Raw genomic sequence first — 113,779 nt, 5'->3', positions numbered from 1 at the left:
TCGGCGGCAACAACGCCATCACAGTGTTCGGGGCGGTGGAGTGAAGATCACAGGATACGGGCTGCTGACGGCCGCCGGTTCGACGGCGGCGGCGCTGGCCGGGGCGGGCGCCGCGCGGGCCGACATGTCGGCGCTGCACGACGACCTCCCACGACCGGACGCCTGCGCGATCCCCGGCTTCGACATCAGGGCCGAGCTGGGCAGGAAGGGCACCAGCGCGTTCGACAGGGCCACGGGGCTGGCCATCGTGGCCTGCGGAAGGGCGCTGGCGGACGCGGGTGTGGAGGTGGAGGCGCCCGAACGCGTCGGCCTGGTGCTCGGCACCACCGAGGGCAGCCTCCGCTCCACCATGGAGTACTCCAGGGAGACCCTCGTCCAGGACCGGCCCTACCTGGTCAACCCGGTTCTGTTTCCCAACACGGTGATGAACTGCGCCGCCGGGCAGGCCGCCATCTGGTTCGGGCTCAAGGGCGTCAACGCCACCATCGCCGGCGGCTCGCTGGCCTTCCTGCAGTCGCTGCGCTACGCGAGCAACGCGCTCGACCGTGGCTACGCCGACACGATCCTGGTAGGCGCCGTGGAGGAGTTCACCGCGCACCGGGCCTGGACCGCCGAGCTCGCCCACGGCAGGCCGGCGGGAGAGGCGGCGGCCGTATTCGTCGTGGAGAAGGACCCGCAGGAGCGGACCCCGGTCGCCGAGGTGCTGGCCGTCGCGGCCGGTTTCGGGCAGGACCGGGGCGCGCTGGTGAGCTGCCTGCGCCGCGCGCTGGCCAGGGCGGGAGCGCGGCCGGAGGAGATCGACCTGATGGCCACCGGTGACCTGCCGGGCGAGCGGGCGGAGTCCGACGCGGTCACCGCCGTGGCCGGGCGCGATCTCCCGCAGGCGGGCCCCGGCGACAGGTTCGGCCACTGCGGGGCGGCGGCCGGCGCGCTCGCCCTGGCCGGCGTGCTGGGCAGGCTCGGCGACGGCGAACTCGCCGTGATCACCGGCCGCGCGGCCGACGGCGCCGTCGCGGCCGCGGTCGTGAAGGGACGGGGCGATGCCCGCGCGGATCGCCGGTAGCGCCGTACGGACCTGCCTCGGCGACGGTCCGGCCACCTTCGCCGCGTTACTGCGCGGCGAGGACGGCGTGGCCCCGCTGCGCCACCAGGACCATGCCGCGGTCGGCGTCACGCATGGCTACGAGATCAACGACGATCGGCCCGAGGCGTTCCACGGGAGCCACTGGCTCACCGCGTGCCTGCGCGACGCCCTCGCCCGGTCCGGCGTCGATCCGGCCAGGCAGCGCACCGTCGCGCTGATCGGGACCGGCCTGCGCGAGCTGTCCGCCGTCGAGGACGGCTCCGCTTTCGCGACCGAGCGGCTGCACTTCGCCCACGCCGTACGGCAGGCGGCTCCCCAGACCGAAGCCGTGCACACGCTCGCGGGCGCGTGCAGCGCGGGCGGCCACGCTCTCGCGCTCGCCCAGGACCTGATCGAGCTGGCCGAGGCCGAGGCGGTGCTCGTCGGCGGCGCGGACGCGATGACGGTCTCGATGCTCGCGATGATCGGCAGGGTCGCCGACCGGCCCGCCGACCGGGTACGCCCGTTCGACGCGGAACGGCGCGGCGTGCTGCTCGGCGACGGCGCCGCCGCCCTGGTCCTGGTGCCGGACCGCGGTGAGGGGCCCGGCACGGCGCGGGTGCTGGCCACGGGCCTGTCCTGCGATGCCGCGCACCCGACCGCACCCGACCGCGAGGGCATCCTGCGCGCCATGCGGCAGGCCTTCGAACGGGCCGGCCGCGCCCCCGGCGAGGTGGACGTCGTCTACGCCCACGGCACGGGAACCGCGCTGAACGACCCGGTCGAGGCGGCCGCGCTGCGCGAACTGCACGGCAGCCCGGGGCCGCTGGTGACCGCGGTCAAGGGCGCGGTCGGCCACACCTCGGGCGGATCGGCGCTGCTGAGCGTCGCGATGGCGGTGCACAGCATGGAGATGGGCCTGGTGCCGCCGGTGACCGGCCTGCGCGACCCGCTGCCGGAGGCGGACGGGCTGCGGCTGGTCCATGGCGCGCCGCACGCGGCCGACGTCGTCACCGCCCAGGTCGACGCGTTCGGCTTCGGCGGCGTCAACGCCGTCTCACTGCTGGAGCGCCTCGCATGAAGCCGACCCCGACCATGAGCGGCACGATCGCCAGGGCCGCCACGGCGGCGGTCACCGCCTATGCCGTGCACGTGCCCGGCGCGGACGGCGAGCGTGCGCTGCCCGGCGCCCTGCGCGTGCCCGCCTGCTCAGCCGAGCAGGCCCACGAGCTGCTCGGCAGGAAGGGCCTGCTGGCCAAGGACGAGGCCACCAGGCTCGCGCTCTGCGCCGTGCACCGGGCGCTCGGCCGCCCACCCCGCGCGCCGCGCCCCGACCACCCCGCCGACCCGGCCACCGCCGTCGTGGTCGCCTCCAACCTCGGCAACACCGCCACCGTGGCCAGGATCGCCGCGGAGGCGCGCGAGCGCGGCGCCAGGTCGGTCAGCCCGCTGGACGCCCCCACCGCGTCGAGCAACGTGATCGCCGGCGCCGTCGCGATCTGGTTCAGATACGGCGGGCCCAACCTGACCGTCTGCTCGGGCGCGACCGCGGGCATGGACGCGATCTGGCTCGGCTGCCTGCTGCTGCGATCCGGCAGGGCGGAGCAGGTTGTGGTGGTCGGCGTGGAACCCGGCGACCCCGTGGCCGCCGCGCTGCACGCGAGCCGCGCGGGCGCGGTCCCCGGCATCTCACTCAGAGCCGCCGCCGCCTGCCTCGTGCTGCGATCGGCGCCGGCCGCGCCCGGCGCGCAGGCCGTGCTCGAGCTGTCCGCGGATCCCGTCGACGTCGGGGACGGCGCGCCGGTCAAGGAGCTGGGCGACACCTACGGGGCGGCCGGCGTGCTGCGCACCGCGCTGGCGGTCGCCGAGCTGGAGCCCGGCGGGCGTACGCGGGTGATCTGCGGCGATCGGGTGGACGGCGGGCGAGAGCTGTGGGTGGGACGGGCATGAGGCCGCCGCTGCACTCGATGACCTCCGACGCCGCCGACGGGCGGCTCGTCGTGCTGGTCCACGGCATGGAGGACGAGTGGCGCAGCTGGCGCTCGCTGGTCCGGCTGCTCGACCCCTCCTGGCGGGTGTACGCGGCGGAGATGCCGTGGAAGGCGGGCTCCGACCACGGCTGGCGCAGGCGGGCCCGCGCGGGCGAGTGGCTGCGGGCCGCGCTCGCCGGCCTCGACGACGAGCCCGACCTGCTGATCGGGCACTCGCTCGGGGCCAACGCCGTGCTGGAGGCGCTGGCCGCCGAACCACGGCCTGAGCGAGCCACCGCGGTGCTCGTCACGCCGTTCTACTGCCCGCCGGGGCAGCCCATCACGTGGCCGGTGTTCGAACGGGCCAGGCGCGACTTCGAGCAGATCATCAAGGACGGGCTGGAGCTGCGGCTCGGGCCGAGGCTCGAACGGCTGGAGCCGGACATCGCGCGGAGCATGCTCGCCAAAATGATGGACAAGATCGGGCCTGTCGGGTTCACCACCCTGTTCGAGCAGTTCCTCGCCACCGCCGAACTGGACCTGGCCGCCGTGACCGCCCCCACGCTCATCATCGCGGGCGGGCGGGATCCCGCGCTCAGCGGCACTCGCGCCGCCTCGCTGGGCTGCCGGCTGCCTCGCGGGCGGGTGGTGGTCGAGCCCGCCTTCGGCCATTTCTGCCATGTGAACCAGGTCGAGTCGGTGGCCGAGCGGGTCAGGTCGTTCGTCCCGCCGCTGACGATAGAGGAGATCCAGTGACATTGACCGTTGGGGCCGAACAGACGAGCACGCTGCGCGCGCGGCCCGGATACGAGGGCGCGAACATCCGCACGTGGGTGGGGTTCAAGCACTTCGGCTACCTGGTGGAGGCCGCGGTCCTGCAGTGGTTCCGCGACCGGGGCCTGGGCCCCGGGCGGCTTTACCACGAGTTCGGGCTGGGGCTGGAGCTGACGGACTGCTCGATGATGCTGCCGGCGGTGCTCGACGTGGACGACGAGGTGAGCGCCCAGGTACGCCAGGTCGCTCCCGGCCGCTTCTCCGTGCGGCTGACCACGACCGGCACCGTGTGCCGGGCCAAGGCCACGGTGGCGCTGGTACGACAGGCGCCAGGCGGCGCGCCGGACGAGGTGGCCGCGCTGGTCGTGGACGAGGTGGCGGGGGAGGGCCGGCGGGACCTGCCGCTGCCGCCGGACGGCGATCCACTGAAGCAGGTGCTGGACGGCGAGCCGGGCGCGTTCGGCTGGGCGTGGCGCGCCCCGTACTTCTACTGCCACTTCTCCGACCGGGTCGCGCACTCCGGCTATCTGCGCACGCTCGAGGAGACCGTCGACAGGTTCCTCGCCGACCGCGGCATCTCCGTGGGCGCCATGCTCGATCAGCGCGGCTGGATCCCGGTCGTCTCCAGGTCCCGGATCAGGATGCTGGCCGACGCGCACATGGAGGAGACCGTGCTGACCACCTTCAGGGTGAAGGAGGTGCTCGGCGGCGTCAGCTACGACGCGCGCATGGACTGCCACGTGGCCCGCGGAGACCGGCTCGTGCACGTGGCGACGGCCGACATCCTGCACGGCTACGCGGTCAGCCGAGGCCCGCAGGCAGGCAGGCTGGCCGAGCTCGACGCCGGCGTGCTCGCGGCGCTGACCGGCAGGAGCGCGGGATGAGACGCGGACCGAGGGTGCACTTCTGCTTCCAGAGCCCCTACAGCTGGCTGGCGCTTCAGCGGCTCGGCGCACGGGCGCGGGAGCTGGAGTTCGTCCCGTTCTGGAGCCCGGACCCCGAGACCGACAAGGCGCTGACCGCGCGCGGCGCCACCTTCCACTACGCCCAGATGAGCAAGGCCAAGCACCTCTACCTGCTCTACGACACCAAACGCGAGGCGGCCAAGCTCGGCGTGTCCATGCGCTGGCCGGTCGACGTCGAGCCTTGGTGGGAGCTGCCGCACCTGGCGTTCCTGCGGGCCCGCGAGCTCGGTGCGGCGCAGGAGTTCTACGCCGAGGTGTGCGCGGCACGGTGGGGACGGGGCGAGGACATCTGCACGCAGGACGTGATCGCCGGCGTCGCGCGCCGCTGCGGGCTTCCCGTCGACCCGGTGGTCCAGGCCGCGGCCGACCCGGAGATCAGGGCGGCGGGGGTCGAGTGCCTGTACCGGGCCTACGAGGACGACATTTTCGGCATCCCGTATTTCCGCATGGGCCGCCACCGCTTCTGGGGACTCGACCGAGTCGACGGCTTCCTGGCCGAGATGGACGCGCGAGAGCCCGCTGCGCCGGTCGAGCCGCCCGTCCTGGCCGGCTCGCCGTACGACACCGACACCTCCGGAGGGTGCGGATGACCTCCGCCCGCAGAACACCGCAGCAGGAACGCGACCACCGGCGGCTGCAACTCCTCATCGCGCTGCGCGCCTTCGCCCAGGCGGGCTTCGACGAGGGCGCGGGCGGCCACATCACGGCCAGGGACCCGCTGCGGCCCGACCACTTCTGGATCAACCCGTTCGGCCGCCACTTCGGCCACGTCCGCGTCGAGGACCTGCTGCTCGTCGACCGCGAGGGCGCGGTCGTGGAGGGGTCGGGCAAGGTCAACCCGGCCGGATACGCCATCCACTCCCGCATCCACCGGGCCAGGCCCGAGGTGGTCGCCGCCGCCCACACCCACTCGGTGTACGGCAGGGCGTTCTCCTCGCTGGGCCGCCCGCTCGATCCGCTGACCCAGGACGCCTGCGCCTTCTTCGAGGACCACGTCGTGCACCACGAGTACGGCGGGGTCGTCCTCGACGGCGATGAGGGCACGAGGATCGCTCGCACGCTCGGCGGCAACAAAGCGGTCATCCTCGCCAACCACGGCCTGCTCACGGTCGGCGGGTCGGTGGAGGAGGCCGCCTGGTGGTTCCTGGCCATGGACCGCTGCTGCCAGGCCCAGCTCCTGGCGGAGGCGGCAGGCAAGCCCCAGCTCATCGAGGCCGACGCGGCCAGGGCGGCGCGTGAGCTGATCGGCTCTCCCGCGATCGCGCGGCTCAACTTCCGGCCCGTACGCGAACACGTGCTGAACACCGCAGCAGATCTCTAGGAGCAGTCATGGCCGAACTTCTGTACCCGCAGGTGATGGAGCGCGGCGAGGAGAGCGCGGTGGCCGACGAGAGCGCCGCGCTGACCTGGCGCGAGCTCGACGGCCGGGTGGACCGCTGGATCGCCGCCTTCGCCGGGGCCGGCCTCGGCGTCGGCGACCGCGTGGCCCTGGTCATGGGCAACCGGATCGAGACCTACGAGGCGCTGCTGGCCTGCATGCACACGGGCCTGGTCGCGGTGCCGGTGAACTGGCGGCTGACGCCCGGAGAGATCGCCTACATCCTCGACGACGCGGGGGCCGAATGCGTGATCACCGAAGGGTTGTACGCGGACGCGGTCCGCGAGGCGGTGGCGCTGGCCGACCGGCTCGTCCGGGTGCGCATCGACGTGGACGGCACCTGCTTCCAGCCGCTCGACTCGCTCGTCACCGCCGAGCCCGCCCCGGCGAGCTCCGGCGCCGTGCTGCTCTACACCTCCGGCACCAGCTCCAGGCCGAAGGGCGTGGTCAACTCCCGCTTCACCGTCGGCGCCCCGATCGAGCAGGTGGCCAAGGCCACCGCCAAGCTCTGCCAGGGGCTCGGCATCCCCGGCCGAGGCCGGGCACTGCTGGCCGGGCCCTGGTACCACTCGGCGCAGACGTTCTTCTCGCTCTACCCCCTGCTGAACGGGTGCTCGCTGATCATGCGCCGCCGGTTCGAGGCGAGCGAGGTGCTCGAGCTCATCGACCGCGAACAGGTCACGATCTCGCACCTGGTGCCGATCCAGTTCATCCGGATGCTGCGCGCTCCCGCGCACGTCCGCGAGGCGTTCAGCGGCGAGAGCCTGCTGCGGATCTGGCACGGAGGCAGCCCCTGCCCGCTCGACGTCAAGCAGGCGATGATCGACTGGTGGGGGCCGGTGTTCACCGAGTACTACGCGGCCACCGAGTCCGGCATCGTCACGCTGATCGACTCCGAGTCGTGGCTGAAGAAGCCGGGTAGCGTGGGCCGGTCCGTCCCGTCCAGCGAGATCGTCATCGTCGGACCCGATGGCGACGAGCTGCCCGCCGGCCAGGAGGGCAGGGTCGGCATCCGTAAGCGGGGCGGCGCCGGGTTCCACTACCACCAGGCGCCCGGCAAGACCGCCTCCGCGTTCATCACGCCCGAGACCTTCACCGTCGGCGACGTCGGCCACCTCGACGCGGACGGCTTCCTCTTCCTCACCGCCAGGTCCGTGGAGATCATCGTGTCCGGGGCGGTCAACATCTACCCCGCCGAGGTGGAGGCCGTGCTGCTGGCCCACCCCGCGATCGCCGACGCGGCCGTGCTCGGCGTGCCGGACGCGGAGTTCGGCGAGCAGGTCAAGGCCGTGATCCGCTTCGAACCCGGCGCGGGGGCGTCGCCGCAGGAGCTGGAGCGGCACTGCCGCGCCTCGCTCGCCGGGTACAAGGTGCCGCGCTCCTACGACGTGGTCGACGAGCTGCCCAGGGAGCCGACCGGCAAGATCGCCCGTGCCGCGTTGCGCGAGCCGTACTGGAGCGGGGAGGCGCGCCGCATATGACCCTGCTGGCGGACCCGGCCACCTACGCCCGCGGCGTCCCGCACGCCGAATTCACCAGACGCCGCGTCGCGGACCCGGTCTCCTGGGTCGAGGAGCCGGAGCTGATACGGCACGGCGACACGGGAGTCCGCCGCCACCGCGGCACCGGCTACTGGGCGGTCACCACCCACGCGGGCGTCGTGGAGGCATCCCGCGACCCCGGCACGTTCTCCTCCGCCGAGAAAGGCGCGTTCCTCGCCGACCCGCGCACCCAGGCGGACCTCGAACGCAACCGCCGGCTCCTGGTCAACATGGACGACCCGGCGCACGCCAGGCTGCGGCGCACGGTGAGCGCCGCCTTCACCCCGCGCGCCGTCGAGCCGCTGCGCGCGTCCGTGCGCGCCCACGCCGACGCCCTGGTGGCCAGGGTCGTGAGGGCCGGCGAGGTGGACGCGGTGGCCGAGCTGGCCGCCGAGCTGCCGCTGCTGGTGCTGGCCGACCTGCTCGGCATGCCGTACGCCGACAGGGGGCTGCTGTTCGGCTGGAGCAACAACCTCGTCGGGTTCGACGACCCCCGCTACGGCGGCGGCCAGGTCGAGGTCTACCGGCGCACGTTCGCCGAGGCCTTCGCCTACGCGCGCGAGCTGTTCGCCGGCAGGCGTCGTGACCCGGGCGACGACCTGATCAGCCGGCTGGTGCTGGCGGAGACCGACGGGCGGCGGCTGAGCGACGCCGAGCTGTGCCAGCTGTGGCTGCTGCTGGTCATCGCCGGGAACGAGACCACCCGCCACCTGGTGTCGGGCTCGCTGGAGGCCCTGATCGACCACCCCGGCGAGCGGGACAGGCTGGTCGCCGACCCGAGCCTGGTGCCCTCGGCCGTGGAGGAGCTGCTGCGGTGGGTCACCCCGATCATGCAGTTTCGCAGGACCGCGCGGCGTGACACCGTCCTGTGCGGCAGGCGGATAGCCGCCGGCGACAAGGTCATCCTCTACTACATCTCGGCCAACAGGGACGCCGCCGTGTTCCCCGACCCCGACCGCCTCGACCTCGGCCGCGCCCCCAACCCGCACCTGGCCTTCGGCACAGGGCCGCACTTCTGCCTCGGCGCGCACCTGGCCAGGCTGGAGGCGGGCGAGCTGCTGAGCGCCCTGCTGCCGCACCTGCCCGCTCTGCGCAGGGCGGGGCCGGCGGAGCGGATGCGGTCCACCTTCATGAACGCCATCGTCCGCCTGCCCGTCCGTTTCGACACGGCGGCTCACTGAGGGGTATCCGTCTTGGCTCTGCAACTGCACTGGTTCCTCCCCTCCCACGGGGACGGCTGGGACCTCGCCGAGCGAGGTGACCACAAGCCCGGCGCCAAGGTGACCAGGCGCAGACCCGACCTGGGTTATCTCGCCCAGGTCGCGCGCGCCGCCGACCAACTCGGCTTCGCCGGCATGCTCACTCCCACCGGGCTGTTCTGCGAGGACGCCTGGGTGGTGGCCGCGGCGCTGGCCGCCCAGACCGAGCGGGTCAAATTCATGATCGCGTTGCGTCCCGGGCTGATGTCGCCGCTGGTGGCCGGGCAGATGGCGGCCACGTTCCAGCGGATCTCCGGTGACCGGCTGCTGCTCAACGTGGTGACCGGGGGCGAGGCCGACGAGCAGCGCCGCTACGGCGACTGGCTCGACCACGACAGCAGGTACGACCGGACCGAGGAGTTCCTCGACCTGCTGGACAGGCTCTGGCCGGGCGATCCCGTCGATTTCGACGGCACCCACTTCAGGCACAAGGCGGCGCTGCTGGCCAGGCCGCCCGCCGTACCGCCGCCGATCTTCCTGGGCGGGTCGTCGCCTGCGGCGCGCCGGGTCGCGGGCCGTCTGGCCGAGGTCTACCTGGCCTGGGGCGAGACGCCCGGCGAGCTCGGCGTCATGTTCGACGAGGTACGCAAGCGCGCCGCCGAGCACGGCAGGACGCTTCAGCTCGGCACCCGTTTCAACGTCATCAGCCGCGACAGCGCCGACGAGGCGTGGGCGGCGGCCGACCGCCTGCTGAGCGGCCTCGAACCACGGACGATCGAGGCCGCCCAACGCCGGTTCGCGCGCACCGAGTCCGAGGGGCAGCGCCGCATGGCCGCCCTGCACGGCGGCGACGCGGGCAAGCTGGTCGTCCACCCCAATGTTTGGATGGGTTTCGGCCTGGTACGGCCGGGCGCGGGCGCGGCACTCGTGGGCAGCCACGAGGAGGTGGCCGAGCGGATCGCCGAATACCACGCGGCGGGCGCCGACCACCTGATCCTTTCCGGCCAGCCGCACCTGGAGGAGGCGTACTCCTTCGCCGAAGGCGTCATGCCGCTGCTGCGCCGCCGGGGCATCCTGGAGCGTCCATGACTGCGATGATCACTGTGGTGGGCAACCCGAAGCCCCATTCCCGCACGCTCGAGGTGGCGCGGAGGTTCTCGCTCGGCCTGCGCGAAGCGCTGGTCGAGGCCGGTCGGCCGATGGACGAGCCGCGCGTCATCGACCTCGTCGACTACACCGCCGACCTGCTCGGCCAGGGCGGCCGGCCCGGCGCGCTGGACGACGCGCTCACCGGCGTGCGTCAGCCGGGCGGGCTGGTGGTCGTGGCCAGCCCCACGTTCAAGGGCGCCTACTCGGGCCTGCTGAAGATGTTCATGGACCTGCTGCCGCAGCGCGGCCTGCGCGGCACCGTGGCCGTGCCGCTGATGACGGCTGCCAGCACCAGGCACCGCGCGGTGGTCGGCCACTACCTGGGGCCGCTGCTCCTCGAACTCGGCGCGCGCGTGCCCGGGTCCGGGCTGTGCGTGCTCGAGGCCGAGTTCGACGACCTGGACCGGCACATCGACGGCTGGCTGCGCCACGGGCTGCCCGCCGTCATCGAAGCCCTGCGTATCCCACACGAAACCGCCGGGCCTGGCTAGCCCGGCGGTTCCGGCCATCTGCTCTAGGCGGTTCGCCTGCGATAGGCCCGCACGGCCAGCAGCCCGCACAGGCCGCCGAGCCCCACCGCCCAGGCCAGCGTCTGCAGCACGGGCACCAGCACGGGACCGCCGGAGGCCAGCCCGATGAGCGCGTTGCCCGCGGTGGACAGCGGGTTCGCCTGCACGACCGGCTGGATCCAGCCCGGATAGGCCTCGACGGGGATGAACCCCGAGGACAGGAAGAACGCCAGCGTGGTCGGCGCGCCCAGCGAGCCCTGGACCGTGTCCGCGTCGGGCGCGGTCAGCGCGATCAGCAACGACACCGCGGTGCACATGGCGCCGAACACGGCGACCACCGCGAAGAACCCCAGAACAGGCAGCACGCCGTTGGAGAAGCGGAATCCGGGAATGTGCGCGACGAGGATCGTGACCGCCGCGACCGCGACGATGCGCAGCACGTCGCCGGCGAGCCTGCCGGTGATGGTGGAACCCGCGCTCAGCGGCATGGTGCGCAGCCGGGTGAAGATCCCTGACCGGAAGTCGGTGAACAGGCCGAGCGCGCTCGGCGACATGCCGAACGTGGCCGTGGACAGGGCGATCAGCGGGGCGAAGCGCTGGATGTAGTCGTCGCCGATCAGCCCCCCGTACACGGGCAGGATCGTGAACATCAGCACCACCGGGAAGGCGAAGCTGATGATGATCAGCGGCGGGGTGCGCGAGAAGCGCTTGATGCTACGCCCGGTCAGCAGGGCCATCTCGGTCATCATGCTCTCCTGAAGGCTCGGCTGACCGCCAGGCCGAACACCAGCCACAAGGCGGCGATCCAGATGAGCGGCGGTGCGAGCGACACCGGCTGCCCGTCCGCCAGTGCGCGCAGGGCGTCGACGGTCGCGCTGTACGGGTTGATCCTGATCACTGGCTCGAGCCAGTCGGGGAAGACGCTGAGCGGTGCGAACACGGTCGACAGGTTCAGCAGCGGCAGCATCGGCAGGAACAACGCCGAGGCGATCGACTCGGGATCGTCGGACCGCAACGCCAGCGCGGCGGCGCCGAGACAGAAGCTGAGGGCGAAGGCGACGGCCAGCGCCACGAAGCCGACAGCGGCCGGTAGCCCTGAGAACCTGAAGCCGATCGCGTATCCGACCGCGACGATCGCCGCGATCGGGACGAGGCAGCGCAGGGCGTCGGTGGCGATCCTGGCCAGCAGGATGGACAGTCCGTTGATCGGGAGCGTGCGGCACCGGTTGAGCATGCCCTCGCTCCTGTCCCTGGCGATGAAGAAGCCCGTCGAGACCGCGGCGAGCCCCATCGCCATCATGACGATCGCGGGCGTCAGGAACTGGGCGAAGTCCACGCCACGCGAGCTCAGCAGGTGGTTGAGCACGAGGTGGAAGCCGCCGAAGAAGACCAGCGGGCTGACGATGAGCTGGAAGAACGATCGCCGGCTGAGGGAGATGCGCACATTCCTGCCCACGAGCACGCCGGTCTCACGGATCACCGCGACCCCCCGGTGAGGGAGCGGAAGACGTCGTCCAGGGTTGGTTTGCGCAAGGTGAGGTCGTCGGGCTCGATGTGCGCGGATTCGAGCGCCTTGATGACCGTGGACAGCGTGCCGATTCCCGGCGCCGGTACGACGACCGCCTCGTCCCGCTCGACGGCCTGGTCGAGCACGGTCAGCGCCCTGGCCCTGGTGGCGGCGTCGGCGATGCGCACCTCGCAGACCGCGCCGCCGCCCGTCTGCTCTTTCAGCTCCTGAGGCGTGCCCTCGGCGATCAGCCGGCCGTGGTCGACGACCGCGATCCTGTCGGCCAGCTGATCGGCCTCCTCCAGGTACTGCGTGGTCAGCAGCACGGTCACGCCGGTGGCGCGCAACTCGTGCACCGAGGCCCAGAGAGCGTCGCGGCTGGTGGGGTCGAGCCCTGTGGTGGGCTCGTCGAGGAAGAGCACGGGACGCTCGACGACCAGGCTCACCGCCAGGTCGAGTTTCCTGCGCATGCCGCCCGAGTAGCCCTTGGTGGGCTTGTCGGCGTCGTCGATCAGGTCGAAGCGCTCGAGAAGCTTCTGCGACCTGTCTCTTGCTTCTTGTTTTGACAGCTTTAACAGGCGACCGAAGAAGACGAGGTTCTCCCGGCCCGTGAGTGTCTCGTCCACGGCGGCGAACTGGCCGGTGACCGCGATGCTCGCGCGAACCTTCTCGGGCTGCCCGACCAGGTCGAACCCGGCGACGCGTGCCGTGCCGCCGTCGGGTTTGAGCAGTGTGGTGAGGCAGTTGATCAGGGTGGTCTTGCCCGCGCCGTTGGGCCCGAGCAGGCCGACCACGCTGCCCTCGGCGACCTCCAGGGACAGCTTGTCCAGAGCGAGGGTTTCGCCGAACGACTTGCTGAGGTCTCTCAGCTCAACACTGGCTGTCATGGTGGATGACAATCCTGTCTTGGTAACGGTTTGTCAATAACAGAACCACAAACATGGTATCTACTATCTACGCTTATGCCTAGAGTGAGGATATGTTGCACTAGGTGATCGATTGATCGCATAAAGTGAGATTTCACGATGATTTTTGAAATAACGTAGATCCCCAGAAGGCACAACCTATCGTGGGGTTCTTCGGGGATTGACGTGAGTTCGAGGCGTTTGAGAACCTGCTATCGGTGGGTCAAGAACGGGGGATCTCTGTGACTTCCAGCCATGCTTCATGTCTGGATGGCAACAGACGCGGACGTGTGACATCACGGGCTGATGAACCGCACCAATGCCAAGGGTGTTGACCAGTGGCCGTACGACTGCTGCTGGACAGCCGACATGAAATGACGTTTCGGATGGGGCTGTCTCCACGGGCGGCGGCCCTGGCAAGCCTGCGCTTCCTCGACGATCGCTGGAGAGCCGGCCGCGGTGAGGTGGCATCGAGCCCTGAAGCCCAGGTGCACGTCACACCCGTCCACCCTTTCGGGCTCGCCGACATCAGCTGCCCGGGCAAGGTCAGGCGGGCGATGGGCCGCACGCCGCGGCCACCCGGCAGACAACCGTGCAGGCTGCTCCTGTCCGGCATGGCCCATCCGAGAACACGGCCGTTCCAGGAGATGCCGCTGGCCCAGGCGGATGCGTGGACGGACTTACGCCACATCCTGGAAGCGGATCTGCGGTATCGGATGCGCAAGCTCGCGACGGGAGGGCTTCAGGCGCTCTTCGCCGACCTCAACGTCTCTGTCCATTTCGACGGCGAGATCCTCGAGGTGGACACCCGATGCCAGACCGAGCTCGGCAGTTTTGACAGTCTCGTGCTCATGCCGACCCTGCTGTGCAATCGGATCGTGCTGCTCGTATCCGACCCGGTGGTGCTGCTCTATCCGGCATTCAGCGCGAAGAGCTGGGACAGATGCCGCTCGTGCACGGCCCGCGACCTCCGCTCCGTCGTCGGCGGGAATTCCCTCGGGCTGCTGGAAGATCTCCGGGAGCCGCGGACGCTGGAGGAGCTGGCCTGCCGGTACAACCAGGACCTGCTCGTCGTACGGCGTGACCTGGCCGTCCTTGAGGCGGATGGCCTGCTCAGCGTCTGCCCGGGGGCGGCGGAAAGCTATGAGCTGTCCAGGCTCGCCGTGCTGCTCATGGGGTCCAGCTGCTCGAGCTGCACGTAACAGCTGTGGTTGGCGCCTTCCCATGGCCATGGACATGGGCTCTGCTATTATGCATGCAGGTTCGAGTATGCGATGCCTGGAGTCCAGACTTCTGTACCGGCGTAGGCTCGTCCGAGGCTTGAGTTCAGAGTCAGCTGGCAAGATAGTGGAAGATGCCATGACAAAGCAATACGCGATAACCATCGCCCCCGTAGTGGACGGCCAAGAGGCAAAACCTGACATGGTTGTCCGCGTCGAGATCATCGACGGTCAGCCGCACGTGGTGGAGTTCACCATGCGTGCCCAGGTGGGTGCCGACCTGGCGAGCGGCCCGCTGCCCTTCGTCGATCTGGAATACCTTGCCAGGGCATTCGCCCCCACGGAGAGTGCGCACGCGGTCACGCCGCCCCCGCCGCCGGCGGCGGCGCCGAGCGCACCCGAGCCGCCTGAGGCCGAGCCTGCCCGCCGCCCGGTTGCCCGCAAGCGTGCCGCTCCCCAGGCGCCGGCCGCGGGCGGTGGCCTGACCACGGCCAGGGCCTATCGCAAGATGCCCGATCCCGCGGAGTTGCAGCGCGTTTACAGCGAGGCCAGCAGCATCGCCGGCGTCGCCAAGCACTACGACGTCCCCACGCACACAGCTCAGGGGTGGATCAGCCGGCTGCGCCGCCGAGGGCTCGCGGAAAAGACCTAAGCCGCTGAAGAGGGATGTATCCGTGCATGGCACGGCCCTCCTCGGGAGCAGCGGCCAGTTGGCGCCGCTTGAGTACGCGCACCGCCTCGGTGGTGGGCCAGGCGAAGACCTTGGTGACGCTCAGCGCGCCCGAGTTCATCGCGATGTACGCCCCCCGCACGTCTTTCGCGTCACCGGCATGATCCATTCTCGCCGCTTACTCGGCAAGGCAGCCCCCAGCCGCATCGGGCTGGGGCCGTGCACCGCCGGCTCCGCGAACCCCGCCCACGTCGCTCTCCCCGCGCCCAATGAGGAAGGCCACCACGGACGCGTCTCCGACTTGACCGCTTACGACCACGGACGCGTGTCCTCGTCGAGCAGAGCGCCGAGATCGGGGACATTCAGCGGCATCGCATCCTCAAAGCCATAGATGGCAGATGCGCAATAGATGATACGAGTATCACCCGGCAAGGGTGGCCGCTCCCGATCCGCCGATCTTCATCACCCTGCCTGACAGGGCTCCTGGCATCCGCCCAGGTCATGACCTCGCCCAGGGGCGGGGGAAGGCGTTGCCGTCCAGCCGGTCGCCCGCGGCGAGTTTGAGCGGATCGGTCACGACGTGCCCGGTCCCGCTGTAGCGGGTCGCCTCGTCCATGTAGATGGTGACGTGCGCGAACCGGGCCTGGTCGGTGCGGTTGGGGAGTGCCATGTGGCCGGTGTAGCCGCTGTGGAAGGTGCAGTCGCCGGCACGGAGCGGCACGGTGACGCGGGGGATCCAGCGCAGCGACGGTTCCATCTCGAACAGGTCCTCCTCGTGGTGGAGGTCCTGTGGGCGCAGGCCGGTGCGATCCTGGGTGCCGGGCAGGAAGGTCATGCAGCCCCGCTCCGGCGGGACGTCGACCAGTGCGATCCACGCCGACAGCGGGAGCCGGTCACCCGCGTGCGGCCAGTAAGGACGGTCCTGGTGAAACTCCGTGGCGGCGTTGTTGTGCGGCTTCTTGACCAGCATCTGGTCGTGCCAGAGCCGCAACGGGAACCCGGCGAGCTGTTCGGCGATCCGGCCGAGCCGCCGGTCGAACGTGAGCTCCCGCAGCGTCGGATCGCGTTGCCAGACGTTGACGAGCTGGCTGAAGACGCCCTGCTTCTCCAGGCTCTCCGCGCGATGCGCCGCCAGGAACGCGGCCGCGCCGGCCCGGAAGCGCTCGATCCGGTCGGGTTCGAGGACGCCGCGCACTCGGACGAAACCGTGCTCACGGTAGGCCGCCACCAGTTCCTCCGACACCCGGCCGTCTGCGCCGACGTCGCTGGCGGACTGCTCGTTCGTGGCCGTCATCACCACTGACCTCCAAGGTTCTCGCCGTTGGGATACTGCAAGCGTCGTCGTGGTGGGCTGTTCAGGGCTAGGCCGATCCCGGCATGTAGCCGTACGATCCCGACATGCCTGCCACCCTGCACGAGCACGCGCTGTTCGCCGGGAGCCCGGTCCTGGCAGGTGTCCACCATCTGAACCGCGACATCGAGCCGCACGCGCACGACTTCCTCGAGATCGCCGTGATCGGAACCGGTGACGGCCGGCACGTGACCAGCCAGGGCGAGCGCCCGCTGCGGCGCGGGCAGGTCATCGTGCTGCGCCCCGGCGCCTGGCACGGGTTCCGGGACTGCGCCGGCCTGACCGTCGCCAACTGCTGCCTGTCCGCCCAGACGCTGCGGGCCGAGTTGGCGCTGCTGTACGACATCCCGATGTTGCGCCGGATGTTGTGGACCGATCCGGTGGCGTCCGGCACGCACGGCGTGGCGGTCACGACCGTCGACCCGGCCGCCGCCGAGGAGGCCATCGCGGAGATCGGCCTGCTCGAACGGGACCTCGGGGCCGACCCGAGCCGGCCGGGCCGGGTGCTGGGCCGGCTGGTCACCGTGCTCGGCGTCCTGGCCGACGGCCGTGGCCCTGCACAGGAGACGCTCGAGCCCGCCGTCCATTACGCGGTCGCCGCCACCATCGCCCGGTTCGAGGCGGAGCCCGCCCATCCGTGGCGGCTGAATGATCTCGCCAGGGCGGTCAACCTGGATCCCGCCTATCTCGGCCGGCTGTTCGTACGGTACGTCGGGCTGACGCCGCTCGGCTTCCTGGCCCGGCTGCGGGCCGAGCGCGCCGCCACGCTGCTGGCGCACTCGTCCCTGCCGGCCGCCCGGGTCGGCGCCGCCGTCGGCTGGGACGATCCGACGTACTTCGCCCGCCGCTTCCGGACACTGGTCGGGCTGACACCCACCGAGTACCGGCGATCAGCCGCCCACCGGAGCGGACCCGATCGGCCAGGAACGCAGTGATCGCCCAGGCCGAGGCCACGTCCCACGACCAGACCAGCACGTATACGCACGCCCCTGCGGTGGCTGCGCACGATCTAGGACGGGAGAAAGACTATGAGGATGCAATTCGTGTACACGAAGTGCTTGGGCGATGTCCGGTCGTGGCGCGTCGGGGAGTGCGGCCGCAGGTCTCGTGAGGATATCGATTCCTAGCTTTAGCAAGCTGTAACAGGGAGTTCTTGACGGTGGGCACCCTGGCTCCTAGATTTCTGAGAAATCGATTGCTCGCCCCCAAGAGCTTTCGAACGATCAGGAGGATGGATATGTCAGCCTTCGAGAGGGTGACCCGCAGATCGCTGCTGCGTGGCGGCGCCGTGATGTTAGGTTCGGCCATGGCGACGCCGCTGCTGTCGGCGTGCGGGGGCGGGGGCACGGGCGGCAACGCCAAGGAGCTGACGTTCTGGAACTTCTACGGTCCCAACCCGCAGGCTGACGCGCAGAGCAAGTGGTTCACCGACCTGGTGGCGGCCTGGAACGCGGGCAATGAGGTCAAGGTCAAGCTCCACTACCTGCCCGTGTCGGAGTACCTCGCGGGTACGGCCCTGCAGACCGCGTTCTCCGCCGGTGAGGGGCCGGACATCTTCCTGCTCAGCCCCGGCGACTTCCTCCGGTACTACAACGGCGGCGTGCTGACCGATCTGACGCCGCACCTCAAGCCCGACCAGATGGCCGACTTCGCCGACGGCGTGCTCGACACCCGCAAGGTCGGCGACAAGGTCTACGGCCTGCCCATGGAACGCGAGCCGCTGGCCGTCTACTACAGCCTCGACGCGTTCGAGCAGGCGAAACTCTCCGAAGGCGACATCCCCAAGACCTGGGACCAGCTCCTCGACGTGGCCGCCAAGCTGACCACCAAGGACCGGTTCGGGATGTTGTTCGAGACCATCCCCGGCTACTACCAGAACTTCACGTGGTACCCGTTCATGTGGATGGCGGGCGGCTCGGCCGTCCCGGACAACGGGGGGCCCGGCTTCAACGCGCCCGGCGTGCACAGCGCGCTCAAGCTGTGGCAGGACGCGATCACCAGCAAGGTCGCGCCGCGCAAGCCGCAGGGCGACGGCGCCGGCAACGCGCCGGCGAACCTCGGCTCCGGCTACGTCGCCATGCAGCAGAGCGGCATCTGGTCGGTGTCGGAGCTCGAGCAGCAGCAGAAGGACTTCAAGTACGGGGTGTTCCCGCTGCCCGTCCCCGACGGCGGCACGTACACGACCGACATCGGCGGATGGGCGTTCGTGGCCAACGCCAAGGGCGCCAACCCGGAGGCGGCGGCCACGTTCATTGCCTGGGCGCTGGGCGCGACCGACGCCGAGGGCGTCGAGCGCGGACGGCAGTGGAACACCGTCGTCAAGACGAACCTGCCCGCCCGCAAGTCGGTCGAGGCGGCGGCCAAGTCGGCGGGGGCGTTCGACACGCCCGCGCTCAAGGTCTTCCTGGAGCGGGTCGTCCCCGGCGGGCGGACCGAGCCGCGCTACACGCCCGAGGTGTACAAGGCCGTGTCGGACGCCATCCAGGCCGCCCAGCTCGGCGGGGTGGACCCGGCGCAGGCGGCGGCCGAGGCCGCATCGAAGATCGACACGTTCCTGAAGGGCTACAAGGGTGCGGCGATGTTGTGAACCGGCCCGAGTGGAGAGAGGCGGTAGGTGATGGCCACAATGGTCGATTCGAGCGCGCCCGTCACGACGCCCGCCGGCACGGCGCCCCCGAGGTGGACGCGCCGCAGGAGGGAGGCCCTGGCCGGGTACGCGTTCGTCCTGCCTGACCTGCTCGGCCTGCTCGTCTTCGTCGGCCTGCCGATGGTGCTGGCCGTCGGCGTGTCCCTGTTCAGCGTGGACGGCTTCGGCGGTTACACCTTCGTCGGCCTGGACAACTTCGCGCAGATGGCGGGCGACGCGCAGCTCTGGCAGAGCGTCCAGGTCACGCTGAGGTACATGGTGACGTTCGTCCCCATCGGCTTCGTGGTCAGCCTCGGGCTCGCGATGCTGGTGCGCGACCACTTCCCCGGGGTCGGCCTGGTGCGCACGATGTTCTTCCTGCCGCACGTCATCAGCCTCGTCGTGGTCGGCGTGGTGTGGCAGTTCCTGCTGACCGACAAGCAGGGCGCGGTGCCCGCGCTGCTGCGGCCCTTCGGGCTGGGCGATGTGTCGTTCCTGGGCAACCCCGCCCTCGCGCTCGGGTCGCTCGTGGTGATCAGCATCTGGTTCCTCATGGGCTACCAGATGCTGATCCTGCTCGGCGGGCTGAAGGACATCCCCAAGGAGTACGAGGAGGCGGCGCGGGTCGACGGCGCCAGCGCGTGGCAGCGTTTCAGGTATGTCATCTGGCCGCTGCTCCGGCCGACCAGCTTCTTCGTGCTGGTCAACTCGACCGTCGGCGCCGTCACCGGGCTGCAGGCGTTCGACCTGGTGTACGTCCTGACCAAGGGCGGCCCCGCGGGCAGCACCTCCAGCGTCGTCTTCTACATCTACCAGCAGGCTTTCACCTTCAACAACTACGGCTACGCGGCGGCGCTGACCACGGCGGTCGTCGCCTTCCTGGTCGTGGCCACGGGGGTCATGTTCGGGGCCACGAAGGGAGGCCGGTTCGATGTCGGTTAGGCTGCGCGCGCTCGTCGGGTACGTGCTGGCGGCCGTGACGGTCGCGCCGCTGGTGTGGCTGCTGGTGGTGGTGCTCAAGCCCGCGGACGAGCTGTTCGACGTGGCGTTGCCGAGCAGGCTCACCCTGGACAACGTCCTGTACGTGCTGACCGAGGTGCCCATCGGCCGCTACATGCTCAACAGCGCGATCGTCTCCGTGGCGGTCACGGTGATCGCGCTCGTGCTGCACTCGATGGCCGCCTACGCGCTGGCCCGGCTGCGCTTCCCCGGCCGGCAGGTGATCTTCTCGATGATCGTCTCCACGCTGCTGGTGTCGCTGCCGGTGATCCTCGTGCCGCTGTTCCTGGTGGCCAGGCAGCTCGGGCTGCTGGACACGTACGCGGGGCTGATCCTGCCGGCGATCTTCCACGCCTTCGGGATCTTCCTGCTGCGTCAGTACTACCTGACGATCCCGCGTGAGCTGGAGGAGGCCGCCGACCTCGACGGATGCGGATATTTCCGGCGCTGGTGGCAGGTCGTCGTGCCCCTCAGCCGGCCCGTGCTCGCCTCGCTGTCCGTGCTCTTCTTCCTGGCCAACTGGAATGCGTTCCTGTGGCCGCTGACCGCCACCCGAGACCCTGGGCTGCGCATGGTGCAGGTCGGGATCGCCACCCTCCAAGGCCAGTACGGCTCGGCCTGGAACTACGTCCTGGCCGCGACGTTGATCGCGGCCGTGCCCACCCTGATCGCGTTCGTGCTCGGCCAGCGCCGGCTCGTCGAGGCGATCAAGACCTCCGGACTGAAGTAAGGATCACATCGCATGACCTATGGCAACTACGGCAGCAGCCTGCGCGACCTGCCCCGCCTTCGGGCCTCCAAGCGCAAGCGGGTCTCCAGCTACGACCGTACGGGCGGCAACGAGGACCGCCTGACCGTCCAGGCCGGCACCACCGTGACGCTGGCCGACATCGAGGGGCCCGGCTCCATCAACCACATCTGGTGCACGGTGGCGCTGCCGCTGAAGGACGTGCCGGACGCGGTGGACGTCGACTACCTGCGCCGGCTCGTTCTGAAGATCACCTGGGACGACCAGGAGCACCCGAGCGTGCTGGTGCCGCTCGGCGACTTCTTCGGCATGGGCCACGCCAAGACGGCGAACTTCGTCTCCGCGCCGCTGCAGATGAGCCCGCAGGACGGCAAGTCCTTCAACTCGTGGTTCCACATGCCCTTCGCCGGGCGGGCGCGGGTGGAGCTGATCAGCGAACTGTCGGCCGAGCCGGTGTTCTTCTACTACTACATCGACTACGAGCTGTTCGACTCCGCCGCCGACGACCTCGGCTACTTCCACGCGCAGTGGCGTAGCGAGCGGCCGACGGACGGGGTGCCGCAGGGCACGCAGAGCAACCGCGAGTACCAGGTCGAGGGCATCAACGACACCGGCGACGGCAACTACGTCATCCTCGACGCGCAGGGGCGCGGCCACTACGTCGGCTGCGTGCTCAACATCCGCAACCTGCGCGAGACCAGCGACTGGAACTGGTACGGCGAGGGCGATGACATGATCTTCATCGACGGAGAGCCGTTTCCGCCCTCCCTGCACGGCACCGGCACCGAGGACTACTTCAACACCGCGTGGTGCCCGACGCAGACGTATCACGCCCCCTACCACGGCATCACCATGCCCGGCGGGGACAACTGGAGCGGCGAGATCTCCCTCTACCGCTTCCACGTCGAGGACCCGATCACCTTCACCGAGTCCATCAGGGTGACGATCGAGCACGGCCACGCCAACAAGCGCTCGGACGACTTCTCCTCGGTCGCCTACTGGTACCAGACGCTGCCGCATCGCCCGTTCGGGATCGCGCCCGTCGAGGAGCGGTTGCCGTTCCCGCGCTCTCGGTAATCGATTTCCTTTGCCTGCGATGAGAATGGGACGAGGTTGCTCAAGATCCAAGATGTCGCCCGGCACGCCGGGGTCTCCGCCGCTACGGTCTCCCGCGTGCTCAACGGCCGCTCCACGGTCAACCCGGAGCTGGCGGCACGCGTGCACGCGGCGGTGCGGGAGCTCGGCTACCGGCCCAACGGCGTCGCGCGCAACCTCAGGCGCAGGCAGACCACACTGTGGGCGGTGCTCGTCTCCGACGTCGGCAACCCGTTCTTCACCTCGCTCGTACGCGGGGTGGAGGACGGGGGCCGGCAGTTCGGCTACTCCGTCGTCCTGTGCAACACCGACGAGAACCGGGCCAGAGAGGCCGAGTACATCGCGGTGGCGCTGGCCGACAACGTGGCCGGGGTGATCATCTCGCCGGCGGACGACTCGTCGGACATCAGCGCCCTCGTCGCCGCGGGGACCGCCGTGGTCACCATCGACAGGGAACTGGCCCAGACCGAGGTGGACGCCGTACTCGTCGACAACGAGAAAGGCGCCGAGATGGCCACCACCCATTTGCTGGAGTCCGGCTACCGGCGGATCGCCTGCATCACCGGGCCGCGCCGCATGTCGACGGCCATGCAGCGGTTGCGCGGCTACCAGCGGGCGCTGCGCGCCTTCGGACTGTCGTCCGACCGCACGCTCATCCGGCACGCCGACTTCCGGGAGGAGGGCGGGTACTCGGCCCTGGCCGGGCTGCTGGACGACGGGGTGGAGATGGACGCCGTCTTCGCGGCCAACAACCTGATGACGGTGGGGGCCGTGGAGTGCCTGTCCGAACGCGGGGTTTCGATCCCCGGGCGGGTGGGGGTGATCGGGTTCGACGACATTCCGTGGGCGCGGCTGTTCCGTCCCGGGCTGAGCACGGTTCGGCAGCCCACGTACGAGCTCGGGCGGGCGGCGGCGCAACTGTTGATGGACCGGATCGACAACCCGGCCCGTCCCGCTGTCCGAATGGTGCTGCAGACGGAACTCCACCCACGCGAAAGCTCGTCGCCCCGTAACCCCTGAGCTCCGAAGTCGACACGGTGTCGCCGAAGAGTGCGCCGCTCACACTGCGGCCTGACGCGCTGGGCCACGTTGGCAGCGGCGATCAGGCCACGACGTCGTGATGCGGTTCTGGCTGTCTCGGCGGCGGCGTGGTGGTGGTGCGGGTCCTCTCAAACGCCCTCGTGCGGCGGGTTCTGAACCATGTCCCTGTGCGGTGCGGACGTGTCCAGGGGGCCGTGGATGCGGTTCCTGGGGCGGTAAGGCCGTTGTGGGAAATCGGTTCACCGTTGCGATTCTGTGATGTGACGCGGCATTGACGGTCTTCAAGGGGAGATCTAGCTTGAGGGGAAATCGATTTCTGGGCAATCGATTTCCCAGAAACATCACCCCCCTGGAGGTCAACAGCCGTGGCACGTATCGGAGTGCTGAGCATCTCGGACGGACGGGACTTCGTCGCCCGCGATCTCGTCGACCACATCACCACCGCCACCACCGCCCTGGCGGAGGCCCTGCGGAAGGACGGGCACGAGGTGATCGTGGCGCCGGAGATCGTGTGGACGAACGAGCTGGCCACCTCCCAGGCGCGCTGGCTGGCCGACCAGCGGCCCGACTTGACGATCTTCAACTACGCGGTCTGGGCCTTCCCGCACTTCACGATGCTGGCCGCCGAGGCGACCCCCGGGCCGCTGCTGCTGATGGCCAACATCGACCCGGCCCAGCCGGGCATGGTCGGCATGCTCGCCGGCGGCGGAGGGCTGGACCAGATCGGGCGGGTGCACGCCCGCGCCTGGGGTGACATCGAGGATCCCGCCGTCAGGGAGCGGGTGCTCGTCGAGGTACGGGCCGCGCAGGCCGTGCGCGGGCTGCGCGGTTCCACGTTCGGGCGGATCGGCGGCCGGCCCATGGGCATGTACACCGCCGTCGCCAACACCGACCAGTGGATGCGCACGTTCGGCGTGGACGTCGAGGAGATCGACCAGTGGGAGATCGTGCGCCGCAGCGAGAACGCGTCCCAGACCAGGGTGAAGGAGGCTCGCGAATGGCTCGAGACCAAGGGCAACGTCCACTACGACGGCAAGCAGCTCACGCCTGAGCTGCTGGAACGGCAGATCCGCACGTACTACGCGATGCGCGAGCTCATCGACGAGTGGAACCTGGACTTCTCGGGCATCAAGGGCCAGCCCGAGCTGACCACCCACTTCTGCACGATGGACATCGCCGAGGCATTCCTCAACGACCCCTACGACTGGGAGGGCCCCAAGGAGACGCACGTCTGCGCCACCGAGGCCGACATGGACGGCGCGCTGACCATGCAGATCCTCAAACTGCTGAGCGGCGACCCGGTGCTGTTCGCCGACGTGCGGCACTACCACGCCGACAAGGACGTGTGGGACCTGTGCAACTCGGGCCAGCACGCCACCTGGTACGCCGCCCGCTCCGACGACCCCGCGGAGAACCTGGCGAAGACCCACTTCCACCCCGAGGTGTTCTTCTTCCCGGCGGGCGGCGCCAGCGTGCACCACCTGGCGGCGCCGGGCGCCGCCACGTTCGCGCGGCTCACCCGCAGGGACGGCGCGTACCGGATGCACGTGATGCGCGGCGACTTCGAGCTGTACGACGACGCCACCAACGAGGCGATGGCCCGCCAGTCGACGTTCGAGTGGCCGCACGCCTTCACCAGGCTGCACGTGCCGGCCACCGAGTTCCTCGGCCGGTTCGGCTCCAACCACATCCACGCGGTGCCCGGCGACTACGTCGCGGAGCTGCGGGCGGTGTGTGACCAGCTCGGCGTCGAGTTCGAGGGGTTCGGCGATGCGGCGTAGGCTTCAGCGGTTTTCCATTCTCGCGCTCACCGCCGCTCTCGCGGCCGGGACGACGGCGGTCCCCGCCCACGCGCAGCAGACCGGGACGACGGCGGTTCCCGCCCACGCGCAGCAGACCGGGACGACGGCGGTTCCCGCCTTCGCGCGGCAGGCCGTGACGGACAAGGGCCCGGTCGGGTGGGACGTCTACCGGCGGCTCGACCGGCTGCCTGAGCTGACCACCGGCGTCCAGACCAAGCAGTTCTCCAGCTTCGACCGCACCGCCGACAACAACGACGGCTTCGAGGGCACCTACTCCTGCCTGCGCACCCTCGGCACCTCGTGCGTGATCGCCGAGCACACCGGGGCGGGCGAGGTGCAGTCCATCTGGTTCACCAGGGACGGCGGCGACGTCACCCGCACCGGCAAGATCACGATCGAGCTCGACGGCCGCAAGGTCGTGGAGAGGAGCCTGCAGGACCTGGTGAACGGCAAGCTCGGCGCCCCCTTCGCCTACCCGCTCGTGGGCAACGCCGACCAGAGCTCCGGCGGCGTGTACGTCGCGGTGCCGATGCCGTACCGCCAGTCGATGCGCATCACCACCGAGCACAACCCGCTCTTCCACCACGTCACCTACCGCACGTTCGCCGACGCCGAGGGCGTGCGCACGTTCGACCCCGCCGACAAGGCGCAGGACGTGATCGACCGGTTCAAGGCGGGCGGCGACCCCAAGCCGGCGCTCCCGGGCGCGCGCACGCAGGACGCCGCGGTCAGGCTCGCCCCCGGCCAGTCCGTACGGCTGGCGCGCACGAACGGCTCCGGTCTGCTGTCCGCGATCCGCCTGCGGCTGCCCCAGGCCGAGCAGGTGCTGCCGGACACCGAGGCCGACGAGGGCCGGGCGTTCGGCAGGGGCGGCTCCAGCGAGTTCACCGTGAAGATCGACCCCGCCAACGACGGCGTGCGGCTGACCAGGCGCATCGACCCGGCCCTCGGCAGGCAGGTCGCCAAGGTGCTGGTGGACGGCCAGGAGGCCGCCCAGTGGGCGCCGAGCAAGCTGGGCGCCTCCGGGATGTGGGCCGAGGAGGTGGTCGACCTGCCGGCCGCCGCGACCAAGGGCAAGTCGCAGATCACGGTCAAGAACGTGTTCGTCTCCTCCGACCTCGACTACAACGAGTTCACCTACTGGGTGGACAGCGCGGGCCGGCGTACCGACACCGTGGACGTGGGCGACGCCGCGAACGAGGCCGCGCACCAGTACAAGATCGTCGCCCAGACCTGGCAGGGGGAGCGGACCTTCGCCTTCCCGATGGACGAGGCCCGGCTGGCCAAGGTGCGGCAGGCGCAGGAGGTCCTGCAGGGGCTGCGGCTGAGGATCGTGTTCGACGGGACGCGGACCGTGGACTCGCCGGTCGGGGAGTTCTTCGGCACCGGCCACGCGATGATGCCGGTCAAGTCGATGATGTACGAGGTCGACGCGGCGACGAGCGCGATGGCGGCGTGGTGGCCGATGCCGTACCGGACGGGCGCCACGGTCGAGCTGTTCAACGACTCTGACAGGACCGTCGAGGGGCAGGCGTCCGTCACGTCGACCAACCGCCCGATGGCAGGAAATATCGGTTATTTCAGGACGCAATCCCGCGCCGGCGCCACCACCCCCGGCAAGAGCTGGCCCTTCCTGCGGGCCACCGGCCAGGGCAAGTTCGTCGGCGTCACCCACACCATGCGCGGCCCCACGAACCGCAACTACCTGGAGGGCGACGAGCGCGTCTACGTGGACGGCTCGCGCACCCCGCAGATCCACGGCACCGGCACCGAGGACTTCTACCAGGCCGGCTGGTACTTCAACCGCGAGACCTTCAACACCCCCTTCCACGGCAACCCCGCCCACCTGGCCCCGGCGACCGGCTGCCCGGCGGACAATGACTGCACCGGCGCCTACCGGCTGATGATCGGCGACGCCGTCCCGTTCGGCAGCGCGATCACCTTCGACATCGAGCACGGCTGGACCAACGACGTCGAGGGCGTCTACTCCTCCACCGCCTACTGGTACGGCTCGGGGAAGAACGCCACGACCCGCACCGACTCGCTCACCGTCGGCGACCCGGCCAGCGAGCGCGCGCACGGCTACACCGGCCAGGGCGAGCCGGTCACGCTGGAGTCCGCGTTCGAGGGCGACTTCAGGAACACCGACAAGCTCAAGGCCGCCCACCGAGTCACCGAGGCCCCGATCGGCTTCACGCTGAAGATCGACAAGAACAACCGGGGCGTGGAGCTGCGCCGCACGGGCGACCAGAGCACCGCGGGGCAGCACGCCGAGGTCACCGTGAACGGGCGGCGGCTGCCCGACTGGGTGCAGCCGCTCGGCAACCAGAGCCGCAAGTGGCTGGAGGACGTCTACCAGATCCCGGCGGCGGCCACCCGCGGCGCAGGCGAGATCACCGTCCGGCTCACCCCGAAGACTCCCTGGTCGGCGGCCTCCTACACGGCATGGAGCCTGCGGTGACCATCCTGGCGATGCGGGCCATCGGCAAGTCCTTCCCCGGTGTGCGGGCGCTCGACGGCGTCTCGCTCACCGTCGGGGAGGGCGAGGTGGTGGCCCTGCTCGGGGAGAACGGCGCCGGCAAGTCCACGCTCATGAACATCCTGGCCGGGGTGTTCAAGGACTACGAGGGCGAGATCGAGATCGGCGGCCAGGTCGCCCACATCCACTCGCCCAAGGACGCCCGGCGGCACGGGATCGCGATGATCCACCAGGAGCTCAATCTGGTGCCCGAGCTGTCCATCGCCGACAACATCTTCCTCGGCAGGGAGCGCGCGATCCTCGACCGCAAGGGCATGGAGGCGCGCACCGCGGAGCTGCTGCGCGGCCTCGGGCTCGACCTGTCGCCGCGCCGGCTCGTCAAACAGTGCAAGATCGCCGAACGCCAGCTCATCGAGGTGGCCAAGGCCCTGTCGCAGAACGTCCGCGTCCTGGTCATGGACGAGCCCACCTCGGCGCTGGCCGACGCCGAGGTGCGCCGCCTGTACACGGTCATCCGCGACCTGACCGGGCGCGGCGTGGCCGTCATCTACATCTCCCACCGGCTGGAGGAGCTGGAGGAGATCGCCGACCGGGTGGTCGTGCTGCGCGACGGCCGTTACATCGGCGAGCGCGACGGCGTCGACCGGGACGAGCTGATCCAGATGATGGTCGGCCGGCCGCTGGGCGAGCTGTTCCCGAGGGCCGAGGGCGGCTCCAGGGGCGGGGAGCTGCTGAAGGTCGAAGGGCTGTCGGTGCCGGGCGAGCAGGGCTCGGGGCGCACCGCGCTGCGCGAGGTCTCCCTGTCCGTACGGGCCGGCGAGATCGTCGGCGTCGCCGGGCTGATGGGCGCGGGCCGCAGCGAGCTGCTTGAGTCGATCTTCGGCGTGCACAGGGCGGCCGCGGGCAAGATGAGCCTGGGCGGCAGGCTGTACCGGCCGAAAAGTCCGAAAAGCGCGATCAGGCGCGGTGTCGCGCTGGTCGCCGAGGACCGCAAGGCACAGAGCCTCGTGCTCGGCAACACCATCGCCTTCAACGCCAGCCTGCCCTCGCTCGGGCGGTTCCTGCGGTTCGGGATGGTGGACGCCCGGCGCGAGCACGCCGCCGTCGATGAGCGGGTACGCGAACTGCGCGTCAAGGCCCCCGGCATCCGCTTCACGGTCGGCAACCTGTCCGGCGGCAACCAGCAGAAGGTCGTGCTGGCCAAATGGCTGCTGACCACACCCTCGCTGATCCTCATGGACGAGCCCACCCGCGGCATCGACGTCGGCGCCAAGGCCGAGATCCACGCGCTGATGTCCGAGCTGGCCACCTCGGGCAAGGGCGTGCTCGTGGCCTCCTCCGAGCTGCCCGAGCTGCTGGCCATGTGCGACCGGATCCTCGTGCTCTGCGAGGGCCGGATCACCGGCGAGTTCGGCAGGGGTCAGGCAAGCCAGGAGGCGATCCTCGAAGCCGCCATGGCACGACAGCAGGTGACCACATGATGACATCCGGGGAGAGCCGGACGCGGCGCACGCTCTCCGCCCTCGGAGCCGCCCAGGCCTACATCGGCCTGGTGCTGGTCCTCGCCGTGGGGATCGCCACCAAGGGCGAGATGTTCCTCAACGAGACGAACCTCACCAACGCCATCGGCGCCTTCGCCTCGCGCGGCATCCTGGCCGTCGGCGTCACGCTGGTGATCCTGACCGGCGGCATCGACCTGTCCGTCGGCTCGCTGCTGGGCATCGCCTCGATGACGGCGGCGATGATGCTCTCGAAGTACTCGCTGGAACCGTGGCAGATCGTGCCGGTCTGCATGCTGGTGGGGGCCTTGTTTGGTTTCCTGAACGGCGCCGGTACGGCCTGGCTGCGCATCCAGTCGTTCGTCATGACGCTGGCCATGCTGTCGGTCGTGCGCGGCCTGGACCGGCAGATGAGCGACAACGTCAGCGTCGGCACCCAGATCGCCGGCCCCGACGGGAAGCTGACGCCGCAGGCGGAGGCCTTCCAGCTCTTCGGCACCCCCGGGCACAACCTGTTCGACCGCGTCTACTACCCGGTGCTGGCCTTCATCGTGGTCTGCATCGTCTTCCACCTCATCCTCACCAAGACCCGGTTCGGCCGGCACGTGTACGCCGTCGGTGGCAACCCCACGGCGGCCAGACTGTCCGGCGTCAACGTCACGGCGGTCACGATCGCGGTGTTCACGCTGTCCGGCATGCTCGCCGGGTTCGCCGGGCCGATCGACGCCGCCTACAGCGCCTCGGCCGATCCGCAGGCCGGGCAGTCGTTCGAACTGGACGCCATCGCCGCGGCCGTCATCGGCGGCGCGTCGCTGGCGGGCGGCAAGGGCACGATCGCGGGCACGTTCGTCGGCGCCCTCATCCTGACGCTGCTCGACAACGTGCTCGGGCTGAACGCGGTCAGCGACAACTGGCAGCTCGTGATCAAGGGACTGATCGTCGTCGTGGCGGTCGTCCTGCAGCGTCCCGATCTCTTCACGTTCTTCCGAGGAGGGTCTCGATCATGAAGAAGACCGTCACCATCGTGCTCTGCGCGCTGCTGACCGCCGCGTGCGCGTCCAAGGCGCCGGCCCCGTCGGCTTCCTCGGGCGGCGAGGGCGGCAAGAAGTTCGTCGTGGGGTACTCACAGTCGAACAACGCCGAGCCGTACCGGGCGCAGCTCAACCTGCAGTTGCAGCACTTTATGAAGAAATATCAGGACATTGAGTTGCTGCCGATCGCCGACGCCAAGCAGTCCAGCGCCACGCAGGTCTCCCAGGTCCAGAACTTCATCACCCAGAAGGTCGACGCGCTCATCGTCTCGCCCACCGAGCCCGCCCCGCTGACGGCGGCCGTCCAGCAGGCGTGCGAGGCCAAGATCCCGGTCATCGTGCTCGACCGCACCGTGAACACCGACTGCTTCAGCGCCTTCATCGGCGGCGACAACGTCCTCATCGGCAAGAAGGCCGGGGAGGAGGCCGTCAAGCTGCTGCCGAACGGCGGCAACATCGTGGAGCTGCGCGGCATCATGTCCAACCAGCCGCAGATCGACCGCGACAAGGGCTTCCGCGAGGCCATCGCCGCCAACCCCAAGATCAAGATCATCGCCGACCGCGAGGGCAAGTGGCTGAAGGAGCAGGCCACCCCGATCATGCAGCAGTGGCTGGCCCAGCACCCCCAGATCGACCTCGTGTACGGGCACAACGACCCGATGGCCCTGGGCGCCTACCTGGCGGCGCAGGCGGCCGGCAAGGCCGACAAGATCAAGTTCATCGGCATCGACGGACTGGCCATCCCCGACGGCGGCATCCGCGCGGTCCAGCTCGGCCAGCTCTCGGCCACCTTCATCTACCCGACGGGGGCGGAGGAGGCCGCCGACACCGTCAACAAGATCCTGCACGGCCAGCCGGTCGAGAAGCAGCAGGTGCTCGGCACCACGCAGGTCTCCAAGGACAACGCCGCCGACCTGTACAAACAGTACGACCTTTCAGGACAGAACTGATGTTCCTCGGTATCGACATCGGGACGTCGAGCTCCAAGGGGGTGCTCGTCGCCCCCGATGGGACCGTCGTGGTCACGGCGGTACGCGAACACCCGACGGCCACGCCGCGCCCCGGCTGGTTCGAGCACGACGCGCTCGAGGTGTGGTGGGCCGACTTCGTCTCGATCGTCACGGAGCTGGCCAGGCCGGACGTGGCCGCCGTCGGGGTGAGCGGGATCGGGCCGTGCGTGCTGCCCTGCGCCGAGGACGGCACGCCGCTGCGCCCCGCGATCCTGTACGGCGTCGACACGCGCGCCACCGCCGAGATCGCGGCGCAGAACGCCCGTTACGGCACCGACGCGATCATGGAACGCTGCGGGTCGCCGCTCACCTCGCAGGCCGTCGGGCCGAAGCTGGAATGGCTGCGCGGGCACGAGCCGGAGGTGTGGGCCGGAACCAGGCGGCTGTTCATGGCGCACTCGTGGCTGGTGCACCGGCTCACCGGCGCGTACGTGCTCGATCACCACTCCGCCAGCCAGTGCACGCCCCTGTACGACACGCGCACCCACGAATGGATCACCGACTGGGACGTCGCCCCCGGGTTGGAGCTGCCCGAGCTGGCGTGGAGCGGCGACGTGGTCGGGACCGTCACCCGCGCCGCCTCCGAGCTGACCGGGCTGCCCGCCGGGATCCCGGTGGTCGCCGGGACCATCGACGCCTGGGCGGAGGCCCTGAGCGTCGGGGTCGGCTCGCCCGGCGACGTGATGCTCATGTACGGGACGACCATGTTCATCGTCGAGGTCCTCGCGGAACGGGCCACGTCCCCCAAGCTGTGGGGCACGGCCGGGGTGGCGCCGGGGACCTACAACCTGGCGGCGGGCATGGCCACCTCGGGAGCGATCACCGCGTGGCTGCGCGACCTGACCGGCGCCTCCTTCGGCGACCTCACGACGGAGGCCGCCGCGGCCGGGGCCGGGGCCGAGGGGCTGCTGATGCTGCCGTACTTCGCGGGGGAGCGGACGCCCCTCTTCGACCCGGACGCGCGCGGGACGGTGATCGGGCTGACGCTGCGGCACGGGCGCGGTCACCTGTACCGGGCCGCCCTGGAGGCGACGGCGTTCGGCGTCCGGCACAACCTGGAGGCCATGCGCGAGGCCGGCGGGAAGGGCGAACGGCTGGTGGCGGTCGGCGGCGGCACCCGTGGCGGGCTGTGGACGCGGATCGTCTCCGACGTGCTGCGGCAGGAGCAGGAACTGCCCGCCCAGACGGTCGGCGCCGCCTTCGGCGACGCGATGCTGGCGGCCGGGGCCGTCGGCGTGTCGTGCGCGGGCTGGAACCCGGTGACGAGCGTGGTACGGCCCGACCCCGAGGCGGCCGAGGAGTACGAGCGGCTCTATCGACTGTACCGGGAGCTGTACCAGGCCACATCACACATCGCCCACGCCCTCGCCTGACGCAAGCGCCCGCCGACAGGGGCGCCGCCGGGGATGAGGCCCCGGGTGGCGTATCGTCCGGGGCGAGGTCAGCGGGCGCTGCTCTGGCGGGCGCGGAGTTCGGCGGGGAGTACGACCGTGGCGGGGTCGGCGGACGGGGTGGCGATGCGGTCGACGAGCAGCCGGGCGGCCATGCGTCCCAGCTCGTACGTCGGCTGCGCCACCGTCGTCAGGGAAGGCCGCACGAGGTCGGCCCAGGGGATCTCGTCGAAGCCCACCAGCCCCATCTCCCCGGGCACGTCCACCCCGTGTTCGGCCAGGCAGCGCAGCGCCCCCACGGTCATGAGGTTGTTGGCCACGAACACCGCGTCGGGCCGCTCGGGAGAGGACAGCAGCGATGACATGGCATCGAAGCCGCCCTGCTCGCGAAAGTCCGTGCGCACGACGATCGGCGGGCCTGACAGGGCCTCGGTGTAGCCGCGCAGGCGCAGGTCGGCGGTGCTCACGCCCTCGGGCCCCGTGATGCAGGCGATGCGCCGGTAACCGGCCGTCCGCAGGTGCTCGGTGGCCGCCCGCGCGCCCGCCTCGTTGTCGACCACGACGGTGTCGACGGCGCCGCGCGGCAGTTCGCGGTCGATGGCGACGACCGGGATGGGCGAGTCGAGCAGGTTCTTGGCCGCCTTGACGCTCCCCGACGAGGAGATGATCACGCCGGCCATCTGCTCGCTCAGCGCCGCCGCGACGTACGTCTCCTCCTTGTCCGGGTCCTCGTCGCTGTTGCACAGCACCACCGAGTAGCCGGCCTGCTGGGCGACGTCCTCGATGCCGCGCACCGTGGCGGTGAAGAACGGGTTGCCGATGTCGGAGATGATCACGGCCCAGAGTGTCGTGCGGCTGCGCCGCAGGTTGCGCGCCACCGCGTTGGGGCGGTAGCCGAGCTCTCTGACGGCGGCGAGCACCCGCGCGACCATGTCGGGGTCGACGGTCTGGGCGCCGTTGAGCACGCGGGAGACGGTGGCCGCGGAGACTCCGGCCTCACGGGCGACATCGTAGATAGTGGGCATCGCACCAAGTTTCTACCATCGCGGCGGCCTACACTGTGGCGCCGCAGTTGATCTCATCCTGAGCAATCGCTTTCCCATCAAGATCATACTCCCACATTTCCGAATTTCTTGAAATATCCCGTTTTAGCTGGGTCAATAATCAACATTAATCCTGACAATTCGGGGCTTGACGCGTGTCATGTCGCGATTGTACGTTCATCGAGAAATCGATTGCTCACAGCTCTTCTCCCACAACCCCCCACCCTCGTGGCCCCCGAGCAGCGTCCCGCGCTCAGGGGTCACCGCACTGCCAGGAGAAGTCATGTACCGGTTCGTCCGACGATGCCTGGGCACTGGGTTGGCCACCCTGCTCATCGCGTCCATGGCGGCGTTCCCGACCACCACCACCGCGCAGGCGGCCGCCGCGCCGCCCCCCAGCCCGTTCTTCTCGACGGTGCAGATCGACTCGGGCGCCACCGTCGGCGCGCCCGCCATAGGAGACAACCGCAACCACGGCGACCTGTGGCCGAACTGCTGGTCCGACGACGACAACGTCTACACCGCCTACGGCGACGGCATCGGGTTCGGCGGCGCCTACAGCGACATCGGCGTGGCCAAGATCTCCGGCATGCCCGGCAACCTCACCGGCGCCCAGCTCCCGATCGGCGACAAGGTCGGCCAGGTGTGGACGGCGAACCACACGCGCAAGCCCACGGGCATGGCCTGCGTCGGCGGCACGCTCTACCTCGCCGTGCAGGACCTCGCCTTCGACTTCGACGACGCCCCCGCGGCCACGATCGCCAAGTCCACCGACCGGGGCCAGACGTGGACGTGGGACAGATCGGCGCCCATGTTCGGCAACGGCGTGTTCAGCACGATCATGTTCCTGGACTACGGCAAGGGCTACGCCAACGCCCCCGACGGCTACCTGTACGCCTACGGCCTCGACCACAACTGGCGCGACTCCTTCGCCAACCGGGTGCCCGACCCCGTGGACGTCTGGCTGGCCCGCGTGCCCCGCGACGCGGTGCAGAACCGGTCGGCGTGGCAGTTCGTCAGCGGCTTCACCGAATCGGGCACGCCCACCTGGTCGTCGGACATCGGCCGCCGCGTCGCCGTACTCCACGACGACCGCCGCATCTACCCCGACGTCTACACCGCCGGCCGGGTCAGGAACCTCAGCGTGATCAGCCAGGGCGGCGTCGTCTACAACAAGCCGCTCAACCGCTACATCTACACCTCCTGGACGGAGTACACCTTCGAGTTCTACGAGGCGCCCACGCCGTGGGGCCCGTGGAAACACTTCGCGAGCAAGGACTTCGGCGGCTACCCGTGGACGCGGACCAAGCACGGCGGTTACGCGACCACGATCCCGTCCAAGTACATCAGCGCGGACGGCAAGTCGATGTGGCTGCAGTCGAACGTCTGCCCGTGCGGCGGCGGCTACCCGCAGGGCGAGCACTGGGCGTACACGTTCTCGCTGCGCAAGATGCGCCTGGAACCGCACGTGGACACCACCGCGACCAACGGGCCCGACGGCGGCAGGAACCTGGCCAGGGAGCCGGGCGCCACCGGCGTCGAACGGGCCACGCACTTCGGCAACACCGCCTTCTACAACGACGGCAACCGGGCCCAGAGCGAGGACGACTGGAACGACGAGCGCAAGGGCGCGAGCTGGTGGGGATACACCTGGCCGCGCGAATACCTGATGAACAAGGTCGTCTTCACCAGCGGGCAGATGTTCGGCGACGGCGGCTGGTTCGGCGCGAACCTGCGGGTCCAGGTGCGCCGTGACCACCGGTGGGAGGACGTCAGCGGGCTGCGCGTCACGCCGGACTACCCCTACGACAACACGGCGGGGCCGAACCGCACGTACGAGCTGGGCTTCGACCCGATGGACGGCGACGGCGTGCGGATCATCGGGGCCCCCGGCGGCACCCGCACGTTCACCTCGATCGCCGAGCTGGAGGTGTACTACACGCCGAGCACACCGGGCCGCGCGCTCGGCGGGTCACCGGCCGACTTCGACGCCGACGGCAAGGACGACATCGTCACCTTCACCCACGGCGCCAACGCCGACGTCTACGCCGCCAAGTCCACCGGCACCGGCTTCGGCGGCGGGGAGAAATGGCATGACTTCTTCGGCCTGAACGGCGAGACCACCCTGTGAAAGAGAAACACGTGAGAAAGCTCATCGCCGCGTTTTCGGCGATCCTGGTCGTCGTCGCGGGCGCGGTCGCCATGACCACGCCCGCGGCGGCGGCCGCCGCCGACAAGGGGCCGATCGGCTGGGACGTCTTCCGGCGGCTCGACCGGCTCCCCTACCTGAGCCCCGGCACCCAGACCAGGCAGTTCTCCAGCTTCGACCGCGCCGGCGGCAACGTGCAGGACGGCTTCGACGGCCGCTACTCCTGCCTGAGCAAGACCTCCAACGGCCAGTGCGTGATCGCCGAGGACACCGGCCCCGGCGAGATCTCCTCCATCTGGTTCACCAGGGACGAGGGCAACGTGTCGGCCACCGGCACCATCACCATCGAGCTCGACGGCGCCGTCGTCGTCAGCGCGCCGCTGCAGGCGCTGGTCAACGGGCAGACGGGCGGGCCGTTCGTGTACCCGCTCGTGGCCAACGCCGACCAGAGCTCCGGCGGCGTCTACATCAAGGTGCCGATGCCGTACCGGCAGTCGATGCGCGTGCACGTCCAGAACAACCCGCTCTTCTACCACGTCACCTACCGGCACTTCCCGGACGCGGAAGGCGTCAAGCGGTTCGACGCCACCGAGAACGTCTCCGACGTCGTCAACCTGCTGAAGGCCTCCGGCACCCGCGACCCGAAGCCCGCGCTGCCCGGCGCCGAGACCGTCACCCAGAAGGCCACGCTGACGGCAGGCCAGGCGCGGGAGCTGGCCAGGCTCACCGGGTCCGGCGCGATCTCGGCGCTGCGGGTCCGCGTGCCGGACGCGCAGGCCGGCGACGACACCCTCGCCGGGCTGCGGCTGCGGCTGGACTTCGACGGCCGCAGCACCGTCGACTCGCCCGTCGGCGAGTTCTTCGGGTCGGGGCTCGGCGAGCACCCCGTCCGGTCGCTGCTGTTCGCCATGGACACCGCGCCGGGCGGCTGGTACACCACCTGGTGGCCGATGCCGTACCGGACCGAGGCCAAGGTCAGCCTGGTCAACACCACAGGCCGCACGCTGAGCGACCTCGAGGTCCAGGTGACCTCCGCGGCCGACCCGGCCTGGGCCGACGCGCTCGTGCCCGGCGGCGAGGCCGGCTACTTCACGACCGAGTCACGCCGCGGCGCGGTCGTACGGGACGATGACTGGCTGTTCGCCGACCGCACGGGCAGAGGCAAGTTCGTCGGCGTCAACCACACCATGCAGGGGCAGATCGCGGCCGGGAACACGCGGCAGTACCTCGAAGGCGACGAACGCGTCCACGTGGACGGCGCCCTCACCCCGCAGATCCACGGCACCGGCGCCGAGGACTTCTACGAGTCCGGCTGGTACTTCAACCGCGGCACCTTCTCCAACCCGATGAACGGCAATCCCGCCCACGAGAAGAACGGCGGCGGCTGCCAGTACGAGTGCGACGCCACGTACCGGCTGATGGTGTCGGACGCGGTGGAGTACTCGACCGCGCTGCGGTTCGGGATCGAGCACGGGTTCCAGAACGACGCGCCCGCCACCTACGGCTCGACCGCCTTCCTCTACACCCAGCCGTACTTCGGCGCCCACCGCACCAGCGTCATCGACGTCGGCGACGCCACCAGCAGGGCCAACAGCGACTACAAGGAGAGCGGCGCGGCCACGCAGGCGACGCTGACCTCCGTGTACGAAGGCGACGAGGACCACCGGTCCGTACGCGGCGTCACCCGCACCACCTCCAGCCCCGTCTCGTTCCTGCTCGGCGTGGACGGCGACAACGCCGGGGTGCTGCTGCGGCGCACGTCCGACCAGGCCGAGGCCCACCAGGCGGCCCGCGTCCTGGTGGACGGCGTGGACGTGGGGGAATGGCGGCAGCCGCTCGGCAACGCCGTCCAGCGCTGGCTGACGGACACGTTCTCGTTGCCGGCGAGCGTGACCAAGGGCAAGCGCCTGGTCCGGGTGGAGCTGCGGCCCGTCGCCGGCGCGCGGCCGTGGAGCGCCGCCCGCTACACCGCCGACAACCTCATCCCCGCCCAGCACATCGACGACCGGGCCCCGCGGCCCGCCGAAGGCCCGGCGCTGATCGGCGGCGCCGACCACGCGCTGCACCTCACCTGGCGCGAGCCGGGCGACGACCTCGGCATCCGCGAGTACCGCGTGTACGGCTCCACCACCCCGGGCACCCAGAACACGCTGCTCGGCACCACCCGCGTCCCCGGATTCACCCACGGCCCGCTCAAGGCCGGCACGACCTGGTACTTCCGCGTGGTCGCGGTGGACCTGTCGGGCCGGACCTCCGACGTGGGCGCGGTGTCCGGCCGCGCCGGCACGCCCACCCGTACCGACCTGAACAAGGACGGAAGGGACGACGTGCTGACGTTCACCCGAGGGGCCGCCGCCGACGTGTACGCCTCCCTCTCCGACGGCGCCACATTCATCCAGGACGGCTGGAAGTGGCACGACCTGTTCGCCACCGGCCAGGAGATCGCCCTGACGGGCGACTTCGACGGCGACGGACGCGACGACGCGGTCACCTTCACCCGGGGCACCGCCGCCGACGTGTACGTGTCGCTGTCCGACGGCGGAAAGCTCGTGCAGCAGTCGTGGAAGTGGCACGACAACTTCGCGGTCGGCGACGAGATCCCCGCGGTCGGCGACTTCGACGGCGACGGCAAGGACGACATCGCCACGTTCACCAGGGGCGACTCCGGTGACGTCTGGGTGGCGCTGTCCACCGGCTCCGGCTTCGCCGGGGCGCGCAAGTGGCACGACCGGTTCGCGATCGGCCAGGAGATCCCGGCGGTCGGCGACTTCGACGGCGACGGCAAGGACGACATCGCCACGTTCACGCGGGGCGAGGCGGGCGACGTGTTCGTGGCGCTGTCCAGCGGCAGCGTCTTCCGCCAGGACGGCTGGCGCTGGCACGACCACTTCGCCATCGGCTCCGAGACGCCCGCCGTGGGCGACTTCGACGGCGACGGACGCGACGACATCGCGGCCTTCACCGGAGGCGCCGCCGCCGACGTGTACGTGTCGCTGTCCGACGGCGGAAAGTTCGTGCAGCGGTCGTGGAAGCGGCACGACGACTTCGCCCCGGGCGACCAGGTGCCCGGCGTCGGCGACTTCAACGCCGATGGCAAGGCCGACGTGATCGCCTTCACCCGGGGTGAGGCCGCGGACGTGTTCGTGGCCACCTCCGACGGCGGCCGGTTCGGACCGAACGCGACCAAGTGGCACGACCGCTTCGCCGTCGGCGCGGAATGGCCACAACCCAGCCAGATCCGCTGACCCACTGCCGAGCCGACTGGGTTCCGTATCCCCCGCGTCAGGGGAACACGGAACCCAGCCGGAGGCAGAGGAACCGCAGACCGCCCCGAGGTCGGTCAGGGAGTGCCGGTTCGTGGCTGGCCAGGGTGAGTTCATTCCTGGCCGGTCAGGAGGGAACCGATCCGTGGCCGGTCAGGGAGAGTCGGTTCCTTGCCGATCAGGGGGTGTCGGTCAGGAGGGCGTCGATGGTCGCGTCCCCTGTCGGCGGGGCCAGGCGGGTCGGTGCGCCCGCTTCCACCAGCGCTCGGACCGTGCCCCGGTAGTCGCCGTCATCGGCCCGGTTGTTCCGCAGCCCCCACAGCGCGCAGTCCAGCGGTGTGGGCCCTTCCTCGTCGAAGGCCCGGTCGTCGAGATCCGCGCCGCGCTCGATCAGCAGTCGCACCGTCGCCGTACGGCCGTGCATGGCGGCCTGGTCCAGTGGGGTGAAGTTGCTCCAGCCCCGGGTGCCGACCGCCAGCCCGCCGTCCAGCAGCGCCCGCACTACGTCGGTACGGCCCAGCCCCGCGAACTGCCCCAGCACCCAGCCGAAATCCCCCGAATCGGGGATGCCGAGCGCGGGCGGCGGCGCCGAGGGCAGCCGGGCCGACTCGCCGCGGGCGACCGCCAGCACCGCTTCGTCCACCTCGTCCAGCTCCGCGCTCGCGCCCCGCGCGGCCAGCAGCTCGTAGGCCGCCAGGTGCCCGCTGCGGGCGGCCAGCGCCAGCGGCCTGCGGCCGACGTCCCAGCGGTCCCACGGCAGGTTCACCTCGGCCCCGGCGTCGAGCAGCATCGTCAGGATCGCCGTGCCGCGACCGCGGACGATCGCGTGGTGCAGGGCGCGGCAGGCGTTCACGTCGACCCTGCGATCGAGGAACCAGCGCAGCCCGGCGGCGTCCTCGAAGTCCAGCTTGTGCGCCACCATGCGTTCGAACCCCGGCCGGTGGAGCAGGTCGAGCAGCGCGGTGCCGGACTGCTCGCAGGCGTGGTAGAAGGCGTCCTCGTCCGGGGTCGCGCCGCGCTCGACCAGCACCTCGGCCAGCGCCGCGTCGCCCCGCCCGACGGCGTCGAACAGTGCCGTCCGCCTGCCCTGGCCGTCCCATTCGACGGTGTGGCTTTCCGGGTCGGCGCCGGCGTCCAGCAGCAGTCGCGCGCACTCCCGTACGTCGGCGGGGGATCCGATGGAGCGGCGCAACAGGACCAGCAACGGCACCAACCCACCGGCCGGCGTCGGGTCGCCGATAGGTCGGGTCGCCGCCCCAGGGTCGGATGCGAGCAGGGAGGCCAAGGCCGGCGCGTCGGCCGGCACCAGCGCCCGTTCCAGGCCCTCCAGGCCGGAGGCGCGCACGTACGCCGCCAACCGGGGCCAGCTCGCGAACCCGTAGGATCGGGCGAGCTCGAACTGTGCCCGGCTCAGCGGCACGCCCTGCGCGCGGCTGCGGGCTTTGGCCTGCTTGCGCAGATGCTCCAGCGAGGGACGCTGGGGAAGATCGGACACGGCGAACCTCCGTCTGCCCGATTCCGCGCGCGGGCCGAGGTCCGTCGACCACATGAAGACTGTGCTGCCGGTGGGATGATCCCTGCCCCGCGGACCGGACGCGCCCGGCAGGCGCATCCAGAGTCTACATGGGCAGGGACCAACCGAACCGCAGGACTAGCCGGAACCCCAGGCCGCCAGCGCTCTTGACGAACGCCGTCAAGGCCCGGCGGGCGTCGGCCCCAGGCCGCGAAGGGTGCCGGTCTCGGGCCGTGGCGGGCGCTGGTTTTGGGCCGCGGCGGGTGCTCGCCTCAGGTCACGATCGGCACCCGTGTCCCCGTGCGCGCCGACTCCAGCGCCGCCGTCACCATGGCCAGGCTCCAGATGTTGTCATGGCAGTCACCCTGCGGCGCCCGCCCGGTACGCAGGCCCGTCACGAACTCCTCCAGCCCCTCGGCCAGCCCGGTGAAGCGCCCGCGCCGGCCGGTGTACGGATCGGCCTCGCGCGCGTACTGTTTCAGCACCCGCCCCTCGGCCGCCTCCGTCGTGGGGTCGTTGTCGCCGTCCCATCGCACGGTGCCGTGCGCGCCGGAGGCCCGCCAGCTTCCCGTCCAGGACGTCGCCTGTCCCGGCGCGGACCAGCTCCCGGAGAAGGTGTAGCGCAGCCCGCCGGTCATCTCGAAGATCGCGGTGGCCGAGCAGGCGCCCGGGTACCACGTCCACTCAGGACGGAACGACTCGCAGTACACCGACACCGGGTCGGCCCCGGAGACGGCCCTGGCCGCGTCGAACAGGTGGATCGCCATGTCCTGCAGCAGCGGGTGCTCCAGCGTCCCCAGGAACGCGGGCCCCCGGTACGGCATGAAGAACTCCGACGTCATCAGCCCGAGCGCCCCCAGTTCCGCGACGGTCCTGCGGAAGGCCACCAGGGAGGCCATGAACCGGCGGTTCTGGTTGACCGCGAACAGCCGCCGCGCTTTGTCGGCCGCGGCCACCATCGACCGCGCCTCTTCCAGCGTGACCGCCATCGGCTTCTCGCTCAGCACGGACACGCCCCGCCGCAGCGCGGTGACGGTCACGTCGTGGTGCGCCTGCGGGACCGTGCAGTTGACGATGAAGTCGGGCTCCTGGCCGTCCAGCAGGGAGGTCAGTGAGGTGCTGACCGGCAGGTCGTCGAGCCCCAGCTTTCCCGCGGCGGCGCGGGCCCGCTCTTCGACCACGTCCACCCAGCCCACCAGCTCGGTGCCGGGGTGGGCGAGCAGTTCGGGCGCCCACTCGCCACCGATGTAGCCGGCGCCGACCACCACCGCGCGCAGCGGCCTGTCCTTTTCGACGATGTCGAACGTCAATGCGGCTCCTACCACTGGATGGGGGTGTGGGCGTTCTGCAGGGGCTCCCCGACGCCGTGGGACGGGGCGGCCCACAGGGCGGCGTTGGCCAGCACGCGCCGCACGCCGGGGTGGTAGTAGACGGGATACTGCTGGTCGCCCGGGCTGAAGTAGAAGATCTTGCCCAGGCCCCTGCGGTAGCAGCAGCCGCTGCGGAACACCTCTCCGCCGCTGAAGTTGCTGATGAAGACGAGTTCGTCGGGTTCGGGGATGCCGAACGGCTCGCCGTAGGTCTCCTGGCGGTCGATGACCAGCGGACGCGGCACGTCCGCGGCGATGGGGTGGCCGGGGGCGACCGTCCAGACCAGCTCGCGTTCGCCCGCGTCGCGCCAGTTCACGGTGCAGGTGGTGCCCATCAGCGCACGGAAGATCTTCGAGTAGTGGCCCGAGTGCAGCACCACCAGGCCCATCCCGGCCAGTACGCGCCGCCGCACCCGTTCCACGATCTTGTCGTCCACCTCCTCGTGCGCCATGTGCCCCCACCACATCAGCACGTCGGTCTCGGCCAGCACGGCGTCCGGCAGGCCGTGCTCGGGCTCGTCCAGCACGGCGGTGCGCACCCGTACGCGCTCGCCGAGCAGCTCCGTCAGGCCCGCCGCGATGGCGCCGTGGATGCCGTCGGGGTAGCGGCGGCGTACGTCCTCCTCTCGCTGCTCGTGGTAGTTCTCACTCCAGACAGTGACGTTGACCGCCATCCGGGTCCTTTCGATATGCAGATCTCAGACCGATTTGTGCCCCTTTAGTCGGACATAGATGCGCAGAATCCCCGGTGTTCAGACCGCGACGCACTCGTCCCAGTCGATGTGATGCTCGTAGATCCAGCGGCTCGGGTCCTGGCCGGCCCTGGACGCGTGCCTCAGGGCGATGCTCATGATCACGTCGCGGGGCACCCTGGCCAGCACGGGCAGGGCCTTCCACCCGCCCGTACGGTTGCCCTGCTCGACCACCCGCTCGACCCGCGCGCGCCGCAGCCGCTCGTAGCCGACGACTTCTTTGGTTGACGTAGGTTCGGCCGTGGTCAGGTTCGGCGCGAGTTCAGCGTTGCGCACAGCGTGTCGATCTCCTCGTCGGTGTTGTAGTAGTGCACCGATGCCCGCAGCACCGCAGGGAGGTTGCGTGCGCCCAGGTCGTAGCGGGCAGAGGTGATCGCTGAGACGCTGGTGTTGATGCCGGCCGCGGTGAGACGGCGGTGGACGTCGGCGGCGGGCACGCCGTCGACGGTGAAGGTGACGATTCCGCACAGGCGCCGGCCTCGATCCTGGACGGTCACTCCGGGCAGCTGGGCGAGCTGGTGCCGGAGCCGTGTGGCCAGAGCGGTGACCCGTTCCTCGATCGCTTCGATACCCCAGTCCAGGGCGTAGCCCACCGCGACGCCGAGGCCGATCTTGGCCGCGTAGTTGGTCTCCCAGTTTTCGAACCGGCGCGCATCGGGACGGATGTCGTAGGTCTGTGCGTCGGTCCAGGTGGCGGCGTGCAGGTCGAGGAAGGGCGGCTCCATCGTTTCGACGAGCCGGTCGGAGACGTAGAGGAAGCCGGTGCCGCGCGGCCCGCGCAGGAACTTGCGGCCGGTGGCTGACAACATGTCGCAGCCGATGTCCCGCACGTTGACGGGCAGTTGCCCGACGGACTGGCAGGCGTCGAGCAGGAAAGGGACGCCGGCGGCGCGGGTCAGCCGGCCGATCTCGATCGCGGGATTGACCAGGCCGCTCTGGGTGGGGACGTGGGTGACGGCGACGAGCTTGACGTCGTCGTCCAGGCGCCGCTGCAGGTCTTCGACCGACAGTTGGCCGTGCTCGTCGTCGTCGACCACCTCGATGTGGGCGCCGGTGCGGCGGGCGACCTGAAGGAAGGCGATGACGTTGCTGGCGTACTCGGCGCGGGAGGTCAGGATACGGTCGCCGGGCCCGAAGCGCATCGCGTAGAAGGCCATGTCCCAGGCGCGGGTGGCGTTTTCGACCACGGCAACCTCGTGCGGCCGGCAACCGATCAAGCGGGCGATCGACTCATAGACGGCGTTCACCTTCGGGGCCGCGGCCGCGGCGGCCTCGTAGCCGCCAAGCCGCGCCTCCAGTCGCAGGTGATCGATGACGGCGTCGAGCACCGGAGCCGGAGTAAGTGCCGCGCCGGCGTTGTTGAGATGCACGACTTCGGCGCACCCGGGGGTCTCGCTGCGGGCGCGGGCCACATCCACCGGCGTCGGCATGGCACTGTTGTTCGCGTTTGTCATGGTGAGGTCACTCAGGGCAGGCGCGGGCCGGCGTCTCGCTGGGCGGCGAGCCAGGACTCCACCTCGTCGGCCCGCCGTGGCAGGCCGGCAGAGAGGTTGACCGCGCCCTCGGCGGTGACCAGGACGTCGTCCTCCAGCCGGATGCCGACCCCGCGGAGCTCGGCCGGCACCAGGTCGTCCTCGGGCTGGAAGTACAACCCCGGTTCGACGGTCAGCACGTTGCCCTCCATGAGTTCGCCCTCGCGGTAGCGGTCTGGGCGGGCTGCGGCGCAGTCGTGCACGTCGATGCCGAGCATGTGGCCGAAGCTGTGCAGCGTCCAGCGCCGGTAGAGCATGGAGGCGGGATCCATCGCCTCGTCCGCGCTCACCCGCAGCACGCCCAGCTCCACCAGGCCCTCAGCGAGCACACGCATGCAGGTGAGGTGGACGTCGGCGAACGTCACGCCTGGTTTGACGGCCTCCATACCGGCCTGCTGGGAGGCGTGAACGATGTCGTAGACCTCGCGCTGGAGCGGGGAGAAGGTTCCCGAGACGGGCAGGGTGCGGGTCACGTCGGCGGTGTAGAGGTGGTTGCTCTCCACGCCCATGTCCATCAGCAGCAACTGGCCGGGCGCGGTGAGGCCGTCGTTGCGCTTCCAGCACAAGATCGTGGCGTGCGGGCCGGCGCAGACGATCGAGCCGTATCCGACGTCGTTGCCGTCGTGGCGGGCGCGCAGGCCGAAGACGCCTTCGATGAGGCGCTCGGACACGCCGTGGTCGGCCGGCAGCACGCGGGCGACATCTTCGAAGCCGCGGACGGTGGCGTCGATCGCGTCCTGCAACTGGGCGATCTCCCACTCGTCTTTGACGAGCTTCAGTTCGGAAATCGCCGCTGCGAGCTCACGGTCGCGGGTGCCTTTGGTGGGCACGGCCGCGTCGACCCGGGGGTCCAGGCCGCGCAGCACACGGGTGCGTCCGGGCGCGCAGCGGGACAGGACGGTGTCGAGGCCGGCGAGCGGGGCCGTGTCGAGGCCCAGTTCGGCCGTTTTCTCCGCCAGAGTACGACGGCGTCCGGCCCACAGTTCGCCGTCCCTGTCGCGGAAGAACTCATCAGTCTCCCGCGAGGAGCGCTGCCTGCTGTACAGAAGGGCGTCGTGGCCGTCGCCGCTCGGCCGCAGGATCAATACGCCGTCCGGATCATGATCGCCGGTGAGATAGGCGAAGTCGCTTCCCGGGCGAAAGGGGTAGAGCGTGTCGTTGGCGCGCACCTTGGTCGGCCCGGTGGGGATGATGAGCGTTTGTCCGGGGAAGGCGCCAGACAGCGTCGCGCGGCGTCGCGCGTAATGGGTCACTGCCGGCTGGGGCCGTACCTCGATCGGATGGTCCAGCCACCCGGCCCGCATGAACTCCAGCAGCTTCTGCGGGAAGTCCGGGTCGTGCGAGGCCGTACGCGCGGTCGCGAACCGGCTCACTCCTTGGTCCGACATCAATACCTCCGATCCTGCGTGCCCACCTCCGTGAGCCGTGATCAGCAGTATGTACTATTGCACCTAATTCGCAATAGCAAAAGACAGGCACCAAATGGATTTCCGAGAAGGATCGGACCCGGCGCTCGCGGCGGGATCATGGGGAACCGCAGGTGCCCGGACGGCGTGGAGGTGTCGGTGCCCTGCGTGAGCACCAGGAGGTCGACCGGCCCGACGCCGCGCCGGCCCCGGACCGCTGCGGCGCGGGGCGGGCGCGGCCCTGGGGTCAGCGGCGGATGGGGGACGGTTCGGGGGTGGCGCCGAGTTCGGCCGTCGGCACCCGGAAGGTCTCCCTGGCCGTGGCCACGGCGATCGCGCTGATCGCGCAGAGGATCGCGGTGAAGACGCCGACCCCCGTCCAGCCCCGCAGGCCCAGCCAGCCCTCGGGGGAGACGATCCCGGCGGCCGAGGCCACGGCGAAACCGGCGACCGCGAAGCCGATCTGGGTGCCGATCGCCATCCCCGACAGCCGCACCCGGGTGGTGAACATCTCCCCGTACAGCGCGGGCCAGATGCCGTTGGAGGCGCTGTAGACGACGCCGAGCGTGAGCACGCCGACCGCGAACACCAGCGGATAAGCACCCGAGTTGATCGCGGCCAGATAGGCGAAGATCATGATCGGGCTGCCGATCGCGCCGATGAGGAAGACGGGCTTGCGTCCGACGCGGTCCGACAGCCTGGCCCACAGGGGGATCGCGATCAGGGCGACGGCGTTGGCGGCGACGCCGACCCACAACATCGTGGCCCGGTCGAGGCCGATGTCGTCGCTGGTGGCGTAGTTGAGCGCCCACACCGTGAAGATCGTGCTGACGGTGGCGATGAGCGCCGCGCACACCACGCGCAGCACGCTGCCCCAGTGGTCGCGGAAGAGCACGGCCAGCGGCATCCGCTCCACCGTGCCGCGCGCGACCTCCTCCTCGAAGGCCGGGGTCTCCTCCAGCCTCCTGCGGATGACCCACCCGGCCACCGCGACGGCCACGCTCAGCAAGAACGGCACCCGCCAGCCCCAGCTCAGCAACTGCTCCTCCGGCAGAGCCGCCACCGGGATGAACACGAGCGTGGCCAGGATCTGCCCGAACTGGGTGCCGTTCAGGGTGAAGCTGGTGAAGTAGCCCCGGCGGTTCTCGGGGGAGTGTTCCAGGGTCATGGAGTTCGCGCTGGCCTGCTCGCCCGCGGCCGACAGGCCCTGCAGGATGCGCATGAGCACCAGCAGCGCGGGAGCCGCGCCGCCGATCTGCTCGCGGGTGGGCAGGCAGCCGATGAGGAACGTCGATACGCCCATGAGCACGAGCGTGAAGACCATGATCTTCTTACGGCCGAACCTGTCGCCCACGTGGCCCAGGAAGAACGCGCCCACCGGGCGGGCCGCGTAGGCCACGCCGAAGCTGGCCAGGGACTGCAGGGTGGCGGTGGCGGGGTCGCCGTCGTCGAAGAAGACCTTGTCGAAGATGAGGGCGGCGGCGCTGCCGTAGATGAAGAAGTCGTAGTACTCGAGCGCGCTGCCGATCCAGGCGGCCACGGCCGCCTTGCGGGGTGTGCCCCGGCCGGGTGAGCTGTCGGTCACGCGATGGCTCCCTCTGTGTGGTGGTGCGGCGGGCCCCCGGCGCCGTGGTTACGAACTAGATAGTTAATTAACGTAGCGGTAATGCTGCAGGTGGCCTGCGTCACATGTCAAGGACGTCTTCCGGTTCGGCTGGTCGTCGGTTATAACTAACTCACTAGTTCGTACATATGGAGACCTGATGGCGTCGTACCTGACCGGGTTGATCGGCTCCGGCATCGGCCCCTCGCTCAGCCCGCCGCTGCACGAGCGAGAGGCCGCCCACCACGGGCTGCGCTACGTCTACCGGCTGCTCGACACCGACGTGCTCGGCGACGACGTGGGAGAGCTGCTGCGCACCGCCCGCCGCTTCGGCTACGACGGGCTCAACATCACCCACCCCTGCAAGCAGAGTGTCATCCCGCACCTGGACGAGCTCTCCCCGGACGCGCGCATGCTGGGGGCGGTCAACACGGTCGTCTTCGACGGCGGGCGGGCCGTCGGCCACAACACCGACTGGACGGGGTTCGCGCAGTCGTTCGCCCGCGGCCTGCCCGACGCGCCCACCCGCAGGATCGTGCAGCTCGGGGCAGGAGGCGCGGGGGCGGCGGTCGGGCACGCGCTGCTCACCCTCGGCGCCGACCGGATCACGGTCGTGGACGCCGACCCGGCCCGCGCGACCACCCTGGCCGCCGAACTGTCGCAACGTTTCGGCGCCGGACGCGCGGCCGCCGGGACCGGCGACGACCTGCCCGCCCTGCTCGCCGACGCCGACGGCCTGGCCCACGCCACGCCTACCGGCATGGCCCACCACCCCGGCCTCCCGCTGCCGGCCTCCCTGCTGCACCCCGGCCTGTGGGTGGCCGACATCGTCTACCGGCCCCTGGAGACCGAGCTGCTGCGGCGGGCGCGGGCGCTCGGCTGCCGGACGCTGGACGGCGGCGGCATGGTCGTCTTCCAGGCGGCCCACGCCCTGCGGCTGTTCACCGGCCGCGAACCCGACGCCGAACGGATGCTCACCCACCTGACCGACCTGGTCACCGCCTGAACCGGGTCGCCGTAGGAGGAGAAACCCATGCGCAAGTCCATCGCCACCGTCTCGGTGAGCGGCACGCTGACGGACAAGCTCGCCGCCGTGGCCGCCGCCGGGTTCGACGGGGTGGAGATCTTCGAGAACGACCTGCTCACCTGCCCGCTCCCGCCCGAGGAGATACGCCTGCGCGCGGCCGACCTCGGCCTGACGATCGACATGTACCAGCCGCTGCGCGACGTCGAGGCCATGCCGGTGCTGGACGTCCGGCGGGTGGAGCGCAAGTTCGACCTGATGCGGCGGCTCGGCGCGGACCTGCTGCTGGTGTGCTCCAACGTCTCCCCGCTCGCCGTCGACTCCGACGAACTGGCCGCCGAGCACCTGCGGCTGCTGGCCTCGCGGGCCGCCGAGCACGGCATCCGCATCGCGTACGAGGCCCTGGCCTGGGGACGGCACGTCAACGAGTACCTGCGCGCCTGGCGGATCGTCCACCTGGCCGACCACCCGAACCTGGGCACCTGCCTGGACAGCTTCCACATCCTCTCGCGCGGTTCCGACCCGATCGGCATCGAGGCCATCCCCGGCGAGAAGATCTTCTTCCTGCAGCTCTCGGACGCGCCGCTGCTGGCCATGGACGTGCTCCAGTGGAGCCGCCACCATCGGTGCTTCCCCGGGCAGGGGAACTTCGACGTCGCCGGGCTCGTCCGGCACGCCCTGACGGCCGGGTACTCGGGGCCGTTGTCGCTGGAGGTGTTCAACGACCACTTCCGCCAGGCGGACGCCGGGCGGATCGCACGGGACGGGATGCGCTCGCTGATCGCGCTCGAACAGGGGCTCCAGGGCCTGGCGCATCCGGCTGTACCGATGGGCTTCGCCTTCGCCGAACTCGGCGGCACGGGCTCGTCCCAAGGGGGCGGCTCGTTGGTCGCGGCGCTGTCCGCGCTCGGTTTCGAACGGGCCGGAGCGCATCCCACCAAACCGGTCGAGCTGTGGGCGCAGGGCGGAGCCAGGCTGCTGCTCCACGACACCGCCGCCGACCGGCCGGAGCAGGCCGACGGCCCCGCGCTGATCGCCATCGGACTCGACAGTCCGGACCCCGCCGGGGCCGTCAAGCACGCGGAATCGCTGCTCTCACCCGTCCTGCCGCGTGAGCGTACGCCGCAGGAGGCGCCCCTGGACGCGGTCGCCGCGCCGGACGGCACCGAGATCTTCTTCTGCGACACCGCCTGGCTCGGCGACTTCGCCCCGGCCACGACCGCCCCCCACGAGCGCGCCGACCTCACCCACATCGACCACGTGGCCCTCACCCAGCCGCCGCACTACTTCGACGAGGCCGCGCTCTTCTACCGCACCGTCCTCGGCCTGCGCCCCCAGGAGAGCCTGGAGCTGCCCGACCCATACGGCCTGCTGCGCAGCAGGGCGATGTCCAGCGGCGGGGACGTCCGCATGGTCCTCAACCTCGCCCAGGTCGGTGCGGGGGACACCCCGTGGCAGCACATCGCCCTGGCCGCCCGCGACCTGACGGCCACCGCCCGCAGGCTGCACGCCGAGCACCCCGGCCTGCTGCTGCCCATCCCCGCCAACTACTACGACGACCTCGAGGCCCGCCACGACGTCGATCCCGCGCTGCGCGAGCTCGGCATCCTGTACGACCGCGACGAGGACGGCGAGTTCCTGCACCTCTACACCGTCACCATCGGCCGCGTCTTCTTCGAGATCGTCCAGCGCGTCGGCGGTTACCAGGGGTACGGGGCGGTCAACGCCCCCATCCGGCTGGCGGTGCAGCACGCGGGCAGTCACTAATATGGTCCGATGACCTCGCAGCCCACCACCGGGGCACGCCGGCGTGACGCCGACCGCACCAAGGCGGAGATCCTCGCGGTCGCGCAGCGCGAGTTCGCCAGGAACGGCTACGCCGGGGCGCGGGTCGACGAGATCGCCGAGCTCATGCGCACCACCAAGCGCATGATCTACTACTACTTCGGCAGCAAGGAACACCTCTACATCGCCGTCCTGGAGAAGGCGTACACCGAGGTGAGGCAGGTCGAGCGCACGCTCGACGTGGAGCACCTGGCGCCGGTCGAGGCCATCCGCACGCTGGCCGAGCTGACCTTCGACCACCACGACGCGCACCGCGAGTTCATCAAGCTCGTCGCCATCGAGAACATCCACCAGGCCGAGCACATCCGCAAGTCCGAGGTCCTGGCCAACCTCGGCACCCCGGTGCTCGACCTGATCTCCCGGATCCTCGACGCGGGCCGGGCCCGCGGCGACTTCGTCACCGAGGCCGACGCCATCGACGTGCACATGATGATCAGCGCGTTCTGTGTCTTCCGGGTGGCCAACCAGCACACGTTCGGGGCGCTGTTCGGGCGCGACATGACCGCGCCGGAACACCGGGCGCGGCTGCGGCGGATGGTGGGGGAGATGGTGGTCGGCTACCTGCGCGGCGACCCCTGAGTGAGCGCTTCGACGGCGCGGTCGACGTCGTCGGTGGTCGTGTACACGTGGAAGCTCGCGCGTACCCTGCCCGCCCGTACGGCCGCCCGGATCCCGGCCGCCTCCAGGCGCTCGCCGGGCGCGTCCACGGAGACGATCGCGCTGCCGGACGGCTCCAGGCCGAGCCCGGCCCTGAACCGGTTGGCCAGGCCCACGTTGTGCTCGCGGATCCGCTCGACGCCGAGCTCGTTGAGCAGCTCGATGGCGGGGGCGGCGCCGACGAAGGAGAACCAGGCCGGCGACAGGTCGAACGCCCTGGCGTCCTCCGCCAGGCGCAGCGGCGGGCCGTAGTAGGAGCCGCCCTCGTCGGCGCCGGCGTACCAGTTGGCGGCCAGCGGGCGCATGCGCTCGCGCAGGCGCGGCGACAGGTAGCCGAACGCGGCGCCTCTGGGCGCCATCAGCCACTTGTACGCGGCGCAGGCCAGCGCGTCGAGGCCCTCGACGTCCACCGGCAGCCAGCCGCACGCCTGTGAGGCGTCGGCGATCACGAGCGCGTCGTGCGCCCTGGCGGCCTCGACGACCTCCTTCAGCGGGGTGAGGGAGCCGGTGGCCGACTGGACGAGGCTGAACGCCACCGCGTCCGTGCCCGGCCTGATCGCCTCGGCCAGCCGCTCGGCGGGAACGGTCACCACCTCGGCCGCCACCGCCCAGGGGAACAGATTGCTGGTGAACTCGATCTCGGGCACCACCACGCGGGCCCCGGGCCGGAGCGCGGTGGCCACGACGGACATGATCTGGGAGACGGTGGAGCTCACGCTCACGTCGGCGGGGCGGGCGCCGACCATGCGGGCGAAGGCGGCGCGCGAACGGGCCACCGAGGCGTCCCACGGCTTCCAGTCGCTGCTGCCGTGCCGCCACTGGTCGAGCACGGTCTGGAGTTCCTCGTAGGCGTGGCGCGGGGGGAGGCCGTAGGAGGCGGTGTTGAGCCAGCCGGGGGTGGCGTCCCAAAGCTCGCCCGCCGTGGAAATATCCATGATTCCCACCTTAGGCCGCCCTGGTGGGTCAGGGTTTCGGACCGGCGACAGGGGTCCACTGATGGCAGGCGGTGCCCGTGCAGGTGCGCAGGTTCGCCAGGCGGTCGGCGAGGGCCTGGCGGGTGCCGGCGTAGCGCGGGTCGGCGTGCACGCTGGTCAGCTCGTACGGGTCCTGTTGCAGGTCGTACAGCTCCTGCTCGCCCGTCGAGTGCTCGATGTACTTCCAGCGCGGGGCCCGCAGGCCGACGTACCAGTCGGTTCCGTCCGTCTTGGGGCCGTTCTCGATGACGACGGCGCGAGGGGTCGTCGCGGTGTCGGCGGCGATCGGGAGCAGGGAGCGGCCGTCCTGGGTGATGGCGGGGGTCGCGCCGGCGGCGTCGAGGATCGTGGGCGCGAGGTCGACGTTGGCGGCGATCGTCTTGACGTGCCGTCCGGCGGGAAGCCCCGGACCTCTCATGATCAACGGGACCCGGATCGACTCCTCGTACGGCACGATCTTGCCGTTCCTGATCCGGTGCTCGCCCTGCATCCAGCCGTTGTCCGAAGTGAACACGATGAGGGTGTTGTCAAGCTCGCCCGACTCGCGCAAGGCGGCCACGATGTCGGCCACGGCCTCGTCCACCGACAGCAGCGACTCCAGGCGGCCCTTGAGCGTGACGTTCTGCATGCGCTGCTGCGCCTCGGCGGGGATCCTGGCCCGGTTGCGGACGGCCGCCGGCTTGTCCGAGACGTCGGCCTCGTTGAAGCTCGGGGGTTTGGGCAGCGTCACCTCGTCCAGGGCACCGAGATGCCTGGGGGCGGGCCTGGGGTTGCGCTTGGACAGGTCCTGCCCGGCGGCGATCTCGCCGTGCGGCGCCAGCGGCGCGAACGACAGGAAGAACGGCTTGTCGGCCGGCGCCTTGCGCTGGATGTAGTCGACGGCTTTGGCCGCGTACACGTCGGTCTGGTAGAGGGCGGGGTCCTCGACCTCGGGGCTGCCGTAGGTGCGCAGCACGCCGTTCTCGTTCAGCGTGTACCCCCACATGCGGTACGTGCTCGGGTCCACCGAGCCGTACCATTCGGCCCAGCCGGGCGGGATCTCCGTGGGGTTCTGCCTGCCGTAGCCGTTGAGGAACTTGCCGATGTGGCCCGTGTCGTACCCGGCCCTGCCCAGCCACACCGGCAGCGTCTCGGCGGCGGGCAGCTTCTGGTAGCCGCCGTCGGGCAGGCCGTTGCTGAGGACTCCGTGGTTGTGCGCGTACTGGCCGGTCATGAAGGTCGCGCGGGACGGGCAGCACAGCGAGTACGACACGAGGCTGTTGTCGAACGTCGTGCCGGGCTCGGCGATGAGCGTGCGCACGTTGGACAGGTACTGCAGGGCGTACATGTTCATGTCGTCGACCATGATGACGACGACGTTGGGCTGCGCGGCGCGCGCGGCGCCCGCGGTGCTCGTCGAGCCGACGGTCAGCGCGGCCACGGTGGTCAGGGCGAGCAGGATCGAGACGAACCGGGGTAAGCGCAGACGCGCGAGCATGCGACTCCTTCTGGCGTCGGACAGCGGGTGCAGGACTCAAAGATAAACATTGTTTGCAAATAACCACAACAGTCACGAGTCAGACCAGCAGCCCCGCCCGCCCCTTGAGTAGAGCGGGCCCGCGCCGGCCCCAGGGGCGTCCTCGCCCAACCAGAAGTCAACAAAAACATTCCCCAGCGGAAATGAGCATTGGCTCGGCCTATTGTGCGTTTGGTATTTTCCCCAGGCCGCGGTCCGTCGGCTTACCGGCCGAGCCCTTTGGGCGGCACAGCGGCGCTCACCGTGGTGCCCTCTCCCGGCACGCCGTTGACGGTGAGGCTGCCGCCCAGCGCGGCCAGTTCGGCCCGTCGGCCGCGCAGGCGGGTTTCGAGGGCCTCCGCCCCGGTTCCGCTGCCGTCCTCGCTGACCGTCAGGCGCAGCCCGCCCGGGGCGACGGTCAGGGCGACGGCCACGGTACGAGCCCGCGCCTGCCGCTCCACCTCGTGGAGGATGTCGCGGATCGTCCCGTGCACGATCTCGCCGACGTGGGCGGGAAGCTGATCCTCCGGCAGGGCCCACACCTCCACGGCGATCTCGGTACGCGCCGACCAGTCCGTCATGTGGTCATCGAGCGTCCGGGCCAGAGCGGACCAGTTTTCCGAACGAAGGTCCTCACGCGACATGTGTCCCCCTGATTCATGGCCGCCTGGAGGAGCCATGACCGGCCCCCTTTACTTTGCGCAACGGCTCGGTGGCCGTGGGGGTTCCTGCCGGTTACGACCGGTTTCTGAACCCAATGAACTTATGGGCGGCTTACCCTCCTTTGGAGGCCACTCGTCCGGATGGGAAGCAGTCGAACACGGACTCCAGTGACAACATTCTCCAGTCACGCACAGCGCACGCTCGGTTGCTTTATGCTGTTGCCGTGCGGTGTGTGAAGTGGGGGCGTGAATCTCTGTGACTGCCGTTACTGCCGGGGGCGCGGATCGCCCGCCAGGATGAGCGGGCAGCGCATACCTTTCCCCTTCGGCCCGCACATGCCCTTTCCCCCAACCCTCGAAAACCGGGGCGGCAACGTCGTGAACGACACCCCCAGCGCCACCGCGCAGCTCCTCTACGTCGATCACCAGCTCCGCATCGTGTGCCATCCGATGCCGGGGCCGTCGATCCTGCGGCTGGTGGGCGAGATCGACGCGACCAACAGCCAGGCGCTCGCCGACACCCTGGCCCAGGCGCGGCGGATCGACGAGGCGTTCATCCTGGACACCGGCGAGCTGACCTTCATCGGCATCTCCGGGGCTCGGGAGCTGATCGCGTTCTGCGAGGGCGGGCCGACGCGACTGGAGAGCGTCCCGCCGCTGTTGCTCCGCCTGCTGCTCATGCTCGGGCCGCCGGCGGCGGGCCGGCCCCAGCGGGCCGGATAACCAAGGCGATTCTGTGAAGTGTTTATGTATTCGTGAAATAGTTTTCGGTAATGTGTCTTCTGGGCCTAGAGCCCTCATACAGGGCGAAGGAGACACGCTGTGGAGCCGATGGGGCCCTCCCGGACGGGCAAATCCTGGACGTTTCTGACCAACCACGCGCGGGTCCTGGTCGAGATCACCCGTGACCCCAACACCCGGGTGCGCGACATCGCCGGGGCGATCGGCATCACCGAGCGCGCGGCCCAGGCCATCGTCACCGACCTGGAAGCAGCCGGCTACATCACCCGCACCCGCGTCGGCCGGCGCACGCGCTACGGCATCGACGCCAGCCTCCCCTTTCGCCACCCCAACGACGCCGACCAGCGCGTCGAAGGGCTTCTGCACCTGTTCACCGAGCACGACGCACCCTCGGAGGGAGAGCTCACCAGATGAGTGCCGCCTGCCCTCGCCCGTTCTCGCCCGCCGGGCGATGCCGCCCGGCGCGGACCGCCTCGCTGTGACAGGAGCCAGGTGATGAGCGGCCGAACCCTGAACAACAGTTCCGTGTACTCGCCGTCGCGGGCGGTCCGGCACACGCGGGCCGGGCTGACCGTGCGGGTCGACGACCGCGCCGGTTACAGCGTCGTACGGCTCAGCGGCGAACTCGACCTGCTGACCCGCCCGCTGCTGGGCGAGGCGTGCGCCCCGTTGCTGGCCCGCGGCATCGCGCGGATCGTCATCGACGTCGCCGAACTCGCCTTCTGCGACTGCTCAGGCCTCAACGCGCTGATCGACCAGCAACGCGCGGTACGACGGCACGGCGGCGCCCTGCTCCTGACCGGCGTGCACGGGACCCTGGCCCGCCTGCTGTCCATCACGGGCACCGCCGACACCTTCCCCGAGGGTCCCTGACCTCACCCCGGCCCGCCCGCGTACAGATCTCATCAAGAATCAGGTCGCGGGCGTATAGAAGCCGTCAAGAACCGCAAAACCGCCTGATTTCGACGATTTCCTTGATCTGAAGCCGCTCATTCCGAGCGGTTGTTCCGGATGCAAGGAGTGGGGATGGCCGACGTCATCTTCGTCGCCCTGACGATCGCGATCTTCGTGGTCCTCGGGCTCGTGGTGAAGGCGGTTGAGCGCCTGTGAACGTGGTGAACGCCGCCGGTTTGGTGGTCGTCGTGGCATTGGTGATCTTCATGGTCGCGGCCCTGCTGTTCCCGGAGCGTTTCTGATGAGCACGACCGCAGCCGGCCTGCTCTTCATCGCCTCGCTGATCATCGTGCTGGCCCTGGCGCACAGGCCCCTCGGCGACCACATGTACCGCGTCTACACCTCCGCCGGGCACAACGCCGTCGAACGCGTCCTGTACCGGCTGCTCGGCGTCCGCGCCGACGCCGAGCAGAGCTGGGGCCTCTACGCGCGCAGCCTCCTGGCGTTCTCGGTGGTCTCGATCCTGGTCGTGTACGGCATCCAGCGCCTGCAGGACAAGCTCCCGTGGAGCGTCGGCATGGCCCCGGTCACCGACCACATCGCCTGGAACACCGCGGTCAGCTTCGTCACCAACACCAACTGGCAGGCCTACTCGGGCGAGTCCACGATGGGCTACCTGACCCAGATGGCCGCCCTGGCGGTGCAGAACTTCGTCTCGGCCGCGACCGGCATGGCGGTGGCCGTCGCGCTGGTGCGCGGGCTCGCCCGCCGCCAGGCCGCCACGATCGGCAACTTCTGGGTGGACCTGGTCCGCGGCACGCTGCGCATCCTGCTGCCGATCGCGTTCGTGGGCGCGCTGGTGCTGGTCGCGGGCGGGCTGATCCAGAACCTGGCCGGGCCGCACGAGGTGAGCACGCTGACCGGGGCCGGCCAGACGATCACCGCAGGCCCGGTCGCCAGCCAGGAGGCCATCAAGGAACTGGGCACCAACGGCGGCGGCTTCTACAACGCCAACTCCGCCCACCCGTTCGAGAACGCCACAACCTGGACGAACTGGTTCGAGATCCTGCTGATCCTGCTGATCCCGTTCGCGTTGCCGCGCACGTTCGGCCGGATGGTCGGCCAGGTCAGGCAGGGGTACGCGATCGTCGCGGTGATGGGCGTGATCGCGCTGGCCGGCGTGCTGCTGACCAACGTCTTCGAGCTGTCCGGGCACGCGACGGTGCCACAGGCCGCAGGCGCGGCGATGGAGGGCAAGGAGGTGCGCTTCGGCGTCCCCGGCTCCGCGACGTTCGCCGCGGCCACCACGCTCACCTCGACGGGGGCGGTGAACTCCTTTCACGACTCCTTCACGCCGTTCGGCGGCATGATGACGCTGTTCAACATGATGCTGGGCGAGGTCGCGCCCGGCGGCGTGGGTTCCGGCCTGTACGGGATGCTGATCCTGGCCGTGATCACCGTGTTCGTGGCGGGGCTGATGGTCGGGCGCACGCCCGAATACCTGGGCAAGAAGATCGGCGCCCGCGAGATCAAGCTCGCCTCGCTGTACTTCCTGGTGACGCCGGCGCTGGTGCTGATCGGCACGGCGTTCGCGATGGGCTCGCCCGAGCAGCGGGCGAGCATGCTCAACAGCGGCCCGCACGGCTTCTCCGAGATCCTCTACGCCTTCACCAGCGCCTCCAACAACAACGGCTCGGCCTTCGCCGGCCTCACGGTCAACACGCCCTGGTACGACGTCGCGCTGGGCCTGTGCATGGCGTTCGGCCGGTTCCTGCCGATCATCCTGGTGCTGGCGCTGGCCGGTTCGCTGGCCGGGCAGGCGCCCGTTCCCGCGGGCGCGGGCACGCTGCCGACGCATCGGCCGCAGTTCGTCGGCATGGTCGTCGGCGTGACCGTGATCCTCGTCGCCCTCACCTTCCTCCCGGCACTCGCGCTCGGCCCGATCGCAGAAGGACTGTCCTGAAGATGTCACCTGTCGTATCCAAGCGCGACGGCCGGGTGGGCGGCGGCCTGCTGGACCCCAAGCAGCTCCTCACCTCGCTGCCGGACGCGGCCAGGAAGCTCAACCCGGCCACGTTGTGGCGCAACCCCGTGATGTTCATCGTGGAGATCGGGGCGGTGTTCACCACGGTGCTCGCCGTCGCGCGGCCGTCGTTCTTCGCGTGGGCGATCGTGGCCTGGTTGTGGCTGACCGTGCTGTTCGCCAACCTGGCCGAGGCCGTCGCGGAAGGGCGCGGCAAGGCGCAGGCGGCCACGTTGCGCAAGGCCAAGACCGACACCCGGGCCCGCCGGCTGAGGAGCGCCGCCTCGGCCGAGTGGGACGACGTCCGCGCCCCCGAACTCCAGCAGGGCGACCTCGTCGTCGTCGAGGCAGGGGAGGTCATCCCCGGTGACGGCGACGTCATCGAGGGCATCGCGAGCGTGGACGAGTCGGCCATCACCGGCGAGTCCGCCCCGGTCATCCGCGAGTCCGGCGGCGACCGGTCGGCGGTCACCGGCGGCACCCGCGTGCTGTCCGACAAGATCATCGTACGGATCACCCAGAAACCCGGCCAGAGCTTCATCGACCGCATGATCGCCCTGGTCGAGGGCGCGGACCGGCAGAAGACCCCGAACGAGATCGCGCTCAACATCCTGCTGGCCGCCCTCACGATCATCTTCCTCGTCGCCACCGCCACCATGCAGCCGATGGCCATCTACGCCAAGGCGTCCAACCCCGGCGTGCCCGACTCCCCGGCTCTCGACGCGAACGGCGTCACCGGTGTCGTCCTGGTCTCCCTGCTGGTCTGCCTGATCCCCACCACCATCGGCGCGTTGTTGTCGGCGATCGGCATCGCCGGCATGGACCGCCTCGTCCAGCGCAACGTCCTGGCCATGTCCGGCCGGGCCGTCGAGGCCGCGGGGGACGTCTCCACGCTCCTGCTGGACAAGACCGGCACCATCACCCTCGGCAACCGGCAGGCCGCCGAGTTCGTGCCGGTGGCCGGGATCAGCGAGGCCGACCTGGCCGAGGCCGCCCAACTGTCCAGCCTGGCCGACGCGACCCCCGAGGGCCGCTCGATCGTGGTGTTCGCCAAGGAACGCTACGGGCTGCGCGAACGGGAGATCCACGGCGCACAGTGGGTGCCCTTCACCGCCCAAACCCGGATGTCCGGGGTGAACCTCAGCGAGCGTGAGGTCCGCAAGGGAGCCGCCACCGCCGTCATGAAGTGGGTGCGCGACGCCGGCGGCCACCCCACCGACGAGGTCGGCCACATCGTGGACGGCATCTCCGCCTCCGGCGGCACCCCGCTGGTGGTCGCGGAGAAGGGCCGGGTGCTCGGCGTCATCCACCTCAAGGACGTGGTCAAGCAGGGCATGCGGGAACGCTTCGACGAGATGCGCAGGATGGGCATCCGCACCGTCATGATCACCGGCGACAACCCGCTGACCGCCAAGGCCATCGCCGACGAAGCCGGGGTGGACGACTTCCTGGCCGAGGCCACCCCCGAGGACAAACTCGCCCTCATCAGGCGGGAGCAGGCAGGCGGCCGGCTGGTCGCGATGACCGGCGACGGCACCAACGACGCCCCCGCCCTGGCCCAGTCGGACGTCGGCGTGGCCATGAACACCGGCACCTCCGCCGCCAAGGAAGCCGGCAACATGGTCGACCTCGACTCCAACCCGACCAAGCTCATCGAGATCGTCGAGATCGGCAAACAACTCCTCATCACCCGGGGCGCGCTGACCACGTTCTCCATCGCCAACGACATCGCCAAGTACTTCGCGATCATCCCGGCCATGTTCGCCGCGGTCTATCCGGGCCTGGACGCGCTGAACGTCATGCGGCTGAGCAGCCCGCAGTCGGCGATCCTGGCCGCGGTCATCTTCAACGCCCTGATCATCATCGCGCTGATCCCGCTGGCGCTGCGCGGCGTCCGGTATCGGCCCTCCAGCGCCTCCAAGCTGCTCTCGCGCAACCTCTACCTGTATGGCCTGGGCGGCATCGTCGCGCCGTTCATCGGGATCAAGATCATCGACCTGTTCATCCAGTTTCTTCCGGGGATGTCGTAATGGACCGTCTACCTGGCTGGCTGCGCCGGCATCTGGCCGCGCTCAGGGCCGTCGCCGTCCTGACCGTGCTGCTCGGCCTCCTCTACCCGCTGGTCACCACCGGGATCGCTCAGGTGCTGTTCAACCACCAGGCCAACGGCTCGATCGTGCGGGCCGGCGGCAAGGACGTGGGCAGCGCGCTCATCGGCCAGTCCTTCACCGACGCCGACGGCAACGCGGTCAAGAAGTACTTCCAATCCCGTCCGTCGGCGGCCGGTGCCGGCTACGACCCGACCTCGACCGGCGCCAGCAACCTCGGCCCCGAGGACATCGTCGACACCCTGCCGCATGGCGCCGACAAGGGCCGCCAGTCGCTGCTCACGCAGGTCTGCGCCCGCTCCAAGGCGGCCGGGGAACTGGAGGGCGTCAGCGGCGCCCGCCCGTACTGCACCCCCGACGGGGTCGGCGCGGTCCTGAAGGTCCTCCCCGACCGCGCCGTCAGCGTCAACCAGCCCTGCCCCGCGGCCCCCTTCATCCCCACCTATCAAGGGCTGAAAGTGGAGTGCGCCAAGCCGGGCGAGGACTACGCGGCCGGCCGCACCATCCCGGTCCGCGGGAACGCCGGAACGCCTGCGGTCCCCGCCGACGCGGTCACGGCGAGCGGTTCGGGCCTGGACCCGCACATCTCCGTCGCCTACGCCGAACTCCAGGCGCCCCGCGTGGCCAGGGAACGCGGGCTCGACCGGGCCGAGGTCGACCGGCTGATCAGGGCGCACACCAGCGGGCGGGCGCTCGGCTTCATGGGCGAAAGCGCCGTCAACGTGCTCGAACTCAACCTCGCGCTGGACCGATCGTGACACGGGGCCGCCTGCGGATCTACCTCGGGGCGGCCCCCGGGGTGGGCAAGACCTACGCGATGCTCGGCGAGGGCCGCCGGGCCCGCGAACGCGGCAGGGACGTGGTCGTGGGCTTCGTCGAGACCCACGGCCGCCCCCGCACCGCGGCCCTGCTGGAGGACCTGGAGGTCGTCCCGCGCAGGACGATGACCCACAGGGGCGGCACGTTCACCGAGCTCGACACCGAGGCGGTCATCGCCCGCCGGCCGAAGGCGGCGCTGATCGACGAGCTGGCCCACACCAACGTGCCGGGCTCGAAGCACGTCAAACGCTGGCAGGACGTCGACGACATCCTCGACGCCGGCATCGACGTCGTCTCCACCGTCAACATCCAGCACCTGGAGTCCGTCAACGACGTCGTCCAGGAGATCACCGGCGTGCCGCAGCGGGAGACCGTGCCCGATGAGGTGGTGCGCCGCGCCGACCAGGTCGAGCTGGTCGACATGTCCCCGGAGGCGCTGCGCCGGCGGATGGCGCACGGCAACGTGTACACGCCGGAGAAGGTCGACGCGGCGCTGTCGAACTACTTCCGCGTCGGCAACCTCACCGCGCTGCGCGAGCTGGCCCTGCTGTGGGTCGCGGGAAAGGTCGACGACCAGCTCGACCGCTACCGCGCCGCCCACGGCATCGCCGTCACCTGGGAGACCCGCGAACGTGTCGTCGTCGCCCTGACCGGCGGCCCTGAAGGCGACACCCTGGTCCGCAGGGCGGCCCGCATCGCCGCCCGCACCAAGGGCGCCGACCTGCTGGCCGTCCACGTCACCAGCGCCGACGGCCTGGCCGTCGGCGACCCCGCCAGCCTGGCCCGCCAGCGCGTCCTGGTGGAGAGTATGGGCGGCACCTACCACCAGGTCGTCGGCGACGACATCCCGCGCGCGCTGCTCGACTTCGCGCGCGGCGTCAACGCCACCCAGCTCGTCCTGGGCGCCTCCAGGAGGGGCCGCTTCGCGCAGCTGTTCTCGCGCGGGGTGGGGGTGGAGACCACGGCGCTGTCCGGCTCCATCGACGTCCACATGATCACCCACGAGGAGGCCAAGAAGGGCAGGAGGAGACCGGCGCGCTCACGTGCCGCGCTGACCCGCAAACGACGGCTGTCCGGCTGGGCCATGGCGGTGGCCGGCATGCCCGCGCTCACCGCGGCGCTGGCGCCGTTCAGGGACATGCTGTCGCTGCCCAGCGAGATCCTGTTCTTCCTGTGCCTGACCGTCGGCGTCGCGCTGGCGGGCGGCATGTGGCCGGCCATCACCGCGGCCGTCGGCGGCTCGCTGCTGCTCAACTGGTACTTCACGCCGCCGCTCGGCGAGTTCACCATCAACGATCCTGAGAACCTGTTCGCGCTGCTGGTGTTCATCCTGGTGGCGGCGGCGGTCAGCACGATCGTGGACATCGCCGCCCGCCGTACCAGGCAGGCCGCCCGCGCCGGCGCGGACGCCGAACTGCTGTCCACGCTGGCCGGGCACGTGCTGCGCGGTCAGGCGGCCGTGCCCTCGCTGCTGGAGCGCACGCGTGAGACGTTCGGGCTCGGCACGGTCACGCTGCTGGAACGCCGGCCCGACGCCGCCCGCACCCCCGACCACCGCTCCGACCCCGGCGCCTGGCGGATCGCAGCCACCTCCGGCGGCGCCCCGCCGACCTGCCCTGGTCAGGCCGACACCGACGTGGCCATCGACGATGACATGATTCTCGCCGCCAGGGGCGGGCCGCTGGACGCCGCCGACCGCGCGGTCCTGGAGGCGTTCGCCGCCGAGGCCGCCGTCGCGCTGCGCCATGAACGTCTTCAGGAGGCCGCCGCGCGGGCCCGCCCGCTGGCCGAGGCCGACAGGATGCGCACCGCCCTGCTCGCCGCCGTCAGCCACGACCTGCGTACCCCGCTCGCCTCGGCCAAGGCCGCCGTCGAGAGCCTGCGCAGCACCGAGGTCGCCTGGTCGGAGCAGGACCGCGCCGAACTGCTCGCCACCGCGGAGGAGTCCCTGGACAAGCTGGCCCGCCTGGTGGGGAACCTGCTCGACATGAGCCGCCTGCAGGCGGGCGTGCTCGGTGCGACCCCGCAGCCCATCGCCCTGGAGGAGGTCGTGCCGCGCGCCGTGGACGACCTGGGCCCGCTGCACGAGCGGATCGAGGGCGACCTGTCCATCGACCTGCCCGAGGTCCTCGCCGACCCCGCCCTGCTCGAACGCGTCCTGGTCAACCTCATGTCCAACGCCGTCCGCTACAGCCCGCCCGGCGCGAAGGTGCTGGTCAACGCGAGCCGGCACGTCGAGCACGTCGAGATCCGCGTCATCGACCGGGGGCCCGGCATCCCGCCCGAGGCGCACGACCGCGTCTTCCAGCCGTTTCAGCGGCTCGGCGATCGCGACAACCACACCGGGGTCGGGCTCGGCCTGGCTCTGTCGCGCGGCCTGACCGAGGCGATGGGCGGCACGCTCGTACCCGACGAGACCCCTGGGGGAGGGCTCACCATGATCCTCACGCTGCCGATCGCTTCAGGCCACCTTGGCGTGGGGCGGCGTGTCAGCGGGGTCGAGGAGGATGCCGGTGACGTCGAGGCCGGCGATCAGGCTCCGGAGCGCGGGCTCGCTGAGCCGTACCCACTGCTGCCCGGCGCCCAGGACCGCGGCCAGGCGCAGGGGAGAGGTGAAGGCCACGGCCGTCCTGGCGCCCCCGGCCGTGCGGAACAGCCGTAGCGACAGGGCGCCGGCCCGCTCGCGGACCGGGACGAACAAGGGGGGTTCTGACATGGAATTCCTCCTGGGGAAAACTCGTGCGGCATCGACGTCAGGCGGGTTCGGAGTGGATTCTCGCGGCCACCTCGACATTCTGACGGGGAACCGGGAAAAGTTGACGGGCCTTTGATTACGGGCAGGCCGGATCGCGCCACGACATGGACATCTACGGCGTGCGAATTTCCATAAAAGCCGCGTGGACCCGTCGTGCCGGATACGTAGAAATGTCGTAGGAAATAGCACTCTTCAGGCGTTGGATGGTGTTACATGAAAAGCGGCTGATCTCCTGAAGGGAAATGAGCGATGCGCGGGCGTCCCATGGCAGTGCTGCTTCCCGCCGGATTCGTTCTCGGGGTCGGCTCGTGCGTCGTGGCCACGGTCCTGTCCGGGGTGGCGGCGCGGCTGGCCGTGGTCGCGGTGGCCGCCGGCCTGTACGGAGCCTGGGCGAGACGCTGGTCAGCGGCCCTGGCGACGGCCGTGCTGGCCTGGTGTTTCGCGACGGGGTTCCTGGTGCGCGGCAGGGGAGAGCTGACCTTCACCCCTGACGACCTCGCCACGATGGGCGAATTCGTCCTCACGGCGCTGGCGGGCTGCGCCTGCGCCGCCGTCCACGCCGCCGTCCTCCGGGCGCGCCGGCGGAGAGCGATGCGGGCACGCGCCCGTCCCGGCCCCGTGCAGGTCGCCCGGCATGGGGAGCGGCTGCGGCGGGGTGCCGCCCCGCCGCGATGAGCCGACCCGTACCTGTCGCCGACAACTGCTCTCATACAGGCATGATCTGCCCGCAGGCTTGGGTTGACCAGGGTGGAGGTCACCTCATCGGCGCCACCTGCGCGGGAGCAGCGCCGCGAGCCGCCCCGTGACGTGGTCGAGCCCGCAGTACAGCCGCGGTGGGATGCGCGCCATCAGCGGGGAGTGCCGCCGGCCGATCAGCGTGATCAGATCGCGCGGCGGCTGGTCGATGTAGCGCGGAAGGTTCTCATACCACCGGGCGCTGTAGAGGGCCGCCTTCTGGGTCCCCCTGATCGCGGACTTGCATTCGCGCTCGTAGCGGGTCAGGGCGCGCGGCAGCGGCAGGCCCAGGTGCAGGGCCTTGACCAGGGTGGCGGCGTCGCCCAGTGCCAGGGCGGTGCCGGCGCCGATGGAGTAGTGGGTGGTGTGCGCGGCGTCGCCCATCAGGACGAGGTTGTCGCGGAACCACCGCCGGTTGGTCAGGGTGCGGAAGTTCAGCCAGTGCGGGTCGCCGTCGGGCTGCCCCCGGCCGATCAGCGGGTTGCCGTCGAGGATGTCGGCGAAGAACTTCTCCAGCCTGGCCAGGCAGTCGGCCTCGTTCGCCTCGTGGAACCCGAGCCCCCTCCAGGTCTCGGGTGAGCACTCGACGACGCAGGTGCTGTGCTCGCCGGAGAACGGGTAGCCGTAGCACCAGATCCAGCCGTGCTCGGTCTCGGTGTAGGCGAAGGTGAAGGCCTTGAAGACCTGCGTGGTGCCGAGCCACAGGTAGGTGTTGCGCCCGACCGCGATCTGGCTCCCGAAGTGGTCGGCGTGGCTTTCGCGCAGCACGCTGTTGACGCCGTCGCCCGCGACGATCAGGTCGGCGTCGGCCACCTCGGCCTCGCCGGCGATCTCGCGTTCGAACTCGACGTTCACGCCCAGGGCGCGCGCCCGCTCGGTGAGGATGTCGAGCAGCCTGCGCCGGCCGATGCCGAAGCCGTCGTCGGCGTGGTCCACCGTCACGGTCATGCGCTCGTGGACGTGCACGACCCAGGCGTCCCACCGGACCGACTCCTCGGTGATGGTGCCGGCCGACTCGGGGTCGGCGCCGATGAGGTTCTGGATGAGTTCGTCCCAGTAGGTGACGCCCCAGCCGTACGTCGACCCGGCCGGGTTGCGCTCGTAGACGGTGACCTCATGGGATGGGTCCACGCGTTTCATCAGGATGGAGAAGTACAGGCTGGCGGGTCCGCCGCCGACGCAGGCGACCTTCACACGAGCTCCCATTGTGACGCAAGGTAACTTATATGTGACACAGAGTAGCATGTGTGGATGGCCGGGCCCGCCCGGGGGTGGCGATGCTCACGCGGGAGCGGGGCCCACCGACTCGCCGGGCACCAGGGCGCAGGGGATGAGGAGGTGCGGAGGCGCCTCCTGGACGCCATCGAGCTTGTCGATCAGCGCGTTCACGGCCAGGCGGCCCAGTTGCGTGGCCGGCGCCGCCATGACGGTCAGCGACGGCTCGATCATCTCGCCGAACTCGGGCGCGGTCGAGGCCGAGATGACGGACAGGTCGTCGGGGACGGTACGCCCGAGCGCGCGCGACCCCTTGACCAGCCCGGCCGAGGCGCCCTCGTTCAGCAGGATGACGGCGGTCGCCTCGGGGAAGTCGTCCTTGAGCGTCCGCGCGGCCACCCGCCCGCCCTCCGAGGTGCCCTCGACGGCGATGACGGCGGGCGGCTCGCCGAGCGCCGCCATCGCGTCGAGGTAGGCGGCGTGGGCCCGCATGATCCGGCCTGGCTCGTTCCCCGGCGGGACCTTCGCGCACTGGGTGACCAGCGCGATCCGCCGGTGGCCGAACCCGCGCAGGTGCTCGACCGCCTGGTCGATCGTGGCGGCGAAGTCGATGTCGACGTAGGGCAGGTCGTCGTCCTCGGTGCGCCCGATCAGCGTGAACGGCACCCGCGAGGCGATGAGCCGCTCGACCCGCGAGTCGCGGATCTGGACCTCCATGAGCAGCGCCCCGTCGACGAGACCGCCGGCGAGCAGGTGCGACATCTGCTCGCCGTCGTTCACCGGCCACAGGACCAGGTCGTAGCCGCGCTCGCGGGCGCCGTGCGCGGCGCTCATCACGAACTGGATCACCGTGATGTTCGGCCGGGTCTCGAAGTCGGGGTGGAGCAGCGCGAGGATGCGCGTGCGCGAGCTGGCCAGCGCGCGGGCGACCACGTTGCGCCGGTAGTCGAGCTCCTCGATCGCCGCCTCGATGCGGGCCCGGGTTTCCGGCGCGACCGGTTTGGTGCCGTTGATGACGAAGGAGACCGTGGCGATCGAGACGTTGGCCCGCTCCGCCACGTCACGCATGGTGACCATGGGGGTGTCGCCTCCCGGCTCATGAGGGCACGCGAAGAGCGAGAGAACTCGCGGAAAGCACTGCGACTATATCGCAGCCGTTGAAGTAAATCGCTTAACTTGTTGTTGACATCGCCGGACTATGGGCGCAACATACTGCACAAGCCGAGCGTGGTTAAGCGCTTTGATCGCTCGTGGCGGCCGCCCATGCACGACGTGGCTCCCCCGTCATCCGGCGCTGCCGCCCCATGGCGGCGCATGTTCCCGAGACTCGCCCACCAGCTCAGACAAGCCGCGTTGACACCGTCGTCAACGCCACTCACCCCATCCCCCCACACGCCGTGCACGGCCGGGGAAGCGGTCACGCACGGATACGCCGGATGCATTCAGCAGAAGGAGTACCTCATGAAGACAGCACGGAGGCGTCCGGGAAAGACGCCCAAAGTGGCTGTCGCGGCAGCGGCCCTCTTCCCCCTCTCCCTGGCCGCGTGCGGCGGAGCCGGCGCCTCCGGCTCGGAATCGCCGAACACGTTGACCGTCCAGGACTACTACGAGGCCGTCCACGATCCCATCTACCAGGCGTGCGCGAAAAAGGCCGGCGTCCAGGTCAAGATCAACCACATCCCCAACGCGGGCCTGATCCAGAAGGTGCTCCAGCAGAGCTCCTCGCGCACCCTGCCCGACGTGCTGATGCTCGACAACCCCGACGTGCAGCAGATCGCCGCCTCCGGCGCGCTCTCCCCGCTGTCGGACTACGGCCTTAACGGCGACGGCATGGTGCCGGCCGTGGTGAAGGCCGGCACCCACGAGGGCAAGCTGTACGGGCTGGCCCCGGCCGTGAACACCCTGACCATCTTCTACAACAAGGACCTGTTCGAGGCCGCCGGCATCACCGCGCCGCCCAAGACGTGGGACGAGCTGCGGGCCACCGCGAAGAAGCTCACCCAGCAGGGCCGCTACGGCTTCGCGATGAGCAACATCAACACCTACGAGGGTTCGTGGCAGTTCCTGCCGTTCATGTGGAGCAACGGCGGCTCCGAGCAGAACCTCGCCACCCCGGAGACCGCGCAGGCGCTGCAGTTCGTGCTCGACCTGCAGAACGACGGGTCGATCTCCAAGAGCTCCGTCAACTGGAGCCAGGACGACGTGATCAACCAGTTCGTCGCGGGCAAGGCCGCGATGGTCGTCAACGGCCCATGGCAGTTCCCCACCCTCGGCAAGCACAAGGACCTGAACTGGGCGGCGTTCCCCGTCCCCACGCGGACGGCCGGGCAGACCCCGGTCGCGCCGCTCGGCGGCGAGCTCTACACGGTGCCGCGGACCCGCGACAAGGCCAAGATGGCCAAGGCGGGGGAGTTCGTGAAGTGCCTCACCTCGCAGGAACAGCAGCTCGAAACGGCCAAGATCCAGCAGAACGTCCCGTCGGACATGGCGGCCGCCGCGACGTTCGCGCAGACCAAGCCGGAGATCGCCCCGTTCGCCACGGCCGTGAAGACCGCCCGCGCCCGCACCGAACTCCTCGGGGCGGACTGGCCGAAGGCGGCCACGAAGATCTACACCGCCGTGCAGGCGGCCCTGACCGGTAAGTCCGACCCCGCGCAGGCGCTGCAGCAGGCGCAGAGCAGCCAGTAGCCACTCGGAACGGGGCGGCCGCACGGGCGCGCCTCGCACGTCATCGCAAAGGAGTGGCTTTCGTGACGTCAGCCAACCTTCGTCTCGCGGTCGCGGAAGACTCGATCGAAGGTCAGGGCCGCCGCAAGACCCCGCGCCCCCGTTTGCTCCGACGGTGGACGCAGTGGCTGTTCTGCCTGCCCGCCATCCTCTTCGTGGCGGTGTTCTTCGGTTACCCGATCGTCCAGAACATCGTCATGAGCTTCCAGGAGTACACGACAGAAACCTTCTACACCGGCGAGGCGCCCTGGGTGGGCCTGGCCAACTACGTGACGTCCCTGTCGAGCGGGCTGTTCACGACGACCGTGGTGAACACGGCGCTGTTCACGGTCGGCTCGATCGTCTTCCAGTTCACGATCGGGCTCGCCCTGGCGCTGTTCTTCAAACGCAACTTCCCGCTGAGCGCAGTCCTGCGCTCGATGTTGCTGCTTCCTTGGCTGCTGCCGCTGATCGCCTCGAGCGCGGTCTGGAAATGGATCCTCGACCAGGAGAGCGGCGTCCTGAACCAGTTTCTCGGCCTGTTCGGCGTCCCCGCCGTGCCGTGGCTGGTCAGCCCCGGCCTCGCGCTCATGGGCGTCATCGGGGTGAACATCTGGCTCGGCATCCCGTTCAACGTCGCGATCCTCTACAGCGGCCTGCAGGCGGTCCCGAAGGAGCTGTACGAGGCGGGCTCGCTGGACGGCGCGGTCGGCTGGAAGGCCTTCAGGCACATCACCTGGCCGAGCATCCGGCCCGTGGTCAGCGTCGTCATCGTGCTCGGGGTCGTCTACACCCTCAAAGTCGTCGACATCATCCTCGGCCTGACCGGCGGCGGCCCCGCCAACTCCACCCAGACGCTGGCCACGAACGCCTACAACAAGTCGTTCGTCGAGTTCGACTTCGGGCAGGGCGCCGCGCTCAGCAACATCCTCATCGTGGTCTCGCTCGTCTTCGCCATGGTCTACCTCTACATCTCACGCCGAGAGCCTGCCGAATGAACATGAACCCCTCGCCGAGCGCGCGCCGGCTGCCCATGACCGTGCTGGGCGTGCTCTTCCTGGCCGTGATGCTCTTCCCGGTCTACTGGATGGTCAACAGCAGCCTGCAGACCAGCTCAGGGGCCGCCAACACCGCCTTCTTCCCGATCCGCCCGACCCTGGAGGGTTATGCGAAGGCGATCTCGGAGCAGGGCGGGAACTTCGTCACCAGCCTGACCATCGCCCTGGGGAGCGTGGTGCTGACCCTGGTCGTCGCCACCCCCGCCGCCTACGGCCTGGCCCGCTTCCGCACCCGCGGCACCAACGTGTTCCTGCTGGTGCTGCTGGTCACGCAGATGATCCCCGTCATGGTCCTGGCCAACGCCCTCTATCCCCTGTTCAACACGCTCAACCTGCTCAACGACGTCACCGGGCTCATCCTGGCCAACACCGCCGCGGGCATCCCGTTCGCGGTGCTGCTCATCCGCGCGTTCATGGGCGCCATCCCCAGAGCGCTCGTGGAGGCCGCGCTGGTGGACGGCGCGGGCCACCTGCGGGCGTTCCTGTCGATCGTCGTGCCGATCAGCAAGAACGCGATCGTCACCGCCGCGCTGTTCACCTTCCTCAGCACGTGGAGCGACTTCCTGCTCGCCCTCACCCTGACCAGCACACCCGACGTCCGGCCCATCACGCTGGGCATCTACGACTACATCAGCGCCCAGACGCAGGACTGGAGCCCCGTGATGGCCACGGCCGTGCTCGCCTCCGTCCCCGCCGCGCTGCTGCTGATCTTCGCGCAGCGTTACATCGCCGCGGGCGCCGTCAGCGGCGCCGTCAAATGAGCTTCCGCAGAAAGGAGCCCCTCTTGCGAGGCATTCACGTCACGGTGTGGGGAGAGAACCGCCACGAACAGGCCGAACCCGACGTGGCCGCCATCTACCCCGACGGCATGCACAACGCCATCCGCCGGGGCATCGAGGGCTGGCTGGGGGACAAGGCCACCGTCGCCACGGCCACGCTCGACGACCCCGAGCACGGCCTGACCGAGGAGGTGCTCGCCCGTACCGACGTCCTGACCTGGTGGGGGCACGCCGCGCACGCGGAGGTCGCCGACGAGGTGGTCGAGCGGGTGCACCGGCACGTCCTGTCCGGCATGGGCCTGGTGGTGCTGCACTCCGGCCACTGGTCGAAGATCTTCACCAAGCTGATGGGCACCACGTGCACGCTGCGCTGGCGCAGCCAGAACGACCGCGAGCTGGTCTGGACGGTGAACCCGGCCCACCCCATCGCGCGCGGCATCCCCCACCCCATCGAGATCCCCGCCCAGGAGATGTACGGCGAGCAGTTCGACATCCCCACACCCGACGAACTCGTCTTCATCAGCTCCTTCACCGGCGGCGAGGTCTTCCGCAGCGGCTGCACCTTCCGCCGGGGCAACGGCAGGATCTTCTACTTCAGCCCAGGTGACCAGGACTACCCGGTATACCACCATCCGGACGTCCTGCACGTCATCGCCAACGGCGTCGAGTGGGCGGTCGGCGACCGGTCGCGGCGCGAGCTGCCCACTCTGCTCCGCTACGAGATGGGGCAGTTCTTCGACGGGCACGGTTACCGGGGTGCGATGCACAGCAAGGAGAACGCCGAGTGAGCCCCTCCTTCGCCCGCGCCGCCGATCCGGCGCGTCCGCTCCGCGTCGTCCAGGTCGGCGCCGGCTCGATGGGCCGCGCCTGGCTGGGCACCCTGACGGCCTCGCCCGACGTCGAGCTCGTCGGGGTGGCCGACCTCGACGTCGAGCGCGCCGAGGCGGCCGTCCGTGACCTCGCGGGCGGGGTCACGGTGGGCGCCTCGCTCGGCGAGCTCATCCCGGCGACGGCCCCCGACGTCGTCGTCAACGTCACCGTCCCCGCCGCCCACGGCGTGGTGAACGCCGAGGCGCTGCTCGCCGGGCTCCCGGTCCTGTGCGAGAAACCGGCCGCCCCGACCCTGGCCGACGCGCTCGTCCAAGCCGCCGCGGCGCAGGCGACAGGGCAGCTGCTGATGATCAGCCAGTCGCGCCGCTACTTCGCCGGCCTGGCCGAGTACCGGCGCAGGATCGCCGAACTCGGCACGGTCGGGCTGCTCACCACCGGCTTCGCCCGCGCGCCGCGCTTCGGCGGCTTCCGCGAGGAGATGGAGCAGCCGCTGCTGGTCGACATGGCCATCCACGCCTTCGACACCGCCCGCTACCTCCTGGACGCCGAGCCGGTCTCGGTCGTCTGCCAGAGCTGGAACCCGGCCTGGAGCTGGTTCCGCGGCGACGCGGTGGCCACGGCGACCTTCCTGTTCGACGGCGGCGCCCGCTACGTGTTCACCGGGAGCTGGTGCGTGGACGGGCTGGAGACGTCATGGAACGGCGAATGGCGGGCGGGCGGCTCCACGGGCACCGCGACCTGGGACGGCGAGCAACGCGTCGCATCCAGCATCAGCGGCGCCGCCGACGTGCCGCCCGGCGAGCACGAGCAGATCGCCGGAGCGCTCGTCGAGTTCGTCGCCGCGCTGCGCACGGGCGTCGAACCCGCCGGGACGATCAGCGGGAACGTACGCAGCCTGGCGATGGTCGAGGCCGCGGTCCGCTCCGCGGAGTCGGGCGGGCGCGTCGAGATCGACGCGCTGCTGGAGCTGGCCTACCGCGAGGCGCTGTCCCATCCCGTGCCTGAGCCGATCCGCGCGTGCCTCGAATCCTGGGGCACGCCGTCCGCCGCGCTCGGGGTGAAGGCCGTCGCTCAGCAGGAGTCGTCGATGTCGATCACCCCGACCAGTTCGGGGCCGGCCGGCACCAGCCTGGCGCCCTCGCCGGTGAACCCCAGCGGCCGGCGCAGGCCGTAGGCGAGCGGCGGCGTCTCCTGGCCCGCCCGCGACCCGTTCGGCGAGGGTGCCGGCGAGGTCGCGGCGGAGGGGGACGACCAGGTGATCCACGGGCACCGGGGGAGCGCTTGCGCCGACGACCGGATCCGCCGCGGTGATCAGGGGTTCGTCGATGGCCGACGTTCGGGTCCCTCCGGTGAGGCCGTAGCTATCTGAGGGATATTTGATCACAAGCCCGTCATAGCTTGTGCCGGGATCTTCGCGTGGTCCGCGTATCGCCGCCGCCCGCCGCCGATAGCTGGTATGGGTGGAACCATGATCTTTTTAAGGCGGACGATCCACTTGGCCGTACTCAGTCTTCTTGTCATCCCGATAGGCGCGGTCATCGCCGCCTCCCCCGCGGGGGCCGAAGCGCGCAAGCGGTCGCAGGCGGAGGCGGGGGCGCTGGCCCGCCGCCAACTGGCCCAGTTGAAGGTGGCCAAGGCGTTATCGTCGCGTGGTTACAGCCGCCAGAAGTTCCAGCCGCTCTGGGCGAACCACAAGGGCAGGTGCGACGTGCGCGAGACCGTCTTGGCCCGCGACGGGCGGCGCGTGAAGAAGAACGCGGCCTGCCACCCCGTCAAGGGCGTCTGGTACAGCCCGTACGACGGCAAGCGGTTGAAGAGCGAGCGGCAGGTCGACGTCGACCACCTGGTGCCGCTCGCCTACGCCTGGAGGTCCGGCGCCAGCAGGTGGAGCCAGGCGCGCCGGCGGGCCTTCGCCAATGACCTCACCCGGCCCGAGCTGATCACGGTCAGCCACTCCGCCAACATCGCCAAGGGCGGCAAGGGGCCGCAGAGCTGGCGTCCGCAGCGGCGCAGCTACTGGTGCCGCTACGCGACCTCCTGGATCTCCGTGAAGCACCACTACCGGCTCTTCGTGACCCGCAAGGAGAAGGTGGCGCTGGTCAACATGCTGCGCACCTGCCGCTGACCCATCTGCCGTCCGGCGCGCCCTCCCCGACCAGCTCGGCCGGCGCCCGGACGGCACCCGCGCCGACCCAGACGTCCGAAGGCGACGGCCACGGGCTCCAGCGACATCAGGTCGAGCTGCGCGGCCTGATGTCCGCGGACGCCCCACCCGTCCGGGCCGTACGCCCGTACGGCTCGCCGCAGAAGTAGCGGTTGAGCGCGTCGACCGCCGCCAGCAGCATCAGCCCGACCGCCCGATCGTTACGCTGGACGTTGACCGACACCGTCATCCGCCGCCCGCCCGTGTCGTCGGCGAAGGCGAAGGTCACGTAGCCGGGGATCGAGCCGGTCGCGCCCCACATCTCGCCGCAGGTGAGCCCCACCGACTCCAGGCCGAGCCCGTACCGGGGGAACACCGGGGCCTGCGGAGTCGCGACGCCGGTGCGCATCTGGGCCAGCGACTCCCGGCTGACGAGCCGGCCGCCGAAGAGCGCCTGGTAGAAGCGGTTGACGTCACGGGCGTCCGACACGACGCCGTAGGCCGCCCACGCGAAGGACGGGTTCAGCCGCGTGATCGGCCGCAGCGAGCCGGGCACGCCGGGGTCCGCGCCGGCGGGCAGATGGTAGCCGGTGGCGTGCGGGCCGCGGATGCCGTCCCAGGTCACCGGCAGGTACGAGCGCGTCATCCCGGCCGGACGGAAGATCCTCCTGTCGAGTTCGGCGCTCAGCTCATGGCCCGTGACCTTCTCCACGAGCATTCCGAGCAGGATGTAGCCGGCGTTGGAGTAGGCGAAACGGCCAGGTTCCCGCCGTGGCAGCCGCTCGGCCTCCGCGACGAGGCGCTGCGGGGTGTAGGTCCGCTTGCCGTACCGCTCCGGGTCGGCGAACTCGGCGGCGTTGATGTAGTCGGCCAGGCCGCTCGTGTGGTTCAGCAGCTCGCGCACGGTGATCTTCTCGTCGCCGTCGATATGTCCCGGCAGTCGTTCGCCGATCGGCTCGTCCAGGCTCAGCCTGCCCTCTTGGGCGAGCTGCAGCACGACCGCCGACACCATGCTCTTGGTCAGGCTGGCCGCGCGGAAGCGCGCCTCGCGCGGCACCGGCGCCCGGGTGTCGAGGTCGGCGGTGCCGCTGGTGCCGATCCAGGTTCCGCGCTCGTCGTCGATCCGCGCCAGGACGCCGGGGGCGCCCGCCGCCACGGTCGCGTCGAGTGCCTGCTGCACGCCGGCGGGTTCGGGGGTGGCGGCGACGGCCGGTGCGGGAGACAACAGGGCCGTGGCGATCAGCAGGGCGATCGCGGCACGGCGGCCGTTGGTCGGTGGCATACGTTCGTTCCTTCTGATGGGAGGGATGGAAACGATCTCCATCGTGGAGCCGCCGGTCGCCGTCCTCGTCCTCACTCCTGACGATCTTGGCCTGCGACGGCGGTCGCACGCCGCCTACGACTCCGGTCGGATCTAGAGTGGGTGGGGCCGAAAGTCGGCTTCACCCGGAAGGGAGGCCGGGGCGTGGGAGCACCGCGCCCTGACGATGAATGCGTGGCGATGACGTTCGAGCCGCAGCCGAGCTCGCGACAGGCTTCCTGGGGAAGTTCACCGATCGGGACTGGACGGCGTCCGTCCCCGGACTCGACTTCACCGTGGCATCGGTGGTGGCGCACGCGGCGCAGGGGCCGCTGTGGTACGCGCTGGACCTGACCGGCGGGCCGCAGGACGCGGCCGCGTTCGAGATCAAGGTGAGGCCCGATCCGGAGCCCGACCGGCTGATCGCGAGCCTGGCCGCCGCGGCTCACCTGTGCGCCACCGCCGTGGACGCGATGCCGGATTCCGCACGGGGCTTCCACCCGTTCGGAGCCTCCGATCCGTCCGGTTTCGCCGCGATGGCCTGCGACGAGATCCTCGTCCACACCTACGACGCGGCCACCGGGCTCGGCGCGGACTTCCGTCCAGGCCCCGAGCCGGCGCGGCGGGTGCTGGCCCGGCTGTTCCCCTGGCACGAGCCGGGCGCCGACGCCTGGCTGACCCTGCTGTGGGCCAACGGCCGGACGGACCTGCCCGGCACGCCCCGGCCACGCGGGTGGCGCTGGCACACCGCGCCCCTGGCCACGTGGGACGGCAGGGCCTGATGGAGTTCGAACCGTGACCGCCGTCCGCCCGCGCGCCGGGCGCGGACGTGGGCGGCGGCGCTTCACCGACAGGAGGCGGCGAGTGCCTCTAAATCGGATTTGTTGTGGAATCTCCCGCGATTGGCGGTGAACACACTCTGTGTGATCTCCTGATCACCGGGGTGTGGTGTGATCAGAAGTTTGGGCCGGTCGCTGCGGACGCGACTGGCACTGCTCGCCAGCATCGCCATGCTGCTGCTGAACGTCGTCGTCGGAGCCTTCGCCCTCTACGGCATCCGGAACGAGGTTCTGGGCATCAGGGCGCAGGACACGGCCGGCAGGGCCCTGCGGGTCCTGCTCATGATCAAGCGGGACCGGTTGCCCAGGACGGTGGTGACCTCCAACGAGCTCGACGGCATCCAGGTGGTCGACTCGGCGGGACAAGTGGTCTCCTCCTCGCCGAGCCTGGCCGGCGCGCCCCGCCAGACGTCGGCGATCCCCAAGGAAAACCAGGCCAACGACGTCGCACAGCTCTGCGACCTGCCCGCGTTCCCCGAAAGCTGCAAGATCGTGGTTGCCCTGCGCGCCTACCAGCCGGACGGCGTCTGGACCGTCTACGCCTTCGACGATGCGGTGCCCTGGTACGTCAGCCCGCAGGTGATCATCTTCGAGGTCATCGTGGCGGCGCTGCTGACCGCGCTGACCTGGCTGGGGGTGTCCCGGGTGGTGGCCAGGACGCTCGCGCCCGTCGGCAGCATGACCAAGCGGCTGGCCGAGATCACCGAGGACGGCGGCGGCGGTGGGCTGCGGCTGCCCGTCCCCGAGAACGTCGACGACGAGATCAGGACGCTGGCCGAGACCGGCAACCAGACGCTGGAGCGGCTGGAGGCCGCGATGCGCCAGCAGGAGGCGGCGATGGAGCAGCAGCGCAGGTTCGCCAGCGACGCCTCCCACGACCTGCGCAGCCCGATCACGGCCATGCGCGCCCAGGTCGAGGACGCCCTGCTGCACCCCGAGGACGTGGACTGGCGCGAGACGGGCAACGCGCTGCTGGTCACCCTCGACCGCTTCCAGGCCATCGTCACCGACCTGCTCACGCTGACCAAGCTGGACGCGGGCGCCCCACGCGTGCGGGAGCCGGTGGAGCTGGGGGAACTCATCGCCGCGGAGATCCTCAGGCCGCGTGCGAAGAACGTGCTCACCCGGCTGGAGCCGGAGGTGGTGGTCATCGGCGACCGGCTGCAACTGGCCCGCCTGCTGACGAACCTGCTGGACAACGCCGAGCGGCACGCCGAGTCGCAGATCACCGTGTCCGTGCGGCACGCGGGCGAGGAGGCCGTACTGGAGGTGTGCGACGACGGCGCGGGCATCGCCTATGAACACAGGGAGACGGTCTTCCAGCGCTTCACCCGCCTGGACGCCTCCCGCAGCCGCGACGCCGGCGGCACCGGGCTCGGCCTGCCCATCGCCCGCGAGATCGCCAGGACTCACGGCGGCACGCTCACGATCGAGGACTCCGACGCCGGCGCCCGCTTCGTCGTGCGCATCCCACTCCGGACGAGCTGAGCCGGTACCCGGGTCAGAAGATGCGGGTTCGCCGGACCGTCTCCGCCACGAACCGATCCGCCCTGGTGACGGCCGGATCACCGCGATAAGGCTGCCAGTCGGCGCGCAGTCTGCTCAGCTCATCGCGTACCCGGGCGGAGGAGATCTGCCGAAGATCCTCGCTCAGCTCCAGAACGGTCCCCGCGGCCCGCTCGACCTCACCGGCCCGCAGAAAAGCGTGCGCGGCCCGCAGCCCGATCAACGCCCGGGTGCGCAGCTCGACGGGCCGGCGCGCGTTCATGGAGGCGGCGAAGTGGCGGGCGGCGGTCGCGTGGTCGCCGAGCTGGGTGAGGGTCAGCCCGATCTGGTGTTCCAGGGATTCCCGCCGGTAGTTGCCCGTCCATTCCGACTCGGGCACGGAGTCGGCCCGTTCGAGCTGGGTCTCGGTGCTGCGGAGCAGGTTCAGGGCGTCCCAGCGGGTCCCGGCGGCGGCGTGCGCCTCGGCGCGCATCCCGGTGACCCACGCCCGCGTGCGCGGCGGCCCGTGCCCGGCCAGCGCGGAGGCGGCGGCCTCGGCCAGCGCCAGGGCCTCGGTGTCGTGGCCGAGCTCGGCCGCCTGCACGGCCATGCTGCGTAACGCGGTCGCGCGCAGCACCCCGTCGCCCGCCTCGTCGGCCAGGCGCACGCTGCTGATGTAGTACCGCTGGGCCAGGGCGTTCGCCCCGGCGTCCATCGCCATGTAGGCGGCCAGGTAGCACAGCTCGGCCGCGGCGCTGAACAGGTCGGGGCGGCTGCGGCCGTTCGTGGCGTGCAGGAGCGGCGTGACCTCGCGGGCCAGGTAGGCCGCCACCGCGATGCGGCCGTGCCCGCCGCCGAACTGGTCGTCCAGGTCGGCGAAGCCGCGCGTGGTGGCCCGGATCCGTATGACGTCGCCCGAGCCGGCCCTGCGGGGGGCGGCGCGGGCGCGGGCGTCGCCGCCGTGCGCGGACAGCGCGGCCAGCGTCAAGGTGCCCGCGGTCAGCACGGTACGGCGGTTGAGCATGTCGTCCTCCCCCAACGCGGCCAGCCGGGCCACGGGATCGCCGCTCCAGGGGTCGTCGGGCGCGGTGCCGTCCCGATCCGGCCATCCCAGGTCCGCCGGGCCGAGGTCCGGCCTGCCGAGCCGGCGGCGGAAGGCCTCCACCGCCGCCCGCACGGCCTCCGGGCGCGGGACGGTCCCGGTCAGCCAGTGCCCGACCGCGGACCGGTCGTAGTGGATGCGCTCACCGCTCTCCGCCGCGACGGCGTTGACATGCTGCGCGGTCGCGGCGTGCGTCCACCCGGCCTGCTCGATGAGCGTGGACAGCGCCCGGTTGACGACGGGGCGGGTGCGTGGAGGCGGCATCGCATCTTCACATCAGTTCACATCGCGGTGGCCTCGACGATGCGCCCGAGACGGAGCACCGTCAAGACAGAGCACCGTCAAGACAGAGCACGGTCAACAGTGCGCACGGCGCGCGAACCCGACCTCGACAGGGGAGGCCTGATGGAGCGGCTGAGCGGACACCGGCGTGAGGCGCACGTCGGCGACGAGAACGGGCACGCGCCCGCCGCCAGGAGGACGCCCGTCCGCATGGACGCCGACCAGGCGCGGGCGGCGCACCACGAGCTGGTCGCCGCGCTGGCGGGACGCCCGCTGGTGGCCGTCGAACGGTTCAGCACCGCGCTGCGCACCGGCTACACCGGCCCGGACGCGATCGAGGCCCTGCGCCCGGCCCTGAGCATCGGCTGCTACGGGGCGTGGGAGCCGGCCACGCCCGGCGTGGTCGTCGCCGCGGAGGACCGCACGCGCCTGCGCTCGATCGCCGAGCGGCACGGCTGGCTGCCGCGGACCCGGCACGACGCCGCCAGGCACCTGGTCCAGCTCGACCGGCCGCCGGTCGTCTTCACCTGGTACGCCACCCACAGGCTGCGCGAGCTGGCGGGCCCCGGCGCGGTGGTCACGGCCATCGACGGGGACGTGCGGGCCACGATCGAGGCCAAGCACCTGTTCGACGACCTGCTGCGCGCGGCGGGCGTGCCCGCCGTGGCCCGGGTCCCGTGCGTGCACACCGAGCGGCTGCCGAGCCTGCCCGAGCTGCGGCGCGCGGTCCGCACCGAGCGGGTCGTCGTGCAGGCGGGGTACGCGGGCGAGGGGCGCGGCACGGTGATCGTGTCGGACGAGGAGGACATGGCCCGCGCGGCCCGGCTGCTCGGCCCGTACCGGGTCGCCGCGTACGTGAGCGGCTGGCCGGCCACGATCGCCGTGCTCAGCGTCCCCGACAGGGACGGCGGCGTGCGCGTGTACGCCGACCGCCCCTCGCACAGCTCGACCGGCATCGCGGAGCTGGGCATCGACCCGACGAGGAGCGCCGGCAACGACTGGTCGCGGCCCTGGCCGACGCCGGCCGCCGCGCTGCTCATCGAGTGCGCGGAGCGGATCGCGGTCTGGGCCTGGCGCAGGTACGGCATCGCCGGGCTGTTCTGCCTGGACGCCATCCTCACCCCGGCCGAACGGGTCTACCTGTCCGCGATCAAGTGGCGGCACCAGGAGAGCACCGAGGTGGCGGCGGTCAACCAGCAGTCGCTCGGCCTGCCCCCGTTCGTGCTGGCGCATTTATCCGTCATGCTGGGCGGCCAGGTGACGTGGCTCGGCGACCCGCACGAGCACAACCAGCTCTCGCTGCTGCGCGCCACCCAGTCGGGCGGCCCCTTCTCCGTCAAGGTCCGGCTGCGTCGCGAGGACGGCCCCGTCCGGGTCTCGGCCGTGCACGGGCCGGGGATCTACCGCCTCGACCCCGCCGACCGGCTCATGTGGGTGCGGCACGGCGCGCACCCGGGCGACGCCTATCCGGAACGCGGGGAGTTCCTGCTGGCCAACCTGCCGGGCCCGGACGTCGTCTGCCATCCGGGGGCCGACATCGCCACCTACGAGGGCATCGCCGAGGGCGAGGCGCACCCGTTCGACGGGCCGCACTCAGCCGCGCTGTCCACGGAACGGGTCCTGGCGGCCATCCGCGACCTTTTCCTGCCCTATGACCCTGCGCGTGCGTGACCCGCACCCACACCAGCGGTCCCGCCGGACGCGGAGAACGCGCTGTCTCGGGCCGGCCGGAGTGCGCAGACCAGCGCCGGCCCGGGGCAGTGTCAGCAGTACCCGGCGCTCACCCCGGTTTGGCGCGGTGTTCCAGCAGGAGCAGGGCGATGTCGTCGGCGTGCTGGCTGGCGTGCGGGACGTGGTCGAGCAGCCTGCCGCCCAGCCGCTGGAGATCTTCCGAGGTGCGCGGGAGCTGCCCGGCCAGGTTGGCGATGCCGTGGTCGAGGTCCACGCCGGGGGCCTCGACGAGGCCGTCGGTGTAGAGGGCGAGCAGGGCCTCCGGCGGAAAGGGCGCCTGCAGCGTCGGATACTCGGCATCGGGGTCGATGCCGAGCAGCAGCCCGGTGGGGACGTCGATCGGCTCGGCGGGCATGTTGGGCGGGCGCAGCAACGGCGGCGGATGCCCGGCGCTGGCCGCCCGCAGCGTCCGCAACTGCAGGTCGACGTAGATGAGCAGGCAACTGGTGAACAGCTCGGTGTCGACGTCGATGAGCAGGCGGTTGGTGTTCTTGAGCACCGCGCCGGGGTTGGCGCCGGCGACCGCGTTGGCGTGGATGGCGGTGCGCACCTGGCCCATGAGCGCGGCGGCGGTCACGTTGTGCCCCTGCACGTCGCCGATGACCGCGGCGGCGGAGGTTTCTGTCAGGCGGATCAGGTCGTAGAAGTCGCCGCCGATGCCGAGGCCGCGGGTGGCCGGCACGTAGCAGGCGGCGACGTCCAGGCCGGGGATGTCGGGCAGGCTGCGCGGCAGCAGGGCCTTTTGCAGGGAGTGGGAGAGCTGGTCCTTGGTGTCGTGGCGCACGGCGCGGTCGAGGGCGTGGGCGACCAGCCCGGCCAGGGCGGTGAGGGCGGCCCGCTCCTCCGGGCCGAACGGGTGGCGCTCGGGGAAGGCGAGCACACAGGCGCCGATGACCTCGTCGTGGACCGCCAGCGGCAGGAACGCCCAGGCCGCCATCCGGTCGTAGTGCGCGGCCTGCGGGTAGCGCTCGTTCAGCTCCTGCCAGTCGGAGAAGAACTCGGGCTCGCCGGTGCGCGTGACGTCCTCGGCGGGGGTGCGCGAGGTGATGGGCAGGCCGTCGAACCGCGCGAGGAGGTCCCGGTCGTAGCCGCGTGAGCCGGTGATCCGCATCCTGCCGCCCTCGGCGATCAGGATCGCCAGGGCCTTGGCCTTGAAGACGGGCAGCACGTGGTCGGCGACCAGGTCGATGATCTCGTCGACGTTGAGCGCCCTGGTCAGGGCCGCGGCGAGCTGGAGGAAGTTGAACGAGGCGTGCGCCCGCGGCAGGCCGCCGCGCCCTTCGACGAGCTCGTGCGTGTGCCACGGGGTGAGCCGGTCGGCTTCGAGCGGGGTGATGCGCAGGGTGAGGCCGGACGGTTCCGGATAGAGGTGGAGTTCCACGGTATGTCCTTCGGGGGAGCGGGCCGAGCAGGAGGATGGCAGTCCGGTCATCAGCGCGGCCCGGCAGCGGTCCTCGACCAGTGGGTCCTGCAGCCATTCCGCGACCTCCCACAGCGACCTGCCGAGCAGCTCCGCCATGTCGCCGCCGAGGAACGTGGCCGCGGTGTCGCTGACGAAGGTGATGCGGCCCAGCAGGTCCAGGGAGAGGCCGCCGACTCGCAGGCGGTCGAGGTAGCCGGAGACGGCGGGGTCGGGACGTCGTTCCGGGGCCGGAGCCGGCTCGGGAACCAGGACGCGGAGATGTCCTGTCGGGCCGGACGGCTGCGCGTCGGGGGGCGCCTGCTGCAGGACGGCGCCCATGTCGTGACAGGCGTGGGCGATGGCCTCGCGCTCGTGGGGGGCCAGCTCGTCCGGGCGCGACTCCGGCCAGACCAGGACGAACGAGCCGCGCGCGTGATAGCCGGCCATGATCGGGGCGGCGACCATGGCGAAGGAGTACGGCGTGGCGAGCGCCGTGGAGGGGAAACGCCGGACGAGATCGTGATGGTTCGGCACCCAGATGAGCTGGCGGTGACGGACGGAGGCCGCCGCCGGAGTGCCGGTCTCCAGTTGGATCCGCGTCCAGGGCCGGATGATCTGGGCCGGCAGGCCGACCACCGCGTCCATGATCAGGACCGGTTCCGTCTCGTCCTTGAGGAAGACGACGCCGATGTGCGCTCCGGTCTCGCGTACGGACCGGAGGAGCACCTCGTCGAGCTTGGCCCCATGCCATGGCATGGTTTGAGCGGTACACATGAATTACCCCGCTCGGCCCTGCAGCCCAAAATACGGACGAATCGCCATAACTCGACCGTATGGTGGGCGGGCCGAGGGCAAGAACATCCCTTGCCGGATCCTGGTCACTTGCTGGCCGGAAAATGGCATATTCTCGCCCCGGCGCGTTCAGTGCCCGGGAAGTCACGCGCCGCCGCCGGCCAGCCGGGGGTCAAGCGGCGCCGAACGTCAACCAAGAAACGCCGCGAGCGCGGCCACGAATCGGTCAGCGTCGTCGACCCACGGGAAGTGGCCCGCCGCCTGTTGCACGACGAACTTCGCGTCGGGGAACAACCCGGCGAACTCCGCCAGGACGCTCGCAACCGCGTTCAGGTCGACCTCACCCGCCAGGACCAGCACCGGCGCGGGGAAGGCGGCCAGCGCCGCGCGGGTGGCCTCCGGGTCGTAGGCGCCCTCGGCGCCGAAGACGGCCGCGGCCTCGTCGTTGCGCCGGCCGGCCTGCGACGCCTGGTGGGCCTGCGCCGCCGCGTCCCACCGGCCGTAGAAGAACGGGTCGATGGCCTGCCAATCGCCGCCGGCCCCGGCCACGATCGCCTCCAGGGCCGCGAAGGCCGGCTCGAACCAGGGCTCGTCCCGGCGCAGCCGCGCGACCCGCAGGCGGGACTCGCCGGTGGCCTCGAGGCCGACGGCCCTGGTGCTCGGGGTGATCAGGGCCAGCCTGCCGACGCGCCGCGGGTGGCGGGCGGCGTACAGGGCCGCGAGGTTCGCGCCCGCGCAGTGGGCCAGCAGATCGACGCGGTCGAGGCCGAGGTGCGCGCGCAGGGCTTCGACGTCGTCCACGAGCCGGTCGCAGCGGTAGGAGGCGGGGTCCTCCGGCTTGGCGGACATGCCCGTGCCCCGCGGATCCGCCATGATCAACCGCCGGTGCGCGGTCAGGCCGCCGAGTTCGCCGAGGTAGTCGCAGTCCTGCATCGGGCCGCCGGGCAGGCAGATCACCGGAGCGCCCTGCCCCAGCGAGCGGTAGGCGAGCATGGTGCCGTCGGGCGCGGAGTAGGCGGGCATGGCGCAGATCCTCCCAGCGGGCCGCCGGCCGGGCAATCGGTTATCCGGCGTCCGGAATCTTGGGAGCCAGATGGGATTGCACTACATTGGGGCCGTGGATGAGCGTCTGGTGGCCGTCGTCGGGTACGACGGCGCCGAGCTGATCGACATCGCCAGCGTCACCACCAGCCTGGGCATGGCCAACCAGTACGGGTCGCTGCGCGTGCCGTACCGCATCAAACTGGTCACCCCCGGCGGGCGGCCGATCACCTTCCCCACGGGGCTGACGATGCAGGGCGGCCTCGCGCTCGAACGCGTCACGGGCCCCTTCGACACCGTCCTCGTGTCCGGCGGCTGGGGACACGAGCAGGCCGCCGCCAACCCGCTGATCACCGCCCACGTACGGCGGATCGCGCGGGAGAGCAGGCGGATCGCGTCGGTGTGCACGGGCGCGACCATCCTGGCCGCCGCGGGCCTGCTCGACGGGCGGCGCGTCACCACGCACTGGCGCTGGGCCGACCGGCTGGCCGCCCGCCACCCCCCGGTCAAAGTCGATCCCGACCCCATCTACATCCGCGACGGGAACGTCATCACCTCGGCGGGCGTCACCAGCGCGCTCGACCTGTCGATGGCCCTGGTCGAGGAGGACCACGGCGCGGAACTGGCCAGGACGCTGGCGCGCGAGCTGGTGATCTACATGCAGCGGCCGGGGAACCAGGCGCAGATGAGCATCTTCACCAGCGCGCCGCCTCCCGGCAACGACCTGGTCCGCCGGGTGACCGACCACATCGGCTCCCACCTCGACGGGGACCTGTCGGCGGTCGCCCTGGCCGCAGAGGCGGGCATCAGCGTCCGGCACCTGACCCGGCTCTTCCTCACCCACCTCGCGCAGACCCCCGCCCAGTACGTCCGGCAGGCCCGCATCGAGGCCGCCGCCCACCTGCTGGCCTCCACCTCCCTGCCGATGCCGAGGGTGGCGGCGCGCTGCGGCTTCGGCTCCGCCGAGACCCTGCGCCAGGTGTTCACCGCCAAGTACGGCATCGCGCCGTCCCGCTTCCGCAGCGCCCACTCCAGCACCGCCTGACCGCCCGGCTCACCTCTCCGCGGTCACCGCCGGGGCCGGGTCGGAGGCGATGCGCAGGGAGGCGACGAGCTCCCGGTAGAGCTCGTCGGTCGCCAGCAGCTCCTCGTGACCGCCCCGAGCCCGGATCCGCCCGTCCTCCATGACGACGATGGTGTCGGCGTCGATCACCGTCGAGAGCCGGTGCGCGATCGTCACGACCGCCCCCGCGTTCGCCCGGTTGCGGATGCAGTCGTGGATGGCGGCCTCGGTGAGCCCGTCGAGCTGCGCCGTGGCCTCGTCCAGCAGGAGCACCTCCGGCGTGCGGAGCAGCGCGCGGGCCAGGGCGATGCGCTGGCGTTCTCCGCCGGAGACCTGCGTGGAGGTCAGCGGCGTGTCCAGGCCGTCGTCGAGCAGGCCGACCTTCTCGGTCAGCCGGACCTCGCGCAGCGCCTCGGCCATCTCCCGCTCGGTCGCGTCCGGGTGGGCGAACAGCAGGTTGTCGCGGATCGTGCCGGGCACGATCGGGGTGTCCTGCTCCACGTACGCCAGCCGCGCCCGGATCTGGTCGCGGGTGTGCTCGGAGAACGGCCGGCCGTCCAGGAGCAGCTCACCGTCCCGGGGGTCGAGGAAGCCCAGGATGAGCGAGAACAGGGTGGTCTTGCCCGCGCCCGACGGCCCGACGATCGCGAGGTGGCCGCGCCGGGGCACGGTCAGGTCGATGCCGCGCACGGCGGGCCCGGCGTCCGGGCCGTAGGCGGCCGTGACACCCCGCAGTTCGAGCACGGGCCCGTCGCCGCGACGTCCGCTCGGCGCCACCGCGGCGGCGACGACGTCGGGCTCGGTCTCCATGGCGTCGATCTCCCTGATGCGTTCGGCCGCGGCGATGCCGGACTGCAGGGCGGTGAAGTTCTGGCTGAGCTCCGTGATGGGGTTCATCAGGCCGAACGCGTACAGCAGGAACGCGATCAGACTCGACACCTCGAGCTGGCCCGCGCTCGCCCGCCAGGCGCCGACGCCGAGGATCAGGATGATCGCGAGCTGGATGCCCGACCAGGCGATCGTCCAGGCCGTCGCCTCGGCGCGCACCGCGCGTACCCCGTGGTCGGCCGAGACCCTGGCGTGGCCGAGGATACGTTCGGCCTGGCGGCCCTCCGCGCGGCTGACCTTCACCGTCCTGATCGCCCGCAGCGTGCCCTCCAGCACGCCGCCCAGCAGGCCGACGTGCTCCTGCGCGCGTTCCTGCGCCTTGGCGATCGAGGGCATGAGCAGCGCGAACAGCACGACGACCACCAGCACCGCCAGGACGGTCACGCCCATCAGCACCAGGTCGAGCACGGCCATCAGGACGAGCGTCCCGATCAGCATGACGGTCCCGTTGATCAGGCCGATCACACTGGAGGTCGCCGCCTCGCGCAGCAGCACCGTGTCGGAGGTCACCCGGGTGATGAGCTCGCCCGGGGAACGCCTGGTCACCGCGGGCACCGTGGCGCGCAGGAAGCGGCGCACCATCGACTCCCGCGCCTCGTACACGACGTTCTCGCCGAGCGTGCCCAGCCTGATCCACTGCCAGCGCGAGATCGCCGCCCCGAACACGAGCAGCACCAGCAGCGCCAGCACCGGTTGTGCCAGCGAGCCCCCGGTGCCGAGCGCGTCGAGCACCCATTTGGTGACCATGGGCGAGGCCAGGCCCAGCCCGGAGCCCGCCAGGGCGAGCACGAGCCCGAGCGCGAGCGTGCGCAGATGCGGCCGGGCGAAGGACCACAGGATGCGGAGCCGCGGGAACCCTTGAGGGACATTCATGACCCTATTGGAACAGTTGTGTTCCGAAAAAGTCAAACGTGTTCCCTTGTGGTAAAGGGCGATACCGTAGGCTCCATGGACACAACTGCCCCCACCGGCGCACGGGCACGGACCAGGCGCGCCATCCTCGACGCGGCCCTGTCGGTGCTCTCCAAGAACATCGGCGCGTCACTGGCCGACATCGCCGCCGAGGCCGGTGTGGGGCGCACCACGATCCATCGCCACTTCCCCGAACGCTCCGACCTGATGGCCGCGCTCGGCACGCACCTGCTCGACCAGATCGAGGTGGCGACCCGGCGCGCCCGGCTGGAGGAGGGGCCGGCCATGGAGGCGCTGGAACGGGTCTGCCAGGAGTACTTCGAACTCGGCGAGGGCCTCTGGTTCGCCTTCGAGAACCCCCAGATCACCGAGTGGACCGACTGGGAGAGCGAGACCGAATCCGACCGGACCCTGGCCCGGGTCGTCGAGCGCGGCCACGCCGAGGGCAGCATCGACCCCGAGCTTCCCGCGGCCTGGGTGGCGCAGGTGTTGTGGGCCGTGCTCTACGCCGCCTGGCAGCACACCCGCGAGAACGCCGCCTCCAAGCACACCTCGATGACCCTGTGCCTGCGCACGCTCAGGAAGTCGATCGCGGCCACGGGGGCCTGACCCCGACCCGGGCCCAGGGCTCAACGGATTCTCAACGCGTGCTCAACGCGGCTCTCCCTACTGTCGCCTGAACAGCTCGACAACGTGCATGGCGACACGAAGGGGAGAACATGGACACGAAGACGACGCCCGTTCCCGGCAGGAGGGCGTACCTGACCCGCCGGACGCTGGTCGTCCCGGCTGCCGTGGCGGCCGCCCTCGCGCTCGGACTGCCCGCTCACGCCGCCGGCGACAGCAGCGCCTCCGCCGCCTCCCCGCAGATCGCCGCCGCCTCGGCCGTCTCGGCGTCGGCCGCGGGACAGATCCCCGGCCGGTACTGCGGCCAGGCCAAGGGCTCCGGCGGGTACGTCCGCCAGGCCGCGCCGTGGAGGAGCGGGGCCCACATCCGTGTCTCCTCGATAATCCACTGCGGCAAGGCCGACATGTGGAACTTCCGGTCAATGGAGACACACCTCTCCCAGTACCGAGGGCTCGGGATCTGGTCGGCCAAAGCTCGCAAGATCACCCGCAAGAACGGCCGCGCCGCTTATACCGTCACCCACAACCTGAGCTGGAAGTGCTCCGGCGGGAGCCAGCTCTACCGCACCACCACCGCCAACCGTGTCGGCCGCTGGCTTTTCAAGACCTACTCGGGCCAGCGACGCATCAGCTGCTGACCGCTGAGGGCCGCCCTCCTCCTGTCTTGGAGCGTTCATGTCCGTTCGTTCGCGATCGATTCTCATCGTGATCGCCCTGCTCGCCGTGGTGGGCGCGGGATTCGGCGTCCGGATCTCAGTCGCGCAGGACGACTACGAGGCAGGCAAACGCGGCTACGTCGCCGCCGCGGACGCCGTCTGCCTGACAGCCGGGCGGGAGACGGCGACCGCCGACGGGGAACCGCCGGCCACCGCCCAGGACGCCGTCGCCGAGCTGCGGCGCAGCGCCACCGCGATGACGCGGGCCGTCGCCGCTCTGGAGGCACTCCGGCCGCCCGAGCGCGACGACGGGCTCATCCGCGACCGCTTCGTCCGGCCCGCCCGGCTGCTGTCCACGCGGCTGACCGTGTGGGCGGGGCAGGCGGAGAAGGAACTGGCCGAGGGCCGCGAAGAGGCGGCCGAGGCCGTGGTCGAGCGCTCGCTCGCCCCGGACGACGCCGAGGTCGCCCTCCGCTCGTTCGCCCTCTCCTACGGGCTGAGCGCGTGCGCGGGTGGTTAGCGGCCCGCCGCGTGGATTGACGGCGGGCGCGACGGCGAGCCGCCGCGCAAACCCGCCCCGCAGCGGTGACGATCAGGGGAAACGCCTGGTCAGGCGATCACCGACCGACGGAAGGAGACACGTCGATGGCGACGTGGACGAGCGAGGAGCTCAGCAGGATCGAGGCGGCGGACGAGCTGGAGATCGCGCCACGGCGGCGCGACGGCACGCTGCGCAAGCCGGTGCCGATCTGGGTCGTCCGCACCGGCGACGACCTCTACGTCCGCTCCTACAAGGGGTACGACGGCGCCTGGTTCCGCGCCGCCCTGGCCAGCCACGAGGGGCGCATCAGGGCCGGCGGTGTGGAGAAGGACGTCACCTTCACCGAGGAGGCCGACCCCGACGTCAACGAACGGATCGAGGCCGCCTACCGGGACAAGTACCACCGCTACGGCCCGACGTACGTCGACCCCATGGTCGCCACTCAGGCGCGGGCCACGACGCTCAAACTCCTGCCCCGCTGACCGGCCGCGGCTTCGTCCCGGGACCGCACGGGTCTCGGGACACCGGGGCGGCAAGTCTGGGAGAAGCTTGGAAATCTCATGTGGGGCCGATTGTGCGGCGCAGGGGAGGGATCCGAACAGGCGTGTCCGCGATTATCGCTGCCTGCCTGAATTCGACAAAATCCCAGGCTCTGGCCGCATTCGGGAAGAGTAAAATAAATGATTATTCAAGAACTCCAGGAGAAGCCTCTTCCGGATAACCGGGAAGTCGCCGGAGCCGCCGTGGCCGTGGCCGAGTCGACGCGGCAGATGCTCAAGCCGCCCTTCACGATGGAGGCGGTTTCCCCGCCGCGCCCATTGCCGACTCCGACCCCGATGCCGGTGCAGCCGATCGTCGGGCCCCGAATTCTCATCTACAAGCAGGACCCCACCGTCGCCGAGTTGGGCGTGCGGCCGATCTTCATTCCCAGCGCCGTGCTCAGCGGCCCCTCCGATGCCAGGATCGTCACCGAACTGACCGGGACCACGCCCGTGGCGCGCAACGTCAACGGCGACTTCATCTTCGTCCCCAACACGCCGGAGTTCGACTGCTCGCACACCTACGCGGTCGTCCACGAGACGCTGACGATGTACGAGCGCCACAATGGCGGCAACCCCATCCCGTTCGCCTGGAACACCGGCGGCAACGTTGACCGGCTCACCGTGTTCCCGCGCGCCGCGGTCGGCGCCAACGCCTTCTACAGCAGGACGGCCAAGGCGCTGAAGTTCCTCTTCTTCACCCCGACCGGCGCCACGCAGGACATCTTCACCTGCCGCTCCTTCGACATCGTCTCCCACGAGACGGGGCACGCGATCCTCGACGGGCTCAAGCCCGGCTGGCTCAGCGCGGACAACCCGCCGCAGACCGGCGGCCTGCACGAGTCGTTCGGCGACCTGACCGCCATCTTCATGGCGCTGGCGGAGCCCGACCAGGCCGAGGCGCTCGTCGCGCTCACCAAGGCCAACCTGCACGCCAAGAGCTTCCTGTCGAGCGTGGCCGAGGAGTTCGGCAAGGGGCTCGGCATGCCGTTCGGCCTGCGCAACGCCGACAACGACCTCAAGCTGAGCGAGGTCGGCAACGAGGTGCACGCGATCTCGCAGGTGTTCACCGGCGCCATCTACGACGTGCTCGCCGACATCTACGCCCACGAGCGCACCAAGCAGGAGACGCTCAAGAGCCCCACCATGATCCTCATGCAGGTCGCGGACCGGCTGTGCAAGCTGCTGTTCGACGCCATCGTCAAGGCGCCGGCGACCAAGGCCACCTACGCCGACGTCGTCAACCAGATGCTGCAGATCTCGGCCGCCCAGGGCGACCCGAACATCTACCGCACCTTCCTGCGCAACCGGTTCGCCGTCCGCGAGGTGGTCACCTCGCCCACGCCGTTCACCGAGATGCTCTCCGGCGAGATGGACTTCGCCAACGCCGACTACACCGGCGACGGCAAGACCGCCAAGGACGTCACCAACGTCAAGACCGCCGACACCGCCTCGGCCAGCCTGCGCGCGGTGCAGGACCGCACGGCCTGCTGCGGCACCATGCAACTGCCGGAGTTCCAGGTCATCGACGCGGCCAAGCTCACCTCCAAGGGCGACCTGAGCAACGAGGACATCCTCGCCGCGCAGCTGAGCGCGCTCAAGAAGGCGTTCAAGTAACGGCCGATGCGTGTCAAGATCGAGAGAGCCGGTGGCTTCGCCGGCATCGAGCAGACCGTCGCCGTCTACGACACCGACGACCTGCCCGAGCGGCAGGCCGCCAAGGTGTACGACGCGCTGGCCGCGATCGAGGCCGCCGCGGCGCGCGGCGAGCTCGACGAGGTGGGCGCCGACCTGATGATCTACCGGATCACCGTCGGCGACGGTTCCGGAAAGGTCTACAAGGTGCCTGACGAGGGCTCGCGGCTGGCGGGCCCGCTCTCCGCGCTGGTGCGCCCGTCCGGCTGACCGCCGCGGGGGCGGGGTGCCCGCCCTCGCGTGTCACGCGTCCAGGTCGTCTCCAGGTGGTCGTTCTCCGGCGGCTCCTCCAGCAGGGCGAGATCCGATGGCACCAGGGTGGCGCTGTTCATCACCAGCGCCGTCAGCAGGTTGTGGTTCAGCCAGTTGCCGACCGGCTCGGGGACCTCCTCGCGCGTCAGGCCGCACACGCCCTCCTTGCTCAGCCGCTTGCGCACGCCCGCGATCACGCGTTCGACCTTGCGGTGGTTCCAGTCGCCCTCGGGATCCACCTCGGCGAGCAGTTCGGCCACCTGCTGGCGTCCCAGGGGATAGGGCCGGGCCTCATAACGCAGGTAGCGCTGGCCGAGCGCGACCAGGACCAGCCGTTCCCTCGGGTCCAGCCGCCAGGACGGCGGTTGGTCCGTGGTTTCGGCGTACGCCGGCACCCGCTGGTCGCCGTCCGGGCCCACCACGTACACCTCCATCAGGTGCTCCCGGCCGCCGGAACCGCGGATGAACAGCGGCGTGTAACCGGGGGCGAGCGGGACCTCCTCCTCGTTGGGGAAGAGCCATAGGGAGTGCGGCATCCGGATGGGCACCCGGCCGGTGTTGCCCACCCACCACCTGCCGTTGCGGTGCGTGAGCACGCCGTGCCGTCTGCTGATGTGCCGGTCCTCCTCGCTGATGCACACGTGCACCTCATCCTTGTTGCGTCCGAAAAGGATCTGGCGTCCCTCGCCGGGCCCGATCGTGAAGCCGCCGCGGACCGTGAGCGCGGCGATCGCGCCGGGTGCCGGCCGAAGGGTGTCCGCCGGCGACATGCCGAACTTGAGGCTTTCGTGCCCTCTCGGCAGCTCACGGCCCTCGTCGTCGGCGCTGGACAGGATCTCGGCCATGTTCCCCCTTCGGTCCTGTGCCGGGCGGCACGCCCATGCCCGGCGATGAAGGCACCATACGATCGCCCGCCGGGACCGCTCCCGGGCGGAGGTGGACCGCCGGTCAACCCGGCAGGTTCGCGGCGGCGGCCTCGGCGAGATCGGTGGCCGCCCGGCAGTACGTCCTGCCGGGACGGCCTCCTGACACGACCACGATCACGATCTCGACCCTGGCCTGGCCGTGCAGGTCGGTGAAGGGACGGTAGGCCACCCTGACCGCGCAGCTACGCTCGCCGCAGCCGTCCGCCAGGACGAACGCGTCGCGGCCGGACAGCCGCGTCCGCCCCGAACCGAGCTCATCTTCCAGCCGATACCGCCCGCCGATGAGATCTCCGGTTCGCATCGCCGACATCGTAGGCCTGTTCGAGGTCGCGGGACCCCTCCCGGCGTGCTCGCGATATCGATCTGGTATTCCGAGCAGCCCACATCAGGAGGAGCGACCTTTGCGCAGCAGGACGAAGGCCGAGGTCTACGAGCTGGCCGAAACGGTCGTACGCAACATGTGCACGCAGACCAATCTCTTCTGGATGGTCGAGCACGACATGCGGGCCAAACTTCCCGAGATCATCAGGAACGAAGCAGGCACGCTCATCCCGGAGCTCGCACGCGACGCCATCGTGGAGGCGACACCGGACTCACGCGAAACCCAGCGGCTGATCGAGGACAAGGTACGCGCCGACCTGTCGACGATCATCAGATCGGAGGCGGAGAAACTCATCCCGGACCTGGCCGGCGAAGCCGTCGCGGGCGCGCTGCCCGACATGACCAAGCTGCAGGAGCAGCTCGTCCGCCACGCGGAGCGGAGCCTGGTCCAGGCCGTCCAGCGGGAGACCCGCCAGGCCATCCCCGACCTGATCACCAGGTCGGCCGCCAAAGTCGTCAAGTCCGTCACCGAGTCGATCGGCAAGGAGGAGCAGCGGGCCATCGACTCGATCAGGGACGCGGTGGAACGCGAGGTCGGAACCGCCCTGGCCGAGTTCACGCCGAACATCGTCAACGTGATCCTCCCCGACGGCGAGATCATCGAGGCCGGCCTGGACTCGCACATGGTGCTGCCCGAGCTGCTCATCGCCCTGCACGCGCGCTGCCACGTGCTGCTCGTCGGCCCGGCGGGCACCGGCAAGTCCATGCTGGCCAAACAGGCCGCGCGGTCGCTCGGGCTGGAGTTCCAGGCATTGTCGCTGGGGCCGACGACGCCGATGAGCAAGATCTTCGGGTACTACGACGCGCACGGCAACTACCACGGCACCCCCTTTCGCCGCGCGTTCGAGCACGGCGGCATCATGCTCTTCGACGAGATCGACAACGGCCACCCCGGCCTGCTCGCCGAGCTGAACCAGGCGCTCGCGCTCGGCACCTGCGCCTTCGCCGACGGCATGGTCGATGCGCACGAGAACTTCCGCGTCGTGGCCACAGGCAACACCTACGGCACGGGCGCCGACCGGCACTACGTCGGCCGCCAGGCGCTCGACTCCGCCACCCTCGACCGGTTCGTCGTCATGGACGTCCCGATCGACGAGAAGCTCGAGGAACGGCTGACGTTGCGGCACGCCCCGTCCAACCACGCCGCCGCCCGCAAACTGCTGAAGGAGATCAGGACCCTGCGCGCCAGGGCCGAGCGGAAACAACTGCCCGTGATCCTGTCACCCCGGGCCGGCATCGACGGCGCCAAGCTCCTCGAGGCGGGGGCGAGCGTCGAACAGGTGCTGCGCTGGCGGGTGATGCGCGGCCTGTCGCAGGCCCACCGCAACGCCCTTGAGTCGGACTGACCCCGATGACCGGATTCCACATCCCGCCGATGTTGTCGTGGCAGGAGTTCCTCGACCAGGCCACGGCTCCCGAGACCACCAGCCTCGGCGACTCGCGCACCAACTCGGCCGCGTGGGCGGGCGCCGACTGGGAGGAGGCGATCAGGCTCGCGCGGGACGGCTGGCCGCTGGCCCTGGAGCAGGCCGACGTCACCGTCGGGCAGTTGCGCGAACGGGCCGGCCTGAGCGCGGCCGTCACCATCCTGGAGCCGTCGTGGGACGTCACGGGCAGCGAGGTCGACATCGGCGCCTACCTCGCGGGAGAGCCGGAGTGCATGGTGGACGCCGTGCCGAGGCAGGTTTCGCGGCGCGGTAAGGTGATCACCTTTGTGGTCCCGGTGGTGTACTCGAACAGCGTCCCGCACGCCTCCGTCATCAACCGCGGGCTGGCCCTGGCCACGCTGTGCGCGGCCATCATCGAGGCCGGGCACAGCGTGGAGATCTGGTGCGGGGCCACCGGGATGGTGAACTCGCGGACCCGCTACCGCGCCATGATCAGAGCCATCTCCGCCGGTGAGCCGCTGGACATCGGCAGGTTGATCTTCGCCATGGCCCACCCCGCCATGTGCCGGAAAATGGTGTTCGGCCTCTGGGACGGGCGCGAACCGGCGGTCGTGCGGGCGATGGTGCGGGCGAACTACGGGTACCCGCCCTTCGACTGCCGGCCGACGGACCTGCCGGAGGAGATCGCCGACCCGTACATCTTCCCCTACCTCGAAGAGGGCGACCGGCAGTGGGACGACCTGGAGACCGCTTTGGAGTGGTGCCGGCAGATGTTCGCCGACCTCGGGCTCATCCAGGACCACCTGGGCACATGATCCGGCCGCGCTGACCGCCCGCCCTCGTTGAGGTGAAACGGGCCGTCAAGAGCGCGCCGAAAACGCTGTGTATTTCCCCGCTCACCCAGTAAATTCGGATCGCGCGGTGTTCCGATCGACCGGTGAGGGGGGAGCGGCGGTGCGCCAGGGCACGACGGTCGGCGGGCGCTACCGGCTGGTCAGCTGTCTTGTCAGCGGCAGCATGAGCGAGGTCTGGCTCGCCCTCGACCTCCGGCTGAGCCGCGACGTCGTGCTCAAACGGGTGCTCGCCGACACCGCCGAGTTCAGCCGGTTACAGGCCGAGGGCCGCGCGCTCGCCGCCTTCAACCACCCCAACGTCGTCACCCTCTACGACACCGCCCAGGACGCGGAGGAATCGACGTTCTGGCTGGTCATGGAGTACGTGCCCGGCGGGAGCCTGGCCGAGCGGCCGCACATGACGCCGCAGGACGCGGCCCGCGCCGGCGCGCAGATCGCCGGCGCGCTGGCCGCCCTGCACGCCAAGGGCATCGTCCACGTCGACGTGAAACCGGCCAACGTCATCCTCACCGAGGACGGCACCGTCAAACTGGCCGACTTCGGCGCCGCCTACCGGGCCGGCGGCCGGGAGACGATCACGCCCAACGGCGCGCTCAGCTACACCGCCGACTACGCCGCCCCCGAGGTCATCATGGGGCGGCCGGAGCCCAGATCGGATGTGTTCTCCCTCGCGGCCACCGTGTACGCCCTGGTCGCCGACCGCCCGCCCCGCCCCGGAGCCGACGAAGGGGACGCCTGCATCAGCTCGTGGGAGGCCGCGCGCGGCGCGATCGCGCTGACGGCCGACGTCGGGCCGCTGGACAGGCTGCTACGGGAGATGCTCCGGCCAGACCCGGCGGACCGGCCCAGCGCCGAGCAGGCGCGGCGGCGGCTGGCCGAGATCGCCGACCCGACCCGGGCATCACCGTGGCGGCGGCCCGGCGCCCGCGTCGTGGGCGGGGTGAGCGTGCTGGCGCTGGTGGCGCTCGCCGTCCCGTTCGGGGTGTCCGCGCTGAACGGCCGGGCGGACGAAAAGCCACCCGGTGCCCCCGTGCCGCACGCCACCTCCTTGCCGTCCGCCGCTGTGACCGGGGCGGCGGCCCTGATCGGCGATCCGCGCAGCGCCGACCCCTGCGCGATGACCGACGCCAAGGCGCTCGGCAAGTACGGCCGCACGGAGCTGGACATCGACTACGGCAACTTCGACCGGTGCGACGTCATCGTCCAACCGCCCGGCGGCGGGGCGGTGGACGTCCAGGTCGACCTCGACCTCGACGCGCCCCCCGAACAGGTTGCGCCGTCCAGGAACGTGGGAATGATCGGAGTGATCGAGAACCCGGCGGAGAGCGAGGTGTGCCGGCGCACGCTCGTGCTGCCCGGCGTGAAGGACACCACCGTGCGGATCGTGACCGACTTTGAGACGGACGGCGAAGCGGACCTGTGCGCGATGGCCGACGACGCCGCCACCATCGCGGCCAAGGCGTTCGAACACGGGCCGCTCAAACGCCGCAACCCGCCCCTGCCCACCGACTCACTCGCGCAACACGACGCCTGCGCGCTGCTCGACCCGCAAGCCCTGGAAGTCATCCCCGGCATCGACGCCACAGGGCCCGACATCGGGTTCGGCGGTTGGGACTGCTCATGGGACAGCACCACCAGCGACACGTACGTGGACCTGACGTTCGACCGCGACCAGCCGCCGAACGCCGAAGAGGACGGGACGGCCAAGCGGCTCAACGGCTACCCCGTGTTCGTCAGGCCCAAGGGCGAAGGAGACGAGACGTGCCTGATCCAGGCCGTGTACCGCACATACACCGACGGGCGCGGGCGGACGGCTGTCGAAAAGGTGCGCATCGTCGTCGGCGGCTCACGGCCCATGGACCGGCTCTGTCGCATGGCCACCGCCCTCGCCGGCTCCGCCACCGCCCAACTCCGCTTCTGACCCTCGGTCACCGCCCTCGCCCGCCCCTCTCCTGACTGGCGGCCACCGCTACCTCCGCTCCTGATCTGCTCCATCCGTACGAAAGAGACGAAACGATGAAGGCTCCTCTCAGCCTCGCGCACGGCCTGTACCCATCGAGTCCCGGCATCCTCCACGCCCGCACCACCATGGGCTCGATCAGGGTCCACCCGCATCCCGGCCGCAACGTGCTCTTCGGCAGGGCAAAACGCCCGGAGGTCGATCTGAGCGTGGGCGGCGACGACCAGTCGGTGAGCCGCCTGCACGCCGAGGTGACCTACCGTAACCACCACTGGTGGCTGCGCAACCTGGGCCAGCAGCTCGTCCGCCTGCCGCGCGGCCAGCTCATGCACACCGCGACCGACCCCATCCCGCTGGCCGAAGGCTACACCCCGCTGTTCATCAGGGGCTCCGGCTACCGGCAGCACCTGCTGGAGCTCTACGTGACCGGCTACGACGACGACCTCCAGCAGCGCCACAACGGCACCACCATCCCGCCGAGGAAATGGCACCTGAACGAGGTCGAACGCCTGCTCCTGGTCGTCCTGGGCGAACGTTACCTGCTGTACGAGGAGGGTCCGCGTCCGTTGACGTACAAGCAGGCCGAGGCCCGGCTGGCCTACCTCCGTCCTGCGGACAAGTGGAGAAGCCGCACCATCGAGGACAGGATCGAGGCCGTCCGCCACCGCCTCCACGCCGGCGGCTTCCCCTACCCCCTGCTGCACGACAAGGACGCGGGCCGCCCCTACGACAACAACCTCCTGCACAACCTGCTCACCGGCCTGGTGGAGTCGACGACGCTGGTCCCCCCGGACCTCGACCTCCTGAACTCCGACCTTGAGGGCGTCTGACCGATAGCCGGATACGCCGCCTGACCTCGTCCACGCGCGCTCGCGTGCTGCCCGGGTGCGACCGGGCCGGGGCGCGGCCCGGTCGCGGAGGTGGCTCAGCTGGGCGGGACAGCTCCGTTCTTGGAGACGGGTACGGCGAGTTGCGCGGCGCCGGTGAGCCGGAGCTCCTCGGGAGGCAGGTTCCCCAGCACCGGGTTCAGATGCCGCAGGTTCAGCGAGACTGTGGGGGTGGTCGGCGCGCTGACGTCGAACTTCTCAAGATCGACCCAGCGTACGATGTCGAACACGTCTTGCGGGATCTCGTCACCGCCCTTCTGCACCGGCACGCAGAGTTGGCGGGCGGCGGTGACCTGGACGGTGTGGTTGGGGATCTGGCCGGTCAGCACCGGGTTGAGCTGGGTGAGGGTCAGGGGCATGTTCATGACCGGGTTCGGCCGGTGCGCGTAGCACAGCAGGTCGATGTGCGAGATCACCCGCAGAATGTCGGGGGCGGGGACCACGCCGTTCTTGGCCACCGGGACGCACAGGTGCTCGGGCACGACCAGTGAGACGCTGAAGCCCGGAACGTTCTGCAGGACCGGGTTGAGGTGGCGCAGCGAGAGGTTCTGGCTGATCTGCGGCCCGGTGACCCGGTAGCAGGACAGGTCGACGAACCTGATGTAGTCGAGCACGTTCGGCGGCGGGATGACGTTGTTCTTGGCCACGGGGACGCACAACTGCTCACGCTGGCCGAGCGTGACCTGCACGGGCGGCTGGTTGGCGAGCACGGGGTTGATGTGGCGCAGCGCCAGCGAGACGGCCGACGGCTGGTACGGCGTGGTCTTGAAGCATTCCAGGTCGAGATTCGACACGAATTCCTTCGGCGTCGGCGGGGCCAGGGCGGCCGCGGGCGGCGTGACGAGGAAGGCGGCGGCGAATACCGCGAGTCCAGCCGATAAGAGACGTCTTACCAGGATTTTCGCGCGTGGATTTGGTGCGCCCTTTCCGTTCATGAATCCTCCAGGGCCGGTTGATTGTGCCTCGACTGTGCGCCCTCACAACCGGCCCAACAAGGCAGTGACCGCTAATTGACATGGAAGCGCGTATTCGGTAATTGTGTCCATCCCGAATTTCGGCCCATCCGTCCCTCATTCAACGCGCACCATTGTTCCGGCCCGGTGGCCAACGTTCTTCCCGTTCCTTGTCCACACGCTCCTCCAGTCGTGGGACGCGGGACGTCTCGTACTGCCTGCCCGGCCGGGTCGGCCGGGCAGCCGAAGGCGTCGCTCCCCAGCTTTCCCGGGGACCCCTGGTCTGGCCCGTCAATAGCGGCGAAGTGGATTGCCTCGAACTCTGGTCAGCGGTAGGAGTCGACGAGCCGGGCCAGGTGCCTGCCTGCCAGTCGCAGGGGCGTCTCGCTCTGCGACACCTGGGCGGACATCTCCGCGCCCTCCAGCGTGTTGATCACTGTGTGCGCGAGGTCGTCGGCGACGTCCTCGGGGAAGCCGGAACGGCGGAGTTTGTCGCTGACCAGGCCGCGCCAGTTCGCGAAGGCCTCTTCCGTGGCGCGCTGGATGTCGGGCACGCGACCGGCGCTCTCCAGCGCGGTGGTGGTGATGGGGCAACCGTCAAGCCATCCGGACTCGCGCAGACCCTCCGCCAGGTCGTGGGCGCATGCGATGATCGCCTGCCCCGGGTCGTCCACCCGCTCCAGCGCGGCCCGCAGATGGTCGGCGAACTCCCGGTCGCCGTGCCGGACGGCCTCGATCGTCAACTCCGTCTTGCCGCCGGGGAAGAAGTGGTAGACCGAGCCGAGAGTGGCCTGGGCCTCCTGCGAGATCTGCTTGAGGCCGGTCGCCTCGTAGCCCTGCCGTTGCATCAGACGGGACATGGCCCGGACGATCCGCTCCCTGGTGCCGATCTCGTGCTTGGTCCTCATGGCCCCATCCTATTGGGTAGAGCGTTCGTTCTAGTCCTGTGTTAGGGTCGCTCTCGCTGAATAGAACGTTCATTTTAGGAGGAAGACCCATGACCGTCACGTCCGTGACCGTGATCGGCCTCGGCCCCATGGGGCAGGCCATGGCCGGTGCCTACCTGGACAAGGGCTACGACGTCACCGTGTGGAACCGCACCCCGGACAAGGCCGACGGGCTCGTGGCCCGCGGCGCCCGCCGTGCGGAGACGGTGGCGGCCGCGCTCGGGGCCAATGAGCTGGCGGTGCTGAGCCTGACCGACTACGACGCCGTGTACGCCGTCCTGGAACAGGCGCCCGACGCCCTGGCGGGGCGTACGCTCGTCAACCTCACCTCCGACACCCCGGTCAGGGCCCGTGAGGCGGCGGAGTGGGTGGCCGCCCGAGGGGCCGTGCAGATCACCGGCGGCGTGCAGGTGCCACCCCCCGGCATCGGCACGCCCGAGGCCATGACGTACTACAGCGGCCCGAAGGACGCGGTCGAAGCACACAGGGCCGCTCTGGAGGTCCTGACCGGGATCGACCACCTCGGTGAGGACCCCGGACTGGCGGCGCTGTTCTACCAGATCGGGATGGACATGTTCTGGACCGGTCTGGTCGGCTACCTGCACGGCCAGGCGGTGGCACGGGCCAACGGCATCTCGGCCGCGGAGTTCCTGCCCCGCGCCGTCAAGACCATGGACTTCCGGTACTTCCTGGAGTTCTACGCGCCGCGCATCGACGCGGGCGACGACAGGGGTGACGTGGACAACCTGGGCATGGCCGTGGCGAGCGTCGAGCACGTGCTGCACACTGCGCAGGCGTCCGGCGTGGATGGCTCGCTGCCCGCGGCCGTGCTGGACCTCTTCCGCCGCGGCGTCGCCGCCGGCCACGGCAGGGAAAGTCTCACCAGCCTCCTCAAGGTGCTGCACCCGTAGCACCGGCGGCCGGCGGCGCGGTCTGGCGGGCGGTGGCGCGGTTCGGCTGTGCCCGGCTGTCGCTGGTCGCCCTTGGCTGCCGCAGCCCTGGTCGGGGGTGGAGGCGGGAGACCACGTTCGCCGCGTTGTCGCGGAGCCGCCGACCGAGTGGAAGATCGGCGTGACCACGTCGGTCCCGCGCGGCTGCTCCTGATGTGGTGACGGTTGTGAACCGCAGGCTCCGGTTGGGCGGCTCTGCGTAGGGGACGGGCGCGAGCCGCAGGCAGCCAGTTTGCCAGTGTGGTTGTGGGTCGAACATGCCAGGTGGCCGGGGCGGTTGTGGGTCAGAAGCGCCAGGTGGCCGGCTTCTGGAGTGGCAGGAGTGGGGCTGCCGGCGGGAGCGGGGTGGCCGAGCCGGGGGAAAGGGCGTCGAGGATGAGCGTGAGGTAGCGCCGCCAGCCCTCGTGCCTGGGGTCCATGGTCCACACCACGCCGATGAGCATGACGATGATCCTGGGCATGTCGTCGGGGACGAGGTCGGCGCGGATGAGCCCGGCCTCCTGCGCCCGGGACGTCAGCAGGGTCAGCGACTCGAAGAACGGCCTGCTGGCCTCGGCCGTCATGGCGCCGGAGTTCCTGGCGGCGGCCAGCGCGTTGTGTTCGCGGGCGGCCATGGCCAGGGTCGCTTCCAGCACGGTGACCAGGCCGCGCCTGGGGTCGTCGTCGTTCAGCGCCCGCTCGATGGCGGGGGCGATCTCCTCGGTGAAGCACTGGTCGATGGCGGCTCTGACCAGGCCGGTCTTGTCGGGGAAGCGGCGGTAGAGCGTGGCGATGCCGACGCCGGCGTGCCGGGCGATCTCGTCGAGCGGCGCGTCGGGACCGTGCGCCGCCCAGACCTGCCGGGCGGCGCGCAGGATCCGCTCGGAGTTGCGCGCGGCGTCGGCACGCAGGCGACGCGAGGCATCGGAGGTCATCAGAACAGGATAGCAATTGGCAGTTAACTATCGGTTTCTGTTGACTTCGTTCGGCGACCTAAGCAATAGTTCACTATCGCTTACAACATTTGGGGGAGATCCGGATGAAGGTGAACGTCGACGCCGACGCATGCGTGGCCGCCGGGCAGTGCGTGCTGATCGCGCCCGAGGTCTTCGACCAGCGCGAGGAGGACGGCGTCGTGGTGCTGCTGGACGAGACCCCGGGGCCGGAGCACCACGACGCGGTACGCGAGTCGGCCGCGGTCTGCCCGGCGGCGGCCATCCACCTGGTGGAGTCGTGAACCGGATCGTCATCGTCGGCGCGTCGGCGGGCGGCCTGTCCACCGCGGAGGCGCTGCGCAGGACGGGTCACGAGGGCACGATCACGCTCGTCGGCGACGAGCCGCACCTACCCTACGACCGTCCGCCGCTGTCGAAACAGCTTCTGTCCGGGCAGTGGGAGCCGGACCGGCTCGCCCTGCGCCGCCCGGCCGACATCGACGCCCTGGGCCTGGACCTGCGCCTGGGGACGTCCGCGACCGGGCTGGACCTGACAGAGAAGGTCGTGACGCTGGCAGACGGGGCCCGCCTGCCCTACGACGGGCTGGTCGTCGCGACCGGTGTGCGTCCCCGCCAACTGCCGGGCAGCACAGGCGTGGCCGGGCTGCACGTGCTGCGGACGCTGGAGGACGCCGTGTCGCTGCGGGCGGGGCTGCGTCCCGGGCGGCGGCTGGTGATCGTCGGCGCCGGATTCGTCGGCGCGGAGGTGGCCGCCACCGCCCATGGTCTCGGAGCCGAGGTGACGGTGCTGGAGGCGGGCCCGGTGCCGCTGGCGGAGGCCGTGGGGGAGGAGGCCGGGCGGTTCGTGGCCCGTCTCCACGACGCGCGCGGCGTGCGGATCCGCACGGCCACCGCGGTCGCCCAGATCCTCGCCGTGCGCGACAGGGTGAGCGGCGTACTGCTGGCCGACGGAGAGGTCGTCCCGGCCGATGACGTGCTGGTGGCGATCGGCTCGACGCCCAACACCGAGTGGCTGTCCGGCAGCGGCCTCACCGTCGTGGACGGACTCCTCTGCGACGAGCACTGCGCCGCCGCGCCCGGCGTGTACGCGGCCGGCGACGTGGCCCGCTGGCACAACCCGCTGTTCGGCGCCGCCATGCGGATCGAGCACCGCACTCACGCCGCCGAGCAGGGCTTGGCCGTCGCCCGCAACCTGCTCGACCCCGACCGGCAGCGCCCGTTCGCCCCGGTGCCGTACTTCTGGTCAGACCAGTACGACACGAAGATCCAGGCCTACGGGCACCTGCGCGACCACGACGAGGCGCTCGTCCTGGACGCCGACGCCGCCCGTCCCCGCCTGCTGGTCGCCTACCGCAGGGCCGGCCGCCTGACCGGCGTGCTCGCCGCAGGCGTACCGCCCAAGACGCTGCGCGCCTGGCGGGCCCTCATCGCGGCCGGCGCCGAATGGAGCGCCGCGGTGGCCGAGGCATCCCAGGAGTACGCCTGACCGCCGGCTGGCGCCTGGCGAGCTCCGGCCTCAGCGGGCCCGTAGTACCGCCTGGCGCAGGATCCGGTCCAGGTCTCCGCCGGTCACCATGCCGACGATCCGCCTGCCGTCCATGACGACGGCGACCAGCGGGTCCATCGCGGCGCGCTCGATCAGCCGGGCGGCCTCGTCGTCCGGCGCGAGCACGCGTACCGGACGCCGGGAGGTCGCGAGCTTCGAGACCCGGGTGGCCCGCCGGTACTCGGGAGGCGCCGACGCCAGCGTGGACAGGGTGAGGAAGCCGACCGGGGAGCCTTCGGCGTCCACCGCGGGGAAGACCGTCTGGCGGGAGTTCAGCACGACCCTCTCGACGAGGTCCTCGATGGTCATCCAGGCGGGCGCCAGGTCCGGGTCCGGAGTCATGACTTCGCGCATGGTCAGGCCCAGCAGCCCTTTGCGGGCGGTCTTGACGGTGAGCTCCTGGCCGGCCTGCACGATGATGAACCAGCCCACCAGCACGATCCACAGGCCGCCCAGCCAGCCCTGCAGCAGGGTGCTGAACAGGCCGATCGCGATGAGCGTCGTGCCGAGCAGGTTCCCCGCCCGCGCCGCCGACCGGTCCGCCTTCGCGACGTCGCCGAGGCGCCACCACAGCAGCGCGTGCAGTACGCGCCCGCCGTCCAGCGGAGCGCCGGGGAGCAGGTTGAACACGCCGAGCAGCAGGTTCATGGTGGCGAGCCAGGCGGTCGCGGAGGCCACCAGCGTCGGCTTGGGCAGGAACAGGTAGGCGACGAAGGCCACGACGCCCAGGCCGAGGCTGGCCAGCGGGCCCGCGGCGGCCACCGCCAGCTCGACGCGCGGGCGCTTCGCCTCGCTTTCCAGCTCGGTGTAGCCGCCGAGGATCCACAGTGTGGTGGCGCCGGTCTTGAGGCCGAGCCAGCGGGCCACCACGGCGTGGGAGAGCTCGTGGATCAGCAGCGACACCATGAACAGCACGCCGGCCAGCACGGCCACCGTCCAGTACTGCCGCGGACTGAGTCCGGGCACGGAGCGCGGCAGCACGATGCTGCCGAGCACCGCCACGATGAGCACCGTCAAGCCCAGCGCCGACCAGTGCGCGCGCACCGGGATACCGGCCACCGTGCCCAGCGGAAGAGTCCCCCTCACCCCGCCATCGTCCAGCGGCGGCATCGCGCCCCGACAGGGTTGTTAGTGCGTCATCGGCAAAATTTTGGTCTTTTGGGCCCTTCTGGTTAGCCGGCCAGGAAAGTCCGGGGCCGGTGCAGCCAGCTCAGCGGGGTGGTGCCGGTCTGCTCGCGAAAGCGGCGCATCAGCGTGCGCGGGCTCATGCCGGCGCGCGCGGCGATGTCGGCCACGCTCAGCTCCTGCGCCAGCGACGCCTCCAGCCAGGTCAGCAGGGGTTCCAGCGCCGAGCCCCTGGTCGTGGACGGGTACGGCTGGACGATGAAACGCCGTCATGGTGGGCGGGGCGGGGGCCGCCTACCTGAGTGGCGGCGGCATGGGCATCTGGGAGTTCGTCTTCACCGCCGTCGTCACCTACTGCGCCTTCCGCGGGCTGGACTCGTGGACGTTCATCGGGATCGCCTGGCTGCTGCACACCGCCTGGGACGTCGTGCAGCACCTCCAGGGCAACCCGATCATCCCGTTCGCCCCCGGATCGTCCCTCGGCTGCGCCATCTGCGACCCGGTCATCGCCCTGTGGTGCCTGCGCGGCGGCCCCTCGCTCGTGGACCACCTCCGCTCACGGCGCAGGACGCCGGAGACCGCGGTCTGACAGAGTACGGCGCACTGGACCACGTCGAGAACCAGGAGACCAGGGTGCCGCCCACCGACCCGCAGATCGCCGAGCACGCCTTCCTCAAGGGCATGTACGACGACGGCTACTTCCCCGCCCACCTCGTGGACAGGTCCAGGGACGTCCTGCTGCGCCTGTGCGAGCGCATCGAGGCCGAGCGGCCCGCAGACCTGGCGGCGCTCTACGCCCTCACCCATGCGGCGACGGAGGAGATCAACGAGCTGGAGAGGGAGTTCGACGAGGCCGGCAGCGAGATCGAGACCGTGGCGCGCGAGGTGCTCGCCGAGGACTTCTGGTTCGTGGCGACGGCCTACGGGTTCACCGGCGCGGACGTGGAGGAGCTGATCTCGCCCCGCGCCTGGTGAACCCGCGCACCCCGGCATCCTCCGAACGGACGATGCCGGGCATCGCCCGTTCGCTCCGGATTCGCGACCGGTCGCCTGATTCGGCGCCCGGCCTCTGTCTCGCACACTCGGTGGCAGTCCATCGAGTTGACGGAGGGAACGTGGCCACCACCACACCGAGGTTGAACCCCGTCGGGGAGAGCGCGCGCCGGCTCGCCCCCGACCTGGCCAGAGGGGTCATGCTGGCGCTGATAGCCGTGGCCAACTCGGCCGTCTACCTGTACGACCGCCCCTACGGCATCAGACAGCACATCATCGAGCACGGGGTCGCGGACCGGGTGGCGTCGCTGCTGAGCATGACGTTCGTGGACGCGCGCGCCTACCCGATGTTCGCCGCCCTGTTCGGCTACGGCATGGTGCAGATCTGGAACCGGCGCGGCGACGACGCCGAGGGGCGGCGGGTGCTCAGACGGCGGAGCCTGTGGCTGCTGGCGTTCGGGGCGGTCCACGGCGTTCTGCTCTTCTCCGGGGACGTGCTGGGGGTGTACGGGCTGGTCGGGCTGGTGTTGTGCCGGTTACTGCGGGTGCGTGACCGGACCCTGCTCGTGATCGCGGCGGCCTGGCTCGTCCCCACGGCGGTGTCGTCCGCGCTGGTCTACAGCACCCCCGAGGGCGCCTCGGAGCGGGCGTTCTTCTGGTCGTTCGCCGTCGACGACCCGACGCTGGCGATCGCGCTGCGGGCGATCGAGTGGGTGATGACCCCCATCGGCCTGATGGGCGTGGGCGCCGCCGCGCTGGTGGGCGTCTGGGCCGGACGGCGCGACCTGCTGTCCGAGCCGGGCAGGCTGGTCCGGCGGGCCGCGGTGTGGGGGCCGCTGGCCGGGGCGCTCGGGGGAGCGCCGGTGGGGCTGATCGCCGTCGGCGTGCTCACCGTGTCCGACCCGGTGACCGTCATGGCGCTCAACGCCCTGCACGCGGTGACGGGCATCGCGGGCGGGCTCGGGTACGCGGCCGTGATCGGCCTGCTCGCCCAGCGCATCGGGACGCGGCGCGGGCCCGTCGTGACCGCCCTGGCGGCCTGCGGCCAGCGCTCGATGACGTGTTATCTACTACAGTCGGTGGTGTTCGTGGCGCTTCTTTCCCCCTACACCGCCGGGCTCGGCGGCCGGCTGGGATCGGCTGCCACGGTGGCGTTGGCGCTTGTCACGTGGGCGGGGATCGTGGTGGTTGCGGAGCTGATGCGCAGGTCGGGGGTACGCGGGCCGGCGGAGACGCTGCTGCGCCGCCTGACCTACCGGCGCGGCTGAAGGCGGGCGGGCGTGGACTGGGACGGGCCGTGGCGCGCGTTGCCCCTGGGGCTGCTGGCCCTGGCGACCCTGATCGCCGCCGCCGACGCGGCCACCCCGCCGGCGGCCAGACTCCTCACGGTCGCCCTGGCGGCGGCCGTGGCGGCGTGGCACTGGTGGATGGTGCTGGCCCACCCCCAGTGGCCCGAGCGGGCGCTGACGCCGATGGCGATCTACTTCGCCGGGCTGCTCGCGCTGGCCTGGTTGTTGTCGGTGCGCCACCCGGCGTACACGCTGCTGGTGATCGCCTGCTTCCCCATGGCCTTCGTGGCGCTGCCAGGCCGCCACGCCTATCTCGGGGTGGCCGCGAGCGCGGTCGTGGTGCTGGGCGACCCGGTCGCGCTCGTCCGTTCCGGCGACTCCTGGCCCAGGGTGGCGGCCGTGCTCGGGGTCGCGGCGCTGGCGGCGTTCCTCGGCTGGGTCATCAGGGCGATGGAGGCCGAGGTCGGCAGGCGGCGCGCGGCCAACCGGGCGCTGGAGAGCGCGAACCTGCGCCTGGCCGCCCTCGGCGAGGAGAACACCCGCCTGCAGGGCAAGCTGCTGGCCGCCGCCCGCAGGACCGGCGTCGAAGGGGAACGCGGCCGGATGGCCAGGGAGATCCACGACACCGTCGCCCAGAGCCTGGCGGGCATCGTCACCCAGCTCGAAGCCGCCGAGGAGGCCGCCGACGACGCCGCGGCGGTCAGGCACCGGCTGTCCGTCGCCAGGAACCTGGCCAGGGAGAGCCTCACCGAGGTCCGCCGCGCCCTGCACGAGCTGCGCCCCGGGCCGTTGACCGAGGCCAGGCTGCCGCAGGCGCTGTCGGCCCTGGTCACCGGCTGGGGCGACAGACACGAGCTGCCCGCGACGCTCACCGTCACCGGTACCGCCCGGCCGCTGCACCCCGAGGTCGAAGTCACGCTGTTCCGGGCGGTGCAGGAGGCGCTGGTCAACGTGGCCCGCCACGCCAGGGCCGGCAGAACCGTCGTCACGCTGTCGTACATGGAGGATGTGGTGGTGGCCGATGTCCGGGATGACGGGGTGGGGTTCACCCCGTCGGCGGTGAGCGGCGAGGGCTTCGGGCTCACCGCGATGCGGCAGCGGGTCAACAGGCTCGCGGGGAACCTCGGTGTGGAGTCCGCGCCCGGCCAGGGCACCGCGATCAGCGTGAGCGTCCCCGCCATCCCGGCCGAGGCAGAGTGGGGGACGAGGTGACCGTGCGGCTGGTGATCGTGGACGACCACCCCGTGGTCCGCGACGGGCTGCGCGGCATGTTCGTCGAGCAGGCCGACGTCGAGATCGTCGGCGAGGCGGCCGACGGGGAGCAGGGGCTGGCCGTGGCCGTGCGGGAGCGTCCCGACGTGGTGCTGACCGACCTGCGCATGCCGGGGCTCGGGGGCGCGGAGTTCATCAGGGCGCTGGCCGAACGGGTGCCGTCGGCCCGGGTGCTGGTGCTGACCACCTACGACGGGGACGACGACGTGCTGCCCGCGGTGGCGGCGGGCGCGATCGGGTTCCTGCTCAAGGACTCGCCGCGCGAGGAGGTCTTCCGGGCCGTCCGCGCGGCGGCCGCGGGCGAGACGGTCCTGTCGCCGGCTGTGGCCTCCCGGCTGCTTGACCAGGTCCGGCGGCCCGCGCCCCGGCCCGCCGAGCTGAGCGAACGCGAGCGCACGGTACTCGCCCTGGTCGCGCGGGGCTGCACCAACAAGGAGGCGGCCGCAGCGCTGTTCATCAGCGAGACGACAGTGAAGACCCACCTCGCCCACATCTACACCAAACTGGGCGTCTCCGACCGCGCCTCCGCCGTGGCCGCCGCCTACGACCGAGGCCTGCTGCCCTGACCGGTGCGCCTACGCTCGCTTGCGGGCGGTGAGCCGTTCGACGAGGCCGAGCTTGAAGCGGTCGTGGCGCTCGACCGCCAGGCCGTGCTCGGGCAGCAGGAGGATCGGGCGGCGCAGGAAGTGCTCGCCGCCCATGGGCACGGTCACGAGTTCGAGCAGCCGCTGCGCCAGGCGCACGGGCCAGGCCGAGCCCGCCACGTGGTCGGCGAGCAGGAGGGTCCCGCCGGGCCGCAGCACGCGGACCATCTCGGCGAGCGCCTGCCGATGGTCGGGGATGGCGCACAGGGAGAAGGTGCACACCACCGTGTCGAAGGCGGCGTCGGGCAGGTCGAGCGCCTGGGCGTCGCCCTCGCGCAGGTCGGCGGCGAGTCCGAGCCGGGACGCCCGCCGCCGGGCGACGTCCAGCATGTCGGGGCTCCACTCCACGCCGGTCAGCCGGACGTCGTCGGGGTAGAGCGGCAGGTTGAGGCCCGTGCCGACGGCGACCTCGAGGGTGTCTCCGCGCGCCTGGCCGCAGATCCACGATCGTGTGTCGCCGAAGAACTTCCTGTCCATGAACGCCATCTGCCGGTCGTAGGAACCGGACTGCCTGTCCCAGTATCGGCGCAGGTGGTCGGCGCGATCCTTCGAGTCCATCGTTGCCTCTCTCTGTTGTCCGGTGAACGGTCCGGCGACGCCCGGCGTTCCCGTGCCGGCGGAACGGCCGTACGGTTTCCCCATGAACATCTGCGTCTTCCTCTCCGCCGCCGACCTCGCCGAGACCTACACCCGCCCCGCCCGCGAGCTCGCCGAACTGATCGGCAGGGGCGGGCACACCCTGGTGTGGGGCGGCTCCGACGTGGGATTGATGAAGGTCGTGGCCGACGGGGTGCAGGGTTCCGGCGGGCGGCTGATGGGCGTGTCGGTGGACTTCCTGGTCGGCAAGGTCCGTAAGGGCGTGGACGACATGGTTGTCGCGCGTGACCTGGGCGAGCGCAAGAAGCTGCTGCTGGAGAAGGCGGACGCGGTGGTGATCATGGTGGGTGGCACCGGCACCCTCGACGAGGCGACCGAGATCCTGGAGCTGAAGAAGCACGGACGCACCGACAAGCCGGTGGTGCTGCTGAACACCGCAGGCTTCTACGACGGGCTGAAGACGCAGTTCAGGCGTATGGAGGACGAGGGGTTCCTGCCCCGCCCCCTGTCGGAGCTGATGTTCTTCGCCGAGGAGCCGGTGGGCGTGATGGCGTATCTGGAGGAGTCGATCAACGCCCTTCCAGGAACCGGGCGACTCCGTCCAGAAAGCGCCGCAGGCTGAAGTCGAAGATCTCGTCGAGGTCCGTGAGGATCTCGGTGTTCTCCCGCAGCGCGGCCTGCCGCGGATAGCGGTCGGCGCCCAGTTCGTCGAGTACGGCGGGTACCTTCACGCGCCGCCACTGGCTCAGCGAGAGGCCGTCGCCCCGCCGTCCGGCGGCGATCTCGCTGACCCGCAGCAGCCCCAGCCCCTGGGCGATGCCGCTCACCCCGAGATAGACGCGATGGGTCGTGGCGGCGTCGAGGCCCAGGCCGTCCAGAGCGCCCAAACCCCGTTCGAAACGGGCCAGAAGGCTGGGGACGAGCGGCGGCTGCACGGTCGCGATGACCTCCAGGACCCAGGGGTAGGTGGAATACAGCTCCCATTCGAACCAGGCCGCCGCCTCGAGCCCGGCCCGCCACCCCTGCGGGGGCGGGGGCTCGCTGTCCCCGTCCACGCTGAACACGGCCTCGACCATCAGGTCGATCAGCTCGTCCTTGCCCTCGACGTAGTTGTAGAGGGACATCACCTTGACGCCGAGCACGTCGGCGACGTGCCGCATGGACATGCTCTCCAGGCCCTCGGCGTTGGCGATGCGGATGGCGGCCCACACGATGCGCTCCTGGGAGAGGCCGGGATCGCCGCGCTGGGGCCGCGCCGGGGGCGCGGCACGGCGGGCCCGGTAGGCGCGGGCCTGGCACGAGCGCGAGCAGTAACGCGGCTTCCGCCCACGCGAGGGCGGGGTGAGTTCTTTTCCGCACAGTGCGCACGTCAGCATTTCGTCACACCCTTCATCGTGACGAAATAATAACATGCCTGCCCGAAATTCTGTGATGAAACGGCTGTCTGACTGCGAATAGCGTCAAAAACGTATGCTGTACTTGAAAAATGACGTACACAGTAAGCGAGGGCAAGGCGGGCTGGCGGCAGTGGACGGGGCTGGCCATCCTCATGCTGCCCGTGCTGCTCATCTCCGTCACGGTGACCGTGCTGTTCTTCGCGCTCCCGTCGCTGACCGCCGAGCTGGCGCCGAGCGGCGCGCAGCAGCTCTGGATCGTCGACATCTACGCCTTCCTGCTGGCCGGGCTCCTCGTCCCGATGGGCAATCTGGGCGACAGGATCGGCCGCAGACGCCTGCTCATGGTGGGCGCGGTGGTCTTCGGCGCCACATCGGCCCTGGCGGCGTACGCGCCCAACGCCGAACTGCTCATCGCCGCCCGCGGCCTGCAGGGAGCCGCCGCGGCGACGCTGATGCCGCCGACCCTCGCCCTCATCCGGGTCATGTTCACCCAGGCCCGCCAGCTCAACATGGCCGTCGCCATCTGGGCGGCGGTCTTCACCCTCGGCAGCGTGCTCGGCCCGATCATCGGCGGGTGGCTGCTCGAGCTGTTCTGGTGGGGATCGGTCTTCCTCATCAGCGTGCCGATCATGATCGTGCTCCTGCTGCTCGGCCCGCTCCTGCCGGAGTACCGCGACCCCAACCCGGGAAAGTTCGACCTCCTCAGCGCGGTGCTCGTCCTGCTCGCCGCACTTCCGCTCGTGTACGCCGTGAAGATGGTCGCCGAGCAGGACCTCTCGGCCACGACGGGGCTCGCCGCCGCGGCCGGGCTGCTGTTCCTGGCCCTGTTCACGCGCAGGCAGCGCAGGCTGCCCGACCCGATGCTGGACCTGGCGCTCTTTCGCCGCAAGGCGTTCACCGTGTCCCTGATCACCGCCGCGCTCGCGGTGTTCGCGCTGGTCGGGACGTTCTACTTCATCACCCAGTACCTGATGTCGGTGCTGGAGCTGCGTCCGATCGTGGCGGGGCTGATGACCGTGCCCGCGGCCGTCAGCGCGGCGGCCGGCTCGGTGCTCGGGGCGGCGCTCACCCGGTGGTTCAGGGCCGGGGCCGTCATGGGGGCCGGCATGGTCTTCGGCGCGGCCGGGTTCGTGCTGATCGCGCTCCTGGGCACAGAGGCCAACCTGCCACTGCTGTTCGGCGGGCTGTTCGTGCTGGGCTGGGGGATCGGCTCGGTGCAGGCGCTGGCCTCGACCATGGTGGTCTCCACGGCCCCGCCGGAGAAGGCCGGGTCCGCCTCCGGGCTGTTCGAGTCGGCCACGGAGTTCGGGCAGGCGCTCGGCGCGGCCATCCTCGGCAGCATCGGGGTGGCGGTGTACCGCGCCACCCTGGCGGCGGCGCTGCCGCCCGAGGTGCCGGGCGAGGCCGCCGCGGTGGCGCACGAGACCCTCGGCGGCGCGCTGGCGGTCGCCGGCGAGCTGCCCCGGGCGGCGGGTGCGGCGCTGGAGTCCGCGGCGCGGGTGGCCTACGTCGAGGGAATGCAGGTCGCCGCCCTGTCCGGCGCGGCCGTCATGCTGGTCATGGGGATCCTCGCGTTCGTCCACATCCGTGAGGCGCAGCCCTCGGCCTGACATCACCCCATTACGCTGATTTCATGAGCAATGTCGTTACGGTGTTCCCGCCTGCCCCCGGCGACGGCGGCGTGATGGGGGAGATCCACGCGGAGGCGTGGCAGGCCGCCTACGCCGGTTTCTTCTCCCCGGAGTTCCTCGCCGAGGCGGTACGGCACCGGCGCGGCAAATGGCACGACGTGCTGGCCGACGGCAAGGACACCATCATCCTGGCCGCGCTGGACGGCCGCCCCCTGGCCTTCTCCTACTTCGGCGCCTCGCCGGCGCGGCCGGACGCGGCGGAGATCTTCGGCTTCTACGCTCACCCCGACGGCTGGGGCAGCGGCATCGCGAGCGCGCTGATGACCGCCTCGCTGAACAGGATCCGTGAGGACGGCTTCGGCCGGGTCCACCTGTGGACGCTGCGCGACACGCCTCAGTCGCGCCGCTTCTACGCCAAGAGCGGTTTTATCGAGTCGGGCCTGGTCCGCGGCCACGACTTCGGCGACGGCGAGCCCATCGACCAGGTCGAATACGAGTGCGCCCTGTCCCTCGGTTGACGGCGGCCGAATTCTGCGTGAACGGTTTGATCCGTCCGACCTCTGCGCTGGTGGAAAGCGAGAATTGAACCAGTTTGCAGAGGGGGCATCCGTTGGCGTTGCTGGAGCTGCTGGGGCAGCTGGTGGACTTCCTCGGGGGTGTGGGGCCGGTCCTGTTCGGGATCGTCCTGCTGATCGCCGCGCCCTTCTTCGACCGGTTGGTCGTGCGCCGCAAACGCATCAGCTTCCGCGTCCTGTACAACTCCAAGATCGGCGTCGGCCCTGAAGGGCTGAGCGACAGCAACGACCCCGCCGAGGCGACCCCGCCGCAGCTCCTCCAGGTGGCGCGGCTGCTGGAGCGGATGAGCATCGTCGTCATCCGCCTGCGCAACAGCGGCAGCTACGACATTGACGCCGACGACTTCGAAAAGCCGCTGTCGTTCAGGTTCGGCGGGCGCGTGGTGTGGAATGCCAGGGTCTCGGAGGCCACCACGGACCAGCTGCGCGCCAAGCTGCGCGAGGGCCTGCGCTTCTTCCCCGAGGACGACAACCCCGACCGCGACACCCTCGTCACCGTACGGGAGCGGCTCACGGTCCGGATGGCCCGCTGGCTGGGCGGCGGCCCGTCCGTCCCTGACTCCGCCGAGCCGCTCTGGCACGGGGTGCGGCTGGACGGGCTGAAGCTGAAGCGCGGCGAGAAGGCCAAGCTCGTCGTCGTCCTGCGCGAGTCGGGCCGAGGGGAGATCACCAAGGTCGTGGAGCACGCCGGCAAACTCAAGGACGCCGGCATGATCAAGGACGAGGGCGAGAACCGCCGGATCACCCTGCCCCGGGTGAGCGCCGGGCTGGTGATCGTGCTCAGCGCCGTGCTGGTGCTCAGCCAGCTCGGACAGCCGCAGGACCGGACCATCGCCTGCGCCTCCGGCGACCTGCGGGTCGTGGGATCCAGCGTGGTCATGCCGACGATGAAGGCGATCGCGCGGGACTACGCCGACGCCTGCGGCAACGCCCGGATCACCACCGAGGCGACGGGCTCGGTGGAGGGCACGCGCGCGGCGCTGCAGTCGGCCAAGAACGACGTGATCGCGCTGTCGGACGGCAAGAGCGGCCTGCACGACCAGCTCCACAGCGAAAAGCTCGCCACCGTCGTCTTCTACGTCGTGGTCAACAGCGGCGTCGGGCTGACGACCATCACCCGCGAGGACCTGCACAGGATCAACGCCGGCGAGGTGACCGACTGGAAGCAGCTCAGGGACGGGCCCTCCCTGCCGATCCGGATCATCAGCCGCGGCCCGGAGTCCGGCACCCGGCAACTGTATGAGCACCGGGTCCTCGGCACCGGCGAGAACGTGCTCTCCTCCGACGAATGCCGGGAAAAGGACCGCAACCCCGGCGCCCCGGTGATCAGATGCGAGCGCGGGGACAACGCCGAGGTCATCCAGCAGGTCGCCACCGTCCCCGGCGCGATCGGCTACGCGGACGCGCTGTCGATCGCCGACCAGCGCAAGGCGGGCGCCATCACGGCCCTGACCCTGGACGGCAAGGCGTTCGACCCCGCCGACGCGGCGAAGGCGGGGTACCCGTTCTGGACGGTCGAGTACCTCTACAGCCACTGGAAGCCGGAGCCGGGCTCGCTCGCGGCCGGTTTCCTGGGGTTCGTCAGGACGCATGAGCGGGCCCAGCTCCGGCTCAGCGAGTCGGGCTTCCTGCCGTGCACGACGAAGCAGGGCCTGGCGGAGCTCTGCGTCCTGCGCTGAGGGCGGCCCGCGCGTCAGCACCCGCCCCTGACCTCACTCATGGAAGACCACCACACGGGGCGCGTGGTCGTCGTCGGGGATCGCCTGCCCGGGCTCGCGCCGCCCCTGCGCCAGGATCCGTCCGGTGCGCGGGTCGACGACGCGGTAGCGCATCGGCAGCCCCTCCTCGCGTGAGGGCCGCAGCGCCCCGCCGTTCTCCTGGTAGACCACGTGCAGGCGGCCCGGCACCCGCACCGAGCGCGGGCTGACGAACGTCTCCCAGTCCGGCTCCATGTCCGTCGTGGGCAGCCCGTCGAGGATCTTGCCGAGCAGACCGACATAGGCCGACCCCTCGAAGTCCAGAGAGTCGCGCCAGCCGCCGGAGGGCGCCAGGAAGTACGGTGCGTGGCCGGGTTCGGCGTCGTGCAGCTTCCACTGCCAGATGTTGGCGGCGCCGTAGACCACGCCCATGGTGCCTCCCGCGCACAGGTTGGCCCACGCCTCGTGGCCCTGCCACCAGCCGGCGGCGTTGGCGTCCGACCGGGTCCGCTCGTAGGTCGGCTCGCCGTTGGCGACGGCCCTGACCGGGGTGTTGCGCCACATGTCGGCGACCCGCTCAGGGACGTGCTCGCCGCCGTGGCCGGTCTGGCACCACTGGAAGTCCAGCCAGTCGGCCTCCTGCCAGGCCCGGTTGTCGCCGTGCGGGCGGTAGTGGATGCCGGTCGGCTGGGCGTAGCAGTCCCAGGCGTGCACCTCGGCGCCGCCGGCCGGGATCTGCGGCTCGCGGCCCGACCCGTCGGCGCCCACCAGGTAGATCGCCGGGCGGGCGCCGTAACGGGCGACCAGGTAGCGGCAGTAGCGGGCGTACTCGGCCGGCGGAACGACCGTGCCGGCCACACCGAGGCCCTTCCAGCCGAACCCCTGGAAGACCGGCTGCAGCACCGGGACGATCTCATGCTCGGCGAGGATGGCCAGCAGCCGGTCCAGGTACTGGAAGTAGCCCGGGTTCAGATCGTTGACGTGGCCGGTCGGCAGGTCCTCGAACGCGACGCCGAACCCCTCGTCCGCCTGGCGGTCGCGCGGCCCGACGGCCCCCATGTCGGGCTGCACGGACATGAGCAGCACCGCGTTGAAACCCTTGGCGTGCCGGTCGGCCGCGTAGACGCGCACCTGCTCCTCGGTGGCCCGCCACGGCAGCGCCCACGCGGTGTCGGCGAGGAGGATCGCGGGGGTGCCGTCGGCGTGGACGAGGCTGCGCCCGCCCGCTGACATGGTCCAGAAGCCGTGCCGCAGGAACCGGTGCGCCCCCGGCTCGGCGGGCTCGACCTCGACGACCCCGCCCACCCCGCGCAGGCCGGGGTCGTCGAGGGAGGCGTCGGACGTCCACTGCCAGCGGCCGTGCGGCAGCGGCGAGCTGAACCGCACCCGCCAGGTGCGCCCGCCGTCGTAGAAGGCGGGCCGGCGCAGAGTGAGCCCGCTGTCATGGACGAAGTCGGCCCAGACGTCGACGGCGGAGTAGGCGTCGGGCACGTCGGCCGAGGCCGTGAGGGCGATCTCGGTCTCGCGCCAGGCGCCGGCGACCCGCGTCAGCTCCCCCATCAGTCCTCCACCTGGGCGGTGAGCAGGGCCTTGCGGGCGATGCGCTGGGCGGTCAGGGCGTCTTGGCGGGTTTGGGCTTCGGTGAGGGCGTCGATGTCGAGGAGGTTC

At 70.7% G+C, this 113,779-nt stretch carries 104 protein-coding genes and 1 pseudogene (1 of these 105 cut by a window edge); 72 read left to right on the top strand and 33 right to left on the bottom strand.

The window, feature by feature from the left end:
- The 12 genes in view from ACFOY2_RS43465 to ACFOY2_RS43410 are tightly spaced (at most 12 nt apart) and all read left to right on the top strand, a layout consistent with a single transcriptional unit that may run on beyond the window.
- A protein-coding gene (locus ACFOY2_RS43465) for a beta-ketoacyl-[acyl-carrier-protein] synthase family protein (RefSeq protein ID WP_379533996.1) crosses the window boundary here: on the top strand, positions 1-44 show its end. 1,162 nt of this gene lie to the left of the window's left edge; only the last 44 of its 1,206 coding nucleotides appear in the window; its start codon lies beyond the left edge, outside the window; the stop codon is at positions 42-44.
- Entirely contained in the window at positions 41-1,063 is a 1,023-nt protein-coding gene (locus ACFOY2_RS43460; protein ID WP_379533995.1) for a beta-ketoacyl synthase N-terminal-like domain-containing protein, read from the top strand. Before ACFOY2_RS43465 ends, ACFOY2_RS43460 begins: the two co-directional genes overlap by 4 nt.
- Positions 1,041-2,144, top strand: a complete 1,104-nt coding sequence (locus tag ACFOY2_RS43455) for a beta-ketoacyl synthase N-terminal-like domain-containing protein (RefSeq protein WP_379533994.1) — start codon at positions 1,041-1,043, stop codon at positions 2,142-2,144. Before ACFOY2_RS43460 ends, ACFOY2_RS43455 begins: the two co-directional genes overlap by 23 nt.
- Positions 2,141-3,013, top strand: coding sequence for a beta-ketoacyl synthase N-terminal-like domain-containing protein (locus ACFOY2_RS43450; RefSeq protein ID WP_379533993.1), 873 nt, complete (start codon positions 2,141-2,143; stop codon positions 3,011-3,013). The genes ACFOY2_RS43455 and ACFOY2_RS43450 overlap by 4 nt, the downstream gene beginning before the upstream one ends.
- The gene (locus ACFOY2_RS43445; protein ID WP_379533992.1) at positions 3,010-3,789 is read left to right on the top strand and encodes an alpha/beta fold hydrolase; all 780 of its coding nucleotides are present in this window, start codon (positions 3,010-3,012) and stop codon (positions 3,787-3,789) included. The genes ACFOY2_RS43450 and ACFOY2_RS43445 overlap by 4 nt, the downstream gene beginning before the upstream one ends.
- Complete coding sequence (locus ACFOY2_RS43440) at positions 3,786-4,691, top strand: acyl-CoA thioesterase (RefSeq protein ID WP_379533991.1); 906 nt, start codon at positions 3,786-3,788, stop codon at positions 4,689-4,691. Before ACFOY2_RS43445 ends, ACFOY2_RS43440 begins: the two co-directional genes overlap by 4 nt.
- Positions 4,688-5,362 carry a 2-hydroxychromene-2-carboxylate isomerase gene (locus ACFOY2_RS43435; RefSeq protein WP_379533990.1) on the top strand — a complete coding sequence of 225 codons (675 nt, stop codon included), beginning with the start codon at positions 4,688-4,690 and terminating at the stop codon, positions 5,360-5,362. The genes ACFOY2_RS43440 and ACFOY2_RS43435 overlap by 4 nt, the downstream gene beginning before the upstream one ends.
- The gene (locus tag ACFOY2_RS43430; protein ID WP_379533989.1) at positions 5,359-6,093 is read left to right on the top strand and encodes a class II aldolase/adducin family protein; all 735 of its coding nucleotides are present in this window, start codon (positions 5,359-5,361) and stop codon (positions 6,091-6,093) included. Before ACFOY2_RS43435 ends, ACFOY2_RS43430 begins: the two co-directional genes overlap by 4 nt.
- Positions 6,094-6,101: 8 nt before the next feature.
- Positions 6,102-7,631 (top strand): AMP-binding protein, encoded by a 1,530-nt coding sequence (locus ACFOY2_RS43425; protein ID WP_379533988.1) that lies wholly within the window; start codon positions 6,102-6,104, stop codon positions 7,629-7,631.
- On the top strand, positions 7,628-8,872 hold the full coding sequence (locus ACFOY2_RS43420; protein ID WP_379533987.1) for a cytochrome P450: 1,245 nt from the start codon (positions 7,628-7,630) through the stop codon (positions 8,870-8,872). Before ACFOY2_RS43425 ends, ACFOY2_RS43420 begins: the two co-directional genes overlap by 4 nt.
- A gap of 12 nt (positions 8,873-8,884) precedes the next feature.
- A complete protein-coding gene (locus tag ACFOY2_RS43415) occupies positions 8,885-9,979 on the top strand; it encodes an LLM class flavin-dependent oxidoreductase (protein ID WP_379533986.1) in 1,095 nt (364 codons plus the stop codon).
- On the top strand, positions 9,976-10,530 hold the full coding sequence (locus ACFOY2_RS43410; protein WP_379533985.1) for an NAD(P)H-dependent oxidoreductase: 555 nt from the start codon (positions 9,976-9,978) through the stop codon (positions 10,528-10,530). Before ACFOY2_RS43415 ends, ACFOY2_RS43410 begins: the two co-directional genes overlap by 4 nt.
- A 23-nt stretch (positions 10,531-10,553) precedes the next feature.
- On the opposite strand, the gene ACFOY2_RS43405 is transcribed toward ACFOY2_RS43410, so the two are convergent.
- Genes ACFOY2_RS43405 through ACFOY2_RS43395 form a run of 3 tightly spaced genes read right to left on the bottom strand, consistent with a single transcriptional unit; the run spans position 10,554 to position 12,942 of the window.
- On the bottom strand, positions 10,554-11,297 hold the full coding sequence (locus tag ACFOY2_RS43405) for an ABC transporter permease (protein ID WP_379533984.1): 744 nt from the start codon (positions 11,295-11,297) through the stop codon (positions 10,554-10,556).
- The gene (locus tag ACFOY2_RS43400; RefSeq protein WP_379533983.1) at positions 11,294-12,028 is read right to left on the bottom strand and encodes an ABC transporter permease; all 735 of its coding nucleotides are present in this window, start codon (positions 12,026-12,028) and stop codon (positions 11,294-11,296) included. The genes ACFOY2_RS43405 and ACFOY2_RS43400 overlap by 4 nt, the downstream gene beginning before the upstream one ends.
- Positions 12,025-12,942 carry an ATP-binding cassette domain-containing protein gene (locus tag ACFOY2_RS43395; protein ID WP_379533982.1) on the bottom strand — a complete coding sequence of 306 codons (918 nt, stop codon included), beginning with the start codon at positions 12,940-12,942 and terminating at the stop codon, positions 12,025-12,027. The genes ACFOY2_RS43400 and ACFOY2_RS43395 overlap by 4 nt, the downstream gene beginning before the upstream one ends.
- Positions 12,943-13,346: 404 nt before the next feature.
- On the opposite strand from ACFOY2_RS43395, the gene ACFOY2_RS43390 reads away from it, so the two are divergent.
- The gene (locus tag ACFOY2_RS43390) at positions 13,347-14,162 is read left to right on the top strand and encodes a hypothetical protein (protein ID WP_379533981.1); all 816 of its coding nucleotides are present in this window, start codon (positions 13,347-13,349) and stop codon (positions 14,160-14,162) included.
- A 220-nt stretch (positions 14,163-14,382) separates the two neighbouring features.
- Positions 14,383-14,832 (top strand): hypothetical protein, encoded by a 450-nt coding sequence (locus tag ACFOY2_RS43385; RefSeq protein ID WP_379533980.1) that lies wholly within the window; start codon positions 14,383-14,385, stop codon positions 14,830-14,832.
- A gap of 517 nt (positions 14,833-15,349) precedes the next feature.
- Here the strand turns inward: ACFOY2_RS43385 and ACFOY2_RS43380 are convergent.
- Positions 15,350-16,144: a phytanoyl-CoA dioxygenase family protein gene (locus tag ACFOY2_RS43380; RefSeq protein WP_379533979.1), complete on the bottom strand. Its 795-nt coding sequence runs from the start codon at positions 16,142-16,144 to the stop codon at positions 15,350-15,352.
- 104 nt (positions 16,145-16,248) lie between these two features.
- On the opposite strand from ACFOY2_RS43380, the gene ACFOY2_RS43375 reads away from it, so the two are divergent.
- The 12 genes from ACFOY2_RS43375 to ACFOY2_RS43320 all read left to right on the top strand — a co-directional run bounded on the left by ACFOY2_RS43375 (position 16,249) and on the right by ACFOY2_RS43320 (position 31,904).
- Positions 16,249-17,136 carry a helix-turn-helix domain-containing protein gene (locus ACFOY2_RS43375; protein ID WP_379533978.1) on the top strand — a complete coding sequence of 296 codons (888 nt, stop codon included), beginning with the start codon at positions 16,249-16,251 and terminating at the stop codon, positions 17,134-17,136.
- Positions 17,137-17,438: 302 nt separating this feature from the next.
- Positions 17,439-18,788: an ABC transporter substrate-binding protein gene (locus ACFOY2_RS43370; RefSeq protein ID WP_379533977.1), complete on the top strand. Its 1,350-nt coding sequence runs from the start codon at positions 17,439-17,441 to the stop codon at positions 18,786-18,788.
- A gap of 39 nt (positions 18,789-18,827) precedes the next feature.
- Complete coding sequence (locus ACFOY2_RS43365) at positions 18,828-19,769, top strand: carbohydrate ABC transporter permease (protein ID WP_379533976.1); 942 nt, start codon at positions 18,828-18,830, stop codon at positions 19,767-19,769.
- Entirely contained in the window at positions 19,759-20,556 is a 798-nt protein-coding gene (locus ACFOY2_RS43360; RefSeq protein ID WP_379533975.1) for a carbohydrate ABC transporter permease, read from the top strand. The genes ACFOY2_RS43365 and ACFOY2_RS43360 overlap by 11 nt, the downstream gene beginning before the upstream one ends.
- Before the next feature lie 12 nt (positions 20,557-20,568).
- Complete coding sequence (locus ACFOY2_RS43355; RefSeq protein WP_379533974.1) at positions 20,569-21,651, top strand: glycoside hydrolase family 172 protein; 1,083 nt, start codon at positions 20,569-20,571, stop codon at positions 21,649-21,651.
- Between the two features lie 36 nt (positions 21,652-21,687).
- Complete coding sequence (locus ACFOY2_RS43350) at positions 21,688-22,689, top strand: LacI family DNA-binding transcriptional regulator (RefSeq protein WP_379533973.1); 1,002 nt, start codon at positions 21,688-21,690, stop codon at positions 22,687-22,689.
- Positions 22,690-23,075: 386 nt separating this feature from the next.
- Complete coding sequence (locus tag ACFOY2_RS43345; protein ID WP_379533972.1) at positions 23,076-24,491, top strand: L-fucose/L-arabinose isomerase family protein; 1,416 nt, start codon at positions 23,076-23,078, stop codon at positions 24,489-24,491.
- The gene (locus ACFOY2_RS43340) at positions 24,481-26,973 is read left to right on the top strand and encodes a glycoside hydrolase family 172 protein (RefSeq protein ID WP_379533971.1); all 2,493 of its coding nucleotides are present in this window, start codon (positions 24,481-24,483) and stop codon (positions 26,971-26,973) included. Before ACFOY2_RS43345 ends, ACFOY2_RS43340 begins: the two co-directional genes overlap by 11 nt.
- A complete protein-coding gene (locus tag ACFOY2_RS43335; protein ID WP_379533970.1) occupies positions 26,970-28,472 on the top strand; it encodes a sugar ABC transporter ATP-binding protein in 1,503 nt (500 codons plus the stop codon). The genes ACFOY2_RS43340 and ACFOY2_RS43335 overlap by 4 nt, the downstream gene beginning before the upstream one ends.
- Positions 28,469-29,497: an ABC transporter permease gene (locus tag ACFOY2_RS43330; protein WP_379533969.1), complete on the top strand. Its 1,029-nt coding sequence runs from the start codon at positions 28,469-28,471 to the stop codon at positions 29,495-29,497. Before ACFOY2_RS43335 ends, ACFOY2_RS43330 begins: the two co-directional genes overlap by 4 nt.
- Complete coding sequence (locus tag ACFOY2_RS43325; protein WP_379533968.1) at positions 29,494-30,471, top strand: substrate-binding domain-containing protein; 978 nt, start codon at positions 29,494-29,496, stop codon at positions 30,469-30,471. Before ACFOY2_RS43330 ends, ACFOY2_RS43325 begins: the two co-directional genes overlap by 4 nt.
- A complete protein-coding gene (locus ACFOY2_RS43320; protein ID WP_379533967.1) occupies positions 30,471-31,904 on the top strand; it encodes an FGGY-family carbohydrate kinase in 1,434 nt (477 codons plus the stop codon). The genes ACFOY2_RS43325 and ACFOY2_RS43320 overlap by 1 nt, the downstream gene beginning before the upstream one ends.
- A gap of 68 nt (positions 31,905-31,972) precedes the next feature.
- On the opposite strand, the gene ACFOY2_RS43315 is transcribed toward ACFOY2_RS43320, so the two are convergent.
- Positions 31,973-32,947, bottom strand: a complete 975-nt coding sequence (locus ACFOY2_RS43315) for a LacI family DNA-binding transcriptional regulator (protein ID WP_379533966.1) — start codon at positions 32,945-32,947, stop codon at positions 31,973-31,975.
- A gap of 301 nt (positions 32,948-33,248) precedes the next feature.
- Between ACFOY2_RS43315 and ACFOY2_RS43310 the strand changes: the two genes are divergently transcribed.
- Entirely contained in the window at positions 33,249-35,096 is a 1,848-nt protein-coding gene (locus ACFOY2_RS43310) for a hypothetical protein (RefSeq protein WP_379533965.1), read from the top strand.
- Between the two features lie 11 nt (positions 35,097-35,107).
- On the top strand, positions 35,108-38,359 hold the full coding sequence (locus ACFOY2_RS43305; RefSeq protein ID WP_379533964.1) for a DUF2961 domain-containing protein: 3,252 nt from the start codon (positions 35,108-35,110) through the stop codon (positions 38,357-38,359).
- Between the two features lie 196 nt (positions 38,360-38,555).
- Here ACFOY2_RS43305 and ACFOY2_RS43300 read toward each other — a convergent pair whose 3' ends face one another.
- The 7 genes from ACFOY2_RS43300 to ACFOY2_RS43270 form a co-directional block, all read right to left on the bottom strand.
- The gene (locus ACFOY2_RS43300; protein WP_379533963.1) at positions 38,556-39,872 is read right to left on the bottom strand and encodes an ankyrin repeat domain-containing protein; all 1,317 of its coding nucleotides are present in this window, start codon (positions 39,870-39,872) and stop codon (positions 38,556-38,558) included.
- A gap of 290 nt (positions 39,873-40,162) precedes the next feature.
- Entirely contained in the window at positions 40,163-41,200 is a 1,038-nt protein-coding gene (locus tag ACFOY2_RS43295; RefSeq protein ID WP_379533962.1) for a Gfo/Idh/MocA family protein, read from the bottom strand.
- 8 nt (positions 41,201-41,208) lie between these two features.
- Positions 41,209-41,934, bottom strand: a complete 726-nt coding sequence (locus ACFOY2_RS43290; RefSeq protein WP_379533961.1) for a ThuA domain-containing protein — start codon at positions 41,932-41,934, stop codon at positions 41,209-41,211.
- 78 nt (positions 41,935-42,012) lie between these two features.
- On the bottom strand, positions 42,013-42,288 hold the full coding sequence (locus ACFOY2_RS43285) for a hypothetical protein (protein ID WP_379533960.1): 276 nt from the start codon (positions 42,286-42,288) through the stop codon (positions 42,013-42,015).
- The gene (locus ACFOY2_RS43280; protein ID WP_379533959.1) at positions 42,258-43,466 is read right to left on the bottom strand and encodes an aminotransferase class V-fold PLP-dependent enzyme; all 1,209 of its coding nucleotides are present in this window, start codon (positions 43,464-43,466) and stop codon (positions 42,258-42,260) included. Before ACFOY2_RS43280 ends, ACFOY2_RS43285 begins: the two co-directional genes overlap by 31 nt.
- 11 nt (positions 43,467-43,477) lie before the next feature.
- On the bottom strand, positions 43,478-44,932 hold the full coding sequence (locus ACFOY2_RS43275; RefSeq protein WP_379533958.1) for an aminopeptidase P family protein: 1,455 nt from the start codon (positions 44,930-44,932) through the stop codon (positions 43,478-43,480).
- A 265-nt stretch (positions 44,933-45,197) separates the two neighbouring features.
- On the bottom strand, positions 45,198-46,535 hold the full coding sequence (locus ACFOY2_RS43270) for an MFS transporter (protein WP_379533957.1): 1,338 nt from the start codon (positions 46,533-46,535) through the stop codon (positions 45,198-45,200).
- Between the two features lie 178 nt (positions 46,536-46,713).
- On the opposite strand from ACFOY2_RS43270, the gene ACFOY2_RS43265 reads away from it, so the two are divergent.
- Genes ACFOY2_RS43265 through ACFOY2_RS43255 form a run of 3 tightly spaced genes read left to right on the top strand, consistent with a single transcriptional unit; the run spans position 46,714 to position 50,001 of the window.
- The gene (locus ACFOY2_RS43265; RefSeq protein WP_379533956.1) at positions 46,714-47,559 is read left to right on the top strand and encodes a shikimate dehydrogenase; all 846 of its coding nucleotides are present in this window, start codon (positions 46,714-46,716) and stop codon (positions 47,557-47,559) included.
- A gap of 27 nt (positions 47,560-47,586) precedes the next feature.
- On the top strand, positions 47,587-49,344 hold the full coding sequence (locus ACFOY2_RS43260) for a bifunctional sugar phosphate isomerase/epimerase/4-hydroxyphenylpyruvate dioxygenase family protein (RefSeq protein ID WP_379533955.1): 1,758 nt from the start codon (positions 47,587-47,589) through the stop codon (positions 49,342-49,344).
- Between the two features lie 9 nt (positions 49,345-49,353).
- Positions 49,354-50,001: a TetR family transcriptional regulator gene (locus ACFOY2_RS43255; RefSeq protein WP_379533954.1), complete on the top strand. Its 648-nt coding sequence runs from the start codon at positions 49,354-49,356 to the stop codon at positions 49,999-50,001.
- Here ACFOY2_RS43255 and ACFOY2_RS43250 read toward each other — a convergent pair.
- The 3 genes from ACFOY2_RS43250 to ACFOY2_RS43240 form a co-directional block, all read right to left on the bottom strand.
- A complete protein-coding gene (locus ACFOY2_RS43250) occupies positions 49,980-51,014 on the bottom strand; it encodes an aminotransferase class V-fold PLP-dependent enzyme (protein ID WP_379533953.1) in 1,035 nt (344 codons plus the stop codon). The genes ACFOY2_RS43255 and ACFOY2_RS43250 overlap by 22 nt on opposite strands.
- Positions 51,015-51,042: 28 nt before the next feature.
- Positions 51,043-52,530: a sulfatase family protein gene (locus tag ACFOY2_RS43245; RefSeq protein ID WP_379533952.1), complete on the bottom strand. Its 1,488-nt coding sequence runs from the start codon at positions 52,528-52,530 to the stop codon at positions 51,043-51,045.
- 242 nt (positions 52,531-52,772) lie between these two features.
- Positions 52,773-53,129 (bottom strand): hypothetical protein, encoded by a 357-nt coding sequence (locus ACFOY2_RS43240; RefSeq protein ID WP_379533951.1) that lies wholly within the window; start codon positions 53,127-53,129, stop codon positions 52,773-52,775.
- Between the two features lie 417 nt (positions 53,130-53,546).
- Here ACFOY2_RS43240 and ACFOY2_RS43235 point away from each other — a divergent pair, with 417 nt between their 5' ends.
- From ACFOY2_RS43235 to ACFOY2_RS43200, 8 genes are all read left to right on the top strand, one after another.
- Positions 53,547-53,933: an STAS domain-containing protein gene (locus ACFOY2_RS43235; RefSeq protein WP_379533950.1), complete on the top strand. Its 387-nt coding sequence runs from the start codon at positions 53,547-53,549 to the stop codon at positions 53,931-53,933.
- 108 nt (positions 53,934-54,041) lie between these two features.
- Positions 54,042-54,365, top strand: a complete 324-nt coding sequence (locus tag ACFOY2_RS43230; protein WP_379534027.1) for a winged helix-turn-helix domain-containing protein — start codon at positions 54,042-54,044, stop codon at positions 54,363-54,365.
- Positions 54,366-54,446: 81 nt separating this feature from the next.
- A complete protein-coding gene (locus ACFOY2_RS43225) occupies positions 54,447-54,824 on the top strand; it encodes an STAS domain-containing protein (protein ID WP_379533949.1) in 378 nt (125 codons plus the stop codon).
- A 233-nt stretch (positions 54,825-55,057) separates the two neighbouring features.
- Positions 55,058-55,147: a K(+)-transporting ATPase subunit F gene (kdpF, locus tag ACFOY2_RS43220; RefSeq protein ID WP_379533948.1), complete on the top strand. Its 90-nt coding sequence runs from the start codon at positions 55,058-55,060 to the stop codon at positions 55,145-55,147.
- Positions 55,147-56,808 (top strand): potassium-transporting ATPase subunit KdpA, encoded by a 1,662-nt coding sequence (kdpA, locus tag ACFOY2_RS43215; RefSeq protein WP_379533947.1) that lies wholly within the window; start codon positions 55,147-55,149, stop codon positions 56,806-56,808. Before kdpF ends, kdpA begins: the two co-directional genes overlap by 1 nt.
- Positions 56,809-56,810: 2 nt before the next feature.
- Positions 56,811-58,898 carry a potassium-transporting ATPase subunit KdpB gene (gene kdpB, locus ACFOY2_RS43210; RefSeq protein ID WP_379533946.1) on the top strand — a complete coding sequence of 696 codons (2,088 nt, stop codon included), beginning with the start codon at positions 56,811-56,813 and terminating at the stop codon, positions 58,896-58,898.
- Complete coding sequence (locus ACFOY2_RS43205) at positions 58,898-59,734, top strand: potassium-transporting ATPase subunit C (protein WP_379533945.1); 837 nt, start codon at positions 58,898-58,900, stop codon at positions 59,732-59,734. Before kdpB ends, ACFOY2_RS43205 begins: the two co-directional genes overlap by 1 nt.
- Positions 59,731-62,457, top strand: a complete 2,727-nt coding sequence (locus tag ACFOY2_RS43200) for a DUF4118 domain-containing protein (protein ID WP_379533944.1) — start codon at positions 59,731-59,733, stop codon at positions 62,455-62,457. The genes ACFOY2_RS43205 and ACFOY2_RS43200 overlap by 4 nt, the downstream gene beginning before the upstream one ends.
- Here ACFOY2_RS43200 and ACFOY2_RS43195 read toward each other — a convergent pair.
- Positions 62,347-62,589: pseudogene (locus ACFOY2_RS43195) on the bottom strand (SAV_915 family protein); the annotation flags it as partial. The gene ACFOY2_RS43200 and the pseudogene ACFOY2_RS43195 overlap by 111 nt on opposite strands.
- Before the next feature lie 210 nt (positions 62,590-62,799).
- Between ACFOY2_RS43195 and ACFOY2_RS43190 the strand changes: the two are divergent.
- Positions 62,800-63,225 carry a hypothetical protein gene (locus tag ACFOY2_RS43190; RefSeq protein WP_379533943.1) on the top strand — a complete coding sequence of 142 codons (426 nt, stop codon included), beginning with the start codon at positions 62,800-62,802 and terminating at the stop codon, positions 63,223-63,225.
- Positions 63,226-63,309: 84 nt separating this feature from the next.
- Here the strand turns inward: ACFOY2_RS43190 and ACFOY2_RS43185 are convergent, their stop codons facing one another.
- Together ACFOY2_RS43185 and ACFOY2_RS43180 are read right to left on the bottom strand one after the other, a co-directional pair.
- Entirely contained in the window at positions 63,310-64,491 is a 1,182-nt protein-coding gene (locus ACFOY2_RS43185) for an FAD-dependent monooxygenase (RefSeq protein WP_379533942.1), read from the bottom strand.
- A 75-nt stretch (positions 64,492-64,566) separates the two neighbouring features.
- Complete coding sequence (locus tag ACFOY2_RS43180) at positions 64,567-65,577, bottom strand: LacI family DNA-binding transcriptional regulator (protein ID WP_379533941.1); 1,011 nt, start codon at positions 65,575-65,577, stop codon at positions 64,567-64,569.
- A 384-nt stretch (positions 65,578-65,961) separates the two neighbouring features.
- On the opposite strand from ACFOY2_RS43180, the gene ACFOY2_RS43175 reads away from it, so the two are divergent.
- From ACFOY2_RS43175 to ACFOY2_RS43150, 6 genes are all read left to right on the top strand, one after another.
- Positions 65,962-67,188, top strand: a complete 1,227-nt coding sequence (locus ACFOY2_RS43175) for a sugar ABC transporter substrate-binding protein (protein WP_379533940.1) — start codon at positions 65,962-65,964, stop codon at positions 67,186-67,188.
- Between the two features lie 62 nt (positions 67,189-67,250).
- On the top strand, positions 67,251-68,204 hold the full coding sequence (locus ACFOY2_RS43170; protein WP_379533939.1) for a carbohydrate ABC transporter permease: 954 nt from the start codon (positions 67,251-67,253) through the stop codon (positions 68,202-68,204).
- Positions 68,201-69,025 carry a carbohydrate ABC transporter permease gene (locus tag ACFOY2_RS43165; RefSeq protein WP_379533938.1) on the top strand — a complete coding sequence of 275 codons (825 nt, stop codon included), beginning with the start codon at positions 68,201-68,203 and terminating at the stop codon, positions 69,023-69,025. Before ACFOY2_RS43170 ends, ACFOY2_RS43165 begins: the two co-directional genes overlap by 4 nt.
- Before the next feature lie 23 nt (positions 69,026-69,048).
- Positions 69,049-69,831, top strand: coding sequence for a ThuA domain-containing protein (locus ACFOY2_RS43160; protein WP_379533937.1), 783 nt, complete (start codon positions 69,049-69,051; stop codon positions 69,829-69,831).
- Positions 69,828-71,048, top strand: a complete 1,221-nt coding sequence (locus ACFOY2_RS43155) for a Gfo/Idh/MocA family protein (RefSeq protein WP_379533936.1) — start codon at positions 69,828-69,830, stop codon at positions 71,046-71,048. Before ACFOY2_RS43160 ends, ACFOY2_RS43155 begins: the two co-directional genes overlap by 4 nt.
- 294 nt (positions 71,049-71,342) lie before the next feature.
- Positions 71,343-71,999, top strand: a complete 657-nt coding sequence (locus tag ACFOY2_RS43150; RefSeq protein ID WP_379533935.1) for an HNH endonuclease family protein — start codon at positions 71,343-71,345, stop codon at positions 71,997-71,999.
- Positions 72,000-72,105: 106 nt separating this feature from the next.
- Here the strand turns inward: ACFOY2_RS43150 and ACFOY2_RS43145 are convergent, their stop codons facing one another.
- Positions 72,106-73,299: a serine hydrolase domain-containing protein gene (locus ACFOY2_RS43145; RefSeq protein ID WP_379533934.1), complete on the bottom strand. Its 1,194-nt coding sequence runs from the start codon at positions 73,297-73,299 to the stop codon at positions 72,106-72,108.
- A 209-nt stretch (positions 73,300-73,508) separates the two neighbouring features.
- Between ACFOY2_RS43145 and ACFOY2_RS43140 the strand changes: the two genes are divergently transcribed.
- Entirely contained in the window at positions 73,509-74,099 is a 591-nt protein-coding gene (locus tag ACFOY2_RS43140) for a maleylpyruvate isomerase N-terminal domain-containing protein (RefSeq protein ID WP_379533933.1), read from the top strand.
- Between the two features lie 168 nt (positions 74,100-74,267).
- Positions 74,268-75,644 (top strand): sensor histidine kinase, encoded by a 1,377-nt coding sequence (locus ACFOY2_RS43135; protein ID WP_379533932.1) that lies wholly within the window; start codon positions 74,268-74,270, stop codon positions 75,642-75,644.
- Positions 75,645-75,657: 13 nt separating this feature from the next.
- Here the strand turns inward: ACFOY2_RS43135 and ACFOY2_RS43130 are convergent, their stop codons facing one another.
- Positions 75,658-77,007 carry a hypothetical protein gene (locus ACFOY2_RS43130; protein ID WP_379533931.1) on the bottom strand — a complete coding sequence of 450 codons (1,350 nt, stop codon included), beginning with the start codon at positions 77,005-77,007 and terminating at the stop codon, positions 75,658-75,660.
- Positions 77,008-77,148: 141 nt separating this feature from the next.
- On the opposite strand from ACFOY2_RS43130, the gene ACFOY2_RS43125 reads away from it, so the two are divergent.
- On the top strand, positions 77,149-78,696 hold the full coding sequence (locus ACFOY2_RS43125) for a hypothetical protein (RefSeq protein ID WP_379533930.1): 1,548 nt from the start codon (positions 77,149-77,151) through the stop codon (positions 78,694-78,696).
- Positions 78,697-78,805: 109 nt separating this feature from the next.
- Here ACFOY2_RS43125 and ACFOY2_RS43120 read toward each other — a convergent pair whose 3' ends face one another.
- Both ACFOY2_RS43120 and ACFOY2_RS43115 read right to left on the bottom strand, forming a co-directional pair.
- On the bottom strand, positions 78,806-80,914 hold the full coding sequence (locus tag ACFOY2_RS43120) for a SpoIIE family protein phosphatase (RefSeq protein ID WP_379533929.1): 2,109 nt from the start codon (positions 80,912-80,914) through the stop codon (positions 78,806-78,808).
- 225 nt (positions 80,915-81,139) lie between these two features.
- A complete protein-coding gene (locus ACFOY2_RS43115) occupies positions 81,140-81,973 on the bottom strand; it encodes an alpha/beta fold hydrolase (RefSeq protein WP_379533928.1) in 834 nt (277 codons plus the stop codon).
- Between the two features lie 94 nt (positions 81,974-82,067).
- Here ACFOY2_RS43115 and ACFOY2_RS43110 point away from each other — a divergent pair, with 94 nt between their 5' ends.
- The gene (locus ACFOY2_RS43110; protein WP_379533927.1) at positions 82,068-83,036 is read left to right on the top strand and encodes a GlxA family transcriptional regulator; all 969 of its coding nucleotides are present in this window, start codon (positions 82,068-82,070) and stop codon (positions 83,034-83,036) included.
- A gap of 9 nt (positions 83,037-83,045) precedes the next feature.
- Here ACFOY2_RS43110 and ACFOY2_RS43105 read toward each other — a convergent pair whose 3' ends face one another.
- Positions 83,046-84,815 carry an ABC transporter ATP-binding protein gene (locus ACFOY2_RS43105; protein WP_379533926.1) on the bottom strand — a complete coding sequence of 590 codons (1,770 nt, stop codon included), beginning with the start codon at positions 84,813-84,815 and terminating at the stop codon, positions 83,046-83,048.
- A 75-nt stretch (positions 84,816-84,890) separates the two neighbouring features.
- Between ACFOY2_RS43105 and ACFOY2_RS43100 the strand changes: the two genes are divergently transcribed.
- The 6 genes from ACFOY2_RS43100 to ACFOY2_RS43075 all read left to right on the top strand — a co-directional run bounded on the left by ACFOY2_RS43100 (position 84,891) and on the right by ACFOY2_RS43075 (position 89,122).
- Positions 84,891-85,463 carry a TetR/AcrR family transcriptional regulator gene (locus ACFOY2_RS43100; RefSeq protein WP_379533925.1) on the top strand — a complete coding sequence of 191 codons (573 nt, stop codon included), beginning with the start codon at positions 84,891-84,893 and terminating at the stop codon, positions 85,461-85,463.
- Positions 85,464-85,573: 110 nt separating this feature from the next.
- Positions 85,574-86,119, top strand: coding sequence for a hypothetical protein (locus ACFOY2_RS43095; protein ID WP_379533924.1), 546 nt, complete (start codon positions 85,574-85,576; stop codon positions 86,117-86,119).
- Between the two features lie 37 nt (positions 86,120-86,156).
- A complete protein-coding gene (locus ACFOY2_RS43090; RefSeq protein WP_379533923.1) occupies positions 86,157-86,657 on the top strand; it encodes a hypothetical protein in 501 nt (166 codons plus the stop codon).
- A gap of 125 nt (positions 86,658-86,782) precedes the next feature.
- Positions 86,783-87,160 (top strand): DUF2255 family protein, encoded by a 378-nt coding sequence (locus tag ACFOY2_RS43085; protein WP_379533922.1) that lies wholly within the window; start codon positions 86,783-86,785, stop codon positions 87,158-87,160.
- Positions 87,161-87,358: 198 nt separating this feature from the next.
- On the top strand, positions 87,359-88,834 hold the full coding sequence (locus ACFOY2_RS43080; protein WP_379533921.1) for a hypothetical protein: 1,476 nt from the start codon (positions 87,359-87,361) through the stop codon (positions 88,832-88,834).
- A 6-nt stretch (positions 88,835-88,840) separates the two neighbouring features.
- The gene (locus tag ACFOY2_RS43075) at positions 88,841-89,122 is read left to right on the top strand and encodes a protealysin inhibitor emfourin (RefSeq protein WP_379533920.1); all 282 of its coding nucleotides are present in this window, start codon (positions 88,841-88,843) and stop codon (positions 89,120-89,122) included.
- Here ACFOY2_RS43075 and ACFOY2_RS43070 read toward each other — a convergent pair.
- Both ACFOY2_RS43070 and ACFOY2_RS43065 read right to left on the bottom strand, forming a co-directional pair.
- Positions 89,053-90,009, bottom strand: coding sequence for a hypothetical protein (locus ACFOY2_RS43070; RefSeq protein WP_379533919.1), 957 nt, complete (start codon positions 90,007-90,009; stop codon positions 89,053-89,055). The genes ACFOY2_RS43075 and ACFOY2_RS43070 overlap by 70 nt on opposite strands.
- A gap of 103 nt (positions 90,010-90,112) precedes the next feature.
- Complete coding sequence (locus ACFOY2_RS43065) at positions 90,113-90,391, bottom strand: hypothetical protein (protein ID WP_379533918.1); 279 nt, start codon at positions 90,389-90,391, stop codon at positions 90,113-90,115.
- Positions 90,392-90,491: 100 nt separating this feature from the next.
- On the opposite strand from ACFOY2_RS43065, the gene ACFOY2_RS43060 reads away from it, so the two are divergent.
- The 4 genes from ACFOY2_RS43060 to ACFOY2_RS43045 all read left to right on the top strand — a co-directional run bounded on the left by ACFOY2_RS43060 (position 90,492) and on the right by ACFOY2_RS43045 (position 95,503).
- The gene (locus ACFOY2_RS43060) at positions 90,492-91,817 is read left to right on the top strand and encodes an AAA family ATPase (RefSeq protein ID WP_379533917.1); all 1,326 of its coding nucleotides are present in this window, start codon (positions 90,492-90,494) and stop codon (positions 91,815-91,817) included.
- A gap of 5 nt (positions 91,818-91,822) precedes the next feature.
- Entirely contained in the window at positions 91,823-92,674 is an 852-nt protein-coding gene (locus tag ACFOY2_RS43055; protein ID WP_379533916.1) for a DUF7192 family protein, read from the top strand.
- Between the two features lie 139 nt (positions 92,675-92,813).
- Positions 92,814-94,634: a serine/threonine-protein kinase gene (locus ACFOY2_RS43050; protein WP_379533915.1), complete on the top strand. Its 1,821-nt coding sequence runs from the start codon at positions 92,814-92,816 to the stop codon at positions 94,632-94,634.
- Positions 94,635-94,729: 95 nt separating this feature from the next.
- Positions 94,730-95,503 carry an FHA domain-containing protein gene (locus tag ACFOY2_RS43045; RefSeq protein ID WP_379533914.1) on the top strand — a complete coding sequence of 258 codons (774 nt, stop codon included), beginning with the start codon at positions 94,730-94,732 and terminating at the stop codon, positions 95,501-95,503.
- A 95-nt stretch (positions 95,504-95,598) separates the two neighbouring features.
- Here ACFOY2_RS43045 and ACFOY2_RS43040 read toward each other — a convergent pair whose 3' ends face one another.
- Both ACFOY2_RS43040 and ACFOY2_RS43035 read right to left on the bottom strand, forming a co-directional pair.
- Complete coding sequence (locus tag ACFOY2_RS43040) at positions 95,599-96,354, bottom strand: hypothetical protein (RefSeq protein ID WP_379533913.1); 756 nt, start codon at positions 96,352-96,354, stop codon at positions 95,599-95,601.
- 485 nt (positions 96,355-96,839) lie between these two features.
- A complete protein-coding gene (locus ACFOY2_RS43035) occupies positions 96,840-97,421 on the bottom strand; it encodes a TetR/AcrR family transcriptional regulator (protein ID WP_379533912.1) in 582 nt (193 codons plus the stop codon).
- A gap of 89 nt (positions 97,422-97,510) precedes the next feature.
- On the opposite strand from ACFOY2_RS43035, the gene ACFOY2_RS43030 reads away from it, so the two are divergent.
- Entirely contained in the window at positions 97,511-98,371 is an 861-nt protein-coding gene (locus tag ACFOY2_RS43030) for an NAD(P)-dependent oxidoreductase (RefSeq protein WP_379533911.1), read from the top strand.
- A 323-nt stretch (positions 98,372-98,694) separates the two neighbouring features.
- Here ACFOY2_RS43030 and ACFOY2_RS43025 read toward each other — a convergent pair whose 3' ends face one another.
- On the bottom strand, positions 98,695-99,324 hold the full coding sequence (locus ACFOY2_RS43025; protein WP_379533910.1) for a TetR/AcrR family transcriptional regulator: 630 nt from the start codon (positions 99,322-99,324) through the stop codon (positions 98,695-98,697).
- Positions 99,325-99,428: 104 nt separating this feature from the next.
- Between ACFOY2_RS43025 and ACFOY2_RS43020 the strand changes: the two genes are divergently transcribed.
- Both ACFOY2_RS43020 and ACFOY2_RS43015 read left to right on the top strand, forming a co-directional pair.
- Positions 99,429-99,626, top strand: coding sequence for a ferredoxin (locus tag ACFOY2_RS43020; RefSeq protein ID WP_379533909.1), 198 nt, complete (start codon positions 99,429-99,431; stop codon positions 99,624-99,626).
- A complete protein-coding gene (locus tag ACFOY2_RS43015) occupies positions 99,623-100,831 on the top strand; it encodes an NAD(P)/FAD-dependent oxidoreductase (RefSeq protein ID WP_379533908.1) in 1,209 nt (402 codons plus the stop codon). Before ACFOY2_RS43020 ends, ACFOY2_RS43015 begins: the two co-directional genes overlap by 4 nt.
- A 30-nt stretch (positions 100,832-100,861) precedes the next feature.
- Here ACFOY2_RS43015 and ACFOY2_RS43010 read toward each other — a convergent pair whose 3' ends face one another.
- A complete protein-coding gene (locus ACFOY2_RS43010; protein WP_379533907.1) occupies positions 100,862-101,977 on the bottom strand; it encodes a site-2 protease family protein in 1,116 nt (371 codons plus the stop codon).
- Positions 101,978-102,063: 86 nt separating this feature from the next.
- Positions 102,064-102,204 (bottom strand): AraC family transcriptional regulator, encoded by a 141-nt coding sequence (locus ACFOY2_RS43005; RefSeq protein WP_379534026.1) that lies wholly within the window; start codon positions 102,202-102,204, stop codon positions 102,064-102,066.
- An 83-nt stretch (positions 102,205-102,287) separates the two neighbouring features.
- On the opposite strand from ACFOY2_RS43005, the gene ACFOY2_RS43000 reads away from it, so the two are divergent.
- The 5 genes from ACFOY2_RS43000 (at position 102,288) to ACFOY2_RS42980 (ending at position 106,136) form a co-directional block, all read left to right on the top strand.
- Positions 102,288-102,605, top strand: coding sequence for a DUF6010 family protein (locus tag ACFOY2_RS43000; RefSeq protein WP_379533906.1), 318 nt, complete (start codon positions 102,288-102,290; stop codon positions 102,603-102,605).
- A 44-nt stretch (positions 102,606-102,649) separates the two neighbouring features.
- Positions 102,650-102,991, top strand: a complete 342-nt coding sequence (locus ACFOY2_RS42995; protein ID WP_379533905.1) for a DUF5713 family protein — start codon at positions 102,650-102,652, stop codon at positions 102,989-102,991.
- Positions 102,992-103,131: 140 nt separating this feature from the next.
- Entirely contained in the window at positions 103,132-104,277 is a 1,146-nt protein-coding gene (locus ACFOY2_RS42990; protein ID WP_379533904.1) for a DUF418 domain-containing protein, read from the top strand.
- Positions 104,278-104,289: 12 nt separating this feature from the next.
- Positions 104,290-105,510 carry a sensor histidine kinase gene (locus tag ACFOY2_RS42985; protein WP_379533903.1) on the top strand — a complete coding sequence of 407 codons (1,221 nt, stop codon included), beginning with the start codon at positions 104,290-104,292 and terminating at the stop codon, positions 105,508-105,510.
- Positions 105,507-106,136 (top strand): response regulator, encoded by a 630-nt coding sequence (locus tag ACFOY2_RS42980; RefSeq protein WP_379533902.1) that lies wholly within the window; start codon positions 105,507-105,509, stop codon positions 106,134-106,136. Before ACFOY2_RS42985 ends, ACFOY2_RS42980 begins: the two co-directional genes overlap by 4 nt.
- Before the next feature lie 9 nt (positions 106,137-106,145).
- Here ACFOY2_RS42980 and ACFOY2_RS42975 read toward each other — a convergent pair whose 3' ends face one another.
- The gene (locus tag ACFOY2_RS42975) at positions 106,146-106,772 is read right to left on the bottom strand and encodes a class I SAM-dependent methyltransferase (RefSeq protein WP_379533901.1); all 627 of its coding nucleotides are present in this window, start codon (positions 106,770-106,772) and stop codon (positions 106,146-106,148) included.
- Positions 106,773-106,854: 82 nt separating this feature from the next.
- Between ACFOY2_RS42975 and ACFOY2_RS42970 the strand changes: the two genes are divergently transcribed.
- Positions 106,855-107,433: an LOG family protein gene (locus ACFOY2_RS42970; protein ID WP_379533900.1), complete on the top strand. Its 579-nt coding sequence runs from the start codon at positions 106,855-106,857 to the stop codon at positions 107,431-107,433.
- Here ACFOY2_RS42970 and ACFOY2_RS42965 read toward each other — a convergent pair.
- Positions 107,381-108,187: a TetR/AcrR family transcriptional regulator gene (locus ACFOY2_RS42965; RefSeq protein WP_379533899.1), complete on the bottom strand. Its 807-nt coding sequence runs from the start codon at positions 108,185-108,187 to the stop codon at positions 107,381-107,383. The two genes, ACFOY2_RS42970 and ACFOY2_RS42965, sit on opposite strands and share 53 nt — an antisense overlap.
- A gap of 110 nt (positions 108,188-108,297) precedes the next feature.
- Here ACFOY2_RS42965 and ACFOY2_RS42960 point away from each other — a divergent pair, with 110 nt between their 5' ends.
- From ACFOY2_RS42960 to ACFOY2_RS42950, 3 genes are all read left to right on the top strand, one after another.
- The gene (locus ACFOY2_RS42960; protein WP_379533898.1) at positions 108,298-109,818 is read left to right on the top strand and encodes an MFS transporter; all 1,521 of its coding nucleotides are present in this window, start codon (positions 108,298-108,300) and stop codon (positions 109,816-109,818) included.
- A gap of 23 nt (positions 109,819-109,841) precedes the next feature.
- Positions 109,842-110,357 carry a GNAT family N-acetyltransferase gene (locus ACFOY2_RS42955; protein WP_379533897.1) on the top strand — a complete coding sequence of 172 codons (516 nt, stop codon included), beginning with the start codon at positions 109,842-109,844 and terminating at the stop codon, positions 110,355-110,357.
- A gap of 92 nt (positions 110,358-110,449) precedes the next feature.
- Complete coding sequence (locus ACFOY2_RS42950; protein ID WP_379533896.1) at positions 110,450-112,093, top strand: PstS family phosphate ABC transporter substrate-binding protein; 1,644 nt, start codon at positions 110,450-110,452, stop codon at positions 112,091-112,093.
- 33 nt (positions 112,094-112,126) lie between these two features.
- On the opposite strand, the gene ACFOY2_RS42945 is transcribed toward ACFOY2_RS42950, so the two are convergent.
- The gene (locus ACFOY2_RS42945; RefSeq protein ID WP_379533895.1) at positions 112,127-113,671 is read right to left on the bottom strand and encodes an apiosidase-like domain-containing protein; all 1,545 of its coding nucleotides are present in this window, start codon (positions 113,669-113,671) and stop codon (positions 112,127-112,129) included.
- Positions 113,672-113,779: the final 108 nt, after the last annotated feature.

The sequence above is a fragment of the Nonomuraea purpurea genome, assembly GCF_042650645.1.
In the GTDB taxonomy this organism is placed as follows: domain Bacteria; phylum Actinomycetota; class Actinomycetes; order Streptosporangiales; family Streptosporangiaceae; genus Nonomuraea; species Nonomuraea purpurea.
The sequence above is the reverse complement of the archived record's forward strand: the minus strand, read 5'-3'. Positions and strand labels throughout refer to the sequence as shown.

Coding starts and splice junctions, on each gene's coding strand:
- ACFOY2_RS43380 (WP_379533979.1), bottom strand. CDS start 16,144: ATGACGGCCACGAACGAGCAGTCCGCCAGCGACGTCGGCGCAGACGGC.
- ACFOY2_RS43395 (WP_379533982.1), bottom strand. CDS start 12,942: ATGACAGCCAGTGTTGAGCTGAGAGACCTCAGCAAGTCGTTCGGCGAA.
- ACFOY2_RS43330 (WP_379533969.1), top strand. CDS start 28,469: ATGATGACATCCGGGGAGAGCCGGACGCGGCGCACGCTCTCCGCCCTC.
- ACFOY2_RS43430 (WP_379533989.1), top strand. CDS start 5,359: ATGACCTCCGCCCGCAGAACACCGCAGCAGGAACGCGACCACCGGCGG.
- ACFOY2_RS43260 (WP_379533955.1), top strand. CDS start 47,587: ATGCGCAAGTCCATCGCCACCGTCTCGGTGAGCGGCACGCTGACGGAC.
- ACFOY2_RS43425 (WP_379533988.1), top strand. CDS start 6,102: ATGGCCGAACTTCTGTACCCGCAGGTGATGGAGCGCGGCGAGGAGAGC.
- ACFOY2_RS43235 (WP_379533950.1), top strand. CDS start 53,547: ATGCCCTTTCCCCCAACCCTCGAAAACCGGGGCGGCAACGTCGTGAAC.
- ACFOY2_RS43405 (WP_379533984.1), bottom strand. CDS start 11,297: ATGATGACCGAGATGGCCCTGCTGACCGGGCGTAGCATCAAGCGCTTC.
- ACFOY2_RS43410 (WP_379533985.1), top strand. CDS start 9,976: ATGACTGCGATGATCACTGTGGTGGGCAACCCGAAGCCCCATTCCCGC.
- ACFOY2_RS43065 (WP_379533918.1), bottom strand. CDS start 90,391: ATGCGAACCGGAGATCTCATCGGCGGGCGGTATCGGCTGGAAGATGAG.
- ACFOY2_RS42960 (WP_379533898.1), top strand. CDS start 108,298: ATGACGTACACAGTAAGCGAGGGCAAGGCGGGCTGGCGGCAGTGGACG.
- ACFOY2_RS42965 (WP_379533899.1), bottom strand. CDS start 108,187: ATGCTGACGTGCGCACTGTGCGGAAAAGAACTCACCCCGCCCTCGCGT.
- ACFOY2_RS43355 (WP_379533974.1), top strand. CDS start 20,569: ATGACCTATGGCAACTACGGCAGCAGCCTGCGCGACCTGCCCCGCCTT.
- ACFOY2_RS43360 (WP_379533975.1), top strand. CDS start 19,759: ATGTCGGTTAGGCTGCGCGCGCTCGTCGGGTACGTGCTGGCGGCCGTG.
- ACFOY2_RS43255 (WP_379533954.1), top strand. CDS start 49,354: ATGACCTCGCAGCCCACCACCGGGGCACGCCGGCGTGACGCCGACCGC.
- ACFOY2_RS43315 (WP_379533966.1), bottom strand. CDS start 32,947: ATGCCCACTATCTACGATGTCGCCCGTGAGGCCGGAGTCTCCGCGGCC.
- ACFOY2_RS42945 (WP_379533895.1), bottom strand. CDS start 113,671: ATGGGGGAGCTGACGCGGGTCGCCGGCGCCTGGCGCGAGACCGAGATC.
- ACFOY2_RS43445 (WP_379533992.1), top strand. CDS start 3,010: ATGAGGCCGCCGCTGCACTCGATGACCTCCGACGCCGCCGACGGGCGG.
- ACFOY2_RS43340 (WP_379533971.1), top strand. CDS start 24,481: ATGCGGCGTAGGCTTCAGCGGTTTTCCATTCTCGCGCTCACCGCCGCT.
- ACFOY2_RS43390 (WP_379533981.1), top strand. CDS start 13,347: ATGGGGCTGTCTCCACGGGCGGCGGCCCTGGCAAGCCTGCGCTTCCTC.
- ACFOY2_RS43245 (WP_379533952.1), bottom strand. CDS start 52,530: ATGCTCGCGCGTCTGCGCTTACCCCGGTTCGTCTCGATCCTGCTCGCC.
- ACFOY2_RS43370 (WP_379533977.1), top strand. CDS start 17,439: ATGTCAGCCTTCGAGAGGGTGACCCGCAGATCGCTGCTGCGTGGCGGC.
- ACFOY2_RS43120 (WP_379533929.1), bottom strand. CDS start 80,914: ATGCCATGGCATGGGGCCAAGCTCGACGAGGTGCTCCTCCGGTCCGTA.
- ACFOY2_RS43185 (WP_379533942.1), bottom strand. CDS start 64,491: ATGGGAGCTCGTGTGAAGGTCGCCTGCGTCGGCGGCGGACCCGCCAGC.
- ACFOY2_RS43035 (WP_379533912.1), bottom strand. CDS start 97,421: ATGAGGACCAAGCACGAGATCGGCACCAGGGAGCGGATCGTCCGGGCC.
- ACFOY2_RS43080 (WP_379533921.1), top strand. CDS start 87,359: ATGATTATTCAAGAACTCCAGGAGAAGCCTCTTCCGGATAACCGGGAA.
- ACFOY2_RS42955 (WP_379533897.1), top strand. CDS start 109,842: ATGAGCAATGTCGTTACGGTGTTCCCGCCTGCCCCCGGCGACGGCGGC.
- ACFOY2_RS43230 (WP_379534027.1), top strand. CDS start 54,042: ATGGGGCCCTCCCGGACGGGCAAATCCTGGACGTTTCTGACCAACCAC.
- ACFOY2_RS43190 (WP_379533943.1), top strand. CDS start 62,800: ATGCGCGGGCGTCCCATGGCAGTGCTGCTTCCCGCCGGATTCGTTCTC.
- ACFOY2_RS43030 (WP_379533911.1), top strand. CDS start 97,511: ATGACCGTCACGTCCGTGACCGTGATCGGCCTCGGCCCCATGGGGCAG.
- ACFOY2_RS43265 (WP_379533956.1), top strand. CDS start 46,714: ATGGCGTCGTACCTGACCGGGTTGATCGGCTCCGGCATCGGCCCCTCG.
- ACFOY2_RS43000 (WP_379533906.1), top strand. CDS start 102,288: ATGGTGGGCGGGGCGGGGGCCGCCTACCTGAGTGGCGGCGGCATGGGC.
- ACFOY2_RS43020 (WP_379533909.1), top strand. CDS start 99,429: ATGAAGGTGAACGTCGACGCCGACGCATGCGTGGCCGCCGGGCAGTGC.
- ACFOY2_RS43365 (WP_379533976.1), top strand. CDS start 18,828: ATGGTCGATTCGAGCGCGCCCGTCACGACGCCCGCCGGCACGGCGCCC.
- ACFOY2_RS43320 (WP_379533967.1), top strand. CDS start 30,471: ATGTTCCTCGGTATCGACATCGGGACGTCGAGCTCCAAGGGGGTGCTC.
- ACFOY2_RS43150 (WP_379533935.1), top strand. CDS start 71,343: ATGATCTTTTTAAGGCGGACGATCCACTTGGCCGTACTCAGTCTTCTT.
- kdpA (WP_379533947.1), top strand. CDS start 55,147: ATGAGCACGACCGCAGCCGGCCTGCTCTTCATCGCCTCGCTGATCATC.
- ACFOY2_RS43085 (WP_379533922.1), top strand. CDS start 86,783: ATGGCGACGTGGACGAGCGAGGAGCTCAGCAGGATCGAGGCGGCGGAC.
- ACFOY2_RS43025 (WP_379533910.1), bottom strand. CDS start 99,324: ATGACCTCCGATGCCTCGCGTCGCCTGCGTGCCGACGCCGCGCGCAAC.
- ACFOY2_RS43385 (WP_379533980.1), top strand. CDS start 14,383: ATGGTTGTCCGCGTCGAGATCATCGACGGTCAGCCGCACGTGGTGGAG.
- ACFOY2_RS43290 (WP_379533961.1), bottom strand. CDS start 41,934: ATGGCGGTCAACGTCACTGTCTGGAGTGAGAACTACCACGAGCAGCGA.
- ACFOY2_RS42975 (WP_379533901.1), bottom strand. CDS start 106,772: ATGGACTCGAAGGATCGCGCCGACCACCTGCGCCGATACTGGGACAGG.
- ACFOY2_RS43115 (WP_379533928.1), bottom strand. CDS start 81,973: ATGCCCGCCTACTCCGCGCCCGACGGCACCATGCTCGCCTACCGCTCG.
- ACFOY2_RS43100 (WP_379533925.1), top strand. CDS start 84,891: ATGGACACAACTGCCCCCACCGGCGCACGGGCACGGACCAGGCGCGCC.
- ACFOY2_RS43055 (WP_379533916.1), top strand. CDS start 91,823: ATGACCGGATTCCACATCCCGCCGATGTTGTCGTGGCAGGAGTTCCTC.
- ACFOY2_RS43070 (WP_379533919.1), bottom strand. CDS start 90,009: ATGGCCGAGATCCTGTCCAGCGCCGACGACGAGGGCCGTGAGCTGCCG.
- ACFOY2_RS43175 (WP_379533940.1), top strand. CDS start 65,962: ATGAAGACAGCACGGAGGCGTCCGGGAAAGACGCCCAAAGTGGCTGTC.
- ACFOY2_RS43165 (WP_379533938.1), top strand. CDS start 68,201: ATGAACATGAACCCCTCGCCGAGCGCGCGCCGGCTGCCCATGACCGTG.
- ACFOY2_RS43250 (WP_379533953.1), bottom strand. CDS start 51,014: ATGGATATTTCCACGGCGGGCGAGCTTTGGGACGCCACCCCCGGCTGG.
- kdpB (WP_379533946.1), top strand. CDS start 56,811: ATGTCACCTGTCGTATCCAAGCGCGACGGCCGGGTGGGCGGCGGCCTG.
- ACFOY2_RS43225 (WP_379533949.1), top strand. CDS start 54,447: ATGAGCGGCCGAACCCTGAACAACAGTTCCGTGTACTCGCCGTCGCGG.
- ACFOY2_RS43240 (WP_379533951.1), bottom strand. CDS start 53,129: ATGACGGACTGGTCGGCGCGTACCGAGATCGCCGTGGAGGTGTGGGCC.
- ACFOY2_RS43450 (WP_379533993.1), top strand. CDS start 2,141: ATGAAGCCGACCCCGACCATGAGCGGCACGATCGCCAGGGCCGCCACG.
- ACFOY2_RS43075 (WP_379533920.1), top strand. CDS start 88,841: ATGCGTGTCAAGATCGAGAGAGCCGGTGGCTTCGCCGGCATCGAGCAG.
- ACFOY2_RS43045 (WP_379533914.1), top strand. CDS start 94,730: ATGAAGGCTCCTCTCAGCCTCGCGCACGGCCTGTACCCATCGAGTCCC.
- ACFOY2_RS43325 (WP_379533968.1), top strand. CDS start 29,494: ATGAAGAAGACCGTCACCATCGTGCTCTGCGCGCTGCTGACCGCCGCG.
- ACFOY2_RS43435 (WP_379533990.1), top strand. CDS start 4,688: ATGAGACGCGGACCGAGGGTGCACTTCTGCTTCCAGAGCCCCTACAGC.
- ACFOY2_RS43420 (WP_379533987.1), top strand. CDS start 7,628: ATGACCCTGCTGGCGGACCCGGCCACCTACGCCCGCGGCGTCCCGCAC.
- ACFOY2_RS43140 (WP_379533933.1), top strand. CDS start 73,509: ATGCGTGGCGATGACGTTCGAGCCGCAGCCGAGCTCGCGACAGGCTTC.
- ACFOY2_RS43125 (WP_379533930.1), top strand. CDS start 77,149: ATGGAGCGGCTGAGCGGACACCGGCGTGAGGCGCACGTCGGCGACGAG.
- ACFOY2_RS43310 (WP_379533965.1), top strand. CDS start 33,249: ATGTACCGGTTCGTCCGACGATGCCTGGGCACTGGGTTGGCCACCCTG.
- ACFOY2_RS43455 (WP_379533994.1), top strand. CDS start 1,041: ATGCCCGCGCGGATCGCCGGTAGCGCCGTACGGACCTGCCTCGGCGAC.
- ACFOY2_RS43280 (WP_379533959.1), bottom strand. CDS start 43,466: ATGACAAACGCGAACAACAGTGCCATGCCGACGCCGGTGGATGTGGCC.
- ACFOY2_RS43145 (WP_379533934.1), bottom strand. CDS start 73,299: ATGCCACCGACCAACGGCCGCCGTGCCGCGATCGCCCTGCTGATCGCC.
- ACFOY2_RS43130 (WP_379533931.1), bottom strand. CDS start 77,007: ATGCCGCCTCCACGCACCCGCCCCGTCGTCAACCGGGCGCTGTCCACG.
- ACFOY2_RS43375 (WP_379533978.1), top strand. CDS start 16,249: ATGCCTGCCACCCTGCACGAGCACGCGCTGTTCGCCGGGAGCCCGGTC.
- ACFOY2_RS43095 (WP_379533924.1), top strand. CDS start 85,574: ATGGACACGAAGACGACGCCCGTTCCCGGCAGGAGGGCGTACCTGACC.
- ACFOY2_RS43105 (WP_379533926.1), bottom strand. CDS start 84,815: ATGAATGTCCCTCAAGGGTTCCCGCGGCTCCGCATCCTGTGGTCCTTC.
- ACFOY2_RS42970 (WP_379533900.1), top strand. CDS start 106,855: ATGAACATCTGCGTCTTCCTCTCCGCCGCCGACCTCGCCGAGACCTAC.
- ACFOY2_RS43180 (WP_379533941.1), bottom strand. CDS start 65,577: ATGGTCACCATGCGTGACGTGGCGGAGCGGGCCAACGTCTCGATCGCC.
- ACFOY2_RS43090 (WP_379533923.1), top strand. CDS start 86,157: ATGTCCGTTCGTTCGCGATCGATTCTCATCGTGATCGCCCTGCTCGCC.
- ACFOY2_RS43205 (WP_379533945.1), top strand. CDS start 58,898: ATGGACCGTCTACCTGGCTGGCTGCGCCGGCATCTGGCCGCGCTCAGG.
- ACFOY2_RS43275 (WP_379533958.1), bottom strand. CDS start 44,932: ATGTCGGACCAAGGAGTGAGCCGGTTCGCGACCGCGCGTACGGCCTCG.